The organism is Alteromonas sp. ABH4_453, assembly GCF_056160665.1.
Genome location: NZ_JBSWXP010000006.1, coordinates 1 through 115,343, shown reverse-complemented (window position 1 = coordinate 115,343; position 115,343 = coordinate 1). Strand labels below are relative to the sequence as shown.

Sequence of the window (115,343 nt, the reverse complement as noted above, 5' to 3'; positions counted from 1 at the left end):
CCTAAGTGATAGCGAGCGTTTTGTTAAAATTCGTGAAGCTTACGTAGCACACATCGAGCAAATGCTTAATTTTGCAGGCGAAGAAAACGCCGCCGAAAAAGCAGCAAACATTCTTGCTCTTGAAACACAAATTGCAGACATTCAGTGGCCTCGCGAAAAACGCCGTGACCGCGACCTTACTCTTAATCAAATTGAGCGTAGCAAACTGTCTGATGAATACCCCGGCTTTGATTGGAACACGTATTTTGCTCAAACCGGCTATAAGGTGCCTGAGTTGAATATTTCACAACCAGAGCCTGTAAAAGACGTAATTAAGATTATTAATGAAGCTGACTTAGCCGATTGGAAGTCGTACTTGAAGTATCACACTATTTCAAACAATGCGGGCTTCCTTTCTGAAGATATCTACCTAGCCAACTTTGACTTCTTTGGTCGTACACTAAGCGGTCAGCAAGAGCCTCGTCCTCGTTGGAAGCGCGCAGTGAGCCAAATGTCTGGTACTGAGTCACTTGGTTTTGCTATCGGCAAGATTTACGTAAACGAATACTTCCCAGAAAGCTCAAAAGAGCAGATGGCGGAGCTGGTTGAGAACTTGCGTACAGCACTAGGTGAGCGTATTGAAAACCTAGACTGGATGAGCGAAGAAACCAAGGTAAATGCCAAAGAAAAGCTAATGGCATTTAACCCTAAAATTGGCTACCCAGACGAATGGCAGTCTTTCGACGGCGTAACCATCAGCGACAAAGACTTAGTAGGCAATGTTCGAAACCTACGCACATTCTTCCAAGACCAATCGGTAGAACGTGAGCTAGAGAAAACAGATCGCAATCGCTGGGGTATGACACCGCAGCGGGTTAATGCCTACTACAATAGCTCGTTCAATGAAATTGTATTCCCAGCGGCTATTTTGCAACCACCATTCTTTGATCCAAACGCCGACGCAGCAGTTAACTACGGTGCAATCGGTGCGGTAATTGGTCACGAAATGGGACATGGTTTTGACGATCAAGGCTCGAAGTCAGATGCAAACGGTATTCAGCGCAACTGGTGGACCGATGCTGACCGCGCAGCGTTTGAAGAAAAAGCGGATATGCTAGCCGAGCAATACAGCCAGTACGAGCCTATCGAAGGTAACTTCGTAAATGGTCGCAACAGCTTGGGTGAAAACATTGGTGACGTGGGTGGTCTAGCCATGGCTTACCACGCCTACAAACTTAGCCTTAACGGCAAAGAAGCGCCGGTAATTGACGGCCTAACAGGCGATCAGCGTTTCTTCCTTGCATGGGCACAAGTGTGGAAAGAAAAACGCACGGAAGAAAGCATGTTGAATCAACTTCGCGCAGGTACACACGCGCCAGGTCGTTATCGTGCACAAGCTCCAAGAAACCATGATGCATGGTATGAAGCGTTTGATGTGAAACCAGGTGATGCACTTTATCTTGCGCCAGAAGAGCGTGTAAGAATTTGGTAACTCGTTGAGTGCACAGTTTTGTGAGCCTTTTACAGGCTCACTACGCTGAATGGTTCAATGCATTCGGTATCAACTGCTTAAAATATAAAAGGGCGGTACGACTAATGTCATACCGCCCTTTTCTTTCTTCTTAACTCAATGTTTTTTTATGCTTTAACGTATCTGCAGCGAGCCTTTATTTATATTGCCCACTCCAGTTTAACTGCGACTGCTTATTTATTTCCCGTATTGGGCAACTAAATCGCGAACGTATTGCTTACAACGGGCTACAGCCTCTGAAAAATCGCCATTACCTACACTGCCCATGGAATAACGAAGCCAATAACCGTCAATGAGTGCAGCGGTGGACGCAGCGGCATTTTTAACCTGTTCAGGTTGAAGTAACATGCGATAGCTAAACGCTAAGTTACGTTCTAAGCGTTTGTGGTTAATACATTGCAAACGATGCAAGCCTTCATTGTGTAGCGATAACGCCCAGAAGTTAAACCAGGTATTAGTGGCTGAACTCGCCCCCTGCGTTTGTGAAAAGTTATTATCAATAATGAAATCAATCCGCTCTAGGGGGGCCTCAATACGCTGCGTGATTTTTAGCGCATCGAGAAGGTGACGCATTGTTGCTTCAATTAAGCCTTGCTTGTCACCAAAATAGTGACTGATTATCCCTGAAGAAAGCCCAGCTCTTTTACTAATTAAGCTAATCGTTGTGCCGTGATAGCCAACCTCTGCCATCACTTCTAGCGTTGCTTCAATTAATTGCTTCTTACGAACTGGCTCCATTCCCACCTTGGGCATGCTACAACTCCAAACCTTAAATCTAAAAATTAACCTGCAACAGCATTATGCTGTCGCAGGTATGATATCACGATTAAAAGGTTAAGCGTGCGTTGACTGCAACAGCGCGAGGTGCGCCAATCCAAAATGCACCTGGTGCAATGGTAGACGCATAGTCTTCATCAAACAGGTTGTTTACTGTTAAACGCACTTCTAGCTCTTCAGCACCTGAACCAATGTTTTCGATAAAGCCGCCAATATAGAAGTCGCTAACGATATAGTCATCAACTTGTGCTGCATTATCAATATCCAGGTAGCGGCTATCAACGTACTTGGTAGACAGGCCTGCAAAGTAGTTATCGCGTGCCCAATCAAGGCTAATTACCGCCATAGTGTCAGGCGTACCGATAACCGTATTACCTTCAATAGCTACCAGTGACATTTCAGGGTTTTCAGGGTCAGCGATGGCTGCCAGCGCATCGTCAAGTGTATCGTATTGCGTACCTGAACTACCTACCGTCGCAACATATTCTGACTCGCTTAAGGTAATAGAAGTGAACAACGAGAACTCTTCGGTTAGCATAATGTCTGCTGAAATTTCAAAACCGCTAGACTCAATACCGCCCACATTCTTATAACCACCGGCGGCCGCTTCAAGAAAGTCTATGCCCTCAGGAGTTTCGTTGCTGGTAAATTGAATACGGTCGTTAAACTCAATATTGTAGTAGGTCACGCTGGCGTTGAACCCTGGTGATGAGTAGCGGAATCCAACATCAATGTTATCGGCTGTTTCTGGCTTTATAAAGCGAAGGTCAGTATCGTTGCGCTCTAATTGCGCATCTTTAATTGCCGCAAAGTTTTCTCCATAACCGGCAAAAACCTCCAAGCCTTCATATGGTAAAGGCGCGACAATACCGGCTGAAAACAACGTATCTGAATCAGTATTCACCGACAAGTTGTTAACTGAGTCAAAGTTGTCCGTTTTTTCGATGTCTACGTTAAACTTCTTGGCACCAGCGCGAATGCGGGCAAAGCCTACGTCAAGTTCATCTTCCACATAGTACATCAAGGTATCAACTGGGAAGGTTCTGTCGTACTGCACCCAGTAAGGCACATTATCATAATCGACGCTAATAGACGAGTTGGTGATTTTATGCCAATCGCGAGACTCGCCACGCTCATAGTCTTCCCACCAAAGACCAAAACGTAAGGTATTATCAAAATCACCAATTTTGGTGTACCACACTGCATCAGCATTAATGCCAAAACGCTCTTTATCATAATGAGTGTGACGATATGAGCCCACTGGAATAGCCCCTTGCTCGTGGCAGCCAGGGTCGTACTGTGCACCTGCTCCACCGTAAGGGAAAGTTAGTGAACTTTGACAGCCTTCAATAGGGCTTAACTGATTACCTTGTCTATCAACGAAGTAAATTTGTCCAATTTCTTGACCACCGAGGGCTGTGTTGCCAACTACAAGTTCTGAATGACCTTCTGCGCCGTCATCAGTGATGTCGACGATATAAGGTGGCACCCATTCACCGCGGCCTTTATTGTCGTGATAATACACGTTAGTCATGAAATCGACCTGATCAATCGTAAACTCTGCTTGTAGATAAGCGAATAAGTTTTCGCGCAGTGTAGACCAGCCTCGACGATACGCCTGATCTTGATAAGGCACGCCTGTCCACTCGTCAGTTAACTGGTCCCAATCTGGATTTTGCTCATATTGAGCCAACCCGTAAATGCGCTGATAGTTATCTTCGTGAGTATCGTCATAAGACAGGTAACCTGAAAGAGACACGTCGTTAACGGTAGAAATAAACTTCATGGCTAAGTGATCACGAGTGTTCTCTGCCGCCTGCTGCATAAAGTCAGAGCTTTCTTGACTTGAAAGACTGATCCACGCGTAGGTATCTTTAAAGATTTCGCCCGTATCATAGCGAACATAGTATTTTGACGCATCGAACTCACCAGCGGTGACGCTAGCGACTAAACCCTGCTCCATGGATGGGTCAATAGTGGTGAAATTAAGTGTCCCGCCTAGGGCTTCGTGTGAACGGGAAGCAATATCCGCCGTACCTTGAGAAACTTCTATGCCTTTGACATTTTCAGTATCAATATAGCGGTTTGCTTTTGCGCCACCGCCGTAGTTTGAATTACCATTGGCAATGCCGTCTACCGTCATACCTATTTGCTGTTCGTTTAGGTTCACCTGAAAACCACGAATAACAATAGATGTTGACCAGTCATCAGCCCCAAAGGTATCACCTTCGTTAATCAGGACGCCAGGGAGGTTGTCGACTGCGGCTAAAACGCTGCTAAGGTTAGCCTGTTGTTTAAACATATCCTCGCTTGTTGCATTGTTAGCGTAAGAGACGCTTCGCCCAACAACCGTGATTTCTTCTATGCGCTCTTCGTCAGCACGATCTACTTCCTCTGCAAGAGCCTGGAAAGGCACTGTTACCGCAGCCATAGATGATAGAGCAGCAAGTACCGCTATAGATAATTTATTCCTTGATTTCATGTGTTTCCCAAAGTAGTTGTATTTTATTTGCGCACTACTCTAGATGGGTATTGTTACACTTACGTTAAATTTAATTGAACGATCAATTAATTAAATTCACAAATTAATTTAGGGATGAACAGTACAAAATTTGCCACGGAAGCTTGTTTGCGTTCTATTATTTCTCGCCGTAAGATGAGAATAGCTGATCTGTAGGCATAAAAAAGCCCTCGTAAGTGAGGGCTAAAAGGGAAAGGTTTATCTTACCTTGGTATTACTTTACGACTGTGTGGCGGCTTGAAAACTGGTGTTTTTGCTTTCAGTCCCGGCTACTTGCTTTTCTGCATAAAGCAAGGCGTCGTGCAAGGTTTCAAAGTTAGGTATACCAGGGTGTGCTTCGTTTACGCCCTCTAACACCTTATTGACCTCAGCGTTTGCACCACAAATAACTAACTGACGACCAGCAGCAAGTGCATCTGAAGTTACTGTATCAACAGCCATTGCTGCCGATACATCCATGAGTGGAACACGTGAGAAGTCTAGAATGGTGACTTTAGAACCCGGATTGACTCGCTCACGAACGTGGTGACCTAAGTCTGCGGCTGCACCAAAGCTTAGTGGACCACCAAAGCTAAAAATTGAAACCTTGTCTTTGAGTGACTCTAAAAGCTCGTTCTCCTTAGGGTCGTTAAGCGACTCAGGGATTTTCTTAAGCTCTTCGATTTGAAGTTGCGCGATTTGCTTAACGTATGCAAGTGCAGCAAATACAACGCCCACACCAACCGCTGTGATTAGGTCTACAAATACGGTTAGCGCAAGCACCATAAGCATTAGGCCGAAGTCCCAACGTGGTCCCTTGTGAGCACGTTTCAGATAGCTCCAGTCTATGATGTCTAAACCAACTTTAACCAAGATACCTGCAAGTACAGCGTGAGGAATTTGCGCCGCTAGCGGACTAAGACCTAACACAATGGCTAGAAGCACTAGCGCGTGAACCATGCCTGAAATGTTGTATTTACCACCGCTACGGATATTTACAACAGTACGCATGGTTGCACCTGCACCTGCGATACCGCCGATCAAACCAGCAAATGTATTACCAATACCTTGGCCGATTAGCTCTTTGTTACTATCGTGACGGGTACGCGTCATGTTATCAGCAACGAGAGATGTAAGTAGACTATCGATGGCTCCCAGCACAGCTAGGATAAACGCGGCTTCAAGAATAAGCAGTGCTTTACTTTGGTCAAATACTGGAAGGTGCAGACTTGGTAGGCCTGTAGGAATGTCACCAAGAACAGGCACTGATAGCGCAAGGCTTACTAGTGTTCCAATAATTAGTGCAGCCAGTGCGCCAGGCACATATTTGCCTAGTTGCGGTGGCCATTTGTAGGCAATAACCAAAGTACCAAGGCCAAGCGCCAAGGTTGCAAAATCGATATCGGCAAGTGCGGTCGGTAGGTAGGACAACGCGCCAATCGTACCGCCCGGAGGCTCGTGCCCCAATAACCTACCCAACTGCAGGATAATGATGATTGCACCGATGCCCGACATAAAGCCTGATATTACCGGGTAAGGCACTAGGCGAATGTATTGACCAACGCCAAGAACACCAAAAACAATCTGGAATATACCCGCTAATATCACGGCGGTGAATATAAGGCTGGCGTCGCCTGATAGACTTGCAAACAAGCCGGCAAGAACAACAACCATTGGTCCCGTTGGACCAGATATCTGAGCTGGTGTACCACCGAAAAGTGCAGCAAAGAAGCCAACCGCGATAGCACCATAAAGGCCCGCCATTGGGCCTAGGCCTGACGCAACACCGAGTGCAAGCGCCAGTGGCAAAGCAACGATACCAGCAGTTAAACCGCCGGTAAAATCGCCACGTAAATTTGAAAGGTTAATTTTTACCATGGTTACAGACCTTATTCACCGCGAGCAAGTTGTGCTTCGGCAGTAGACTCGTCCATTACATCAAATTCACCAGACTCAGTGTTGTAGTAAAGCACTTCACCTGAACCAATGTTATAAACCCATCCGTGAAGCTTAACCTGACCTGTTGCGATTTTGGCAGCAACAGCAGGGTGAGTGCGAAGGTGCTGAATTTGCTGAACAACGTTCTCTTTCGTTACCGCTTCTAAATCATCAATAGAAAGTTCAGAATGACCGCAACGCTCTTTAACCACGTCAGTTGCGACACGACAATGGCCTAACCACTCTTTAACATGCGGTAGTGAGCTCAAAGCTTCTGGGTTAATCGCACCTTTCATCGCACCACAGTCGGTGTGACCGCAAATAACAATGTGAGAAACACCCAGTGCAGCAACTGCAAATTCAATAGATGCAGTCATACCGCCTGTTTGGTTGCTGTGAGGAGGAACGATATTGCCTGCGTTACGGCAAATGAAAAGTTCGCCTGGGTCAGTTTGTGTTACGAGGTTAGGGTCGATACGTGAATCAGAGCACGTAATAAAAAGTACTTCAGGGTTCTGACCAGTAGCTAGCTTTTGAAACGTAGCTTTTTTGTTTGGATAAACTTCTTTCTGAAATTTGGCAACACCTGAGATAACGTGATCCATATATAACTCCCAATTTTTTAATAATTGTAATGATTATGTAATTACGCCAGTTTCACCTGATAGATTAATAGTTTAATATACTAACTCGCGATAGCTAAATACTATCACCTGTTAAACACTAACAATTATAAGTTTAGTAACATAAGGCGGCTTTCACCATGCAATTTAACGGAAAGACCCCGTCGATTAACCAGATCCGCTATTTTGTCGCTGTGGCGAAGTACCTAAGTTTCAGGCAGGCTGCGGGAATTTTAGGCATTAGCCAACCAACTCTGACCAGTCAAATCAGTGCTTTGGAAAATTTATTGGGCTTAACATTATTTGAGCGTTCACGCACCGGAACACTTTTATCTCCTCAAGGTAAGGCGCTGCTTGATGCGGCTGAAGAAGTGCTACAAGCATCTCAAAGGTTCGGCGAGATAGCGCGTGACCTGTCAGAAGGTGAAATAGTTACATTCCGATTAGGGATCCCTCCTACACTCGGACCTTATCTCCTCCCTTTTGTATTACCCGATTTGCACAAGCGTAAGCCCGGCTTGCGTTTTTACGTCCGTGAAGGCGCGCCCAATGCGCTGCAACACGGTTTATTGCGTGGCGAATACGACTTAATTCTTTCTCCACTTTCGGGTGAAAATTCTCAATTGATTACGCAACCGCTTTTTAAAGAACCGTTAAAATTTGTAACGCCTTCCGACCATAAATTAGCGGGTAAAGCCTATGTTAAACCACACGAGATAAGTGGTGAAAAAGTACTAACGCTAGAAGACCGGCATCACTTTCACCACCAAGTACAGCGTATCTGCGATGAAATTGGTGCCGATTTACAGCGTGATTACGAAGGCACTAGCCTAGATACCTTGCGCCAAATGGTGGTAATGGGGATGGGCGTGGCCTTTTTACCTGGGCTTTATATCCATTCTGAGTTACACAAACCTGAAGCACTGCATGTGTGTGAAATCGCAGATATGCCCATTGAACGCCAGCACTCGTTAGCGTGGAGAAACACAGCGCCAGGGCGAAAAACCTTTAGAGAAATATCGATTATCATAAAAGAAATAATTGAAAGTCGCTTGTCAGACGCAGTAACTATTGTTAGTTCTGCCCCACATCCTCTTCAAAAACGATAAACGGGTTGTAATTGACTATGATTGACAGACAGCATTTGCGAATAGTAAGGGCGATAGACGCTGAAGGTTCTATGACCGAAGCTGCGAAATCCCTTTTTCTCACCCAGTCTGCGCTAAGCCACGCAATGAAAAAGTTAGAAGCGCATTTTGACGTACCGCTTTGGAAGAAAGAAGGTAGAAAGCTAACACTTACCCAAGCAGGGCAAAGTGTTTTAGGCTTAGCCCATAGAGTTTTACCCCAGTTCGAGCATACTGAAGCCCAATTGCGCCGATTTGCCGATGGTAAACAGGGCATATTACGTATTGGAATGGAATGCTACCCATGCTTCGAATGGCTGTTAAAAGTTGTCGCGCCTTTTTTAAAAGCCTTTCCCGATGTTGATGTTGATGTACGCCGAGCATTTTCGTTTGGCGGATTACAGGCTCTACACGGGTACGACATAGACATTTTACTCACCCCCGACCCGCTCCACTTAGATACTATTACCTATACGCCAGTATTCGAATACGAGCAGGTACTGGTTATGGGAAAACACCACAGCTTAGTAGATAAGTCATGTATATCTCCGAAAGACTTAATCAATGAAACCCTAATTACATATCCGGTAGAACATAGTCGACTGGACGTATTTACCCACTTCCTAACTCCCGCCAATTGTACGGTTAAACAGCACAAGACCATTGAGACGACTGAGATTATCTTGCAAATGGTTGCAGCGGGGCGTGGAGTTACGGCACTGCCTAAGTGGTTGATTGAAGAATCGAAAGAGCGCGATCTTTTAGCGTACCGCTCTCTTGGAGAGCAGGGTATATCGAAAACCTTATATTTGGGTCATAGAAAAACGCAGGACGTATTAGGGTTTGTAGATGATTTCATTGCTCTTTCTCAAAGCCACAAACCATAATCCTTTTAAGCTTTACGGTGGAGGTGCCATTGCTTTACAGGAGTGGATGAATCGCTTGCCATCTAAAATGGCAAGCGGGAAACCACTGCTTTAAAATATAACTGAATACGCAGTACTTTCAGCCACGAGAGGCACTAAATCTTAAATTGCCCCACCAGCTCTTTTAAGTCACCAGAGACAGTACTGAGCTGCGTCGCTTCCACCGCTAACTCTTCAGCGTGTTGACTAGTTTTGTCACTTAAGCTTGTGATTGCCACGAGCGACTTATTAATGTCTTGAGCAACACCTGTTTGCTGCTCGGTGGCAAGAGCAATGTGAGTACTTTGCTCGTGAACCAAACCTATAGACTGTGTAATATCTTTAAGCGTTTCGACAACTTTTTCTGTCTTATCAACACCAGATTGAGAACGGGATTGACCTTCCTGCATGACGCTGTTGGTCTGTTCAGACATTGCTTGTAATCGCTCAACCATTTTTCGTATATCAGTGGTCGATTCTTGTGTACGGCTTGCCAGCGAGCGAACTTCGTCTGCGACGACGGCAAAACCGCGTCCCTGTTCACCAGCTCTTGCCGCTTCAATGGCCGCGTTCAAGGCAAGCAAATTAGTTTGTTCAGCTATGCTGTTGATGACATCGACTACGGCACCAATGCTGTCAGACTCATTGCTCAATCCGCCTACAACTTCAACTCCCTGACTAATCGCGTCGGCCAGTGCGCGAATTTCTCTCATAGCATCTTGCACTTGCTCGCTACCAACTTGTACTAGCTCGTCTGCTTTAGTTGCGGCGTTACTAGACTGTGCCGCATTTTTTGAAATCTCAACGACGGTAGCGGCCATCTGTGTGACCGCCGCAGACACATTGTCCACTTGGCTGCGCTCTTGATTAATTTCTTTGCTGGTAGCGTGACTTACGTCTCGAAGATGGTCAGCCGCATCAGAAACGGCCTTGGTGTTAGCGGCAGTATCTTTAAGTAGCGACCTGAGTTTATCGGTAAAGGTATTAAACTCTATGGCTAGTGCACCGATCTCGTCGTTGCTTTTAACTTCCAAACGCTTAGTTAAATCACCGTCGCCATGTGCTATTTCCGCCATTGCGTTGCGCATTTCCACCAAAGGCTGAGTAACTTTCGCACTCGCCAAATAGGTAATAAATGCTATTAATCCAATGATAACAATGGCGACGATAATTGCCGTAGTAATGGCACTATTTATTGGGCTATCTATAATGCTTGCAGGAACAAGAATACCCAGCGACCAGTTCATTTGTGGGTTGATTAACTTAGCATGCTCAAAAACCGCAACATAGTCTTTTCCCTTCCAAGTTAGGGGCACAATCCCAGATTCATTGGTTGCGATAATACCCGCCAACTTGCCAAAACCTTCGGTATCATCAAATACACTGTCAAAGTTTTGAATAGAGGAGCTTAGTGGCAACGCTTTGCTCTGTTTTGGAAAGTAAACAATGTTTTGGTTTTCATCGAGTAAAAACGCCGTGCCTTGTTCTTCATAACGAATGGCATCTATGACCTTACCCACCGTGCTAATAAGAATATCGACACCGCCAACGCCTAGTAACGCTCCATTTTTGTATATCGGGGTTTGTACTACTGCAGATACGCTTCCATCTTGGGAATCGACAGCAGGAGGCGTAACATATAACTTTCCTTTTTCAACGGCAGTAGTAAACCACGGTCGCTTAGTAGCAAAGTAACCGGCGTTAGGGTTGCCGGCATCAGGGCCTGACGTTTCGACGCCGACTCGGCCCTCTTCATAGAAGTATTCACCCGTCTTAGCTGAACCAAAGAACGCCGATTTAATAATGGGATCTTGACTGCTGATGCCCTCAAATGTGGCATAGATATCTTTGGATTGAGTCAGTTGGCTTTCGGGCGCTCCTCGCGTGTTATGGCGCGTAAAAAAATCTTCTAGAAAAGGACTACTTAGGAACGCTCTAGCAACGCCGCCATAGGTTGCGAAAAAGCCTTCAACATCATTTGCTTCACGGGCGACAAGAGATTTAACCTCTTTTTCTACACGACTGCGGGTGTTATCTGCAACGGTATTGACCAAGAAAAACGCCGTGATGAGTAACATTAAAGCTATGCTACCACCAACGATAAGCATGAACTTTTTTTGGAGTGATATGGATTTCATTTGTACTTCTCATTGTGTACTAAACGCCACAACATGCGAAAGGTGTATTCCAGCACTAGGGCCTGTTGACCTTTGTTGTACATTTTTACAGCGGTCTTTGTGCCATCTAGACAAGGCGGATGTTTGACGGTTTAGTGGTTCTAAGTCGAAAACATTCAACGCAGTATAGATGGCACAAAGGCGCTGCCCGAAGGGGTCGTTATGGAAGCCTTTTACTCTTTGTCACAGCCCTTTAACTTAGCCCACTAGGCTTGCAGGACTGTTTCGCGATTAAAAGGCTTCCATTTAGACCAAAATTTGTACATCAAAGGTCAACAGGCCCTGATAATTCGCACACATTTCAGGTTTAGTTTTATTAGTATAAAAGCGCAAGTGAGCCGAGCTCGCTTGCACTTCTAATACTTTGAGATATACAGAGAAATTTTACAACCTCTGAAAGTCAATTCTACGAAAGTTTAAATACAGAGTGAATTAAACGCTTTTAAGAATTAGCTGTAAAAGCAAAGATAAGCGGTTGGCGTAGACACTTTTACGTCAAAAGAAGCATCGGCGGGTACATTAAAGCTGGTGCCTGTAGCAAAAGATTGCCATTCGTCACTTCCCGGAAGCTTCACAACTAGCTCACCTTCAACCACTTTCATTAGCTCTTTTTGTGATGTAGAAAATGTATATTCACCCGGCGACATCACGCCCGAGGTACAGGGGCCGTTTGCAGATTCAAACCCAATCGAGCTCACTTTATTGTCGAAATAATGGTTTACTTTAAAGCTCATAGCTACTCCTTTCATTGATGCAAGAGATGCTTTTCTAGCGTTTTTGCCAAATAAGCATATGGTTATTGGCGGGCATGTCGATTATGTCTTGCAAGCTTAACTTGCCTGCCCAAGCAGTTAGCTCGTTAATATCGCGGTAACCACCATATCCTCGCTCTAGCAGCGAAATGTGGAAGGCTTGGTTACTTTCAGAAGTGAACTTGCCGCTGTGTGTAAAAGGGCCATACTGACAAAATATGCCCCCTTTGGGTAAGTGCGATGCTACTGACTCCATTAGTAGCTTCGCCTCTTCTTTTTGCATGATATGTGCGGTGTTTGCAGTGAAGACACCATCTACGTCGAGATTGGGAAAAACGTCTTGTCCTACTGTGAATTCAACGGGAGCCTTTACATTACACGCGGTTGAATCGCTCAGCCACGTAACAATTCCCTCGTGATAGTGCGGTTGATCGCTAGTGTGCCAAACAAGATGGGGTAAGTGTTCAGCCAGAAAAACGGCGTGTTGCCCCGTGCCGCTACCTATTTCCAGCACTTGCTTACAGTTTGCAAAAGCTTGTTCAAGCACGCTTAAAATAGCGCGCTTGTTGTTTTCACAGGCCTGACTGAAAGGCTTTTCAATTTGCATATACTTTCCCAGCCTAATCAGCATTAATCACTTAGGTTAGGGCCCAACCACTTCTCGGCTTCTTCTAAGGTCCAGCCTTTACGTGTGGCGTAATCTTCTACTTGGTCGGCTTGAATTTTGGCGACCGCAAAGTATTTCGAATCAGGGTGAGCAAAATACCAGCCCGATACCGACGCGCCCGGCCACATGGCGTAACTTTCGGTCAGCTTCATACCTGTATGCTGCTCGGCTGACAATAAATCCCAAATAAGCTGCTTTTCAGTATGTTCTGGACACGCGGCATAACCTGGCGCCGGTCGAATGCCTTGGTATTTTTCGCGGATAAGGTCTTCGTTACTTAGTGATTCGTTAGCAGCGTAACCCCAATAGTGCTTACGTACTTGCTCGTGCAGATATTCTGCAAACGCTTCGGCAAGCCTGTCTGCAACCGCTTTAACCATAATGCCGTTGTAGTCATCGCTAGCCTGAATATAGCTATCAGCAAGCTCGTCTTCACCTATACCGCCGGTGACAGCAAAAGCGCCCACATAATCATTTATGCCACTCGACTTTTCAGCTACAAAGTCTGCTAAACAATAATTTGCGAATTTGTCTTTTAGGGTTTGCTGACGCAAATGATGGGCAACGCCCTGCACCTGGCCTCTCGACTCATCGGTATAAATTTCAACGTCGTCATTAACCCGATTAGCCGGAAACAGGCCGATAACACCCTTCGCCTGAAGGCTGTTCTCTTCGATAATTTTGTCCAACATGGCGTTGGCATCACTAAATAATGACTGGGCCTGCTCACCCACTACTTCATCTTCGAGTATACGCGGGTACTTTCCTGCTAAAGACCAAGTTAGGAAGAAGGGAGTCCAATCAATGTAGTTACGCAGCGTAGCTAAATCGGCGGTTACCGGTGTTACACCTAGGCTCGCAGGTTTTACTGGCAAAATCGAAAAATCTGGCTTAAAAGCGTTTTCTCTGGCCTGAGCTAACGTTACCGGCTTGCTGCGCGGCTTTTTACGGGCGTGCTGTTCGCGTACCGTGTCGTATTCTTTTGCCAGTTCTTGCGCGTAAATATCACGAGACGCTTTGTTTAGAAGACGCTGACATACGCCTACTGCCCTACTTGCGTTTGGAACATAAGCCACTGGCGCGTGGTAATTTTGTTCGATTTTTACTGCGGTATGCGCTTTTGATGTAGTAGCACCGCCAATAAGAAGCGGAATATCAAAACCCTGACGCTCCATTTCTTTAGCTACGTGAACCATTTCATCAAGTGATGGCGTAATAAGACCTGACAGGCCGATCATATCGACATTTTCGTCTTTTGCGGTTTGTAAGATTGTAGCTGCTGGCACCATCACGCCAAGATCAATTACTTCAAAGTTATTACACTGAAGTACCACGCCCACAATATTTTTACCGATATCGTGAACATCGCCTTTTACCGTAGCGAGAAGAATCTTGCCATTGCTCTTTGCATCGTCTGATTTTTCTTCTTCAATAAAGGGCTGTAAGTGAGCTACCGCTTTTTTCATTACGCGGGCCGACTTTACTACCTGCGGAAGGAACATCTTACCTTCACCGAATAAATCCCCTACCACGTTCATGCCGTCCATTAACGGCCCTTCGATAACGTGTAGTGGACGTTCAGCTTGTTGACGCGCTTCTTCGGTATCTTCAATGATGTAATCGGTAATGCCTTTAACAAGCGCATGCTCTAAGCGTTTATTCACTTCTTGCTCGCGCCAGGATAAATCTTCCTTCGCGGCAGCCTTACCATCACCTTGATAATTAGGTGCAATATCAAGCAAACGTTCGGTAGCATCGCTTCTGCGATTTAGAATCACGTCTTCAACCGCATCGCGCAGTTCGGCGGGTATTTCGTCATACACCTCTAGCTGACCAGCGTTAACTATAGCCATATCCATACCGGCGCGAATAGCGTGGTACAGAAACACCGAGTGCATCGCTTCGCGAACCGGGTTATTCCCCCTGAATGAAAACGAAATATTAGAAAGGCCACCAGAAATGTGTGAATAGGGGCAGGTTTTACGAATCTCGCGGGTCGCTTCAATAAAATCAACCGCGTAGTTATCGTGCTCTTCAATCCCCGTTGCTACTGCAAAAATATTCGGGTCAAAAATAATATCTTCAGGTGGAAAGCCGACTTCTTCTGTAAGCAGCTTGTAGCTACGCTCACAAATTTCAACTTTGCGCGCTTTTGTATCAGCCTGGCCGGTCTCATCGAATGCCATCACCACAGTTGCAGCACCATAGCGCTTTATCAGCTTAGCCTGGTTTAAGAAAAGTTCTTCCCCTTCTTTTAAGCTAATTGAGTTGACTATCGCTTTACCTTGGACACACTTAAGCCCTGCTTCGATAATTTCCCATTTAGACGAGTCGATCATAATAGGAACCCGGCTAATATCTGGCTCAGAGGCTATCAAGTTTAAAAAGGTGATCATGGCCTGCTTTGAATCAAGCATGGCCTCATCCATATTGATGTCGATGATTTGGGCACCGTTTTCTACCTGCTGTCTTGCGACATCAAGTGCAGTTTCGTAATCACCTTCAAGAATAAGGCGTTTAAAACGAGCTGAACCTGTAACGTTGGTGCGCTCACCGATATTAATAAATGTAGAAAATTCTGCGCTCATTATGCCCTCCTAGTGTACAAACGGCTCTAGGCCTGACAAACGCATTTTAGGTTCAAATTCGGGTAGCTTGCGTGGCGCAATACCTTCGACCGCGTTAGCAATATCGCGAATGTGCTCTGGGGTACTGCCACAACAGCCACCTACGATATTTACTAGCCCTGACTGCGCCCATTCTTTGATGTGCTCGGCCATCTCTGGACCTTCCATATCGTATTCACCAAATTCATTAGGTAAGCCTGCATTAGGGTGTGCGGATATGAAGCACTCACTAACATTGGCCACTTCATCTACGTATTGACGCAATAGATCCGGGCCTAATGCGCAGTTTAAGCCGAAGGAAAATGGGCTAATATGTCGCATTGAGTAATAAAACGCTTCTGCGGTTTGACCAGAGAGCGTACGCCCTGAAGCATCGGTGATAGTACCTGATACCATCACAGGTAAAGCCCTACCCAGTTTTTCAAATACGGACTCCACGGCAAACGCAGCTGCTTTCGCGTTTAACGTATCGAATATAGTTTCAAGCATGATTAAGTCTACGCCACCTTCAATAAGTGCTTCGGTAGACTCACTATACGCTTCCACTAGTTCGTCAAAGGTGACATTGCGCTTACCTGGGTCATTAACATCAGGTGAAATAGACGCCGTGCGGTTTGTTGGACCTAATACACCGGCAACAAAACGCGGTTTCTCGGGGGTTTTAGCTGTGAATGCATCGGCAGCTTTACGCGCTAATTTAGCCGCGGCTAAATTAATATCCCGCGATTGGGCCTGCATATCATAATCGGCCATAGCGATAGTCGTGGCGTTAAACGTATTCGTTTCAATAATATCCGCACCAGCTTCAAAATAATCGCAATGAATTTGGTAAATAATATCTGGCTGAGTAAGGACCAACAGATCATTGTTGCCCTTTACGTCGCAGTGCCAGTCGGCAAACTGCTTCCCGCGATAGTCTTCTTCTTCTAACTTATGGCGCTGGATCATAGTGCCCATTGCACCGTCTAAAATTAGAATGCGTTTATTAGCGGCTTCTGTAAGCGTTGCCTGCGCGTTTGAATGTGATCTTTGGCTCACGTGCTACCTCTTTGGCTGTGACTTTTCAGCAAGCTGACTTAAATCGTAAGGCGTGGTCTGATAGACATAATAATTCAGCCAGTTTGTAAACAATAGGCTGCCGTGCGAGCGCCACTGTACAATAGGAGACTTGGCTGGATCATCCCCTTGAAAATAGTTTTTCGGCATTGACGGCGTTTGTCCCGCGGCAATATCCCGTAAATATTCGTCTTTTAACGTATCTGGATCGTACTCTGGGTGACCCGTTACAAACACCATACGCTTGTCTTCTGACGCTACAATATAAGCGCCTACATCGTCAGACTCCGCTACAACGCTCAGCCCATCAACACTGTTGTACAGCGAAGTATCAATATGCCCGTAACGAGAATGGGGAGCGTGAAAAGTTGGGTCGAAGCCTCTTAACAGTTCATTGTTAGGGTCGTTTACTTGATGTTTAAAGACACCAGAAAACTTTTCATCTTTGATTTCACGTGTAATACCATAAAAGTGATACATGGCGGCATGGGCAGCCCAACATAAATACAGAGTAGAGTTAACGTGTCGCTGCGCCCACTCCAGTATTGTCGTCATAGTGTCCCAGTACTTCACCTCTTCATAATCGATAAGCGCAAGAGGCGCACCGGTTACAATAAGCCCATCGTATTTTTTGTTCGCGACTGCTGAAAAGTCGTGATAGAAGGCATCCATGTGTGACTGTGGAGTATTTTTGGGTGCTTGATTATCAATGCGAATCAAGTCTACGTTTATTTGTAGCGGCGTATTCGACAGCAGGCGAAGTAACTGTACTTCTGTTTCTATCTTGTTCGGCATTAAATTAAGAATGCCGACTTCAAGAGGACGAATATCCTGATTGGCAGCCCTGTCCATGTCCATGGTAAAAATGTTTTCACCTTGTAGTACGTTCTGCGCGGGTAACTGCTCAGGAATACGAATTGGCATAGAGGACTCCAGTGATAAATTACAATATCTGTATTGTGTCTATAACTGGCGATATGTCAACATCTTTACGTCTAGACGTCTAAACGTTTTTTTTACCTGGTGGGAAAACGTTAGCTATTTTGCTTATGCACCATTACTAACATTTCAGCTTCAGCGCGAGGAATATCGCAGGCTTCAATAATCTCGTCAATACTAGCCCCCTGCTTAACTAAGTCTGCAGCACGCTGATATAAACGTAATGAAGGGTCTTGAAGCTTTAGTTCTCGAAGCTGGTTTTCAATATCAGTTTGTTTCTCTTCTAGCTCTTGAAGGTGGCGAGTAATAACCAATGTACGAGCTTGGGCCTCAGTTTGTTGATTGTTTGCATTTTTAGCGAGCGCTTCTGCACGGGCAATAGCCTCTGCGTTGGCTTGCTGACTTTCGCTTAATGCAGAACGCAACTGCTTAATGTGTGAATACAGCACACCCATCGCGGCGATGAGTATAACTACAAGAATACACAGTATGAGTTCTAATAAGGTAGGTGCAGCAAGCTGCCAATCCATGGACATAACCCTTGGGGAAATGTAGGCAGTATTATAGTCAATACCGCCTATTCATTTATTTAGATGTTGCTAAGCTCATCCCACTCTTCGTCGCTTAACAATTTATTAAGATCTACAAGAATAAGCAGTTCGCCGTCGCGGTTACTTACACCTTGGATAAACTTAGCACTCTCTTCAGTACCAACGTTAGGCGCACTGTCAATTTCTGAAGATTTCAGGTACACCACTTCGGCTACACTATCCACCAGAATACCAACCACCTGCTCGTCAGACTCAATAATAACGATACGGGTATTGTCAGTAATTTCTGTTGGAGGTAATCCGAAACGAGCACGTGTATCAATAACCGTTACAACGTTACCACGCAAGTTGATAATACCAAGCACATAGTCTGGTGCACCGGGTACAGGGGCTATTTCGGTATAACGCAAGACTTCTTGTACCTGCATTACGTTAATACCGTAAGTTTCTTCACCTAAGCGATACGTCACCCATTGAAGGACTTCGTCGTTGCTGTCGGTAGCATTATTATTCATTCTTTCGTCGCTCATGAACCTGGCTCCCAATACTATGGCGTCTGGTCGTTACTGCCTAAGCCTTTGTTAAGCATAGATATTAATTCTTCAACGTCAATTAACGCGCACATTTTTTCTTTAACCATCCCTGCTAACCAGGGACGCTTACCTGTGGACTCGCGCCATTTAACATCATCGGTAGTCAAATTGACTGTGTTTACAAGCTTTTCGCTTGCTAAACCCCACACGCTCTCTCCTAACATTATAAGATATCGGTAGTTGAGTGATTGTGCGAGGTTTTCGTCATATTTTTCCGGCATTACCCATTTTGCAGAGTCAACAACACTTAGTTTAGACTCTCTGTGCAACATTACACCCATAAACCAGTCAGGTTTTCCAAATAAAGGGCCTATTTTTTCAATTTGGTGGATACCACCTAGCGATGTTAATGGCACCGCAAGTGTTAATCCCGCCACCTCAAAGAATAGCGCCTGAAAACGAAAGCCGAGAGTATCCTTTAGTGGAACTTTTATTTTTTCGGCGCGATTTAACGCAGCGTTTTCTTCTTGCTCTGCTGAAGTTTCAGGGTAAAAATGTTGCTGTTCATCATCAACCGTCTCGACTTTTTGCGTTTCAATTAATGATGTAACCTTCTCTGCTATCGCCTCTTGCTCATTCGATGGTGACTCACTTTCATTTGTTGTTGAAGCGAGCGCTGTTTCAGCCATCTGCTGAGAAGCCTGCTCAAGCAATTTTGCCGTGCGCACAGTCACATCTTCAGGTGTTTCTGGCTCTTTAAGAAGGCTGTCTAGGTATGCCTCCATTACTTCTTCTCGGGCAAATGGCGATTGCTTGCTCATGCTTTTGTTATTTCTCCAATACGGCTAGCAGTTTCTCGTAGGCATTTACACCTCTCGTCTTTGGATACGCAGCAGAGATAGGAAGCTGTACCAAGCTTGCATCTCTAAAGTGCGTATCAACCGGAATCACTCCTTCCCAGACGCGCTCCCCGTAATCGCTCATTAATCGTTTTCTTGACGCCAATGCGGCGTTTGTACGCTTATCAAACATAGTTGGAATAATCAGGGTGTCAAAGGACTTATTTAACGAGCGCCCCATTATTTCCATTGTTCGGATCATCCTATCCAAACCTTTAAGCGCTAAATATTCTGTCTGAGTCGGCACAATAACCTTATCGCATGCCGCTAATGCATTGACCATCAACACGCCCAAAACAGGTGGGCAGTCGATAATGGCAAAATCAAACTCATCAGCTATTTTTGCGAGTGCTTTTTTTAGCACTAAACCCATACCCTGTTCGCTACCCATGGTTCTGTCTAAGGTTGCCAGAGCCATGGTCGCTGGTAGCACGTATAAATTGTCGAGCTTTGTAGGGCTGAGACAGTCCATTACTTTATCGGCAGAAATCTCATTAGAATTAATAAAAATGTCGTAAACTGAATGACTTGTCGCTTCTGCATCAATGCCAAAGTAATAGCTAAGCGATGCGTGTGGATCAGTATCAATCATAAGCACTCGCTTGCCCTTTTGAGCAAGCAAGCCACCAAGGCTTACGGTGGTAGTAGTTTTACCTACTCCGCCTTTTTGATTTGCTACCGTCCACACTTTCATAATTGCTGTTCCATTACTATTCAAAGTGCTATCGCATTTCGGTTTGAACGCAACTGCTCATATCATCGATACTAATATTCTTACTCGATATGTTGGCCGAGGCGACAGCTTGAGGCATACCATAAACCACACAGGAGTCTTGGTCTTGTGCCCAAATAGTCGCACCTTTATCTTTAAGTAGTCGACAGCCTTCTCTACCGTCTGCTCCCATACCCGTTAATATGATTCCCAAAATATCCCCACCATAGGCTTTAGCTAAAGAGCTAAACGTGAGATCTACACTTGGCTTATAGCTCACCTTATCGGCCTGAGTTGCATCAACAATAGAAACTCGCTTGTTGTGACCAACAGATTCAATAAGCATTTGCTTGCCTCCGGGCGCAAGGTAAGCATGCCCAGGTTTCAAAATATCGCCATGCTCAGCTTCCTTCACAGCAATTTTGCAATTGCTGTCTAGGCGCTGTGCAAATGCACTAGTGAAGGTGCCGGGCATATGTTGCACAAGTAAAATGGGGTACGGGAAATCTCCAGGAAGTGGAGAAAGCACTTTTTGAAGTGCTACAGGCCCACCTGTTGATGCCCCTATTGCCAAACATTTATACTGCTTCCCTGTTGGTCTTACAGACGAAACGGTAGGCTGCTTAGCCGCGTCTTTATGACCAGAAAGTAACCCCGAGGTTTTGAAAAACGCTTGTTTAGGCGCGTTATCAGGAAGCTTTCTGGTCTCAATATTGCGAAAGGATGGGCGCTTCAACCCCAGTCCTCTTCGCGCTATCAACCTAACTTTAGTACAAAGTAGCCGCGAAGCATCTTTCCTATCTTGAGCGATGTCTTCGAATTTTTTGGGTAAAAAATCTAACGCGCCCGCTTCTAACGCGTCAAGCGTCGCTTGGGCGCCGTGATGCGTTAGTGAAGAGAACATTAAAATAGGTGTAGGACGTTTATCCATGATGGCCTTAACGGCCGAAATACCATCCATAACTGGCATTTCAACGTCCATGGTTATTACATCGGGTTTAAGCGCCTCGGCTTTGTCGAGTGCATCACGCCCATTTCTCGCTTCCCCAACAACTTCAAGTTCTCTATCGCCGTCAAGTATTTCTCTTACTCGGCGGCGATAAAAGGTCGAGTCGTCCACGACTAGGACTTTAAAGACCATGGATTATCATTCCTGTTAATTCATCGCCTTACTTGATGGGTTTACGCGCGTACCGTTTTAGCAGGCTAGGAATATCTAAAATTAGTGCAATTCCACCGTCTGACGTAATTGTTGCTCCCGCCATACCGGGCGTACCTTGCAACAATGCATCAAGCGGTTTAATAACCACTTCTTCTTGGCCTATTAGCGCGTCTACAACAAATCCAACTTGCTGAGTACCAATTTGTACCACAACAACATGCCCCTTTTCTTTATCGATATTTTTGGGACCTCGGATTAGCCATTCACCAAGGAAAAACAAAGGAATTGCTTTTGAACGAACAATCATTGTTAACTGGCCATCGACCGTGTTGGTCTTCTTGATGTCCATGTTTATTATTTCGTTCACCGCACCTAATGGTAACGCAAAGGTCTGTTTTCCTACAACAATCATTAGCGTCGGGAGAATGGCCAATGTTAGCGGGACTTTGATATCTAGTCGCGTGCCTTTTCCTAGCTGCGAATCAATGTTCACGGTACCGTTGAGCTGGTTAATTTTGGTCTTAACCACGTCCATACCCACACCACGACCAGAAATATCGCTAATTTCAGTCTTAGTGGAAAAGCCTGGTGCAAATATCAAGTTAAACGCCTCAACGTCAGACATACGCGCTGCTGCATCCGCATCTAATACGCCACGACTAATAGCGATCTCTTTTAGCTTCTCTGCATCCATTCCCTTACCATCATCTTCGATAGTAAGAAGAATGTGATCGCCCTCTTGAGATGCTGATAGCTGAACCGTACCCATGCGAGGCTTACCCGCAGCAGCACGGTCATCCGGCATCTCAATACCATGGTCGACAGAGTTTCTCACCAAATGCACGAGGGGATCGGCCAGAGCTTCGACCAAGTTTTTATCTAAATCGGTTTCTTCACCCACCAACTCTAAGGTAATTTCTTTCTTTAAGCTTCTCGCGAGGTCTCGAACAACACGAGGGAAACGACCAAACACCTTCTTGATAGGCTGCATGCGGGTTTTCATTACCGCACCTTGCAAGTCACCCGTTACCACATCTAAGTTGGCGATGGCTTTTGACATGCTTTCGTCGTTACTGTTGATACCTAAGCTAATGAGCCTGTTTCTCACTAGTACGAGTTCACCTACCATGTTCATGATTTGGTCAAGGCGCTTGGTATCTACACGTACTGTAGTCTCAGCAGGAGGCGCAGCAGGTGCCGCCTTCTTCTCGTCTTTTTTCGGCGCTGCTTTAGGCGCAGCAGGTGCGCTTGTTTTAGCTGGCGCTGCAGCGCTAGGCGCTGGTGTCGCTTTAGGCGCGGCTGGCGCAGCTTGTTTTGCTTTCTGAACAGCTTCTGTTGCTGCTTTATCTACAGGAGGCTCTGGCGTCGTTGACGCCGCGCCCTGCTTAGTCGGCCCTTGGCCAGAACCATGTAACTGGTCTAGTAGCGCTTCGAATTCATCGTCGGTAATTTCTTCGTCACCTGCGCTGGTTGCTGATGAAGATGGCGTTGCAGATGCTGGTGCTGGCGCAGCCGCCTTTTCTTCACTGCTAAATTTACCTTTTCCGTGAAGGTCGTCTAACAGTGCTTCGAACTCTTCGTCGGTAATATCATCGCTATCTGAACTCGCCGCCGGCGCTGATGACTTAGCAGGTTCGCTTTTAGCTGGTGCTGACTGCCCTGGGGCACCCGAACCATGAAGCTCATCAAGAAGAGCCTCAAACTCATCTTCGGTAATTTCGTCAATACCACCACTACTGTCATTAGCATCAGACGTTGACGGTGCTGGCTCTTCTATAACTAACTCAGGCTCTTCAGCAACCACCTCTGGCTCGGCAGCGGGCGCACTAGCGTTATCGAATATGTTTTCATCTGGAGATTCTGGGCGACTTAATTTGTGTAAGACGTCCACTAGGTGTGCATCTGCAGGCTCCAATGGTTCGCGCGCTTTTACGCGCTCGAACATTTCAACGACCACATCCGTGGCCTGCAAAATAATATCCATTAATTCAGGTGTTAGCGTTCTTTGGCCATTGCGCATTACGTCAAAAACGTTTTCTGCACCGTGACAAATTTCAACTAACTCAGTGAGAGAAAGGAAGCCAGCTCCCCCTTTTACTGTGTGATAGCCGCGGAAAATTGCATTTAGTAAATCCGCATCTTCAGGATTGTTCTCAAGATCAACGAGCTGTTCTTGTAATTGTTCAAGTATCTCTCCGGCCTCAACCAAAAAGTCCTGTAATATATCCTCGTCAACATCAAACGACATGCACCCGCTCCCCTAAAAACCTAAGCTAGACAGAAGATCATCTACATCATCTTGACCTGAAACGACATCGTCTCGTTGGTCAGCATCAATGATTGGGCCTTCCGCCTCTACACCATCAACCTTATCGGCCTTATCGCTAGATGGTTTAGTGTGTTCTGTACCGTCGCGTTCCCCAAACATGGTAAGCATGTTTACAAGACTATCTTCTACCTCTTTAACAAGGTCGATAACGCGACGAATAACCTGCCCTGTTAAGTCTTGATAGCCCTGTGCCATCAACACTTCGGTAAGCAGTTGTGTAAGTTTAGCTGATTGAGCCGAACCTTCTTCCAATAATTCGTCTAAGTCTGCGCATAAAGCCTTAAATTCACCTAGTTCGATTTGGCGATTCATAAGCTTCTTCCACTCTGGCATGACCTTTTCGATCCGCTCCGACAGCATTTCTGCTATCGGCATGCTCGCCTCAACGGCATCCATAGTAGTATTAGCAGCTTTTTCAGTTTCTTCAATTACGTAGGTAAGGCGGGATTGCGCATCAGGAATGTCATCTGTAGCTAAATTTTTGATGCGGTCGTCTATTTGAAAGTTATTCAACGCGTCGTGGAGTTGACGCGTCAATTTTCCTACTTCAGCAAACAACTCAACATTCTCTTTCATTGAGACGGCTTCAAGTAGTGCGTTAGCTGAAGTCTTATCGCCTTCTTCAAGAAAAGCGACAAGTTGTTTTGCTTCCTCTAACGATATTGGAACGTTTACATTCGTTGACATCCAGTGAACCTCATTTATCTGGTGAGCGTCTGGATCAACCTAAACGTTCGAATATTTTATCTAATTTTTCTTTTAGTGTTGCTGCTGTGAACGGTTTTACAACATAACCGTTTACACCTGCTTGCGCCGCTGCAACGATTTGCTCTTTTTTCGCTTCCGCAGTAACCATAAGCACAGGCAAATGCTTAAGCTTGTCGTCTGCTCTTATAGCGCGAAGCAAATCGATGCCCTGCATACCAGGCATATTCCAATCGGTCACAACAAAGTCGAAATCGCCCTGTTGTAACATAGGTAATGCAGTGCTTCCGTCATCCGCTTCCTGGATGTTGGCAAAACCCAAATCTTTAAGCAGGTTTTTGATGATTCGTCTCATGGTAGAAAAGTCATCGACCACGAGAATTTTCATGCTTTTGTCCAAAATAGCCTCCAGTGAGGGGTTAATTGTTATTAATCTCTATTCTTCGTCAGCTTGCCACGACTTCATTCGTGATTTGAGTTTTAACATGGCTTGACTATGAATTTGACTGACTCTCGACTCGCTTACATCAAGAACTTCGCCTATTTCTCTTAAGTTTAGTTCTTCATCGTAATAAAGTGAAAGTACAATCGCTTCTCGCTCAGGTAATGTCGTAATTGCATGGGCAAGCGCTTTTTGAAAAGCACCCTGCATTAAATCTTCTAACGGTGCGTCACTACCTCTACTTTGTTCAGTAGTAATAACATCTTCCGACACACCTAAATCTTCAATACCCACCAGCTTTCCGGCATTTACTTCATTAAGCATCTGGTGATAATCCTGCAAGCTTACGTTAAGCTTGTCAGCAATATCAGAATCTCGTGCATCGCGCCCTGTCTCGCTCTCTACTTGAGATATCGCTTCCGTTATGGCGCGGCCGTTACGGTGAACAGAACGCGGGGTCCAATCACCTTTTCGTATTTCGTCGAGCATGGCACCACGGATCCGAATTCCTGCAAAGGTTTCGAAACTTGCGCCTTTAGAGCCGTCAAAGTTTCGTGCGGCTTCTAGCAACCCAATCATGCCTGATTGAATAAGGTCATCAACAAGTACGCTGGCAGGCAGTCGCGCAATCAAATGATGCGCAATTCGCTTTACCAGAGGCGCATGTCTTTCGACTAACTGCGATTTATCTGTTTGTTGTTGATAAGCGGCTGCCTTGCTGTTCAACGCTGACTTCCTACGGCTTTTTCTGCAACTAATTGTTCAATGAAAAACTCTAAGTGTCCACCGGGCTGCGCTGGAATTGGCCACGTAAGTGCTTTACTTGCCAACTTAGTTATCGCTACTGCTGCCGGAGAGCCTGGAAAGGCGTCAACAATAGCAGTTTGCTTGCGCACCGCCTTGCGAATATTCTCGTCGAATGGCACTGTCGCCACTAATTCTAGAGCAACATCGAGAAAACGCCCTGTCACTTTGCTTAATTTGCTAAATAATTCCTGACCTTCACGCACATCGCGAACCATATTGGCTACGACTTTGAAACGAAAAACTCCGTGCTCGCGGTTAAGAATTTTTATTAGTGCGTAAGCATCTGTTAAAGATGTTGGTTCATCGCATACAACGACCATGATATCTTGTGAGGCCTTTGAAAAGCTCAATACCATGTCTGATATGCCTGCCGCGGTGTCGACGATTAGCACATCTATCTGAGAGCGTAATTCGCTAAACGCTCTGATCAAACCAGCGTGTTGCGTTGGTGAAAGCTCTGCCATTGACTGCGTGCCTGATGTGGCAGGCGCAATCTTAATGCCGTGAGGACCGGTCACTAACACTTCGTCCAACGTGCATTCTCCAGAGAGCACGTGAGATAGGTTTTTCTCAACCCTTAGCCCTAACATGACATCTACGTTGGCAAGGCCAAGGTCAGCGTCAAGAACCATTACTCGCTTACCCTGCTTCGCCATCGCGATAGCGGTGTTCAGTGTAATGTTCGTTTTACCTACGCCACCTTTACCACCAGTGACGGCGATTACTTTGATTAACCGTGATTGCTTCATTTTTCTTAAGCTACTCGCTTGATCGTCAATCATACTGCTTATGCTGTTTTAATTGCGTTGTTACTACTAGTATGATTCAAACCGTACTTTTTATAAAGCTTTGCAGCAGCGGAAACCAAAGATTTCGCTTCTGCAATCTTAATGTCTTCAGGCACTTTTTGACCATCGGTGACATAACTAACCGGTAGTTGGTATTCAACTGCTGCACTAAGCACCTCTCCCAAAGAGTAGCATTCATCTAACTTTGTGAAAATACAGCCACTTAGTTCAATATCATCATACGCCTGAATAATTCTCTGCAAAGCAGGATATTGCGTATTCGCTTGCGCTACCAAATATTTTTTTACTTTTGGCATTTGGCCGTTGTCGAACTGCTTAATTTGCTTAATTAATCGACTGTCACGTTGACTAAAACCTGCTGTATCAATCAATACTAGTCGCTTATGGCGAAGTTGGAATAATAAATCAGCCAGTTCTTCACTAGTCTGTGCTTTTCTCACCGTGCAGCCAATGATCTTTCCGTATGTCGCTAGCTGCTCATAGGCTGCAATTCTATATGTATCTATAGTGATCATTGCAACCGACTCTGCACCATATTTCTGCGCATAACGGGCTGCAAGCTTCGCAACAGTAGTTGTTTTACCGGTACCGGTTGGTCCTACCAGTGCAACAGCACCTTGTGCACTAAGTATATCGTTTCCAGTAACATTTATGCGATTAGCCAATAGGTTAAGAAGATAAACCCATGCGTCACGTTCGTTGTAGTGGGCTGGTGTATAGCTAATAAGCTGTGTTGCAAGCGCGCTACTTAAACCCATATCAGTTAATCGCGTCACTAGGTATTGATGAACAGGTTTTTGACGCTTGTTCTTCGCTTCCATTAAATCGGCAACTTGATACTGTAATACATCGCGAAGTGAAGCTAACTCTTCTTTGATTTGTGCAAGTTCTGCCGACTGAGATACCGACGTTTCGCCCATGCTTGAGGCTTGATGTTCTGGGAAAGCGTGTTGACTAACAGTATCTTCAACAGATGATTGATTTTCTATATCGTCAATAAACGCCTCTGAAAAGTCTAAGTGCGAAGCAATTTCATTAGCGTGCTTAGCGTTTGTTGTCATTGGTTGGTTAGATTGCGCGGGACTCGCTACACTATTAGTTCCACCGTGCTGCTTTTCTAACAGGGCTTTCAGGCTATCAGGCCCGTCATCACCAATGATTTCGCTTAGGCTAGGCACAGCCTTTTGACCAGGTGTTTTAGCAGCGGCTTGTGGCGCCGCCTTGGGCGTGAAAAGCTTGGCTTCAGGCTCTTTGTCGTAGGCTGCTACAAGTTCAATGCCGTCAGCGACTTTGCGATTTGACATGATCACAGCGTCACTGCCCAATTCAGCTTTAACTTGGCTTAACGCCTCACGCATATCTTTGCCGAAGAAACGTCTAATTTTCATTGCAACCTCTCCAATCACCCAGTGTCAGATTATTGACCGACCGAACTGACTATTTTTATTTGTTTGTCGTCAGGCACTTCCTGGTATGAAAGAACATGAAGCCCAACAACAGAATACTTTAAGAAGCGAGACAGAACGGGTCGCAACATGCCAGAGGTAAGGAGCACTGCAGGTTCTCCCTCTAACTCTTGCTGCTGGCTGGCTTGCTGCAATGATTTTTGCAACTTGTCTGCCAGACCTGGCTCTATGCCAGCGCCATCTTCGCCACCTGCTTGTAGTGACTGGTGCAACATCTGTTCCAACTCTGGCGCCAAGGTTATGACAGGTATCTCTTTTGCCCCCTGGGTAATTTCTTGAACGATAAGGCGCTTGAGTGCTATACGTACCGCAGACACCAGTACATCTGGGTCTTGGCTACGCGTACCGTACTCGCTAAGCGTTTGCACGATAGTACGCATATCTCGAATAGGTACGCCTTCAAAAAGCAAGGTTTGCAGCACTTTGACTACTGTACTTAATGGCAAAATATCCGGCACCAAACCTTCAACCAATTTAGGGTGCTGTTTGGCCAGCATATCCAGAAGCTGTTGGGCCTCTTCATGCCCTAGTAACTGATACGCGTTATTGGAAAGCAACTGACTTAAATGCGTGGCGACAACCGTAGCTGCATCTACAACGGTATATCCCAGGGTTTGCGCGTGCTCACGCTTATTAGGCTTTATCCATACTGCATCTAAGCCGAACGCAGGGTCTTTAGTCGCACGCCCCTCTAATTTACCGAACACTTGACCAGGGTTAATCGCAAGCTCTTCATCGTGACTAATAACTGAATCACCAATGGTTACGCCTAGCATAGCAATCGTGTAAGTATTGGGTTCAAGGTCTAAGTTATCGCGGATGTGAACAGGTGGAATAAGGAACCCCAGCTCTTGCGATAATTTTTTACGTACGCCTTTGATACGCGTTAACAACTCACCGCCTTGGGATTTATCGACAAGTGGAATTAAGCGATAGCCCACTTCCAAACCTATGGTATCAACTTGCTGAACATCATCCCAACCTAACTCTTTTACTTCAGGCGCGACCGATTCGTCTTTTACCACGTTGTCAGGAACTTTAGGCTCTGCCGCTTTTTTCTTGGCTTGAACCGACTGAAAATAAGCAAAGCCAGCAATTAAGAATGAAAAGCCCAAAAAGGCAATATGGGGCATGCCTGGGATGATACCCATAACAAACAAAACGCCTGAAGCAATATACAGCGCTTGGTTGTTACCAAGCTGTCCACGGATCTCTTTACCCATTTCTTGGGTTTCATTCTCGCGGGTCACGATAATGGCTGTGGCTACCGAAAGTAGTAATGAAGGTATCTGCGCCACCAAACCATCACCAATAGTCAAAATTGTATAGATTTCTATGGCGTTTCCGAATGATAGCCCATGCTGAATCATGCCAATGAATAGACCACCGACAATATTAATCAGCATGATGAAAAGACCAGCAACCGCGTCACCTTTTACAAATTTTGACGCACCGTCCATCGACCCGTAAAAGTCAGCTTCAGCGGTAATCTCTTCGCGGCGCTGTCGCGCTTGATCTTGGTCTATATAGCCAGCATTCAAGTCGGCATCAATTGCCATCTGCTTACCAGGCATAGCGTCCAAGGTAAAGCGAGCACTTACCTCTGAAATACGCCCGGCACCTGCGGTCACAACTTTAAAGTTGATAATAAGAAGGATAGCAAACACAACAATACCCACGGCATAGTTACCGCCGATAACAACCGCACCGAAGGCTTCAATCACTTTTCCTGCAGCGTCACCGCCCTCATGCCCATAAAGTAAAACAACCCGCGTTGAAGCGACGTTTAAGGCAAGTCGTAAAACCGTAGCAATCAGTAACACTAAGGGAAATATGCCAAAATCGACGGGCTTTTGCGTTAAAACTGCTACCAAAATGATGACGAGAGACAATGCAATATTAAAACTAAACAGCACGTCCAGTAAGAATGGCGGCATAGGCAAAATAACCATGCCCATAATTGCCAAAAGGACGATGGGTGCGCCTAAACCACTGGTAAAATTTTGCAGCTGATTTTTATCGAATCGCTGAAGATAACCGGATAACTGCATGGCTTGGTGTCTCTCTATCAGAAAATTGACGCTTTATGTGACTCTTCAAATGGGTTTTCAACTAACGTGCCAGCTTTATAGAAAGAGAAATTTAGATTCGACTAATCGCGATGAAATTAGCGTCACATCTAAATCGGTGAAAAATTTCAACCTATTAAGTGAATTAGCGTCGATACTCAGGTGGTATTGGCAAATCTCGTTTAAGTGGCTTAGGACGCTTCCCTTTCCCTGCCCTATGTGCTTTAAGCTGATAAACATGTGCTAGCACCTGCGCTACCGCCATAAACAAGGCGTTAGGGATTTCGTCGTCCACTTCAGTGGAATAGAATATGGCTCGCGCTAACATGGGTGAAGGGATCAGCGGCACGTCGTTAGCGGTAGCAATTTTTCTGATGTGCATTGCTAACTCATCAGCACCTTTAGCTACTACAACGGGCGCTCTTACCCCTTTTTCGTCATATTTAATGGCAACAGAAAAGTGAGTGGGGTTGGTCACGACAACGTCTGCTTGTGGTACTTCCTGCATCATCCGCTTAGTTGCCGCCTGATATTGCAAGCGGCGAATACGACCTTTGACCATGGGGTCGCCTTCCGCGTTTTTGCGCTCGTCTTTAACCTCTTGCTTGGTCATTTTCATTTCTTTGTTGTGCTTATACATTTGATAAGGCACATCAATGAGCGCAATAGGGATCATGCCGCACACTAAAATAAGAAACGCCCACTTAAGCATATCGAGCGCGTGAAAGATGTTTCCCGGATATAGCTCCATATCTAAATGCAGCGCTTCATCTTCGAAGAACAGTAACGCTCCGATAGCCATACCAATTATGACCACCACTTTTGCAATAGACTTAAGTAACTCTACCAAGCCATTCGTGCCAAACATGCGTTTGAAGCCTTGAATGGGGCTCATTTTTGAGCCCTTAGGTTTTGCACCTTCCCAGGTAAAGTTGTAGCCTCCAAGCGCGATTGAGCCATAGATACCCGCTATCATAGCAACGACCATGTATAGCAGCACGGCAGGGCCTACCGCCGAAAAAGCTTCTCCCCAGGCGCCAAACATGTGGGTAATATCATAGGTTTCGTCACGAGAGAGAATGAACATTCTCTGAGTAAGTTTAAAAACAGATTCAGCAATCCACCCGCCCACAAACAAAAACATAAAAGCACTGACGATAAGTACTAGGGTCGTAGAAAGTTCACGGGAACGGGCTAGCTGCCCTTTTTTTCGGGCATCTTCGAGTTTTTTCCCCGTGGGGTCTTCTGTTTTTTCGCTTGAATCTGCCATGTTTTCCTACGAACAAATATTCAATAGTTCACACATAAACTGCTCAGCTCTGAACCATTGGGTTTCGAAGTGTGCAGTAAAGTTATCAAGAGTTATCCAAATAATCAGTAAGCCCATTACCTGAGCAATGGAAAAACCAATACTAAAAATGTTTAGCTGTGGTGCAGCTTTGGTCATTACGCCAAACGCCAAATTCACGATTAAAAGCGACACGATTGGCGCTAGAGACAGGGTCACTGCCGATATAAACATCCAACCGCCCCAATGGGCAATATCGCGGAACTGTTCAGCGGTCCACCATGCTTCGCCTATGGGAAACGCCTCGAAGCTCATTACTATCATTTGAATCATGGACAAGTGCCCATCCAAGGTCCAAAACAACAAGGTGGCTAATATCAGATAAAATTGGCCCACTGCGGGCACGTTAATACCGTTTACCGGGTCAACGATTGACGCAAACCCCAAACCGGTTTGCATGGCTATGATTTGGCCTGCAATGACGAAGGTATTGAGTACCATCATTGATATAAAACCAATGGCAATCCCTATCAACAACTGCTGAATAACAATTAAAAATGTGCCCACATCCACTAAATTTTCGATGGGTGACGGGGGCACCACAGGCATGATGATAAGTGTAAGCATTATGCCCAGCAAGGCTCTTACCTGCGGGGGAATTGATTTAGCACTCAAGCCAATCATGGCCACGAACAAGCCGCTAATGCGCATAAATGGCAGCAGCATGTCTGCAAGGAATTGATTGATGGTGGCGAGTTCGACTTCCACAGCTTTAGCCTTCTACCCCACAACCTGGGGGATCATATCAACCATTCTGAAAGTAAAGTCCATAAGCTGTTGCACCAACCAGTTGCCGCCCCAACTCAACGCGAGAAGCGTTACAAGCAAGCGCGGTAAGAAGCTCATGGTCTGTTCGTTAATACTGGTAGCAGCCTGAAATACTGCCACTACTAAGCCCACGATGAGGCTTGGGACAATCACCGCAGATACCAATACGATAACCATAAACATGGCTTCTCGCAGTATTTCTACAAAGACTTCTGGTGACATAAGCCCTCCTAGACGCCCATACCGAAGCTGGTCGCCAACGTACCGAAAATCAGGTTCCACCCATCAACTAGCACGAACAGCATAAGTTTAAACGGCAAGGATACAATCATAGGCGAGAGCATCATCATACCCATGGCCATCAATATAGACGCTACTACCAAGTCAATAATGAGAAAGGGAATAAATAGCATAAACCCAATTTGAAACGCGGTTTTAAGTTCACTGGTTACAAAAGCCGGAATAAGGATGGTTAGCGGTACTTCGTTGGTATCGGCATATTTTCCTTCATCTCCAGCTATCCGTACGAAGGTTTCTAGGTCTTTTACCCGGGTTTGTGAAAGCATAAATGCGCGCATGGGGCCTTTTGCTTGCTCAAGAGCGTCTAAACTGGTCAGTTGCTCGTTAAGGTAAGGCTGTAGAGCTCGCTCGTTCACCTCTTCAAACACCGGCGCCATAATAAACATAGATAGAAACAAACTAACGCCAATTAATATCTGATTTGATGGTGATTGCTGTAAGCCAATAGCTTGGCGCAAAATAGACAACACCACAATTATACGCGTGAACGAGGTCATCATCATGATAAAGGCAGGAATAAGGCTTAGCGCTGTCATGATAAACAGCGCTTGAAGCGTCATGGTGTAGTCTTGAGAACCATCTTGATTGGTTGTCACCGTGACTGCAGAAATTCCCTGTTGAGCATAGGCGGGCTCGACAAGAAGTAATAAGGGCAGTACTAAAAGTAGCAAGGCAAACTTACGCATCTCTCGACTCTTCCTTTGTTTTATTCTTTTCTATATTCGGGTTGAGCTTTTCCGCCATGGCAGCAACAAGTTTTTGTTTAAACGCATCGGCACCATTTTGTTGCTCGCCTGTGGTTTTGTTCACACCTTTCACAGGCACATCGAGATTCTTATCTAATTTGCTTAAATGAGAGATGTTGTGACTGGTTACACCAATGAGGTGCTGCTCTTCACCTACCTGAATCACCATGATTTTTTCTTTTGTGCCAACAACCATGCTGGCTGCGACTTTCATTTGATTTCCACCCATGGCAGTGACATTAAATCGACGCATCACATAAGCGAGAGCGAAAATGACGCCAACAACGACAAGTAAAGAAAGGAAAATTGACAGTATCGACGTGGGATTGGTGATTGACTGGGTCGACTGCGCGACAGCTATCTGGCTAAATAAAAGGGGCAGCATTGCGCAACCCCTTACTTTATAAGAAGTTTTATCTAAGCTTCTTGATTCTCTCAATTTGACTAATAACATCCGTTAATCGAATACCGAATTTGTCGTTGACCACTACTACTTCACCATGAGCAATCAACGTGCCATTAACTAATACATCTAGTGGCTCACCGGCAACACGATCCAGCTCCACCACAGAACCCTGGTTCAACTGTAGCAGATTTCGGATACTAATTTGACTACGACCGACTTCCATCGAAATAGTCACTGGAATATCTAGAATGGTATCTAGCTTTTTCTTCTCTTCTTGCGTGATTGGCGCGTCGTCAGTTAATTCGTCAAGTTCAGCAACTTGTACGTCTTCGTTATCGCCAGCCTCTTGTTCCGCTTCAGATTCGGCTTGTTCGGCCATTGCCGCAGCCCAATCGTCCATACCGTCTTCACTCATGGGAACTCCCCTTCACCTTACAGGTCTTCTTCGAGTACTTGCAGTTCTGCGTCATTATCAATAATGCGCCCACCGCGGGTTAATAACTGTAGCTCAGACTTCACTGAAGTCGGTCTTGCAATCTTCTCTACAATTTTCAGCGCCAAATTGTCGCGACTGCGACCTAACTTAGCCCTGAACGTGGGTAAATCTTCAATTAATACTGTGATGGTTTCTGGCATCTCCACAGGGATGATATCGCCAGGTTTAAACTCCATCACATCGCGAAGTGGTACATCAACGTCTAGCATATGCGTAGTTAAAGTTACTTTCACGTCCATGATTTCATCGCGTAAGGCCTTACTCCAACGTAAGTCTGTATCTTCTTTATCGCTTTGAACACCTGCATCAAGCAATTCGCGAATGGGCTCTAACATTGAGTATGGCAATGACACGTGGAAGTCGCCACCACCGCCATCTAGTTCGATATGGAACGAGCTGATGACCACCACTTCTGTTGGGCTCACTATGTTCGCCATCGCAGGATTAACTTCTGAGTCCAAATACTCAAACGACACATCCATAACTGGCGCCCAGGCTTCTTTATAATCTTCAAAGATTATTTTAAGCAGCATCTGGATAATACGGCGCTCCGTTGGCGTAAACTCACGGCCCTCAATCTTCGCATGATAGCGACCATCACCACCAAAGAAGTTGTCTACCAGAATGAATACCAAGCGGGCTTCCATGGTGATAAGCCCCGTGCCTTTAAGCGGACGGAAACGCACCATGTTCAAACTTGTTGGAACGAATAACGTATGAATGTATTCACCGAATTTGATCATCTGAATACCGTTAATCGATACTTCAGCAGAGCGTCGCATCATGTTGAACAAACTTACACGCATATGACGGGCAAAACGTTCATTCACAATTTCGAGCGTAGGCATACGCCCGCGCACAATTCTATCTTGCGAGGAGAAGTCGTACTCGAGCGTAGAAGCATCAGAGTCGCTACCGCCAACCTCTTCTTCTTCTACATCATCTACCCCGTGTAATAGGGCATCGATTTCATCTTGAGATAATAAATCACTCACCGTCTTCTACCTTACTTGGTCATTGCATTACTGCATGACAAACCCAGTAAACAATACGCGCTCAACCACATCGCTGCCCGTAATGTCTTTTAATGCTTTCTGCACTTCGGTTACCGCCTGTTCGCGAAGCTCGATTTTACCGGCTTCGGTAACCAGATCGTCTGCATTTGACGTACTAAACGCCTGCAATAATGTCCCTTCGATTAGCGGAATATGCGTCTTTGCTAACTCTTCGTTATCAGAACCACGTACTAATAGCTGCACTTTAATTTGAACCAATCGGTCTCTTCCCGAACCCGGCACGTTGAAAACGAAAGGTCTTGGCATAGCAACATAAAGTGCCGTACCAATTTCAGCGTTACCTGTACTCGCTGCCGGCGCGCTTGCAGCAGCTGCTGCAGCATCAGCTTCAGCCAATTCCTCGGCCGCAGGCTCATCGCCCCCCGCGAAAAGCAAGAAGTAAGCGGCAGCCCCCCCGCCTACAAGAACCACAGCGATAATGATGATCAACATCATTTTGCCTTTCTTCTTACCGCCTTCCTCTACCTGTAACTCTTCATCAGCCATGTGTAACTCATCAGTAATATTAAGAAAAAACGTATTATCAATGTTCCACCGCAAATGGCAATGCCATAATTCGTATCTACAGATGGTTAACACTGTAGCAGCAACAATTAACTCGCAATAAGCAGCGTCTCATCGAACTGTTCGTTCAAAATTAAACGAATACTCCAAACATAGCAGTCTTAAAATAATCTCACCATGCTACCTATTGATAATAGTTTTGCCCCGCCTTAAGCGTAGAAATCAATTCCGCCCTTGGCTGCCCGCGTCACTGACTGCTCGACAATTCGCGTTTCGTCCACATCGTCTAAGCCGTCATTTTCTCCGCGGTTTCCGGCGCCATTTCTATTGCCACTATCATCTGCAAGTTGCTGGCCATTTTCGTTACTTGAAGAATTATCTTTTCTTACTTGCGCATCACCCAATTCAATGCCTTGTTCTGAAAGCATATCTCTTAGTTTGGGCATAGCGTCAGCTAGCGCCTCCTTTGCTTGTTGAGACTGCACAACGAAACTCACGCTTGCCGCGTCACCTGCGACGTTTACCCGCACCTGCATGCTTCCCAACTCAGGTGGATCAAGGCGGATTTCAGCCATGGTGTTCCGCGCATTCACCATCCAGCGAATTTTTTCGTTTAGCTGTTGCTGTCCTTCTGGCTTATGAATGTTGACCGCTTTATCAAAGCCCTCAAACTGCTGTTGAGATTTTGACGCTTCAGCGCGAAGCTGGGAGTTTTCTTGTATTACCGTATCGGTTTGCCCCATCATATTTGCAAACGCCTGTTGCGCACTGGCTTGCGTTTGCGTCATTAAGTTGAGGAACTGACTTGCTTGGTTATCGACCCTAGCCGTCATTGAAGCAATCGCGTCGGTGCTAACTGCAGCCTCTTTTGCGGCATCAGCCACAATAGCTGACAAATCAATACCGGGCTCTCTGCCTTGTTGGACTTGTTGCTGAAATTCATTAATGCCAGCGATAATGTTTGTTTTCACAGCCTGTTGTTGCGAACCGCTTGGCATGGCCGCAACCACCCGCTCAGCAAATGCTTCTGTCGCTTTCTGAGCGCTTTGTGGGGAGAGTTCACTCAAAGCTGTTAATAAGTCGCTTTGTGAATCACCGGTCATTTCAAAGCTATTATTTAGAGGTATGGTACTTTGTGCACTCATCATCGGTGCATTGTCAGATACTGTTACCTTATTTTTGTCTGCTCCGTTAGTATTTATACCGCCACTTTCCAAAACGGCTCCGTCAATAGCTACTTCAGCGGCTATGTCCGTGGTTGCGTCAGAATACAATGCCTCTAATTGAGCGCTGGCTTCATCTGAAGATAATTGCTGCATCGCGTTAAGCTCATCAGATAACAAACTTAACACAAGAGATTCATCTGCTGCATGTTTACTATCTGCCAGTGTTTCCTCTGCCCCCTCGCTCATGCCTTGCTCTGCATAGCCATCGCTTTCTTTTTGCTGCATGAGTTGTTCAATTAGCGCAGAAAGTTCATTGGCATTTGAATCTAGCTTATCGTTGGCAAGGATTTCTGATTGTTCAGCGTTCGCTTCGCCTTTAGCACTATTTTGTTCGCTGCCGGCGCTATTTTGATCGCTACCGGCACTATATTTTTCGCTATTGGTGCTACTTTGTTCACTTTCAGCGCCAATCAATAGTTCAGTTAAAGCATTCAGTGTTTGTTGCGCGTCAGTCGAAAGTGATTCGATAGTGATATCCCCATCACTATTCCCACTTTTAAGCTGAGAAAGTAAATGTGCCATTACCGAGGGCGCGTCGTTGGCATCTACACCGTCTGGGATTTTCCAAAGCTTTCCGTTTTCTTTTACAGAAAGAACATTAACCGTCTCATCCGAAACTTCAGAAATACCATCGGTTGTTCTGTTACCAGATGGCCCTTGAACTTGCTCTCTATTATCAGCCTTACCAAAGCGATCCGCTAGGGTTTCAACATAGGCAACCCAGTCGGGTTCATCATCAACCTTATCCGGCTTTCCATCTGGCGTACCCGGTGTGGTTATAATACCTGCCTCAGCATCTTTTTTGCCGCCTTCTCCAATGACAAACTCTGCTTCGGTTACGGCTTTTTGTTCAACACCACCTTCAGCGTCATCTACTGTTAAACTGGCCTTTTCTTCTGCTGTATCATTTGAACCGATAGCAGTTCTTTCTTTTTTAGCCGGCGCAGACTCAGCAGGATTGTCTGTTACTTTCTTTTCAGCGGGAAGATTGGTATGTCCGGCATCTCGGTCTTTACCCTTCTCTACCGTCTCATTAGAAACTGAAGAGTGAGCTGGTGAGCTGGTCGAACGGATTGCCTCCCCAGACTGAGAGCGTATTGCACCTTTGTCATTTAAAACAAAATCTGGCTTGCTCGATCTTGCTTCCTGATAAAGTCGATTAAATGCTTGGTTGTTTTCGCTATTCGCTTGCTGTTGCGTGCCAATACCTGTTTCGACCGCTTTAGCTGTGCTAGAAGCAGAAAAAGGTAATGCGGCAATCTCTGTTTTATGTGCGGCAACTTGTTGCATATTGTCCTACCGTCCTACATTTATATCGTCTTTCACCAAAGAAGACGTAATGTAATGCGAATTATTTACTAGGCGTTAAACAAAGCATCTTAAACCCAGATTATCGCAAACCCACCAACGCTTGTTTTAATTACAGTCACTTAAGGCTATCTCGCCCCTTACGTCGCTTATGTTTCGCGTTAAGGGTTATGCTATTTTTGATTGAATTTCTTACCTTATAAACGGTATAGAAATTCCAAAAAAAACTATTAAACCGTGATAACTATTGAACTGTAATTTCGGCACGTTGAGCCATTTCATATTGGTTTTGCAAAGGTCGAGCCAAAATGGCTTAAGGCTATACTAATGATTAGAAAGGTGAGCGCTTGGTTCTGAAAAATCGTTGGGTAGCAAACTCATCCATCATGGCCTGTTCTGCTTTGGCCTCTTTTTTCTGTTCTACCAACTTTTTCTTATCAAGTAACAAGGTTACGGCTTTCACTTTTTGCTGTTGCTTTAACCACATTTGTTTGCGCTGGTCTGCAGCCATTTGCGCACGAGCAATCACTTGCATCTGCTGCTCACACGCTTTGTCCAGTTTTCCAACAAAGGATAAATGTTGCTGATAATACGTTGCAGTGACGCCCGCTTGACCGGTTTGTTGAATGCCTTTTATGTAGTCAACGCGATACTGCTCAAGACTGGTTAGCTTTTGCTTTTGCTGATTAACGTTCTGCTGCGCCTGCTTATAATAGCGGGCTTCTCGCTGCTCTTTTTCACGCTCAAATTCGGCTAAACGCTCAAGTTGTTTAGACATAGCACTCTAAACCCACAACCGTAGCTAACGTTATCACTACTTGCTCTATCCTTTTTGCGATTACACACATCAGCCTTGTCCCAGCCCTTTAGCTAAGGCAGCCATGCCCTCTAGGCTTTCACTATAAGGTATGACTTGCTTCATTTCCTGTTGCAATAAAGCGTTGATTGCGGGCTCTGCGCGAATCGCGAGATCAATACGCGGGTCTGATCCTTTCGCATAAGCGCCAATAGAAATAAGATCTTGGTTTTGTTTGTAGTTTGAATAAACTTGTCGAATACGACGCGCCATCAATTGATGCTCTTCGCTCACCACCATAGGCATTACACGGCTGATTGACGCTTCAATATCAATAGCAGGGTAATGACCGCTATCAGCAAGGGTTCGCGACAGCACTACGTGACCATCCAAAATTGCGCGGGCGGCATCGGCAATGGGGTCTTGCAAATCGTCGCCTTCAGTTAATACTGTATAAAAAGCCGTAATAGAGCCCTGTCGCTCGCTACCGTTGCCTGCACGTTCTACCAATGCAGGAAGCCGAGCAAAAACCGAAGGTGGATAGCCTTTTGTGGCTGGTGGCTCACCTACAGCTAATGCAATCTCACGCTGCGCCATCGCATAACGGGTTAACGAGTCAATCAACAACAACACTTTCATGCCTTTATCACGAAAATACTCAGCAATGGTAACCGCCGTCTCGCAGCCCTTTAACCGCATAAGCGGTGAAGTATCAGCTGGCGCTGCCACCACCACTGCCCGTTGTCGCTCTTCTTCTGTGAGAATTTCGTGAATAAACTCTTTTACTTCTCGACCACGCTCACCAACGAGGCCCACAACAACCACGTCTGCTTCACAACCCCGGGTCATCATACCAAGCAGTACGCTTTTACCCACACCGCTTCCAGCGAAAAGTCCCATCCGCTGACCGACGCCAACCGTATTTAACGCATTGATGGCACGTACGCCAACATCCATTGGGGTGTTTATGGGACGGCGGATAAGCGGGTTCATTGGTGGTCGAGTCGTTGGCGCGCGGGCTTCGGCATTAATTTCGCCTAGACCGTCAAGGGGCTGACCATTGCCGTCTACTACACGCCCCAATAACCCCATGCCTACCGGCAAACCACTTTGTCGGTTTAACGGCATCACGCGACTTCCCGGAACAATACCGCGAACTGCTTCGGTGGGCATTAAGTAAGTAATATCATCACCGAAACCAACCACTTCAGCTTCTATTTCGCCTTCGATGGTTTGCACTAAACATTGACTTCCCACCGGCAGCTGGCAACCTACTGCTTCAAGGGTAAGCCCTATGCCCCGGACTAACTTTCCCGCGGCAACAACAGGTGGCGACGTCACTTGTTTAGTCAATGATTCAAAATGGGCATGCCAAGGGCTAGTCATCAGATAAACCTTGGTTTAGTAAAAACTTATCGATAACGTTTCGACATCGACGTTCAATCGAAACATCTACGGCGTTTTGCACAGTGGTAATATCGCAGCCACCACGTTCCATAGCGGGGGCCTCAACCAAATTCCAGCCTTTTTTGGTAATTTCTTCTTCACCAAAATGCGCTTTTACCAATTCAATATCCTCTGGATTCATATGAATTTGATAGTCAGCTTGATTAATCGGCAGCGCCTTAATACCTTCGCTTAACGCTTGCAATATAACCTTTTGGTTAGTGCTCACCTCTGCTTTAATAACTGCTTTTGCGAGAGTTACAGCGAGTTTTACCAATTGGTCTCGGGTTTCATCATTAGCTTGCGAAAGCGGATCATGAAGCTTGTCGGCGAGCATTTGCCATACTTCAGCTTGAGTAGCCACTTGCTGGCGGCCTTCTTCTAACCCTTGATCAAGGCCTTCGCTATGACCCTGTTCTTTGCCTTCTGCCAAACCTGCTTCAAGACCTTCTTGTTTACCTTCATCTAAGCCTTTTTCTTTACCCTCCTGATAGCCCTCATCATAAGCTGCCTGGCGTATAGCTTCTATTTCTTCAGCGGTTGGCGGCTTAATTTCTTCTTCAACTTCAGGTGGCTCGTACTTCCAGTCAGAGCGTTTGTTTAACGCGTTGGTTGGCTCGTTGTCTCTCGGTGCGGTAGGATCGTCAACGAAGGGTAAGTCCCACTTTTTAGCTTCATTTACTTCGTTTTCGCTGAAACTTTTTTTGGCAGTCATATGTTTACCTAGGCTAAATTAGTGACGGGATTGGCGTTCTTATAAGAACTCTTCGCCACCGCCACCACCAAGCATGATTTCACCAGAGTCAGAAAGTCGACGGGCAACAGAGAGGATCTCTTTCTGAGCCGTTTCCACTTCACTAATCCGCACAGGGCCAAGGGCTTCCAAGTCATCGCCAAGCATTTCAGCAGCACGTTTAGACATGTTGCGCATAATTTTATCTTTAAGCTCTTCGTCAGCCCCTTTAATGGCTTTAAGCAGCGCGTCTTGCTGCACTTCGCGCAATATTGCCTGAATGCCTTTGTCGTCTACATCGACCAAATTGTCGAATACAAACATGAGGTCTTGGATTTGCTGGCTCATCTCTTCGTCTTGCTCGCGAATAGCGTCCATCAGCTGACCTTCTATCGCAGTATCCAAGTAGTTCATGATGTTCGCTGCAGACTTCAAGCCGCCCATTTTCGCCGCTTGCGTTCCCGCTTGACCTGCGAACTGTTTCTCCATGATTTCGTTTAGCTCTTGCAATGCTGCCGGCTGAACTTCTTCTAGGTTCGCAATACGCATCAAAAGATCAAGACGTACTTTTTCAGGGAATTGCGCCAAAATTTCAGCGCTTTGCTCAGGTTCTAGATAAGACAGTACAATGGTTTGAATCTGCGGGTGTTCGTTGCGAATAATGCTCGCTACCTGCTTAGAGTCCATCCACTTCAACGAGTCCAAGCCTTTTGCGCCACTGCCCATTAGAATCTGATCGATTAGGTTTGCCGCCTTATCTTCACCTAACGCCGCAGTTAACGCTCGCTTAACAAAATCTTGGCTCTGGAAGCCAATAGTGCTGTAATTCTGGATCTCTTCAATGAAGTGTTTGTGAACCGACGTGATTTTGGTTTGCGTCATATCGTCCACTTTCGCCATTTCAGAACCCAGCTTCTGCACTTGTTTTGGTTCAAGATGCTTTAATATCTGCGCCGCATCTTCTTCAGATAAGCTAAGTAGTAAGATGGCAGCTTTCTCTACGCCTTCTAATTTACTGACGTCGTATGACGCTTCTTCAACATTGGCAAGTTCTTCAGCCATAATCTTATCTCACTACTCGTCTTGCATTAACCAGCCCTTAACTACCTGGGCTGATAATTCTGGTTCATTGGCTACTAGGGCACGTACGGCTTTAAGTACATCTTCGTCTTTGTGCAAGTCAGGCAGCATAAGTGAGCCATCTGGCGCAAAGCCTACCTGTCCTTCGTCAAAGTCAGACGTTAACATGCTAATTGTGTCATCGCCTAAGTCTAAGCCTTCATCGGCATCAAATTCATCTGCCTCGTTAGACTCATCTGGGTTGATAAGACGACGCAGCATAGGTCGAATTACAAAGATGATAAGTACTATTATAACCAAGCCACCAACAACTAGCTTAAGAATTGGCAGAAAACCAGGCTGTTCCCACAAAGGCGCATCTTCAATTTCACCTGCATCCATACGAGTAAAGGGTACGCTAACCACTTCTAGCGAGTCGCCGCGGGTGACGTCAAAGCCAATGCCGCCCTGCAACAGTCTACGTATATTAAGGATTTCTTCTTGTTTACGCGGGGTTGGCGTTATAGCGCCGTCTTCGCCCGCCACTTGGGTATAGTCGACTGCCACCGACACACTTAGTCTGCGGATTACACCTGTCTGCTTTTTGGTATGGCTGATAGTGGTATCAAGTTCGTAGTTGCGGGTCGATTCTTTCGCTGTGCGTCCTGGCATAGTTTGCTGACTACCGCCCACCGCATTTTCTGGAATATTAGAATCAAGCGGAGGCTGATTTGATAATGCACCGGGAATACCGCCAACACCGCCGCCTACGCTATTTTCTTCCATGATCATTTCGCTACGTACCGCAGGTAAATCTGGGTTGTAGCTGCGCTGGGTTTGCTCCATTGCAGTAAAGTCCATAGTAACGTCAGCTTGCGCCGTGTAGTTACCTATGCCCAATACTGGGATCAGTATAGCGTCAATTTTTTCTAGATACTCTTGCTCGCGCTGACGTTCAATTTCGTACTCTTTTCTGGCACGGGCACTCATTGAATCTTGCGAGCCTGAGTTAAGCAGACGACCATTGCTGTCAGTTACCGTTACTTTAGACGGCTCCATGTTTTGTACGGCAGACGCCACGATATCAACGACCGCATCAACCTCTTCACCAGCAATGACGGCACCACGTTTAGCGGTTAATACCACTGTTGCGGACGCTTTCTTCTCTCTTCGAGCAAAAACGTTCTCTTTTGGCATAGCTAAAAGAACACGGGCTTTTTGAATACTTGCGATATCTTCGATGGTCGAGGCAATTTGCTGTTCACGCGCATGTTTAAGACGTTCCATCTCAACACGCTGGCTTACACCAAACCCCATGTCCTGCATGATGATATCGGTACCTGCATCAGAGGTTTTAGTTAACCCTTGGCGTGTCATACCCAGGCGGATATTTTGGAATTCGTCACTTCTTACATAAACAGTATTGCCTTCAAGCTTATAGTCGATTTGATTCGCATCCATATAATCGAGAGTTTCGATAAGCTCTTGGGTTTCCATCTTAGCAAGGGGACGATAGTCAGGCTCTTGTGACCAAATAAGAATAAAGATTGCGATGGCCACACAAATAACCAAAACAACCACAAGGGCCATTTGGCGCATCATATCTGCGCTACCTAACGTATCCATGAAACCAGATTTATTCTCTGGCTCATTGTCCGCTGTTTGATTTTGATCAGGAACCGTAAGGTTTGTACCTGTTGCTTCAGCCATAACCTACTCCACCTATACCGGCATATTCATTATTGTTTTATAGGCTTCAAGTACTTTGTTACGTACCTGAACAGTAGCTTCGAAAGCAATGCCAGACTTTTCTTTCGCTAACATGACTTGGGCTAAGCTCAAACTAGGGTCACCCATTTCAAAACGTTGCTGTGCATCTTTTGATTCAAGCTGCATACCGTTTACACCGTCAACCGCGTTCTTCAGCATGGTCGAGAAATCGCTTGCAGAGCTGTTTACTTCAGTAAGCGATTGCTGCTGAGGCTCGTTAACTTGAAGACGAGTTTGCCCTATCATGTTTTGCATTTCTTGATACAAACTATTGGCTTTAACGTCCATACCCACTCCTAGCGTTTCTTTAAAAACCGCCTGAACAACGGCGAATAACTAATTATATGAGTGATTTAGCAAGGGGCTTGCCAACTTTAAAAACCCTTTAATATCATAAAGATAAAGAGAAAATGAGAGAATAAGCCAAATTTATGGCGTTTGATTTGATGGGAGCAACAAAAAACCGCCGCCTTCTTTACTACAGAGGCGACGGATAACGGGGTTGAACGAGAGGTTCAAAACAGCAGTATTAAGCTGGTACTTCAATGCCGTCTTCACGCATGCGCGCTAGTTTATAACGAAGGGTTCTAGGGCTAATGCCAAGTTTTTCCGCAACGTCCTTACGTTTACCATTGCACGAGACTAATGTATCAAGAATAATTTGGTGCTCCTGATAACGAAGTTCTGAACCCAATTTGTTGTCTTCAACCTGCTCTTGTGTAACTTCAAGCGGGGCCGACATGTCTTCGTCAATCATTAAATCGCTTGCATCTATTTCATTGTTTTCACAAAGAATCAGGGCACGTTGAACCACATTCTCTAACTCTCGAACATTTCCTGGCCAGCTGTATTGCGACAATTTATTGCGTGCTGCAGCACTTAACCTGATTGTGCCTAGGCCCTGTGAACTTGCGTGACGCTGAACAAGGTGCTCCGCAAGTGGCACAATGTCTCCCGGGCGTTCCGATAGAGGACGCCATTCAATAGGAAATACGTTTAAGCGGTAGTATAAGTCTTCTCTGAATTCACCTGCATCTACTGCTTTTCTTAAATCTCGGTTACTCGTAGCAATAACTCGCACATTTAGTTTAACGGTTTTTCGGCCGCCAAGACGTTCAACTTCACGCTCTTGCAGCACGCGCAGCAATTTAGCCTGAAGCGCCAAATCCATCTCAGTTATTTCATCAAGTAGCAGGGTGCCGTCTTGAGCTTGTTCGAACTTACCCGGACAGGCCTGAATAGCGCCAGTAAAGGCTCCTTTTTCGTAACCAAACAAAGTGGCTTCTAACATGTTTTCTGGAATGGCAGCACAGTTAATGGCAACAAAAGGCGCATCGCTTCGCGGAGACTGGTCGTGAATATAGCGAGATAGAACTTCTTTACCCGACCCACTTGGACCCATGACCATAACGGTAGCTTCAGACTTCGCGACTTTCCGCGAAAGCTCAAGTAGCTTCAAACTTGAGGGGTCGGCTACGATTGGCGTACGTGATTCAATTTTTTGTGCAGGGGCGTAGCGCCCCACTAAGTTTAGCAATACTTCTGGCGCAAAAGGCTTTGAAAGGTAGTCCGTTGCGCCATCACGCATCGCTTGTACCGCATCATCAATAGTGGCGTAGGCCGTCATTAACAACACAGGCATATTCGGGTATTTAGCTTTAATACTTTTTAGCAGTGTTAAGCCACTCATTTCGCCCATTTGTATGTCGCTAACCACTAGGTCCACATTCTGTGACGATAGCTTCATCAATGCTTGCTCCGCGCAATCGGCAGCAACCACGTCATAGTTACCTAGCAAAAGAGTGTCTAGGAGCGCCTCGCGTAAACCCGCGTCATCTTCAACAATTAGTATGGTAGTTTTAGACATTATTCTCTCCTATGACTTACGCGACATGAGTCAATGTTTGTGAAGTTTTAGCATGCGCCGAGCACGGTAATGACACGCTAAAGCAAGCCCCACCTTCTGGTACGTCAATGATGTTAAGTGAACCGCTGTGCGCATTTACCACTGACTTCACTACCGCAAGACCTAAACCTGTACCATGCGTTTTTGTAGTAAAAAACGGTTCAAAAATTTTGCTTTTTAGACTCTCTGGAACCCCAGGACCTTTGTCGACCACAGATACATGTAAACGGTGATCACTCACTGTTGCCTGTACGTGCACACGCTCTCCTTTGGGAGTAACTTGGCTTGCATTATGGATAAGGTTTAGCAATGCGCCTTGGAGTGCTGTGAGGTTACCTGTGATAGAAAGATCTTGTTCAAATCCTGAAAACGTTAACGTCTGCTGCGCTTGGGCTACCATGCTATGGGCACTACCCTCTATCGAGGAAAACAGCTCACCTAAACTGATCTGGCTGACCACCTGCTCTTCGCCCGATTTAGCAAAAAGTAGCATGTCATTAACTTGGCTTTCTAACTCTTTAAGCCTGTCAGTCAGCTTATTAGCAAACTGGGTTTGCGCTTCTTCGCCTAAGCCTTTGCGTGTTAAATTCGACGCATATAACATAGCTGCAGAAAGTGGAGTTCTGATTTGATGGGCCAGGGATGCCACCATTTTTCCAAGAGAAGACAACCGTTGCATGTGGCTAACCCGCGCTTGCAGCTGACGGGTTTCAGTTAAGTCTGTGATAACAATTAGCTGACCTGGCTCGTTGTCTAGTGGGGTAATTGAAAGCTTCACTCGTCTACCATCAACCAGCGATACTTCATGGCCGTCATCAGCGCGTGGCTTGAAAGAGCGAGTAATAATACTGCGCCACACTTCCTCTTCCAGCGGTTCGCCTAACAATGCTTTTGCCTGCTCGTTGGCTTGGCGAACAATGCCCTTTCCATCAATTACAATAACACCCGCTGGCATCACTTGAAGTAAATGTTCGAGTCGGCTCGCCTGCAATCTCAGTGATTCAATATCATCATTTTGCGACGTTTGATAATCATCTTGAGATACCGCCGAGCCGCCGTTAAGTGCATAGGCAGATGCGAGATACTCTGTAGATTGTTGTGTGCTGTTGAAAGCCATATTATCCTCGTCAAATTGCAGACGCTGTTTAACTATGGCTTAGATAAAGCAGAAGATATGCCAACTTGATATTGACTTATTTATCAGTAGGATAGATGGTATTTTCAAGAAAAAGCGTAACGTCAATTAGCTGACATTACGCTTCTTCAGTACGCTGGATATCGTATTTCCGCATTTTTTCAACAAGCGTGGTTCTGCGCATTCCAAGCTTGTCGGCGGCACGTGCTACTACCCAATCTTGGTTTTCCAGGGCTTGTTTTATGAGATTCACTTCGAGCTCAGAAAGGTACTCTTTAAGGTTAACACCTTCTGCAGGTAACGAAGACGACACCATACCGTTTAGGCCGTCGTGACTCTGCAGGCTAACGTCTTCTTCTGGCTCTTGCGCTGCAGCTTCAGCAAATAGCGCGTTAAACGCTTCGCGTTCAAGCATTTCTTCGGGATAGTCAGGCTCGTACGCCTGTACGTCACCATACTGATATTTTTCAGGTAAATCGGCAATGTCGACAATCTGACCTGGATAAAGAATCGTTAGTCGCTCAACTAAATTTGAAAGTTCGCGGACATTGCCCGCCCATTCGTGCTCCATCAATGAAGCAATGGCTTGTTCGGTAAAGCGCACACCTTCTACGCCATCGCCCTGTATTCGACTGTTTAACTCTTGGAGTAACAAGGGAATATCGTCTTTTCTTTGTCTGAGCGCAGGGCTGTCAATTGGGAATACGTTGAGTCGGTAATACAAGTCCTCACGAAACTTGTCTTCGCTTATCATGGTTTCCAAGTTGCGGTGCGTTGCCGCAATAATACGTACGTTGCACTGAAGTGGCTTATTCCCACCTACGCGTTCAAACATACGCTCTTGCAACACACGTAATAACTTAACCTGCATTTGAAGCGGCATATCACCGATTTCATCAAGGAATAATGTGCCACCTTCGGCGAGCTCAAATCGTCCTTTACGTGCACTAATAGCGCCTGTGAAAGCGCCTTTCTCGTGACCAAACAATTCGCTCTCGAGAAGTTCGCCGGGAATAGCACCGCAGTTTACCGGGATGAATGGACCGTCTTTACGTTCAGATAAGAAATGAACATTGCGCGCAACCACTTCTTTACCCGTTCCAGACTCACCTAAAATTAACACGGTGGCATCGGTGGGTGCGACTTGCTCAACTAAGCGCCGCACAATTTGAATTTGCTCACTTTTACCAATTAGGCTTCTAAATAGCCGCGTTTTTGTACCTGCCGCACGAGATAAACCTGGTTTACGTCGAGAGTATTCTTGGCAACGATGTATAGCCTGCGTTAAAACAGGGTAGGTTAATGGTGTTGCAATAACACTAACCAGGTTACAGCTTGCAGACGCCTGTGTATTGCTCTCAACTAAAGCGACAAACGGTATGTGTGGAAACTTTTCTACCAGATTACTTACGGCAGTGGACGAGCGGTACTCGATAAGTACGGCGTCTGCACCACTTTCATGGAGGTATCGCTCGCATTCACTGAAGCCTCGTGACTGGCACGACTCTCCCATGAAGGTAACGATAGTTTCCAAGTTTTGAATAAGTTCCTGATTATCACTAATCAGCAAAATGTTCTTCATCAATTCCCCGAGAACGCTTTGTTATTATTTACAGTTTAGCGCATTTCTAAATTGTAACGACAAAAGATCGGAGCGCAACCGCTGTTTTGGGAAATATATCAATAAAAAAAGCAGGTTACCCTGCTTCTTTCGATTAAATTTGGTCTAACCTACACCATTTAGCCTAGCTCAATAACGATAAAACTTGGCTTTGCTGCTGGTTCGCTTGCGCTTGAACAGTAAGGGCAGCTTGACCTAAAACGTCGTTTGAAGCTTGTTGCGACGTCGCTTGCGCAAAATCTAAATCTTGAATACGACTTCGCGCTTCTGCGGTATTTACATTAGCTTGAGTGAGTGAGCGCGCAGCACTTTCGAAACGATTTTGTGTGGCGCCTAAATCGCCACGCGCACTGCCGAGAGTTTCTATCGCCGCATCTGCTGCGGCCAATGCATCGTCAATACTGGTGCCTGACGTAATATCGATAGACAGCACACCGTTTAATTGAGCAGCAACATCTTGTGTATTGACACTGATTGACTGGCCCGCACTTGAACCTGATTGGAATTCAAGTGAACCATTTTCAGACAATAATGGCTTTCCAGCAAAATTCGTCTGCTCTATGGTAAACGAGATATTTTCTTGTAGCTGGGTTATTTCAGATTGAATAGCACGGCGATCACCACTACTCAAAACACCACTGCCTGATTGCAAGGTCAATTCACGAATACGGTTTACATCATCATTAATGCTGCCTAAACCACCTTCAGCTACTTGTGCGAGTGAAATACCATCATAGACGTTGTTTAGCGATTGACGGTTTCCCTCAACTTCGGAAGTCAGCCTATCGATAATTTGTTGGGCTGCTGCGCCGTCAGATGCATTGTTAATTTTCTTACCGCTGGCAAGCTTCTCCATCAAGGATTCTTGCTTCTCTTGCACTTGGCTGAGAAGTGAGGATGTTGAACTATTAACTTGCATGATGCTTTCCTAAAATTTGTAACTCTATAAGTTTAGCAGAAAGCTGAGCAAAATGTAGTCAGCCATTTGTATGATAGTCGATACCTTTAGGAACAAATCTATACGCTCATGGAATAGTTTGACTTGCCGATAAGTTATGAGTGTACAATTTGTTTATTTTCAGAGATTAATGCTATGACTACTGTGGTGACGTACGGCACCTTTGACCTTTTCCATATAGGGCATGTAAGGCTTTTAAAGCGATTACACAGCTTAGGCGATAGGCTAGTGGTTGGCTTGTCCTCTGATGAATTCAATACGGTGAAAGGTAAAAACGTTGTCATACCTTATGAGGACAGAAAGGAAATTTTGCTCTCCTGCCGTTATGTCGACAGCGTCTTTCAAGAAAATTGTTGGGAACAAAAGCGAGAAGACCTTAAGCGAGAAGGCGCTGAAATATTCGCGATGGGTGATGACTGGATTGGAAAGTTCGATGATCTGCAAGATATCGTTAAAGTAGTGTACCTACCACGCACACAAGATGTCTCTACTACTGAACTTAAAACCGTTATAAATCAGGTGTATGATGAAAAACTACGGGAAGTCCGTAATGTGGCCTCTCATTTAAATACATTGATAGAAAAACTATAACGACATGTTTAGCAAAACAGAAATTACTCGCTCTACCTCTTCATCTGCGAGGTAAGGGTGCATAGGAATACTAAAAGAACGTGACGCTAATGATTCTGCTATCGATAAATCAGTAAAAGCTGGCGAAGCACTCGTAAATGCCAATTGCTGGTGCATACAGGTTGCATAATATATCGCTGTAGGAATGTTTTGACTCTGCAATCGCTGTTGCAGTGCACTGCGACTGATGGATTGTGCCTGCAGCGTATATTGCGCCCAGCTGCTAGACACGCTGGACTCACATTCCGGAGTAACTAACAGTGGGCTATGTACCAGCTCGGCACTGTATAACTCAGCTACATACTGACGCCTTTCGAGTTCTGCAGGAAACAACGCCAGCTTTTCGAGTAAGACAGCCGCCTGCAGGGTATCCAGACGACTATTCATACCGATTCTGACGTTATCGTATTTATTCGCGCCTTTACCGTGTACACGCAGCGATTTTATTAACGCTGCATACTCATCATTATTCGTAAACACGGCGCCGCCGTCTCCATAGCATCCGAGCGGTTTGGCAGGGAAAAAGCTGGTTGTGGCGATATCGCCAAATCCACATGCTCTTTTGCCTTGGCGCTCACCTCCAAAGCCCTGAGCCGCATCCTCAATTATCAGCAGATTGTGCTCTGACGCTATGGACTGAATATGTTCAAAAGCTGCCGGCTGACCAAACAAGTCAACCGCCATAATGGCCTTAAGTTTTAATGCTGAGTTGGCTTGCACATGGCGGATCGTAGTGGCGAGTTTTTCGCAATTAAGATTAAAGGTTCGCGGATCAACATCGGCAAATACTGGTGTCGCTCCAACAAAAGCCACCGCTTCTGCTGAAGCAAAAAAAGTAAAGGTAGGCACTATCACGGCATCGCCAGGGCCGATTCCCATGGCCATCAGTGCAAGTTGCAGTGCGTCAGTACCATTAGCACAGGTGATGGCATGTTTTACGCCAACATAATGCGCTAACTGATATTCGAGCTCGCCTACCTCAGGCCCCATAATATACTGGCCATGGTCAAGCACGGTGGCGATCCTTTGATCGATGCGCTGTTTGGCAAACTCATACTGAGCTTTAAGATCGATAAACTGCATTAGCTGTTTACCTTGCTGAGCTGGCCGCCGGATAAACGATAAGCGACCTGCTGATGAGAGCATACTGTTTGAGCATCACCGGACAACGGCAAATCGAGACGTTCACCAAACTCACTCATCCAGCCAATTTGCCTGGCCGGCACGCCTACCATTAGTGCATAGTCAGGCACATCACGCTGAATCACAGCACCGGCACCAACAAAGGCGTAACGGCCAATGGTAACCCCACAGACAATAGTGCAGTTAGCGCCCAGAGTTGCGCCCTCCTTTACCAGCGTATCCCGGTATTCGGCTTTCCGCTCAATAGCGCTGCGCGGATTATACACGTTAGTAAATACCATACTCGGACCACAAAACACATTATCCTGGAGGGTCACATTATCGTACACCGAGACATTGTTCTGAATTTTACAGTTATCACCGATAACTACCTTATTGCCTACAAAAACATTTTGGCCCAGTGAACACTGCTTGCCAATGCTTGCCCCGCTGCAAACGTGCACAAAATGCCAGATCCTGCAGCCCTGGCCTATCTGAGCGCCGGCGTCCACGATGGCAGATTCATGTATAGAAATATCATTCATCAATTTGTACCAGTTCTCTAAAAAATGGATGGGCTCGGCCATTTTGTGGTGCTACGGTTTGCCCTTTTTGAATATAGCTTACAGTTTCAACACAATGCCTGGCATCTTCAATTCCATAGCCACGTCCAGCCAGTATTTCCTGATAGCTAATAGTGTGCAAATCAGTGAACCCCTGAGAAAACTCAATTTCTTCGCCATCGACTGTTATAGAACGGTAAGTAGACTGCTTGCCTCTTACCGATGCAGGTAAATCATTGGCATCTATGGATAAAAACCAAGGCACTGTCGCTTTCTCATACTCAAGGTAGCCACAGGCTTTTTTGTCATCCATGTAATGCAGTTCATTACAGACCAGATCGCCAAACATAAAATGCAGCATATCGAAAAAATGCACCCCGATGTTAGTGGCAATACCAAAAGATTTTCTCGGATCGCCCTTCCAGCTTTCCATGTACCATTTACCCCGGGAGGTAATGTAGGTCAGTTCCACTTCGTACTTACCGGCTCTACTCTGTTGTTGTACTTTATTTTTGAGCGCCAGAATCGCGTCGTGATGACGCAGTTGCAGAATGTTATAGACCTTATGGCCGGTTTCCTGCTCGATAAGACTAAGATCATCGAGCAATTCAACACTTGGCACCAGCGGCTTTTCGCAAATAACATCGCAGCCTAGGCGAAGGCCAGCAGCCATATGCGCATGATGCAGGTAATTGGGCGAACACACCGAGACATAATCCAATTGCTTTGAAGGTGTTCGCTTAAGCTTATAAGCGTAATCATAGAATCGTTCAAATTCAGTAAAAAATTCACTCTGTGGGGAGATACTATCAATAATACCCACCGAGTCATTTTTATCGTAACACACGGCCAGATTGTGATTAGTTTCTTTTATGGCTTTCATGTGGCGTGGTGCGATGTAACCAGAGGCACCAATTAATGCGAAATTTTTCATGGCGTTACGTCTTACTATTAAGCCTTTATAATGAATGGGGAAGTATGCTTGTAATGTCCACGGGTATCAATAATAAGCTGACTGTGTTCAGCGATCATGCCGTAGTCAAAGCTGTCGTGGGCGGTTGCCAACACAACGGCATCATAGCTGGCGAGTACTTCCGGCGTCAGCGTTACACTAACTAGCCCAAAATTATATTTGCGTACTTTGGGCAACCTTAACACGTGCGGATCCGAATACTCGACGTGAGCTCCTTTGTTGATGAGTATATTAATTAGCTGCAACGATGGTGACTCACGCATATCATCAACATTTTTCTTGTATGCAATGCCCAGAATCAGGACCCGGCTGCCGTTTATCGCTTTTTTATGCTGATTTAATGCATCCGCCACTTTTCCCACCACCCATGAGGGCATGGCGGAATTTACTTCACCGGCTAATTCAATGAAGCGGGTATGTACACCATACTCTCTGGCTTTCCAAGTAAGGTAAAAGGGATCGACCGGAATACAGTGTCCGCCAATTCCCGGGCCAGGATAATAAGCAGTAAAGCCAAAAGGTTTCGTAGCAGCTGCATCGATCACTTCATGAATATCTATGCCCATTTTATCGGCGACAATTTTCATTTCATTGACCAGCCCGATGTTGACTGCACGGTGGATATTTTCCAGCAATTTAGTCATTTCGGCAGCCTGAGTGCTGGATACCGGCACCACCTTATCAACCACTTTTTCATACAAAGCCATACCGACTTCCAAACAGGCCTCTGTGGACCCGCCTACAATTTTAGGGATGGTTTGAGTAGTGAAAGACGTATTGCCCGGGTCTTCACGTTCCGGAGAGTAAACTAAAAATAAATCTTCACCGACCCTCAACCCATTTGACTCAATCAACGGACGCAACTTTTCCTCAGTTGTGCCAGGATAAGTTGTACTTTCAAGTGAAATGAGCTGACCCGTCCTGAGATAAGGTAGGATTTGTAGCATGGTGTTTAAGACAAAGCTCAGGTCCGGCTCACGATATTGGTTAAGCGGTGTTGGCACACATAAAATAATGGCGTTACATTCGGAGATATTGCTAAAGTTAGTAGTTGCTTCTAACCCCTGATTCAATGCTTGCGCAAGTGAGTCATCAGATATGTGCTCAATGTAACTATTACCGTTATTAATCGACTGAACCCTGTCTTTCACAATATCAAATCCGATGACCCGGTTGAATACTTCGGCACTTCGCAAGGCTAGGGGCAGTCCTACATATCCCATACCAACAACACCTATGGTGGTCAATTTTTTGTTGAGCAGTGATAACAAATGATTAGACAAGTTGAGCTCCTGTAGCGCTATGTTCTTCAGATTTAATCAGGATACTAAGGTATCGGCAATAATTGTGCGAACTGAAGTTGCTGGCCACTAACTTTCATTAAAGAAAACAGCTAAGATTCCGATACAACGAGAACAGTGTTTTTTCGATGGAAAGAAGCGATAGTGTTTTGTGCATCTTATTTGACCTGTAACGATGCTCTGATACGGATAGCGTTTCTAAAAGCATTTAATGCGTGAAGTATAAAGCGAGAACAAGATTTAAGGCTATGAAATCAATATATCGTTATCTATCAACATGTGCCAAAGGGGTAGAATGCCTAGTATTGTTTACGACAGGTTTCACTTTTCCCCTCCGGACGATCGGAACTAGCTATTATTTAACAGCTCCTTCTGTGGCGAGCCTTTACTGTTATCAGCCTTCAGATTGTCAATTCATAATGACTTTCTATGGTCGAACTGCAATGCCAGGTCTATGGGATAAAAACTTGCCAGCTGTTATTTACTCGATGAACTGATAAACGAATTATGGTTGCATTAAATCGTCCGTTTGTACCACCGTTAGAGGAATTTAATGAGCTCATTAAGTCCGTCAATGAACGTGCCTGGCTGTCTAACTTTGGCCCTCTTGAATCTCAGCTAACGGAAGAATTAAAGGCCTATTTAGGTGTTGAGAACTTATTACTGGTAAATAATGGTTCATCTGCTTTGCAGATAGCGTATCGCACCTTTAATATCAAACACGCTATCACAACGCCGTTTTCGTTTATTGCAACGGCGTCAACAATGGACTGGTTGAATATTAATTTTAGTTTTGCCGACATTGAGCGCTCAAGCCTGAATATTGACGCCGACCATGTGCGGCGAGGCATCCGCCATAATCCGGCTATAGACAGCGTGGTAGCGACTCACGTTTATGGTAACCCATGTAATGTGCATGCCCTTGAAGCACTTTGCCTTGAGCATAACAAAACACTAATTTTTGATGCTGCCCATGCTTTTTCAATTCGCTTGGATGGAAACAGTATTCTCAACTATGGAGATGCAAGCATTCTGTCATTTCATGCCACCAAGATTTTTAATTCCATTGAAGGGGGCGCAATAGCTTTTAAACACAAGCGCGATTATGATGTCGCCCGCGAAATGATCTGTTTCGGCATGGACAAGACCGCGGCTATCAATCGCACTGGCATCAATGCCAAAATGAACGAATACCAGGCCGCAGCCGGACTGGTTTGCCTCCGCCATATGCCGGACATACTTCAACATCGTTGTCAGTTATATTCGACCTACCAGACACTTTTATACGATGTGGTGACTTTCCCTGACTGGCATCCGGAATCCACTGCCAATGGGGCATACGCCCCCGTGATCCTAGCCAGTGAAGAGCAACTGATGGCCGTCGGTGAAGCCTTTGCTCAGCATGGCATTGGCTTCAGACGGTATTTCCACCCCGAGCTTCACGCCTATTATCCAGATAAGCTAACCTATCCTGACACCTTGAATGTGGCAAGGGATATTGCACCAAGAGTCATGTGTATCCCAATGCATGCCTATCTGACGATCGCTGAAGTGGAGCAGGTCTGTAGTGTTATTCGTGATGTGGTGTCATGAAAGTAGCCATCATGCAACCCTATTTATTTCCTTATCATGGTTACTTTCAGCTTATCCAGGCTGTGGATCTTTTTATTTTTCTTGATGATGTGAACTACATTAAAAAGGGCTATATCAACCGCAATAACATTCTTCTGAACGGTCATCCTCACCGGTTTACAAAGCCCGTTGAAAAGGTGTCACAAAACCGATTTATCAACCAACACGACTATGGCCGGCAAGACAAATTGCTAAGCGTTTTTGATTATGCCTACCAGTCTGCACCACACTATGGTGAGGTTATGTCACTGATATCGCCAACTCTAACAGCAATGGGGAGCGTAGCAGAGATTAACGCAAACGCTATAGAAAGCGTATTTAAGTATCTTGGGTTAGTGCAGAAATTCGCCTTTTCATCAGCAGTACCTCACGACACCAATCTCAAAGGCCAGGATAAAATTATTGCACTTTGTCAAGCCGTTAATGGTTTGACGTATGTCAATCCGCCTGGTGGAAGAGCCTTATATGATGCAAAACACTTTGCCAGTGCTGGTCTTTCATTAACATTTATCAAGCCGGAGCTTCGCCCCTATCCTCAGTTGGCCGACGCGTTTATACCGTCTCTATCCCTGGTTGACATGTTGATGATGACCCATCGCTCAGCAATAGCGCGGCAATTAAACGAATTTAAATTAGTGAGTGAATAACATGGACATAATCAGTATCAACATGAGCGACAGCGGTTTGGATAGTCAGGGCATCAAAACCCTATTACACGAATTAGCTGAAGCAGAGACCCCGGTTGTATTTAAGCACGGCATAAGCAAAATGGACCGCCAGCAGTGGTATCGTTTTTTGGAACAGGAGTGTGAACTTATTCCAGACAAGCGTCATTTTGACAGTACCGAATCGTTGCAAATTCGCGATTGGTGGGAGATTTCCTACCAGCCCGAAAAGGCACAATCTTATGCCTACAGCGCCACCCGGCAGCCTTTGCACACCGACAATGCCTGGTTTGCTGATCCGGCAGAGCTCAACTTTTTTGTGATGCACAAGCAGGCAAAAACTGGTGGCGAACAAACTATTTATCCATTATCACGACTGATGGATGATTTACAGTCGACATCGCCAGAGTTATTTCGCGATTTGACGTCAATCCCCGTTACGATAAAAAAAGGGGATGGTGCCGAGGAGCATATCACCACGATTATTAAAACCGGCGACTCGCCATCTATTTTCTGGAATTACTACCGGACGCAAAAAAACACAGCGGATATTGAAAAGATGTGTCAGGCCTTTTTTGACTTTCTGGCGGAACAAGAGAACACCTCTGCGGTGTTAACCTTACCCTCAGAAACCGGCGACTGTTTTGTTTTTAATGATGCAAAGCTCCTGCATGGTCGGAATGCATTTGGCGCCAGTAAAGCGTTAGACAGAGTATTATTTCAATCAATGTGGCGAATACAATGAAGCCTTCGGATGTTAAATGTTTTTGATGTGTTTTTATAAAAGTTAACAGGTTATCGTAATGGAAAAAAACTTTCTGCTGGGGCTCGGGTGTCAGAAAGGAGGCTCCACTTGGCTGTATAATTATTTAAAGGCGCACCCTAATGTAAATATGGGCTTCACAAAAGAGTATCACTTTTTTGACGCAGTGCTTGGCGGTAAAAAAGAGGTTCTGATTGAAGCTGCCAGGGAGAAATCCAGTAACTTTATGAATGTTCATAAGAACGTTTCAGAAAACTGTGATTTTAATCTTGACTTGATTAATTTTTATCAAAATCCCCGAGCGTATTTTGAATACTTTGACGGACTGTTCAAGCGTGACAAAAATGTTAACGTAGCGGGCGATCTAACGCCAGAATATGCCTTGTTATCAGAAAGCGATTTTCGCCAAATTAAACAGATGTTTGCTGATTTCGGCTTTAACCTCCAAATTTTATTTGTGATGAGAGAGCCCGTTGAAAGGATTTGGTCAGCAGTCAGGATGCATAGAAAAATATACCCGCATCAGTTTTCACCAACAGACACCAGAACTGACGAAGAATTGGTGGCATCAAGATATAAGCGCAGTGATATCGAAGCTCGAACCCGATATGAAAAAACTATCCGTACTATCGAAAAGGTTTTTGAGCCATCACAAATTCATTACGAATTTTTTGAGCGCCTTCACACGCCTGCAGCGATGACGAAAATATGTGACTTCTTGAATGTTCCCTTTCAGCCACCGAAATTTGCAGAAAAAATTAATGGGCAGGAAAAAACGGGCAGATTGAGTGATAAAGTGAGAGAGACTATTGTTGACTATTATTCAAATACTTATAACTTTGTGTTTGATAAGTTCAGTGGCGAAAAAGTTGATGAAATTTGGTGAATCGTTTTTATATATTATTGAGTAGATGACTATGGACTATTTTATTTTCACCAAAAACCTGCAGCGCTCGGCGGACGTCAGATTAAAGTTGAGCCTGGATAAACAGCGTTGTTGGCTTTTTGACTTTAATGGGAACGGTAGCTCTGAATCTGGAGGGCCCTCAGTTCTTGCCGAAAATACGCCCGTCACACTGATTACCACCAGCGTAAGTGATGTTTTACCTATTTTCAGAACGCTGCGTGCAGTGCGTAACGTTACCCTCAAAGGCTTTGATGGCGTCAAACTGATATCACAAAAGGAATTGGAAAGGCTGAGCAGGCCTGTTTTTTTAATCACAATGCCCAAAAGTGGCTCTGTATTCATGCAGCAGCAACTAGAATCAGCACTTGTTGCGCGTGACTTGAAAACATTTGGCGGCACCTGGTATGAAGAAAACGGCCAATGCCTTTCGCAACCAATCCTCAGTGACTTTCTCAGGAATGGTAGATTTACAAAATCTCACCTGTCTCCATCAGCATTTAACCTTTCGCTGTTGAACGATACGGTATCGCGATTTCCGAACACTAAAATCATCGTTCACCTTCGGGACCCACGCCAAGCATTTGTCTCATGGTTAAAGTTTTACCCTATACTTGAAGGAGCGTTGAAGCAAGCGATAGAAGACAAACTAAAAGTCATGGGGATGAGTTCCCTAGAGGAAGCGTTTTTTATTCTTTTCTACGAGAAAATGATAGATTTCATTGAAGGATGGTATGACGTTTTTCAAAAGACCGAATTATCTGAAAACATGATCATCACGACACATGAACAACTGGTTCATGAACCAGAAGCGCTAACCCAAAAATTGTCTTCGTTTGTAAACGTGAGTCCTGATGTGTTTACTTTAGCGGGTAAGCCTGAAACCGGTAAAATGAACTTCCGAAAAGGCAAAACAAACGAATGGAAATCCTTTTTCTCTGAGAAGATGTTATTAAAACTCAATAAAAAGGTGAACCAAAAAATTTTTGAAAAACTGAATTGGGAAGTTTAATTAAGCGCTTCGGTGCGAAGGTTTAACCGAGCGGAACAGAGGAAAACTCTATGGGACACAAACTATTCATGGCTCCTTAAGCGATGTTATAACCCTCAGCATTAAAAACAATCTCCCGTTGAATAATATCTCTGACACGGATTTTTATAGTAAGAGTAAGAGAAGGCTTGATTCGAATCTTGAGGGCAATATATTACTCAAGTTGCTTGGGTTTAAAGAGATTATCAATCTCGACCTGCTCAAAAACACGCCCTACGCCTACATTCATGATTTATCGGATCCCGTTCCACAAAAATTGCATGGTATCGCCTCTGTTGTAATTGATGGGACAACCGGATATCACGTCTTTGACAGGGCGCAGACTCTGAAAAATGTTACTCACCTCCTTTCTGAGGGTGGCTTCGCAATTCATACATTTATGTGTCGACCCACTCAAACCCCATTTTACTTCTTTTAACCCTCAGTCACTTGCACAATTCTATTTAAAAAATGGGTTTGGAGAGATGCAGTTATATGTATGTAACCAGGCACATTCTAATACGTTTTTTAAGTTTCATGGCGATCTTGATGGGCCTATCTGTCTCGATAAGAGCGAGAAATATTGTCTTGTATTCGCTTGTAAGAAGTTGGCAAACGTCGAAGTTACTTCTAACATCATTGAACACGGCTACAGTTAATCTATCAGGTACCAAGAAAAAATCGCGAATTTACCTTCGATGCTAAACGGTTAAAAGTATACCGTTTGGGGTACCGATGTTCATTACCAAAAGTATTACCAACCGTTTGTGAGTTCAACGAGCAATAGAGAAAAGATGTGGGGGTTTATTGATAATAACAGCGAAAAATGGGGAAAAGTCATTGACGGTTATACTATTCATTCTCCTAAAGCTCTTGTGGGGTCTGACGTTGAGATTGTGTTAATCGCCAGCCAAAGCCACCCTGAAATTTTCCAGCAACTGTGCGAAATCTTATATTCCAACGTGAATACATTAAAAAGTACTTATTTGCTTTACGAGGACAATATAGATAAGAAACGCATTGACAGAGCAATGGATGAATACAGATACAGTGTTGGCTAAAAAAAACCAGTTTTTCTGTAGCAGCGAGTTTGATTATCGTTAAAGCCCCAGTTGGCCAGCATTGGAAGCGGGAAATGAAACGTTTGTCGTTCCGACAAGTTGCGAAATGCGCCCTATCTTTTTAATAATCAATCTTATCAAATATATGAGACCACTGGGCTGCAATCCAATTCCGATCAAAGAAACGCTCTGCCTGTTTGCGATTGTATTGTCGCTGCTCATTGGTTAATAACTGAATTTTTTCGCCTTGTAACAAAGCATTGGAGTCCATCACTAACATTCCATAACGCTCGGTAAAATGTGCCCATAAACTGCTGTTTTGTTTGTTGATATACAAAGTAGCACCGGTATATAGCAAAGCGTACATCGTGGATAATGCTATCTGCGTATGGGTATGCATCACAGCGACATTGATGGTGGATAACCACGGTGCGTACTCATCTGGTGCCATAAATGCTTTCATAGCGGTAAAATTGTCAAATAACGACGCACCTTCCCTGGCGACCTTGTCTGCATACCCATCATTGCCATAGGACAATGGCGCAATGATGGTGCTTTGTGCATTGTTGTTAGCCATAGCACGTAAAACAGGAATATGGTGCATTTCATCTACAGCACTGTGCCCTACCATCACCTTCACTGTATCGTTTTGAACATGCACATCGGTTAAATGTTCTGCACTCAGGGGATTAGGATAAAAGCCAACGAAATTACGCGCGCGGCTTTGGTAACGTTGCCGAGCATGTAGGTAGTCATATTCCATAAAGGTTATCAGATAGGGAAACATACCTTTACTGCGCTTAATTTTTTCCTCTATGAATCCCCCACGGGAGGGTACCGTATGAATATCCCGCCCCCAGGCAACCCAGCTGGCTTTGCGATTAAGCCCTGGGTCCAGAATAAACGGAAACCGCGCCACATTAAAATAGCCATGAACCATAACATGGTTGCTTTGCGCTACCGCTTTAGCAAACATCAGCACACTTCTGAACTGTGATGGGTACCAGTGACCTTTTTCGTAGGATATTTCCGGGATAGATTGCGTGTTATGACTGAGGGTCTCGTGCAATTCCCCTGCTGCTCGATAGATAAAACGATGATGAGCGTGCTTGTCATCGTCAGCGATCAATGTCCGGAATGACTCTGCAAACCCACCTTTGGGCATAATGTGAAGGAAATGCCGAGGCTCGCGGTATATCAAACCAAAAAGCCATTTTGCACTTCTGTACAGCCCTTTCATTAAATAGAAGTGCCATTTCGCCCGTCGACCAGACTCTTTAACAATGACATCGGAACAATGACAAAAAGGGATCTGCAAGCCAGTTAACTGATTGATGATTTGCTCATAATACTGACTGGTCACAATAATGAAATCCGGCTTTAACGAGGCTAACTGATCGAATGCAAAGATGGGTACTCCGCCAAGCTTACCACCAGCCTTGCGCAGATCATTATCAACAAACCCAACAACGTTCGCACTACCTGTAAATTCGGATAAAAAGATTTCGCCTAATCCGGAAGCACCAAACAACACCACTCGAGTCGCGTTTTCGATTGAGCGCTGCGACTGAATCACTGTATTCAATCCGTAATTCCTAATTCAATGAAGCTAACAAACTTTCTATCACTAATCACATCAATGCAATTGTTCACTGTTCTGGCAGATTTCGATCTCATGCGCACTCCATAAAAGATTTAAGGAGTTTCAGTACAATGGTCAACAATGGCATCTACCAGCAAGCGGGCAGCATTGCCTTCGCCATAGAGATCCACAGGTATCGCTGTATCCCATGCCTTGTCGATAAATTCTGTCGCGGTAGACTCAATTAATGCGGCGTGCGCGCTAGTGAGCACATTACAGCCTTGCTCTACCAATTCCATCCATTCGGTCTCATCACATAGGGTTAAGCAATACTTCTGAAAATAATAGCCTCTTTTTGTAACACCGCTGTCCGTCATCACAAACACAACTCTTCGAATAAGTCAGGAGGCAAATGTTCTTGAACCTATGACAAAATCAGATGGAGTCGCTCAGATCATACTGCTTAATCGTCATTAAATGAGCATCTATACTGCCTTCCGGCATTGGAATAATCGTCATTATACTTCCTGAAGGATTGTAAATGGTTTGCTTTATTTTAACTTGTAATGAAAGCAATCGAGCATAGCCTACGATTACCGGATCTAGCGTAACTGACTCTCGAATCACCATTCTTTTTAAGTAACGTTCTAGTTCTTCTCTGGCTTCTGGTATTGCGTGTTGTTCAATTAAACTACGAATTACACCAATAACATATTCCGGCACAAGCGGGAAACAGGTTTGTAATTTTTGGTACTCATTGCCAGCCTTTATATACTGCGCCTTGGTCCAGTATTGACGGGCTTGTTTAAGTAGACCAAACAGATCTGAGCAATATACCGGTTCAGCCTGAACATTCTCATCAGCTAGTTTAAAAGCGCCCAATAAATCAGATTGAACCACCTTTTGTCCTGTTTTTTTAGTTAAGAAACACTCCAGCCAATTCGAAAAGTGATTGCGATTTCGCCAAGAGTGATGTTCTTTTACCCATTGAAAGGCATTTTCAACAAGTTCTTCATAAGCATCAGGGTTATCCATATAAAATCTTAATGTTTGCAACACATTATCTGTATCTACCATTAAGCAGTTTTCTTTATGCTTAAACCCAAGCTTATCCAGCACCTGGCTTTTAGAAGTCACTAAAACACTTTTAGTAGCAGGAATTTCAAAAACTTTGCGTACCGGAATATCCTTTATACTCGTGCAGCCAAAAGTAAATGAGGTTTTATTCATAACCTCAGCAAATCGTTTACCCACCATGTCATGCTGTCTTAATCCTAATGGTCTGGGTAAAACAAGACTTGGAAACTCGGGCAGAACTCGTCGTGCCACCCGCTCCCGCCATGGATACATGGTTTTATTGAAAAAACCTGCCCCATAAAAACCGCACAAATATTCTTTCTTCTGCTGGAAATCATAAAAAATATTATCGTTATAGCAATTTGGGATAAATACGGCGATGTCAGATAAGTTTTTTGGAAAAAAGCCTTCAAGAAAATCGTGTGAAAAAATGACTTCGGGTGAGAGTTCGTTCATATAAGATATGATGTCAACATTACTGTGATAATGAGCATCAAGTAGTGAGTAAACACCGACAGGAATATTGAAGCTGTTGATTAAATCAGGACTTGGCAACGGATTTCGTTTAATTGAAGAGCCAAGGTCGATAAGAATAAATTCAGGCTTAAATACGGAAATGGTTTGGCCCAATTTATCATTATTTGACGTACTAAGCAGGTCAAACTGGGATTCCAGGGCTAATGAGAAGGGCACCACAACCCCCTCGTGAAAATAAGTAATATTTTCTGTAGATAATTTTGTCTCCGTGATGAAAAGTACCTTTCTTTTTGTATTCATGGCGTTGTCTTATTCTCGCTGGCAAGTGGATGCCCACAGATTATATTCAACCGTTCTTCGATTTCAGGCATCCGTGCCAATAACGCCTGATAGTCGTTTAAGCAAAACATTTTTCTTTTTCCCTGCTCAAGTAAATCTAACAAAAAGCGCACTTTGTCTAGAGGGCCTTCACGACATAGCTCGATACTAAAATGCACCATAAGCTCAGAATCGAACAGCACACATTGATGAGAGTTGATGCAGTCGTGCATATAAAGTGCTTCAACAAGAAACTGACTCTCGTGCCTGAATTTGTATATTTTATTATTCCTGAATTCCATCGGAAATTTTCTTGCAAGGCTTTGTAAACGCGTTTTATTCATTGCAACAAAGCCATGACTTTGAATATAAAACTCCCTGGCATCTCGGTTTACTAATCGGGCAGCGTTCATGATACCTTGATAAAAAAGCGTTTTATTTAAAATTTCTGACTCAGCCTTTCTATCAGCATAAATAACGGGCAATCCATCACGAAAAAAAAAAGACTTGTCAACAGGAGCGGACAACATGAAGTCGTCGTTACCGTATATAAATCCATCTGAGAGTTCTTCAAGCTCACACAACTGTGCAGTTAACGCCCGAGAATTAAAAGTGGGTAAGTATTCTGGGTTACCCTTAAATAACTCGCGATGATCGATAATTTTAATTTTATCTTTGTGCAGTTCAGTCGAATTTAGAAAAGAAGGAATCTGATTATCAGTAATAATAAAAATATTTCTGTACCAAGGCGCAAACTGCTTTATTGAGCGCAAACAATACAACAGCTCATTTTTTTGAACGAAACGTTGGCTACCCATTGATTGTTCATAATTTTTATCATCATTTAGCTTAAACAAAGACTGATAGTATAATCGCTTTTGTTTGTGCATCGGGTCATCGCCATCAACCCAATAAATGACAAAATCAATTGGTTTCGTCATTCTTCCCCCTAGTCACAGGAAACAATGTTGCATTTTTCAACATACCAAGGTTCCAGTTGCTTTTCGGTATTCTCCAATCGTCCCCATAGTGTTTAGCCAGGTAAGACTCTGCATCACCAGGAATACAAACATCCTTACCCTTAAACTGCATAACCCGGATGTTAGCAATGAAACAACTCGGCATAGTTAATCCACGGGAAGCAAGGACATCGTGCATTAGCTCACCATCAACATATTTTACAAATAAATCAACGGCAGGCATTTTAGCGGATTGTTGCTCACAAAAGAGTTTGACAGAACGCACATCACCTTTATGAACAGAGAAAAAATCAAACGAACTGTAATGCAAAGCGTAACGCCAGGTTTGCTTAGTACCGCTATTCAATTTATTGATAAGTTCAGGGAGCTTGTCGATTAACGCTTTTAGTTCATCTGCCAGCACTGCAAAGTCGAGGTCGTCATCCCAGGGGATCAACTCGCCATCACGAACGATACCGAGCAAAGTCCCTGCATCAGCATAATGCACCAGATTGTGTTTGATTAAATGTTCAGACACCGAAAAAAGCACCTTTTCGGCATTTGCTTTTACCGTTTCACTACTGCCAAAACAAAGTGGTTTGATGTCCTGAGCATCGAGGATTTTAACTTTGTCAGGCGTTATTTTCAGCTCGCCGATGAGTTGCTGGTGAATTTGCTCAAAATATTCACTGGCAATCAAAATCATATCAAACGACCTTTCAGACAGTGTGGCTGGCGGTACAATCGGAATACCTTGCAGCGACTTATTGTGCTTATTAACGTCATTATCGAGTATGGCAACAATATCGTGTTTATCGCGATATTTGCTCAATGCCGCCTCACCCGCCTGACCAGCGCCAAACAGGATGACTTTTTTTCGTTGGCTATTTTGCGCCGCTGCAACCATTGATTTATGCTCCCCAATCGACTGTTTCGCGATACAATTCGATTTGATTGTCTGTCAGACTACACAGGAACAGCCTCTCTTTGTGTAGCTTGTCTTTCGTGAACACCATCCCCCTGTTACCAGCAATATCTAACATATTGGCTGTAAGGTCGTCATAATCAGCTAAAATAATGTAACCATAAAATTCAAGATAATAGGCGTACTGCGTGGTGTTGCTTAACACTCTTTCATAATAATCACTTAGAATGCTCTCGGTATATTCCGACTCTATTAGCTGCAGTTTAGGGACGATCACCCGATTATAGTCTGAGGGAAAGTCATACCTGAATGCTGAAAAGGGTATACGTTCTTTTACCCAGAAGGGGACTTTTCCTTCAAGCAGAGACTGAAAACCGGTTTCGCCACAAAGAAATTCAGGATGCAACACGACGCTACAATAATGATGCAATCCGGAGTAGTCAAAATCAGCTGCGTCGTTACCAAACCAGAATATATTGGGCATGCTGACCGGGCATGCCTTAATTATTTCCATAAGAGCGTCCACCTCAGCCTGAGAGGACACCCAAAATGCGCACTGAACTCTTTCGTACAACGCAAAGTCTGTGTTTTGGAGTGTGTTCAGGGAACACTCTCTGACTTCGACGTTGCCGCTGGGGAAAAACCTTTGATTTAGTGTTTTAAACGCGTCGGGTAAATCCACGTTCGTCAGGTAGAGTGTTTGTTGTTGATATGACCTAATGTAAGCCATTTCCCTTTTATGGGAAAAGGAAGCAGACACATCAAAATTAAAGGATATACTCGCAGCAGAAGATTTGACCTCAAGCAAAAAGCTTTCCCAATAATCCTGAAGCCTGCTGACATATTCAGTTAATGATTGGTCACTTTTAATATAGCCACATTTACTTAACAATACATTGCAGTAATTCATGCTGCCATAAAGCAGATAAAATAATAGCGAATGACCACTCTGGTAGGAGGCGAAAAGCAGTTTTTTCTGTTTCTCAATGAGCTTATCAACCTGTTCCACAGACTCTAAGGGTTCCCTGATGAGCGTAAGAAGCTTATCTAACTCTTTATTAAGTGTCTCTTCATTGTATTGCTTAGCGAAGGTCTCACCATAATTTGTAGCGTCGGGCACTGGCTCGAACACCTTATTTTTTATGGTCGCGATGGCCTCGGCGCTTTCGCTTTCAGTGTTAACCAGCAACACATCATCACTGCTTAGTGCTATTGCCCCTTTAATTTTAGCGCCATTGCTGCAGTTGTAGCACTCGACCTTAGTGGAAGTTAGCGTCTGCTCCAGAATTTCCTTAGACAATTTAAATTCATGTTTAGTAAAGACAGTTTTTTCAAAATTACCCGGTACGACAAGAGATGTATTGCTATTTTCACTGTAATCGTACAACTCAGAACCATCTTGCTGATAATAACCAGAATTCACTGAATGATGTCGAGTTCTGTCTATAAAGCCTAAATCGATGCCAAACAAATAAATCTGCCTAAAGCCTATTTTGGTAAATAAATTAAGGGCAAAGTTCGAGACAGTAGGAAAAGCATAATGCAACTCTTCATAGTCTTTTGGGCCAAGTATATTCAACGCAGAAACTGTAGATGATTCTCCTGCTTTAAACGCTACAAAAACGTCTTTAAACAGATTACAAGTATCGGGATGAATACCGTTACAACTGATCAAGCTTAGTTTACTTAAATACTCTAAATCACCAATGCGAACGATCCAGTCAAATGTCGAGCGGTTTTGTTCTATCTCAGCATGAAAATCCGGAGTTATTCCATTTTTATAGAGTGGCATCAACGCAGTCCCGCAAGAAATTATTATCGCTTTACCCTGCGACTCCTTTAGAACTTCGATACTGTCATCCAGAGATGGTCCATTACCTACCAAAAAGACAGGCAATTCTTTTTGTGCCTGACTTAATTTAGCAGCCGAATTTGCTTTTAATAAAGGGTATCCTCGCTTTATGACTTCACTTGTGTGAGAAATACCATAGAGTGCATGATCAAAATACTCGCCCATTGAAATAACGATTTGTAATTGCTCTCGCAACTGAGTCAAAGCTTGGACCAAGTGGGCGTTATAATAAGACTGATAAAAATAGGTACTGGCCAGAATATATGGACCAACAGAATAAAATTGCGAAAGCAAATCCTTAAATAAGTGCGTTCCATCGTCACCGATATTAATGTAAATTCGACGATTTTCTTTATCGGCCGTGGTTAAAATGTCTTGCCAGTCAATCGCAAACAGCGATGCATAAAAAAAGTCGCGATTGGGTTCACATAAAAACAACTTTTCTACGTCGTGTTCCGCGTAAAGAGCTTCTAACTGATAACCAAGGCCAATACCAAACATGATAAGTGATTTTACCGTTTCAGGAAGCTGCTCAGCCTCTTCGGCTATCTCCTTAAGCAACAATTCGGTTCTCTCGACAAACTGATAATGCTTATATCTTTTCAGTTTCTTACCGGTATAACCAAGTACAAGGCCATCTTTTTGAGGAAACGCTTTAAAATACTCAAAACTTTGTCTGGCATCATGCTTAGGCGATTCTCCTCCAAATGGGGCCAGCGACTCCTTTTGAATTAGGTTAATTTCCCCACGCCCGTTTTTTACTGGTAGCCAGTCTACAGGACAATAGTTTGCAAACTCTTTATAAATGCTTGGCAAGTAGTTTTTAAATGCAGATAAGTTAGCGGTAAATATCGGATCTGATTTATCTACAGATGCTAATTTCTCCAAGTCAATACTTTCTGACCAGACAGGCAGAAACAGGTTTGGGTTATCGTCCCGAGTCAGGTTGATGCCCTCATTTTCTATCTTCGACCACGTATGCTGCTTCAGAGCGAATTCTACGCGATCAAAAATGGCGTGGTTATAGTGCTTGAAGAAATAAAAGCCTTCTACATTAACGTGCTGTCTCAGCTCTTCAATATTCTCAATTAGATCACGGCCGTCTTTTTCCAACAATAAAAATACCGCAGTACCTTTAGCCTCCATCTTTTGCAGTAGACGTTGCCAATCAAGAGCAAGCACTGAGCATTGAAAATACTGTCTCTCTGGCTCATAGATGATCAAATGACTGATATTATGCTGCGAAACCAATTGCTCAATGTGATAACCAAGGCCGAGCCCCATTACTACCATCACGTTGATATCTCGCGGCAATGGCGCATAAGTCATTAGTTTTTTATAGCCAGGCAAATCAGTGACTCTATTAACTTCTTTAAGCGGCTTTTCGGAAGTAGTATCGCCAGTCACAGCCAAATCATTAAGTGCGATATATGGCGCATGCTGTCCAAAGCACCGGTATTGACTTTCAACCTCTGCTTGAGGATTTAAACCATACACAGTGCGCCCTGTCCCGTACTCAACAATATTATATTCACCGTTTTTATTGGCGAATATAGCTATATTTTGAGTTGCTACATTCTGAACTTCTGACACCATTGACGGGATGTGGCGTCTAAAAGCCATCACATTGCGACGGTGATTAGCCAAGATATGTTGAGAAAGCTCTTTCTCAAGCTGCTCTTGATCTGCTTCCTCCGCTGCCAGATGAATACGGATATCTTTTAACATCCAATAGCTCCTTGTCGTATCAACTTCTTCATCCAAACGCTCGAATTAAATCGACACCATCCCATAAAGGTGCGAATTCAAGCGCCTTGCCCAATGGCACTGTCCGTTTATATTGACCTGGTAACGCTTGCAAATTATTCACTCCTGCATACGCTATAGTTTGAAGCTTTGACGAAAAAGCAACGGCATCAATCGACATAATATCACTTTCAATCACTAAGCCATCGCCCGTATGTGCTTCTAGTATGTTGGCAGTCAAGGTTTTGACTTTACAGCGGCCGATAGGACCAATATTGTGTATATCAGCAAATGAAGCAATTTTATTGCCAGGTTCCGGTTTAAGTTTTATTCCATTTCCTGCAGCAAGCTTTTGCAGCAAAATATGTTGGTTCACTTTATGGCTAGTTTCAAATTGATGGTCACGTTGCAAAATCTGTTGTTCAACAGCTGTCCAGAACAAGCGCTGATAGGCAAGGGCGGTATTGAACCAGTAAATAGCTTTTGGTGAGGAACAAGCCTGTTGCGAAAATGGCAATAAGTCAGTTAAAAACTGACTGGCTAGAGCTTCAACGTCACTGTTCTCGTCCAGCTGTATGAGTGCTACCGAATAGCGATCTGGAAAGCAAACCTGAGCGGTTTGAGGCGCGATTGCCGACACGGCTTTTATGGCGTCATCGCCGCCCCAGATAACCCTTAAGTCACACCAATTGCTTAGCTGCTCAGTAACCTGTTCGTGCCGGGCATTATATTCAACCACGGCAACCTGGCTAGCTAGGGGTTGCCCCTCGGGGAGATTTAGGTATTCCTTCAGCAGTGAAACTAATAGCCAGGTTACCTCGCCGCTGCGCTGACTGACTCTCACAATGTTCTGATTAGCACAGAGTACGGAAAGCAGGACCGAATACATAAACACCGTATCGACGTTGGCCGGGGCAATATGAAACACCCTATAAACCTTTTTGCTTTTGAGCTCAGTTGGCATGGACTCAGTAATTTTCGCAAGATGTGCCTGACGAAACCAAAAAGCTAGGGCAACGATTTCCGGATGTTTACGGGCCGTATTTTGCTTGAGCAAAAACGCTGCAAACCTAGCCACCGAAGCGCGAATTTCTGCAAGTGACAGCAACTTCTTCTGGTTGAGGCTTTCTGCCTCTATATGCCACGTGAGTGGTGAGTTATCATTAAACAAAGGTATCACTGCACCCCTTCACTTGTGCTCTAGGCACCCGGCCGTGCACCTTAAAATATTTCCCCAGCCGGCCACAGGCGCAGTCATCTTCGCCTATAATAGTGCCGAGATCTTCAGTCAGTATACAATGCCCCGGATAACTGGTTGGTAGAACGGAGTTGACTTGAACTAAGCCAGTTTTGCCAAATTCCATCACACTTAAATCCGCGGGGTCGCGAATGATTACGTCTGACCAAACTGGAGTATGCAAATGACCTTTTTCACATTGCACATAAATGGTACCGGTTTGCTCCACCATACCGTAATAATCATGCACACTCACATTGCCTAGGGTTTGGCGTATTGTCTTTTTAAAAAGCGCGTCTGTGACTGCCTGCTCCTGCATCTTCTTCCAGCCGCCGCCATGGATCAGAATAGCATCAGCTAAATCTGCCGTGAGCCCTTGTTTTACCATCGCTTGGATGAACTGCTGCCAAACAACAAACGTGAAACCGAATATCAGTACTGGTTGCTGACCGTACTCATTAAAAAACGCCTGAACTTTATTGACATCCAGCTGCATCTCGTTATCCAGCGCATAACAATGATGACGTCCAAAAAAAGACAATCCCTGTAGCCCCGCCGCTCTCGCGGTCATAGCCCCAATCTGCTTTACTGTAGAAGGAGCGTCAATTAACAGCATAGGTCTTCGCTTTTTTCCCAACCAACTTTGCAGAATCTTAACCAATACTTGGCTTTGGCGCTTTGCAGATTCGGCATCCAAAATAATTTTCGATGCCTGGCCACTCGTCCCGGAAGAGCGCAAGTGCCGAAAAATGTCATTGGGTTGGATGCTGCTTAGTGTGAGATCTTTAAACAACCGTGAAGCTACTGGATATTGCTCGTAATGCGCAGCAGAAACGAGTTGAAAAGGATGGCTATCTATCAACCGTCGATACGCGTTGCAGCTCTCGTAATGATACAGACTGAGTTGAGATATTACGCGATTTAGCATAGATTGCTTTTGCGCTTTGGCTACACCGTAAACAGGTAGTTCAAACAGCTCTGTCGGGTATGAGAACACGTTAGCCCGCTCCCGTAATGGTTTGAACTACGCTTGTATAATCAACCTTGCCATTATTAAGTAGCGGAAGAGACTCAACGATATCGATAGCAACATTGCGTTTTGATAAGGACAAGGATATTGATAAATGCTCGACGACCTCGCTACGATGCTCGGCCGATAGCTCACCGGCATACACACCGATGACCTTATCGTCAAAGCCGACGACACAAGCGTGAGAGTTCAGGTTATATTTCGCTAAAATATTTATAAACGCCTGCTCTACGAGATCAAGATTTACCCGCTCGCCAGATATTTTTATTATTCGTTTAGTACGACCTGTGATAGTAAAATCGCCATCATTATCTTGCTTGGCTAAGTCACCAGTAGCGAGCCAATCTGGCTCTGAGAAGGTGACAAGGTCTTGAATCGTTGACACGTAACCCAACATCACATTGTCACCTCGGTAAAATAGCTCACCTTCACCATTATCTGAATCTGCATTCACCAATTTAAACTCACCACCCGCGATAGCGTTACCTATCGCGCCAGGCTTTACGATAACTTTATCAGGAGCTAAATAAGCCATACGCGCTGTCGCTTCGGTTTGCCCATACATAACGTAAAACGCTTTACCCGTTTTCTGAGAATACTGTGCCAAACGTGTTACATAGGCTGTTGCCAACTTTCCACCGGCTTGGGTCAGATAGCGTAAATCGGGCAATGACATAGAAGTAAAGCGTAGTCGAAGCAACATTTCATAAAACGTCGGCACGCCAGACAGAGAGTGGATAGGTTGGTGTTTGACGATTTGCCAAAAACCTTTGTCAAACACGCTATGGCGAGTAAAGCGCACTGTTGCCCCTATCGCTAAGTGAGTATGTAATACAGATAGACCGTAAGAATAACTCAGTGGTAACGTGAGAAGAGTGTTATCGCTTGGCAATATTGGTAAATAGGACAAAATAGCCTCGCAATTCGCCTTTATATTGCTATGAGAAAGAGCCACGCATTTCCCTGCTCCCATGCTACCGGACGTAGACAGAAGTAAACTTACTCTGGGGTCGCAGAAGAGATGCTCATTATGACTCAATAACACCTTACCGTTTTCAATAACCGCATTAGGGTTAAATTGTTCAGAGTATGCGGCTCTCGTATCGTTCGAACAGCATGGATTAAGTAACAAAATCACATAATTAAGGCTTAGCGCGCTTAAGTAATCAATCACGCTGGTGATGCTATTATCAAAAAATAAAATGATAACAGGTCGCTGTTGTTCGTTTTGATCTATTATATTCTGCCACTCAAATGCTCGATGCTGAACGGCTTTTGTCAACTCACGATACGTTACGCTGTCGTTGTCGTCTCGCAACGCCACAGTGTTACTGTCGTAGTGAGAAGCGATAAAAGGGATATCTAGGTTAGAGCTAGTTTGTTGATTCATACTATTCAGGGGCAGAATTGCCCATCCACCGGTAACACGTGTCCCGTTGTATAGCTAGCACGAGGGGAAAGCAAATACAGCACTGCATTAGCAACTTCTTTTGCAGTACCTCCTCGCCGCAACAATGTGCGTTCGTACACGCTCTGTTTAGCACTTTCATCGTAGTGAGCGGTCAGTGGCGTATCAATAAATCCAGGTGCGACTGCATTAACCCTTATCCCTGCTGTAGCCAACTCTTTGGCCAAGGATTTTGTAACTGCTGTCAAGGCCCCCTTGCTTGCCGAATAAGCACTCATTCCACTGCACCCTTGCTCACCTATCTGGGATACAATATTAACAATACTTCCTGTTTTATTTCGACTCATTAGGCGACTGGCCATCTGTGTGTGATAATAAGGACTATAAAAATTAATCATCATTTGCTGTTGCAGCGTCTTAGTACTTGTCATAGCCAACTTTGATTCAGTCATTGCTCCCGCCGCATTGACTAAACCATATAAAGCGGGCCACTGATTTGCTGAGGCGCCGCGCTGCAAACATTGAAATGCGTTTTTTATGGCCGCTTCATCAGTGATATCGTAACAAAGGGTATGAATATCCCCCTCAAACTTTGTAGAAAGTGCTTCAAGTTTATCCTTATTTCGTCCACAAGCAATTACAAATGCCCCATCAGAAATCGCGGCTTTAACTATGGCGAGGCCGATGCCGCCGGTTGCCCCTGTAATAACTACTGTGCAATTTTGTAATAAATGAGTACTAAATGCTGATGTCATACTTTTGCAATATAATTTTGGCTTGCGCAACCGAACTCAAATCAATAATGTCATCGGTATCTAACATTACGTCAAATACGTTTTCTAACTCCGCAATGAGCACCATATGTGCCGTTGAATCCCATTGCGGGATGGTATTGTATGTAAGCTTGTCTGTGACCTGGTGACGTTCTATGCCGAGCGATTCACTAAATGCATTAGTGAGCTTTTCGTTATTCTCCACTATGCTCTCCTCTAATTTCTAGTCGGCCTTGACAATAACTGTTTTAGCGTTGTTGTACTGCGTTGGTAATCATCGTATGTCAATGACATCGTAATAACGCTTTTTTCAGTACTTACCACTTTGTATCCCAGTTTCTGATTATAATGTATTGCCGCTGTGTTTGTTGCTTTTACCACGGCCTTAAATTCCTGTGTTTCAAACTCGCTAAAGCAAAAGTCGTACATGGCGAGCGTAGGCGCGAAGGCAAGGATATTGTTCTTGTATCGAGTCTCTCCTATATACAAGCCTGCCTCCAATGTTTTCGCTATATTAACACTCTCTCCTTTTATATCAGACCTGATATTGGTAGAACCTACAAGCTCTCCCTTGTAGGCCACAACCCAGTGCCATTCAGAGTCCAATGTATTTATACGTTCAAACCACGCCATTTGTTCTGCTTCGCTAATGTTATGAGTTGACAGCATCTGACGTTGAATATCTGGAGTGTTTCTCCACTGCCTCAATATAGACTGGTGTACCTTCGCAATGGGCGTCAACGTAACTTGGTATTTAGTAATGGTCACTTTGTTCACAATCACACTTCCTCGCAAACCTGTACGTAGGTTGCAAGTGTATCCAGAACATTATCCGCGCCGCTCACATACGACCACTTCTCTGCATTTACCTGCATGTCAGCCAGCTTAACATCATTATTCCATAATGCGCTCACCGTCTTAATTAATGACGTTTCGTCAATACCACTGCGAGCGTCAAGTATTTCGCACCACCCTTGCTCAGATGCTTTTTTTGTTGCTTGGTATTGATTATCGGCCACTACAATTAATACTGAAGGGCACTGGCACGCACATAGCTCGAACTGCACGCCGCCTGCTGCTGCAACGGTCAACCGAGAATGTGTCCACAAATCTGCCATATCTTGGCAATTGTGGATGTGCTGAATGAAAGCACAACTTTGCGCGATAAAATCTCTCAATGAATCAAGTTGAGAATAACCTGGCCCTGTTACTACTCGAAAAGGAATGTTTGGTAAGCGCTTTGTAAGGATCTCTAAAACTGGCAGTGTGAAGCACATCGGGTCGCTTCCGCCAAAGTTGATTGTTAGGCTTTGTCGCTTAGATACAGGCAAAATGGGTATCTGCATAAACTCTCGACGAAGTAACCGGTAGCGAGCACCTAAACACAACTGAGCACGTGAGTTAATCATGCGATATTCTTGTAACCAATCTGATGCAGCGGGATTCACAATAATATCAGCGTGTTCGCATACTGGAGCTTTTAAATCGTCAAGCATTAATAAGGGAATGGGTAGTTCACCCAGTTTTGCTATAAATTGATGCTCAAAGCAATAGCCATCGACAACCAATCCGACGCAATGTTGCGACGCAATACGCCCTTTTAGTACCGCAATAGTGCTGTCTGAGTTGAAGTCAGCGAGCACTAACCTACCACACCAATCATGCCGACTCAATGCAACGTCTTGTCCATAGCGTGATACAAAAAAAACGCTTTCGAGTCCGCGCTGTTGAGCAGCTTGTGCAAGTGCTAAACAACGCATTAAATGACCAATACCGGATTTATGTGACACATCTGCAATGAACAAAAGTTCACTCATTGTGCAATATGCTCCCATCCAAGTGCGGTGCCTTTTTTTAGTACGCCAGTAGACCGCTTTCCTATAACGCTATCCCAATGCTTTGGGGCTAAACCAAATGCTGGACGAACAATTTTTAAATTATGTGTTCCAAGTATTTCACCGGGCGCAATATCGTTACTAACATAGATAGACCGACGATACTGCTTGGCCTTATCTTCAGCTTGGCTACCGCCATAGGTAACTCGCCCTAGAGCTTGCCATGCTCGTTTCGTTTCATTGACTAGTGCCTCTAGCTCGCAAGGCTCTAACGAAAATGCTGCGTCAACCCCACCGGCGGATCTATCAAGTACGAAATGTTTCTCAATTACAGGAGCTCCAAGCGCTACTGACGCCACCGCTACACCAATTCCACCAGTATGATCGCTTAATCCAACAGGACATTGAAACGCGTTCGACATATGGGAAATCGTGGTCAGGTTCGTATTCGCTGGCTCTGCTGGATAGGTGCTTGTACATTTAAGTAGAATGATATCATCGCAACCAGCATGTTTTGCTGTAGTGACGGCAAGCTCAATTTCACTCAAGCTTGCCATACCAGTCGAAATAATTAACGGCTTTTTAGTGCTTGCAGCTTTTCTGATCAGGGGGATATCTGTCAACTCAAAGGACGCAATCTTAAAACAAGGTACATTGAGTCCGTCAAGAAAATCAACCGCAGCTTCATCAAAGGGAGAGCTAAACGCCAGCATACCCAGCGCATTGGCGTACTCGAAAAGCTCTTTGTGCCAAGAATAAGGTGTAGCTGCTTTTTGATAAAGACGATAAAGGTTTTCTCCATGCCACAAGCTGTCGGGCTCTTCAATTACAAAACCACGTTCATTAATATCAAGCGTCATACTGTCGGCTGTATAGGTTTGGAGTTTTATCGCGTGAGCACCACTGTCGGCAGCGGCCTTTACCATTGCCCTTGCAGTGTCGAGTGATTGATTGTGATTACCGCTCAATTCAGCGATTATAAATGGCGGGTGATCTGCGCCAACAAGCCTACCACCGATATTCACCGGGACGTGTTGCCAATTATTCATTTTCATTGTCTTTTATATAAGCGCGATACATTAGCTCGGCGCGCTGCCAATCTTCATGAGTATCGATATCTTGCACTAAATAACGAGGGAGAACTATGGGACAACTATGCTCCTTAAACATGCCAGTACTAGCTAGCCATGCGCTTCTTGTTCCCCAATAGAACTGCCCAGCATCATGGTAATACTCTTCTAAGTCCTGAGAACGCATTTTAATTTGTTTGTCGAAAACTGGTTCGACTCCATTTCCAACCAGTCTTATCGAGCGTTGAATCGGAAACGGAAACGAAGTAACAGAAAACGCAAATTTCGCATTTTCGGTCTTACAAAGCTTGTCAAAACCCGAACGCAATGCATGGGCGGAGAGGAAAGGCGCTGTTGCATAAATACAGCATACCTGCTCAATCTCTTTTTCTAAATTTAGCTCGTAACACTTAATAGCATCTCGTACTACCGGTGTCGTGCCTGTGAAATCGTCAGACAAATCTGCAGAACGCTCAACTATATAGGTCGCGCCATACTGGCGCGATACAGCCGCAATTTCGCTCGAATCAGTGGATACTATAATTTCATCGAACAAATCTGCATCTATCGCAGCTGCGAGGGAGTATGAGATTAACGGCTTACCTGAAAATTCTCTAATATTCTTATTTTTAATTCGTTTACTACCGCCACGAGCGGGTATGACCGCAATTTTCACAGAAATATTTCCTGGAGTTGTGACACTACATAATCCTGCTCATCAAAAGTGAGGCTAGGGTAGAGTGGCAAAGTCAAGGCCTCGTTGTAGTAGCGCTCAGCGTTAGGAAACATCCCCTTAGAAAAGCCCATTTCGCGGTAATAAGGATGAAGATGAATGGGTATGTAATGTACATTTACACCCACACCTCTTTCCCGTAATTGCGCAAAAACCCGTTTTCTCTCATGACGTTCAAGCTCTATCACATAAAGATGCCAAGCGCTATTTTCATCTAACTCTGGCTTTTTGATGGGTACGGTTTCCAATAATCTGTGGTAACGATGGGCTAGATTTTTTCTAGCCGAAATAAACTTATCAATATGCTTAAGTTGAGCCAAGCCTAGCACAGCATGAATGTCGCTTAAGCGGTAATTAAAACCAAGTTCGTGCTGAGCATAAAACCATGGTTCATCTCGCCGTTCAGTTTGAAACGTGTTTGGGTCTCGAGAGATTCCATGGCTCCTGTAAAGAAAAAGTCGGTTGGCCAACAACTCATCGTTGGTAAGCACCATGCCTCCCTCTGCGCTTGTAATCGACTTGACCGGATGAAAGCTCAGTACACACATTTGTGAATATTTACACGCTCCGACTACATTACCTTTGTTATCTTTGCCGCCAAAGGCATGAGCCGCGTCTTCAACAAGCGTAATCCCAAATGGAATAGTAAGCTTGGCAATAGACTCCATATCACAACTGCTGCCTGCGAAATGCACCACAATAATAACCTTTGGCAAGCGACCTCGTTGTTGGGCAAGGTAGAGTTTTTGCTCTAGGGCAGATATGCAAAGGTTTCGCGTTACAGGATCAATATCGACAAAGTCTACATCTGCTCCACAATAACGAGCACAGTTCGCGGAAGCCACAAATGAATTGGGTACAGTCCAAACAAGGTCCCCTTTTGTGACCCCAGCGGCTAAACAAGCAATATGCAACCCTGAAGTTCCGCTATTACAGGCGACCCCAAAATGCGCACCTGAATATTTACATATGGCTTGTTCAAACAAAGGTACTTGTTCACCCTGTGTCAAAAATTCTTCATTAAGCACACGGGTAACAGAATCAACATCTTCAGGATATAATGTGTGCTTACTGTAAGGGATCATAACGTAACCTTATCAAGTTCCTTCAGTTCATCAACGGTTAAAAAGCGTGAATTAGTCCCGGAATGATATTCGAACTTACTCTCTGAAGGTAAGCCTTTCTCATTTAGCTTGTTTTTGAAATAATCTAAATTTTTATCGAAGAATGTTATTGCAGGCGCAATAACAAAATGGTCGCTGAATTCGACGGTGTGGTGGGCCATTTCTTCTGGCACCATGATCTCGTGAAGCTTTTCTCCTGGGCGAATGCCTATGACGTGAAAATCTTTCTTCCCACTCATAGCTTCGACCAAATCGACAATACGCACAGACGGAATTTTAGGCACAAAAATCTCGCCTCCTTGCATACGAGAGAAACTCTTGACGACAAACTGAACGCCTTCATCAAGAGTAATCCAAAATCTTGTCATCTCAGGATGAGTAACCGGTAATGAACTTTCCCCCTCTTTCAGCAGTTTGCGATAAAAAGGCACAACAGATCCCCTGGAACCCACTACATTCCCGTAACGAACAACAGAAAATCGCGGGCCGGTTGCTCCGGAAATATTATTTGCCGCCACAAACAACTTATCTGAGGCGAGCTTTGTGGCACCGTATAAGTTTACTGGGTTTGCAGCTTTATCCGTTGACAGAGCCACAATGCGAGACACATTGTTAAATATCGCTGCATCTATAACGTTCTGAGCACCATTAATATTGGTTTTAATGCATTCATTGGGATTATATTCTGCAGCAGGAACCTGTTTAAGTGCTGCAGCATGTACAACGTAATCCACGTCCTTCATCGCAGTTTTTAGCCTTTCTTTGTCTCTCACGTCACCAATAAAATAACGCATACAAGACTGAGAAAACCGCTGCTGCATTTCAAATTGTTTAAGCTCGTCTCTGGAGTATATTATAATTTTTTTAGGAGAATGGTTGTCGAGCAAATACCGAACAAGTTGATTGCCAAACGAACCTGTTCCGCCAGTAATTAAAATGGTCTTATTATAGAAGTCTGTCATGACTGGAGCTCTTATTTATTGAACTTATAAAGCGCACCGTGTTTTTGTCCCAAAAAGCAAAGAACTTCAACACAATTTTCGGCGAAAGTTTTATTTATAGTTCTTTACTGCCGAACGACTGCGAACAAATTTAGTTATGTCATCTTTTGATTGATCAAGCAAACTCTGCGCCATCTCACTTAGCATATTATTGACATCATACTCGAGTTTTGCAAATTCTTGTTTATCTTCAGGGGCTAAAGATTCTAAATGCAGTCTAATTATTGAGTCTCGGACGGTAAGAACAGCCTTTATTCTAGCAAAATCTGGCTGCTCCTCTGAAAGTAGCGCTGTAATTTCCGAGTTAACCTCTTGAAGCGCTTTGGGTGTTTGGGCGTGGTTTAGTTTCACACTACTTGTCGTTTCTGTCGCTGAGTTTCGTAAGCTTCTTGTTTTGCCTCTTCAGGAATTTGAACCCACGCATCTCGGATCGGTGTTAAAAGGCCGTAAACTTCATCCAACATGTTCAAGTTATTGTTGAAATGTGCGTCATTCAAACGTTCCACCATGTAATTATAAAGAGCAAACATGTTCTCGGCGACTTCACCACCGGCTTCTAAATCGAGTGTGTCACGCAAATGCATGATTATTGCGTTAGCTTTAGAAATGAAATCAGCTTTAGCCACAAATTCTTTGCGTTCCATAGCGCCTTTGGCATAAGCTATTCTATCTAGTGCGCCTTGAAGTAGCATCAGTGTAAGTTTATGAGGATCAGCGTTCGCTACATCTTGCTTCAAATTACCTTTACGGTATGCATTTATACCTTTAAATGACATGAAAACTCCAAATTTAATCTAAAGTGACGCTAATAGTGCTGCACCAGTTTGATTTAACTGTGCAACGGTTTGGTCAAGGTTTAAATATTTATCGCGAAGAATTTCTTCGTAATTTAACATGCGCAGTTCAAGAGTCTCACGTTCATCTAGCAAGTCATCTTTGTCATCTTTCGCAGAACGCTCTCGCAAACTAATTAACCCACTAAATGACGTATATTCTTTTGAAAATTCATAAAGCCGCGTAGCGATCCCCTCGTCTGGGTCAGTAAACAATTTAGCGATTTCATCAAAGCTATCCTCCAGAGCGTCTTCTAACCTGTCTTCACCTGAACCTAAACCAAAGTCAGTATTGCCGATTTCTAACTTTCCATCGTTGTCAAACTCAATACCAATTTGGAAAAGTCCTCCCAAGGCAGAAGAACTCACACTATCGCCAACAATTGATGCTAACCCACTTTGTATCCCACGAAGCAGAGAGTCGCCGGCTAATGCGCCATCATCCTCTAACTCAGATTCACCGTACCTTGTTAGCGTACCTATTTCATCAATAAGCGCATTGTAATTATCGACGAAATCTCTGATTTTCTTATCCAAACCTTCTTTGTCAAAACCAATGCCTAATTTGGTTGCTAAGAAGTCACCCGCAGCATCTTTAGGGGACACTTCATTAACCTCAAACGATACGTTCTGAATAGTATTCTCAAACTCGTTTGAACTACTTTGAACTTCAATGCCATCAATGTAGGCGATAGCGTTACGTGCACTTTCTATATTTGCAGCACTAATATTGTTGGTACCGCCAACCGTTGATAGACGATCTAACTCCGCAGCACCAGTGTCGTTAGTAATAACTAGGTCGTTACCATCGCCAGTTTCGCTAGACGAGAAGACTAATCGAGGCCCAGCACCGGTTCCTGTATCAATTATATTTGCTGTTACACCAAAATTGTCATCAGCTCTGTTAATTTTTTCGCGTAACGCAGTAAGCGACATCCCTGCGGAAACGTTAACGGTAAAGCTTTTGCTTCCGCCCACGTCAAACGTCAATGAACCTGTACCAGAAGTAAGTACAGGGTCGCTACTTGATGAAAACGCACCGACGTCGGTGGTTATACGGCTTCCTGCAGCAAGTTGTTCGACAACTATTTCGTAGCTGCCTCGCAATGCTGAATTTGATGCTTCTGCAGAGAGTACATCATCATCTTCTGAAGGATTTGTAATAGTAGGCTCTCGACCATTTATACCGTTGTCACTTCGTAATTCATCTACGGCATCCTTGAAGTCAGAGAGCTTTGACTTTATTTGACCAAGGCCAGATATTTCAGCCTCAATACGCTCTTCCTTTGCGTTTAAACGCTCCTCTTTAGGTTGGCGCTCTGCTGTAAGAAGTTGTTGTACAAGATCGTCAAGGGCTAAGCCCGACCCTACACCTAGAGACTGAATTGTCATAATTTACCTCATGCTAAACTTGGTTGTTGATAAACACTCCTACGCTGTCACCAACATCCTGCTGTAACTCTTGAATACGATCAGCAAGCTTTAACACCTCTTCTGAAGGTATTTGCCTAATAACGTCGCCGGACGTTGAATCTTTTACTGTCACTACAGAACGATTAGTATTTTCATCAATAGTGAATGCCAAGTCTCGATTCTGAACTTTTAAAAATGATTCAACTTTGGCGATAGCATCATCTAATTCAATGCCGTTACGCTTTGCTTCATTTATATCGGCCTGCGAAGGGGAAGCTTGAGAAAGTATTTGCTGACTTTCCGTTTTATTTGATTCATTTGTTGCCGCGTTGACATTAGTATTTTGGCCTCCTTTAAGAGACCGCTCGTTATCTTGCGAAATGCTCAATTCGCTTTTAACGTCACTTTCAATTACACCAACATTCTTAGGCCCTGGCGATGCAAACGGCTGGCCAACTTGGGTATTTTGAATTTCCACCTAATATCTCCCTACTGAAAACACAAAACGGGTCCTTGCTTAAAAAGCAAGCACCCGTTACATCTCAACTAAGGTTACTAATTTAAGTATAGCTTATCCAAGCAAAGACAGCGCAGTTTGAGGACGCTGGTTTGCCTGACTTAGTACAGAAACAGATGCCTGCTGAATAATTTGGTTTCTCGTAAGCTCTGCAGTTTCAGCAGCGAAATCTGTATCACGGATTTGAGAGCGCGCCGACGATAAGTTTTCACTGATGTTACTCAGGTTACGAATAGTCGATTGAAAACGGTTTTGAAGCGCACCTAAATCAGCACGCACAGAGCCAATTGCTGAAATTGCGGTGTCTAACTTTTGCAAGATCCCAGAAGCATTTTTACTACTAAGTACATCGACATTTGCTCCAGTAATTCCTAATCCACTGGCCCCAAAACCATCTACGCTAGCGCGAGCGAGAGCAGTGGAAGAAAGGTTTACAGAGATAGTTTGGCCTGCGTTAGCACCGACAAGAAATTTAGCAGAAAATTTACCATCTAAAATATTTACATTACCAAATTGCGTTGTCGTCGAAATGCGCGATATTTCTATGCGGAGTGCGGACACTTCTTTTTGCAAAGCCTTGCGATCTGAAGAACTGTTAATACCATTTTGTGATTGTACCGCGAGAGTACGAATACGTTGTAAGCTTGTAGTAACTTCGCTAAGCGCACCTTCTGCTGTTTGCGACAAAGAAATCGCATCGTTAGCATTTCGTACAGCCTGGTTTAGGCCTTGTACTTGTGAAGTAAGACGGTCAGATATTTGAAGACCTGCAGCGTCATCCGATGCACTATTAATGCGGAATCCCGATGAAAGTCTTTCAAACGACGTGTTCAAACGATCGTTAACGTCAAAAAGCTGACGTTGAGCATTGATCGATGAAACATTGGTATTTACAAATAAAGACATTAGATTACCTCCTAGGGATTCGACGGCAAATCTGCTATCATCAAATCCTTCCAGTTCATATTAGCTGGGTCACTACTCCCGCCAACACCTCAATATAAAAGTAAATTAAATTACCCCTCAACAATAGGTATCGGCCAATGCTTTAGGTTCTTTAGCTTTTTTTGTTACTTTTTTAAAAAAACTTACCAGAAAATAAATAAGCCACTGATTATAAAAACTATTAATCTATTTATTTTTTTAAAAATTCTTTGGAATCTAAGTGGGAAATGAGTTATACGGATTGGTAAAGACACACTTATTCTAGAAATAATCGTTGCCTTGATGCTCTATCAATTGCTTACAATAAATCCAAACTTATTGGAACCTAGTACGTTGAAGAATATTAAGATGATAGAGTTACAGAAATTGGCACTTAATATGCATTGCGTTGGGTGAGCTACGGCGTTGCTCTACCGTAGTTTGAAATTGGTGAGATGTTTCGGTAAAAAATAAAAAAAGGCCGAGACAACGATATCTCGGCCAATTTGCTCACGTTAGGAGATAGAGCAAATTCAGTTTCTGTCGGCTGGCAGGGTTTAGTAGGATAAACTGGCCTCTCAACCAACACTTCTACACTCTCAGTCCTGTTAGTCGGCGCTTTCTCAAAGGGGCGGCCTCAATGGCCGCATTCCTTTCTTCAGGGGATGGCCTCTCAACTCCTTCCCAAATAGCGCTTAATATCTAACTTGAACTATTAGCCTAGCAGTGACAATGCAGCCTGAGGGCGCTGGTTCGCCTGGGCTAAAATAGTTGTACTTGCCTGCTGTAATATCTGATTACGGCTTAATTCTGCCGTTTCAGTGGCAAAGTCAGCGTCTTTGATACGCGATCTTGCCGCAGACACGTTTTCAGAAATGTTACTCAAGTTACGGATTGTCGACTGGAATCGATTTTGCAGTGCACCTAAATCTGCTCGTAGACCACCTATTGCTGATACCGCTTTGTCTACCGCTGTTAACAAGCGCGATGCACTAGCTTCAGTTAATACATCATCAGAAATAATGCCTAAACCGGTTGCACTGAATCCATTAACACCTGCGCGACCAAGTGCTTGTGATGACAAGTTTACAGAGATAGTTTGCCCCGCGTTTGCGCCGACGAGGAATTTGGCAGAAAAATCACCTGTTAAAATATTCACACCAGCAAATTGTGTTGTTGTCGAAATTCGCGATATTTCCGCACGCAGGGCAGATACTTCTTTTTGCAGCGCAACACGATCAGCTGAGCTATTGATGCCGTTTTGCGACTGAATGGCTAGTGTACGAATACGTTGAAGAGCAGTTGTAGTTTCAGCCATTGCGCCTTCAGCTGTTTGCGCAAGCGATATTCCATCGTTTGCGTTTCGTACCGCTTGGTTCAGACCTTGAATCTGAGATGTCATACGGTCAGTGATTTGAAGGCCTGCGGCATCATCAGCAGCACTATTGATGCGGAAGCCAGATGATAGACGCTCAAAAGCAGTGCTTAAGTTGTTGCCAGTTGTGAATAGTTGGCGTTGTGCATTTAGCGATGACACATTGGTATTTACAAATAGACTCATGGGTCTCTCCTAACAGTTTCGAGTGTTGCGCTATTAGTTTTATTATGTGCGCAGTAGTTTAAAAATTTTGGCATAGCCTGTGCTTTATTAAAGGTGTCAGTTTGATCTGACATTTTATCGGCACACTAACCGGTAAAATTGCTACATAGAGAAGTTACTTCTCTTTGCTGACTGGTGGGTTTGATGTTCCAGACCTCAAACCTCTCACTACCTCCTGGCTTCATTCTCGCCGGTCAGCAGCTCCACCCTTAGCAAACCTTTCTATTTATCGTCACTCAAACAAATTTTCTTTAGAGCTTTTTAAAAATTTATTTCAGACTATATAAAGCAATGATTTTGCAAAACTTTAAGAGCAAGAAAATAAAATAAAGTACATATCATGTTTCAACAAACCTTGATATAAACCATCCTTTTCTTGACTTAGGAAACATAAAACGAGTTATGTCGCCCTTTGTAATAGTTATCGTCACTTAGGGAAAATTACTTTAATCTTTTTTACAATTTTTTAGCGGTAAATGAAAAGTAATTAAAAAATGCAGGAATGACTGTATTCTTATATATTGCCAGAATACAGCTAGGAAGCTTGCCAGCCCTTTCCGAAGGGGGAGTTTAAAATGACAGTGAAACAAAAAAGCCGATACTCCAGAGAGTATCGGCTTTTTTCATCGACTCGTGGACTAGAGCACTACCTCCTGACTCCACTCTCGTTAAACAATTAACCCAATAGAGACAATGCAGCCTGAGGGCGCTGATTTGCCTGCGACAACACAGTTGTACTTGCCTGCTGGATAATCTGGTTACGTGTTAGGTTAGCTGTCTCAGTAGCAAAGTCAGTATCTTTAATTTGAGAACGTGCAGCAGATACGTTTTCTGAGATATTGCTTAAGTTACGAATTGTAGACTGGAAGCGGTTTTGAAGCGCACCTAAGTCAGCACGTAGCCCACCGATTGCAGAAATTGCTGTATCTAACTTCTGCAATATTCCAGAAGCATTTTCGCTACTGAGCACATCGACATTTGCTCCAGTAATCCCCAATCCGCTCGCCCCAAAACCTTGAACACCAGCACGAGCTAGGGAAGGAGATGAGAGGTTTACAGAGATCGTCTGTCCTGCGTTGGCGCCTACAAGGAACTTCGCAGAGAAATCACCCGAAAGAATATTCACGCCAGCAAACTGGGTAGTTGTTGAGATACGTGAGATTTCAGTACGTAGAGCAGATACTTCTTTCTGCAAAGCAACACGATCAGCAGAGCTATTGATACCGTTTTGTGATTGTACCGCTAACGTACGAATGCGCTGCAGCGCGGTCGTCGTTTCAGAAAGTGCACCTTCAGCAGTTTGCGACAGTGAAATCGCATCGTTTGCATTACGTACAGCTTGGTTAAGGCCTTGAATTTGTGATGTCATTCGATCGGTAATCTGTAGACCTGCAGCATCGTCAGCAGCGCTGTTGATACGGAAGCCTGAAGAAAGGCGCTCAAAAGACGTACTCAAAGAATTACTAACATCAAAAAGCTGACGCTGGGCATTCAATGAGGATACATTGGTATTAACGAACATAGACATAAAGTCTCTCCTACACTCTCAGTCCAGCGTGCGCTGGCTGTCGACATTGCCGACGTTTTGTTTTAGTAGTCATCAAGACCTGAGGGGTAATTGATGAACTGGCTCTCTCAGAAACTGTATCGACATCATTTAGAATCCCTTTAGAAAAAATTACGATTTTTGCCGATAGGCGGTAAGATATTGCCGTAGATTGACGATAAGACACGACATAACTGATGGATTTTTAAGGGAGATTTGGCGTGAAAAATAGTTTGATGCTGTTCGACATAAAGCGCATATCCAAGCCTGCAGTCCATTGCGCTTTCACTGATTTAATTGAAAATCCGTTCGACAAAAATCGTAAAACCTTGATGTGCTGTTACCGACAAGCTACTAACCATGTCAGCACTGACGGAGTGGTTATTGTATTAACTCTTGATAAAGCTTCGTTTCAAGTTCGAAACAGAGTAATTATTAAAGAGGATAATGCCGATTTACGAGATCCGAAGTTCTCATACAATGGCTCTCGTCTCATGCTTACTACCTATGCAAAATCCTTCCTTGATAATAGAAAAGTGGTCACAAAAATGGTGACTTATTTCTCAACCACCGGCTATTCTTGGTCTGCAGGGAATAGTCACGGTAGAAGCGGTTGGTGGCTGTGGAACAATACTTTCTATAACTCAGAAGCTTATGGCTTTGCGTACAATCGACGAGCGAACTCAGTTTCGCTCTATAAGGGTGATCCAACGCGTTCAATGCACGTTCACAAGGAGGAGGCTTTTTGTTTGGACAAACAAGGTAAAGGTTACCCCAATGAAAGCACAATCTTGTTTGATGATGACGGAAATGCCTCGGTATTTTTAAGACGAGATGCCGATACATTCAGCGCACAATTTGGTACGTCAAAACCGCCTTATACCAAATGGAAATGGCATGATTTGGGAGTCTATATTGGTGGTCCCGCAGCTGTGGCGTTAAGTGAAAGCCTATATATCGTTGCAGGAAGACATGTTGATTGGGGCTCACATCAATTTACAACCAGGGTATGGTTATTTGATAGCGTAACTAAAATACTTACTGAGCTAAAAACGCTGCCAAGCGGAGGAGATACAAGTTATCCTGGCTTGGTGATTGAAGGCGACAACCTTTACATCTCTTACTACTCTTGCCATATAGACAATCAAGCCAGAGTTTACTTGGCGCACTTGAGCGGCATTAATGACTTGATAAATTATGACCGCTAGACAAAATCAAATAGCGACAAGTTAGCTACTTTAGGAAAAGTGGCTAAGGCAGCACTCAAAGCTGTCTCTTGCTTCGCAAATTCAGTAGATGCTTCGGCATAATCCACATCCTGAATAGACGAGCGCTGTGCTTTCGCGGCAATTTCCATATCTAGGTTACTTTCGTAAGTACTCTCGGCTATATTTAACCGGCTACCAATCGAGGCACGCTCTAAAGAAAGCTTTTCAAGCCCGTTATCTAAACCTACTAATGCGTCTGCTATCGATTCCTGAAGCGCTGAGTTATCAATAGTAGAGTCCATCAAAATGGTTTGAATTTCGTGAATAGACTGGGCCATGCTTTTTTTCTCAGGCGCATCAAACGATAAATCGATACTATCGCCAGGCGCGGCCGTCACATCAAACTCCATTCCCTTTATAGTGAAAGGCTGACCAGAGGTATAGGAAACTGAGTCGACAACCGTTCCGGTTCCTTGATTGACAAGTTCAGCCTGCCCTGACGCTAAAAAATTAATGCGATAATCGTTGTTCGCAGCATTTACCGGGTCATAGTTTTTGTCAAAAAAAGTGTCGAATGTTCCCTGCTGTTTAACCGATGCAGATATCACTGTAGCGCCAACAGTACTATCAACTGAGAATTTAAAGCGTGAAAGCACGTTTTCAAAAACTTCATAACCGTTACTGGTTGATTGAATCTTCGAACTATTTGAGAGCTGAACGAAGCTTACTCCAGGATCGCCTGCAAACGTAATGGCGTTGCCACCTGCAGCTGGGTTGTACTCAAACGCCTGGTTACCTGATTGAAAACCTGCATATAAATAATTACCGTCTGCATCTTGGGTGTTCATCAGATCAAACACTTCGAGTTTGATTTGCTCTAATTCAGCGCCAATTGCGCGCTTATCTGGATCAGACAATATGCCATTGCCAGACTGAACGATAAGCGTGCGTGCACGGTTAATTGAATCAGTAATATTGGTTAGCACAGCCTCTTGCTGTTCAAGCGACCCTGTTACCAAATCGTTATTCCGCTGGAACTGATTAAGCTCATCAATTTCTTCGGTTAAACGAAGTACCTTTGCCGCACCAACCGGGTCGTCGCTAGGCGTAATTATGCGCTTGCCAGAGGCCAGTTGCTCTTGTGTCTTGGCCAAATCGCCCTGATTCTGCATAATCGAGCGCATGTTTTGATCATAGATTTGATTCGTTGATATACGCATAACTCACCTACCTTGCTGACTGCAAAATGGTATTAAATAATTCTTGAGCCGTAGACAAAATTCGCGCTGCGGCAGCATAGCTTTGTTGGTACTTAATCAAGTTTGCCGCTTCTTCGTCTAAGCTTACGCCTGAAACAGACTCAAACCAGTTTTGCGACTGTACTTTCATCGCTTCAGCGGAAGCCAATGAGACACTGGCCATTGATGCATCTTCACCTATACGCCCTACCATAGACGCGTATGCATCTTGGAAGGTTCTTGGCGTATTGGTTGCCTCACTACTCACTTGAACTTTGTTTTCATTTTGAAGAGCAGCTAAATTAAGCGCATTGCTGTTATCATTAAAGCCATCCGTATTATAGCTAATCGAAAAGCTATCCCCAGCTTTTGGTACACCGTCTAAGCTTAGGTCAAATCCAGGATCTGGGCTTATACCTGCCTGACTGATAAGGTTGTTTAAATTTGTTGTTCCTGTGACAGTTGCTAACACTGTACCGCTTCCATCTAATACCTCGTAGGTATCTGCAGCGGTAAAGCTAATTTGAGCTGGCGCTGTATTTAAAAGGCCACCCGCACCATCAAAAGCAGAAGTGCCCACTTCCGTATTTGACACAGTTACATCTGTTACGTTGGCACTGCCCAAGTTAGTGCTATCAGCCCCCGCTCTTACTGGGTTTGCAAAGGCTAAATCTTCTGGACGATTAGTGGCTAAACTTATCTTTGAAGCCACGTCTTTAGTGGGTTGAATTAGAAACTCATTGCCAACGGTGTAAGGGTCACTGCCTGAAAAGTCTATTTCAATGCCACCAGGTAGTTCGTTAAAACCAGGGGTTACGGCAAAGTTTGAAAAAATGATGTCATTACCTGAGCCATCTTTTTTAGGCGTGCCGTCTGGATTTAAAAATGTGATTTCTATTTCGCTGGGTACACCAGCAGCAACCGCCGTCACTTCAATTTTGTAATCAGCGTCGGTTAACTCAGCACCTTTGCCTTCAGTTATCTGTGCTGTAACTACGTAGTCGCCATTCGTGTCTTCATAGGCTAAGCCTCTGAACGAAGGAATATCAAAAATATTACCGCCAATTTGACCGTCTAAATCCATACCCAATTTATTTTGAGTATTCATCGCATCAGCGAACGCAACCGACAGTTGACCGACGTCACGCATTGTCGGCCCTAACACTTCATTGCGGTACTCAAACAACCCACCCAATGCGCCGCCAAGATCACTTTCCAAAATTCGTAATGATGCGTTGTTTTTGGTTTGTGAGCCAAAGTCAGTTTCTAACTTAATTTCTTTAGTAGTTAAATCGGCACTAGAGCTTAACTCAAAAAGGTTGAATGCACCGTTTTCAAGAACAAGCGACTCGCCTGAGGTCAGATTAATTGTTACAGCACCATTTTGCGTGGTGCTCTCTTTAACCGTAATTCCCATGATAGAGGCAAGCTCGTCGATAGCTTGGTCTCGTTCGTTGAGCAAAGCGCTTGGCTGATCGCTCGTATTGTTACCATTGGCAATAACAATATTGCGGTTTAAATTACCAATATTGCCAATCAGCGTATTCGCCCTGTTTACCATTGAAGTGAACTCCAAATTGAGTTCTTCTTCTTTTTCTAGCATGTAATCCGACAAGGTTCTCATTCGGTTGTACAAGGACTCGGATTTACTGAGTACTTGTTCACGAGACGCAAGATTTGTTGGATCGTCAGCGGCGGTTTGTAACGCGGAAAAATATTCGCTTAACCCCTTTGAAATCGAGTTAGCTTCGCTGGCCAGAAGATTATCAATTGCCGTAGTTTTACTGGAAAATGCTTCGAGTTCACCCACTGCGGTAATATCGCGACGTAACTGGTTCTGTGCAAATACGTTGATTACCCGCTCGGTGTTGCCAATCTCAACACCAAATACTTGGCTGTTTTGAAGCTCGGTGCGCTCACGAACATAGCCAGGCGTATTCACATTAGCAATATTGTTACTTGTAGTTTGAAGTAACTTGTTGCTAGCGTTTACGCCACTAGTGGCTAATGAATATAAATCAACAGAACTCACTGTATTCTCCTCACCGATGGCCCCTCGACTATGGCATTAACGCGCTAAGACGTTCGCTGTTATACACAGCCATTATCTTGCTGGCGTATTCAGGGTCGGTGGCGTAGCCCGCCTCCTGAAGCGCACTTGTGTAACGCGCAGCGTCAGAAGCATTTTCGACAGCATGGCTATATCGAGGCTGTGTGGAAATAAAGCGTCCGTAATCTTCCATCGCATCTTCTACTGATGAGTAAGATCTAAATGCCGCTTTTTGTTTCTGAGGCAGTCCATTATTGAATTCCAATGTATCCACTACCGCCTGTTCCCCTTGCCAGTCTTTGTTAGCCTTTATACCAAATAGATTGTGAGAGCTAGTGCCGTCGGATTTGTGAATGACAAATTTTCCCCAGCCCGTTTCTACCGCAGCCTGAGAAATGATCGCTTTTGGATCCATGCCGTATTTCTCCGCCACTTTCTCGGCGATAGGCATAAGGCTCTCAACAAACTGTTCTGGGCTTTCGAACATGGCGTCTTTTTGTGCCGATTGCGTTTTAATTGAGTTTGAAGAAAGCGCCATGTCTTGTGCTTGGGCGACCTTGTATTCACGGTTTCTATTTAACGATGAAATATCACCGTCACTTCTGATAACGCTTGCAGGCGTATAGCTGTTTTCGGTTTGGCCCAGCTGCTTCACAATTACATCTGCCAACCCCAAGCCACCGCCTGATGTTAAATCTGTAGCAAGCTGCTGGTCGTGCATATCACGATAAAACTTCACTTGTTGCGAATTAAATGGGCTGTTTTCATCAGCAAGGGCATCTTGTGCTTTACGCATAGATTTCAACATCATTTGCACAAATATTGCCTCGAACTGCTGGGCAGCTTCTTGCAATACCGTTTCATCGCCTGACGCAATGGCTTCACGCATTTTGTTAATGCTGCCCAGATCATGGACGTTGCGCGCCATATCAAGCTGATTTTTTGTGCTTAATGCTTCCATCGTATTTGTTCCGCTAATACCTATTTTTCTCGCGAGCTATTATTGATGCAATTAGTTCGTTTAAATAATCACGAGTTCACCGCGTAACGCGCCTGCCTGACGAAGTGCCTCTAAAATTGCCATTAAATCGCCCGGTGCCGCGCCAACTTCATTAACCGCGCGCACTAACTGGTCAAGAGTCACGCCTGGCTCGAACTTGAACATTCTGCTATCAGCTAAATCGACATCTACAATCGACTGTGTAGTCACCACCGTCTCACCGTCCGCAAATGCATTAGGTTGAGAAACCTGCTGGTTTTCCGAAATAGTCACGGTTAAACCACCGTGAGTAATTGCCGCAGGCAGTAAACGTACGTCGCTGCCAATAACAATGGTGCCGGTGCGGCTGTTTATCACAACGCGTGCTGGCGCATCTGCCGGCGTAAATTCAAAATTTTCTAGGGTAGCCAAAAAGCCTACACGCTGGCCTACATCCCGAGGAGCAGTGACTCGGACAGATGCGGCGTCAATGGGTTTTGCAATGATGTAGCCGTTTTCAGGTTGTGCGCCTAGGCGCTCGTTGATGGTATCTGCTAGTGCTTTAGCTGTTGAAAAGTCTGGATAATGCAGGTTAAGTGTTAGCGTATCCCCATTAGCAAAGCCACTTGGCACAGACTGCTCTACCATTGCGCCATTTGGAATCCTGCCTACGGTAGGCGTATTAACAACAATACGCGAGCCATCGCCGCCCTGTGCACCAAAACCACTAACAACCAAACTGCCTTGCGCTACCGCGTAGACCTTACCGTCAACACCGCGAAGAAACGTTTGAAGCAAGGTTCCGCCTTGAAGGCTCGACGCCTCGCCCACCGACGAAACCGTGATGTCAATGGTTTGACCCGGCTTGGCAAAAGCGGGAAGCTCGGCATGAACAGCAACCGCCGCCACATTTTTGATTTTTGGTTTGGTATTAGCATCAAGGCTGATACCAAAATTGCTTAGCATGGTTCTAAAGCTTTGTTCAGTAAAAGGACTCTGCTCACCGGTGCCGGGCAAGCCAACGACAAGTCCATAGCCTACCAATTGATTACTACGAACACCTTGAATACTTGCAAGATCTTTTATGCGCTGAGCCGCTACTTGTGAAGATAAAAGCAGCGTCAGTACGGCTAATACAACTGAAAATAAACGCATGTTCACTCTCCTATCCTTAAACCTAAAGAGGCCACCAAGTTGAATCAAAGAATTTGGTCAACCAGCCTTTCTCTTGGGCGCGAGCAAAACTGCCAGTCCCTGAGTATTGGATGCGTGCGTTAGCCACTTTTGTAGAAACAATTTCATTTTCTGGACTGATATCGGCGGGACGTATGATGCCAGTCAAGCGAATATATTCGTCACCTTGGTTAAGGGTTAACCACTTCTCGCCACGAATAACTAAGTTACTGTTTGGCAGCACATCCACCACCGTAACTGAAATAGCACCAATCAAACTATTACTCTGATTAGCAGCCGCATCACCCGTGAAGTCACGCGATGAGCTTATACCTAGCTGTACAGACTGACCGCCAATATTTATAGCTTGACCCGCTAGCCCTGTAATAGGATTAAGATTAACGTTCGTATCTTTCGCTGTACTGGTATCTGCTGATTTACTCGCTTGTGTATTTTCACTTAATGTCACAGTGATAATATCGCCTACTCTTCTCGCGGTAACATCCGAATACAAACTGTTAGCCATGTGCGAGCGAAATAACGAGCCGTCTTCTACCACCGTCTCACGCGGGTAATCTGGCACTACTGGCGCAAACGAGGGATCGTTAGCCTGAACGGGGGGCTCGTTTGTACTGGCACAACCGCCAAGTAAAAGTAGTGCAGCAGATAAACCTAAAATACGCATGATGCTACCTATTAAAGTTGCTGAATAACCTGACCAAGCATTTGGTCAACTGACGAGATAACTTTCGAGTTCATCTCATACAAACGCTGGCTTTCGATAAGGTTTACTAGTTCTTCGGTCACGTTCACGTTAGATGTCTCTAGCGTACCTTGGGAGATATAACCCAAACCTTGTAAGCCAGGGATCCCCTGAATGGGCGCGCCGCTTGACGCTGTCTCTACATAAAGGTTTTGCCCAGTTGGTTGCAAGCCGGTTGGGTTAACAAAGTCGGAAATATTAAGCTGACCGAGTACCTGGGGTTCAGCTTGACCCCGTATGCTCACGCTAATTTCACCATCTTGTGAGATTGTGATTTGCTGCGCATCTTCTGGGATAGCCACTTCAGGCTGAAGCAAAAAACCCGCACCCGAAGTAACAATCTGGCCTTGGTCGTTCAGTGAAAACTGACCATTTCTTGAATATGCTATGGTGCCGTCAGGCTGCAATATCTCAAAGTAGCCTCGGCCTTGGATTGACATATCGAGAGCGTTTTCAGTGGTTAGCAAGTTACCTTGCGTATGCGCTTTTTGCGTAGCAACTACCTTTGAGCCTGAACCAAGCATAAGTCCAGAAGGTAATTCTGTATCAGCAGAGGAACGGCCTCCTGGCTGATTGATATTTTGATAAAGCAAATCTTCAAACACCGCGCGGTCTTTTTTAAAGCCCACTGTTGAAGCGTTCGCAAGATTGTTAGACACCACTGCCACATCGGTCTGTGCGGCGTCTAGTCCAGTTTTACTAATCCACAATGCTGGATGCATGTTTACCTCCGACGTTGCTCATAGGGCAACGGTGATAAAAATTCTTTTACAGGATGCGCAGTAACTGGTTACCGCGAGTATCAAGCTCTTCTGCTTGCTTCATCATTTTTACTTGTAATTCGTAATGACGTTGAAGGCTTATCATGTCTACCATCTCTTCAACGGCATTAACGTTTGAGCCTTCAAGCATGCCAGACGCCACTTTGACGTTGGCATTGGCTGGCGCAATTGAGCCATCTTCCATTCTAAACAAGCCATCAGTGCCTCTTTCCATGTCGGCGTAATTCGGCGAGACTAACTTAAGGCGACCCACTTCTTCGATAACATTTGCCGGGGCGCCTAACTGTCTCATTGACAAGGTGCCGTCAGCAGCAATGTTTAGGTTATCAAGAGGCACAGGTAAAAAAATCGGCCCGTTGTCTCCTAGCACGACCCGGTCGTGAATGTCTGTCAAAATTCCGTCGTCGCCTAATTTAAAGTTACCATCACGGGAATAAGCTTCTTGACCATTTTGGTCTTGAACAGCGAACCAACCATCGCCTTGAATGGCCACATCTAAATCACGGTCCGTTTTAATCATAGGGCCCGACTCATAATTGTTAGACGGGCTTTCAGTCATAGAAAATACGCGGGTTGGCAAGCCTTCGCCGTAGGCCGGCATTGATCTAGCCTGCTCTAACTGAGCTCTAAAACCCGTCGTCTGTGCGTTAGCTAAATTATTGGCCCTAATCCCCGTACCTAATAGGTCTTGGGATGCGCCACTCGCTGAAATATAGAGAAGTTTGTCCATGACTGACTTTTGACTCTGATTAAACCTTAAACAAGATTTTGCAAAGGCAATGCCAACCTGTGGATTTTTACGTCAAATAGAAAATATAGGAGCTAATAAATTGATATTATGAGGAAAATAAAAGAACCGCTGTGACGCGGCTCTTTTAAATAACGGCAACGATAGAGGATTTTTCCGCCTATTCATTGCCGCTTTTTTTGTTTCGTCGAACGAGTCTAAAGGTTAACTATCGAATGTTCAGAATAGTCTGGTTCAGTGAATTATTTACTTCAAGCGCTCGTGAGTTAGCCTGGAAGTTACGCTGAGCGATAATCATGTCGATAAGCTCGGTTGTCAGGTTAACGTTTGCTTGTTCAAGGGCTGATGAATTAATCTCACCGAAGGTACCGGTTGTTGCTTCACCCGCGAGTGCCTCACCTGAAAGAATACTCTCTTTCCACTGAGTACTGCTTTCTTGCGTCAGGCCCTGCTCATTAGAGAAACGAACAAGCGCAACACGAACAATAGGTTCTGATGTACCGTTAGAGAAGGTGGCACGTACCAAGCCGTCAGGGCCAATATCAATACCCGTCAGTCGACCTACTGGCAAACCATCTTGTTCTAATGAGGTTACTTCAAACGCTGAAGCGAACTGAGTCGGTTCATTAGGCGTAGCGTTATTCACATCAAGGTTGAAATCTATGCTTATCTGCTGCGTAGGGTCTGAGCCATTTGCAAGAATACCAGCGCCCAATGCTTCAGTTTGCATCTTGAAATCTAACGTTGGTAAGCCATCTGGCGTTTCCATACCAGAAAAATCACCGCCTTGAGAGAAGATAAGTTTAGATGCAGTTACTGCATTACCGGTATTACCGCCAACCGAGTTAACTGCTGTGGCTGGGTCAGTATCGGCACCCGTAGAGTCTGTCATATCAACGAGGGTATCGTCGACTGCTGTAGCCACATACCATTCATTATCAACGCCAGGTGAACCGTCTTTAATGAAGTAATAGGTCATAACATGACTATCGCCCAGTGAATCATACACAGTAACCGATGTTGCTGCGTTATACGTTAACGGATCTTCAGGGTTGAAGTCTTGTGGGTCTAGGCCTACGTCACCAGCAGGAAGGTTCATACGAATATCAACCTCTGAGGTTTGTTGCGGTGAACCAGAAGAATCTGGAATACGAACAGGTTCTGTAGTACTTAGCGCAACAGACGCACTGGTTCCATCAGCGTTTACCGGGAAGCCCAGAAGATTATCACCGTTACTATTAACCACAAAATTGTCACTATCAAGCTTGAATTGACCTGCACGAGTAAACGAGAAGTCACGTGACGTAATTTCAGGTACGGTTGCAAAGAAACCATTACCTGTAATCGCGAGATCTAACGAGGTATTAGTAAACTGAAGGCTACCTTGTGAGAATTGCTGTGCGACCTCTTGGGTGAGTACACCATCACCCACTTTTGTTTTGCCACCTGCCAACAGTGATGCTGCATAAACATCACCAAATTCAGCACGAGATTCTTTAAAGCCAACTGTATTTACGTTTGCGATGTTGTTGGCGGTTACATCCAAATCTTTTTGTGCTGCCGATACGCCACTCAGTGCAATATTAAAAGACATTATTGATTCTCCTACTAACTGCCGATTTGAATGACGTCATCAAGATTGATACTGACATCACCATCCAAATTCAAAATTACGCCCTGACCGCTGCCGGCCAAGCTTACACTTCCTACATGACGATTAACGGCAGTATTAAGCTGCACACCTTCACCGTTTAGCTCGCCAGTGGCACTGATAACATATTCACCCGGCGCCATCTGGTTACCATGTTTATCTTTGCCATCCCATTCAAACTCTATATTGCCTGCACTTTGTGTACCTGCATCAATGGTTTTAATCACTTCACCAAACTGGTTCTCAATGCTAATTGTCATGTTTTGAACCGTTTTCTCGTTTACGATGACGCCTGAGATTCCATCACCTTCATTTGCCATGTAACCAACGTTGCCTTGAACTAGCACGTTTTGTCCTATAAGACTCGACGCCTGCAGTGCTTGATTTGATGTCATTGAAGCGGCAAAAGATTCGAACTTCTCGTTGAGCTGAGAAATACCGTCTGCCATAGTAAATGATGTCATCTGCGCCACCATCTGATCATTATCAACCGGTGCAGTGGGATCCTGATTCGCTAGCTGCTCAGTCAACATTGAAAAGAAATCTTCTTGGGTTAACTGCTGCTCCGTACCATCGGCAATTTTGACGGTTTCTTCCTGCCAATACAGATCAGTATTTAAGCCGGTGTTGTTTATGGTGTTCACTAATTAATCCTCACATTATTCAAGCGGCAAATTACTGCCCTTGACCTAACTGCAGTACGCGGCGGAAGATTCGTTTAGTGGTATCCGCTACTTGTACATTTGTTTCATATGCTTTTGACGCCGACATCATGTTTGCCATCTCCTCAACTATGTTGACGTTTGGCTTGTAGATATATCCGTTTTCATCTGCCATTGGATTATTAGGCGAATACTCCACATTAAGCGGTGCGTCACTTTCTACAATACCTTTAACCTGAACACCTGCCCCCTTGGACTGATCGCGCATGGCATCTTGTAATGCTGTTGCGAAAACAGGATGGCGAGCTCGGTAGGTTTCGTCATAGCTGCTGCTTACCGAGTTTGCGTTGGCGATATTACTAGCCGTGGTGTTAAGGCGAACATTTTCCGCCTCCATACCGGTGCTCGAGATTTGCATTACATTAAATAAACTCATGACTATTGACCTCCTGAGCTAAGCGCTTTTTTCATGCCTTTAATTTTTCCGTTTAAAAATTCGAGGCTGGCTTGGTAGCGCAATCCATTGTCTAAAAACCGGTTTCTTTCCGCTTGAACTTCCACAGTATTCCCGTCCCCCGTGTCTGGCTGGGTCGGAATGCGGTACTGCATGTCAAAATTTGCCGCCACTGACGTGGAATTGCCGCTTAGGTGGCGCTCATTAGTCCGCACCATTTTTGAAGAGTGCCCTGATGAACTGCCTGACGCCTCTTGCATAGCAGACTGCATAGCTTTATTGAAATCGATGTCTCGAGCTTTATAACCCGGCGTATTAGCGTTGGCCAAATTACCGGATATCACTTCCATACGCTCGGTACGTATATTGAGCGCTGATTCGTGAAAACCCACCAACTTATCTAGGTTAATAGCCATAACATGACCTCTGACAAACTTAACAATATTTCCTGATGACAGACTAAACGCGCGTATTTAAAGTCAGACTTTTGCCGTTTTGCTGTCGTTTGTAGAAATAGTCTGCAAGGCAGATGCCAGAATGAGATTTTGAAGGAAGATATAGGCGTTAAAATTCTGACCTGATCTATAAAATCCTTTATTAATCAGGTCAGTAAATTAAGTTATTTTTTTTGGTAGTAAAGGCCTGGGTGGCATTTTACCATGCTGTATATATCGCTTGCGGCACTGATAGATTCCGATGCGCCAAGGAATAGCACGCCCTCAGTCTGTAATTGTCCGGCAATTTGTTGCAGGATCCGTTGTTTTATTTCTGCTGAAAAATAAATCAACACGTTGCGGCAAAATACAATATCAAAGCGGCCAAGAGCTGCATAACTCGTGAGCAGGTTTAAACTTCTAAAGCTCACCATACGGCGAACTTCAGGTTTTACCTGCATTAGACCTTCTTCGTTTTGTTGAAAAAATGCTTGTCTTCGCTGAGGAGATAAACCTCTCGCCAACGACAATTCATCGTAAATGCCAGATTCGCACTTTTGCAACATTTCAGATGATAAATCAGTCGCCACTATTTCGACACCAGCTCTCAATGCTCCTGGACGTTGGCGTTGAAATTCAAGCACGGACATAGCAATGGAATAAGGCTCTTGACCAGATGAACACGCAGCACTCCAAATACGGATCTTCTGATTTTTCGTTGATAGGGACGGCAGAAGATCTTTTATTAACAGATCAAAGGGATAATTATCGCGAAACCATAATGTTTCGTTAGTAGTCATCGCGTCGATAACACTTTGCAACAAAGTCCTATCAAAACCACGTACAACAACATCAATGAGCTCGTCTGCTGACTCATATGTATGCTTGTAAAGCAACGAAGCCAAACGACTCCGAACGAGATATTGTTTGTTCTCCCCCAACACTATGCCGCATTGCTTTTCAAGAAACTCTCTGAACTTTAAATAACTTGCAGGCGAAACGTCTTTATTAGCCAATCCGTTTTTGCTCCGTTACTCGCACTCAGTCATTAGCCATTTCTGAACTGCTGTCGCTAATTCGTCTGGATGGAATTTCGCGATAAAGTCATCCGCACCGACTTTCTGTACCATAGCTTGGTTGAAAACACCGCTTAACGATGTATGCAGTACCACATGAAGTTTCTGAAGTTCGGGTATATTTTTAATTTCTGCAGTAAGGGTATAGCCATCCATTTCCGGCATTTCGATATCTGAGACTAATACACCTACACGATTTGTCACATCGCCGTACTCTTCGGCAATTTCTTTAAGTCGATTGAGTGCTTCAAGACCATTCTTCGCAAGTTCAATTTCAAGGCCTAGCGATGTAAGTGCCTTTTTCACCTGATTTCTCGCTACTGCAGAGTCATCGGCAATGAAGATAATCTTGTTTTCTTGCCCTTCAGTAGTTAGTCCTTCAGCAACGTCCGCGCTCACTTCAGCATTTAGAGGAGAAATTTCGTTTAGAATTTTTTCTACGTCTAGAATTTCAATGAGTTCGTTTTCAACTTCGGTCACTGCCGTCAAATAGCTTGCTCGCCCTGTGCCTTGAGGCGGTGGCATAATGGCATCCCAGTTGGTATTAATAATACGTTCGACAGCGCCCACCAAAAAACCTTGAACAGAACGGTTGTATTCGGCAATGACAATAAAAGCATTAGAAAGGTCTTCAATTTTGCGCCCCCGAGTTGCCATACTTAAATCGATGACCGAAATAGTTTGACCGCGAATATGCGCTACACCGCGAACCAACGGGTTTAATTTTGGCATTGCAGTAAGCGGCGGACATTGAAGCACCTCACGTACTTTAAACACGTTAATACCAAACCGTTGACGACCGTTCAGTCTAAACAGCAACAACTCTAAGCGATTCTGCCCAACAAGCTGTGTTCGCTGGTTTACCGAATCTAAAATCCCCGACATAGGTCACCTCTAAATAATACTGGGCATGATCATTGCCTCTCATAGTAAAGATAGACAATATCATTAAATTTTTGCAGGTCAAACGACAGAAAAATGACGCCTATGGTTAATTTAAGCTTCACACGCATTTCAGCGTTACCCGCTAGATGAGTCGCTGTTGAAGCTTTCTAAGCAAACCTTTGAAGTTTATTTTGCCGCCAAACCTGATATTCACAAACATGTATTTTATTAAGCATAGTCAATAACTCGCAAACTGAACACGAAAAGTCATGATGGAAAAGATAAACAACAAAATGCGGATTACATTCTATCGCTCGTTCACCAGCTTAGTGCTCGGTTTACTTAGCGCACAATGCTATGGGGCAACGACTAACCATCAGCGAGTTGAAGAAGGTGCCAAGCAGTATTTGATAAATCAACTCACTGATACTTCGCAGGATACTAACATTGATGTCGACATTGTGAAGATAGACGATAGGATAAATATTCCTGACTGCCCAACGGGCTTTCAATACAACACATCACAGGAAGCACTTAGCCAATCTTACATATCAGTGAGAGTAAGCTGTAAGAACAATGAATGGTATTTGTTTACTAGCGGACAGGTAACGCGCACCAAGGAAATTGTAGTCACTCAAGGCGCAATAAGTCCGGGAACTGTTTTAACGTCATCTAATTTAACCCTGGCAAAAGTTGACGTACGACGGTTACGTCATACCGCATTTACCGATTTAGATTCGTTGATTGGCGCCAGAATGAAGCGTCGTATTACCGGTGGTCAAGCTATACAGTCAAATATGCTATGCTTTGTATGTAAAGGCGACAGAATTACCATTACCGCAGAGGTTGCGGGAATGGAAGTCAAGACGGCAGGAATAGCGCAGCAAGATGGCGTAGTTGGCGATAACATAAAGGTGATTAATGCCAGTAGCCAGAAGGCCGTAATTGCCAGAGTCGCAAGCCCTGAAGAAGTCGTGATACACTTATAAAAGTGAGCGTGAAATATCTACTATTTTGTTTCCAATTTAGCTAAAGATATTAGCCTAAAGGCCGATATATATCACAGAGGCAAAAGAGTAGTGAGGACTAGATATGGCAATTAACAATATAAACAATGGGTTACCTAAAACACCCGTTGATAATGGGAAAGTTGCACAGCAAAATCAGACGCAACAATCTCAACAACAAGCTTCAGCGCAGTCTGCACAAACAGCGCCAGCGCCAAGACAAGACTCGGTTTCATTGACGCAGTCTGCTCAGCAGCTGAATCAAGTTCAAAAGAAAGGGTCTGAAGCACCTGTGAACCAAGAGAAAGTGGACCGCCTAAAGAAAGCGATCCAAAGCGGTGATTACAAAGTAAATCCAGAAGTGTTGGCTAATAAAATAGCGAAACTTGAATCCGAGATTTTTGGCGCTAAATAATTCGGCGTTAATGTAATCGGCGTTACGTAATCGATCGCAGTAATTAATATCCGTTTTATGAGATAAGTACAGTGACAGAACAAGCAAGCGAACTAACACAAGCATTATCACGTCAAGTAGAGCAGATGTCTTCACTTGCCGTTTTGCTTGAGAAAGAATTGCAGCTTATAAGCTCACGTGATGCTGAATCTTTAATGAATTTGTTGGATGAAAAAACAGCCCTTCTGACGTCTATCCAAGCGCTGGATGCCAACATCGAGAATGCTATCGGCAGTGAAACGACAATGTCGGAAGAAGACGAAGTATTAATGGCTGACGCTAAGAAGCTTCTCGAAGATTGTAAATATCGAACACAAGTCAATCAAAAAGCCGTAGAGCAAGGACAGCTACGCCTCACACACTTGCGGAATTTGATGATGGAAGTTCGAGCAAAAGAATCACTTACTTACGACAAAAAAGGAAAACCGAAAGGCGGAACTTTGGGCTCAGGAGTGAGCGCTTAGGCGTTTACGCCGCGGTGTCTAAGTTGCATCAGCAGGTAACTTCACTCCCTTATTACACACCTTTATGTGCTCAACGACAAGCTCGCTGGTGCGGCCCTCCTTTGGGTTTACCTCTAGTAATACTTTACATCCTTCACTCGTCGTGGCTTAGCAGTCGACAAATAAATATCGTAGACTTGCTGCATATCTAGAGAAAGCTCAGTTACGTAAGTATCTTTCCCAACGGGATAGGTTTTAACGACCTCGGCGCCTCTTATCACTCCCTCGACCGACGCACGTAATGTTTCACTGTCAACAATAAGACCTGATACAGACTGACTACCTTCAATTTTTTGACCGTATACCTGCTCGGTTAACTCACGGTATGCATCTAATTTTGACGCTTTCATTGCCATGATCAATTTCATGCTGTCAGACTCGCCATTTTGCGATGAAATAGGTGCATAGCCCACAGCCTTTAAAACAGGATAAGTTTCAGGCTCAACAGTTTCCCATTCAACGTGTTTATCGATAATGCCGCAACCGCTCAATGAGATTGCTAGGCCAAATATGGAAGACCGCAAAAGTAAGTTTGAATGCTTTAGTTTGTTCAACCACATAACTTAAAACCTCTGTATGCATCAGTAACGAGTTAGTGACATTTAAATGTTGATCTTATTAACCTTTATAAGCTAATAGCATTTCATCAAAGCGTTATGAATAACGTCAAACTCCATAAAGTCGCTTTGCAGTCACATGTCTTAGTAATACGGAAACAAGCAATAAATGCGCCCGTTTTCTTTCAAAGACAACGTCCCTCTCTAATTGGCACTTTTTTCGCATAGTTTCCACCAAGGTTAGGACATTATTTCAGCGCAATAACTAAGCAACCACAGAGGTGCAACGTGCGACAACCGAGCAAAACAGCGCTTATAGCATGTTTAAATAGATTCATGGCGGCAGTTTGCCTACTGGGCCTTGTGGCGGGGCAAGTCCATGCCGTTTGGTATGAAGCTACCGGGCAAGCCGTGGTATTGAATGGTAATAAAGAAGCAGCAAAACGCGCAGCAACACAGGATGCGCTTAAACAAGCTATGTTGTTTGCTGGGGCATCAGTGCAAAGCGTAGCCAAACTAACCAATGGACTTCTGAAAAACGAAGAAATGACTATTCGCTCAACGGGCGAAGTCGAACAATTAGAACTTGTGAGCGAAATTTATAACGGTGATGTAGTCACGGTTAGTGTGCGTGCAGACATATTTCCCAGAGGGAAAATATGCTCAGCGCAGCAGGACGAAAAGCACTTTGCGACGACACATTTTAGGATAAGAAACAGAGCGCAATTAACCCAAGGCAATATTCCGAACTTTGATAAGGCGTTTACACAGCGATTAGCAAAGGCTATGCAAGAACAGACAGATAATCTGAGCCTTACTTACGTTGCGCCCCATACTGCAAAGTTTGATAGCCGCTATACCGACCAAAACGTCCGTACGCTGTCAGATCAAAGTAACACGCAATTCGTTATCATCGGGGTTATTGATGATTTAAGCGTTACGCAAAAAGAAGCATCGATATTCACGCCATGGAAAGCCAACACTTCACATCGTGCTTTTGCAATGACTGTACAAGTTTATGACGGAATAAACGGCGGTCTGTTGTTCAATTCCTCTTACGATACCAATGAAGAGTGGACGTTTGATAGGTTTGAAGACGTAGATGAATTTTCGTCAACCTTTTGGCAATCACGCTACGGTCAAGCAATTGACACGTCAATCAGTCAATTAATAGAGGATATTAAAGAAGCGACAGCCTGCCAACCTGTTACCGGTCGTGTTATCAGTATTGCGGACAATAAAATTTCAGTATCTCTCGGGCGAGATAATGGCATTTCTGAAAAAGATGAACTATATCTTTATCAGGCCAAAGAGGTGGTCGACAATCGAGGTAGAAAATATCTTCAATATACGCTCTACCCCGGTACCTTTATTGTTGATAGTGCTTATGGCAATTCGTCTGTGGTAATCAACGCTACGTCAGGAATTACTGCTAACATTCAGGAAAATGATTTTGTAGTTAAGAAGTAAGTCAGCTTTCTCATTATCAATTACTTATCGCTATGGTTGGAATATCAACAAGGCCGTGTTATACCTATAACAACGTATTGTATCCGATACTTAAAATTTAGGTAGAGACAAGTACTCTACCTTATACTTTAGTATGACCTACACAAATAAAATATGACCCTTTCTCTGTTTGCGTCGCATTGCTTAGCATTAGTAGCCTTGCTGCTGGCTGGACAACAACTGAGGGATCACTATGTTATCGAGTTTCCAAAGCTCGAACAGGAAGTTAAAAGTAATTTTGGGGCTGACAAAGCCTTACATGTCAGCGCGCTAGAAACTAAACTTCACGACCTTGAAAATAAGGCTGTTAGAGAGCAGCTTATCGGTGTAAACGCTTTCTTTGACGAGCATATCCAGTACGCTACCGACGATATCGTATTCAAACAAAAAGACTATTGGGCTACTCCTTCGGAACTTTTTGGTCATTCTCGCGGAGATTGTGAGGATTATGCCATTGCAAAATACGTAGCTCTGCTACACTTAGGTATCGATAGTTCTAAACTTCGCCTCATTTATGTAAAAGCGAAGATTGGTAGAAGCCGAGTAACGCAAGCACATATGGTTTTGGGATACTATGATTCCCCTTCATCAGATCCTTTGGTGCTAGATAGCTTAGTGTCTAATGTGTTGCCAGGCTCTCAACGAACGGACTTAATTCCTGTATTCAGTTTTAATGATTCGGGTATTTGGCAGCCAGGTAAAACTGCACAAGTTTCTTCGTCTACCAGCAGACTATCAAGGTGGCGTGACGTTATTGAGCGCATGAAGCAAGAGGGGATTAGCAGAAGGTCTTAGGAGTCTATGTCAATAACGAGAGAATTGTGGCTTGCCATAGCAGTTGTCGTACTTGTTGCAATTGCAGGTAGTGTCACAATCCATGGAATAACTACCAAGCAATACGTAGAAGAGCAGCTTTATTCAAAAAATATAGACAACGCGAGTATGCTTGCTCTTACCCTCAGTGGGCTTGATAAAGACCCTGTCTCGCTCGATCTTTTCATAATGTCACAATTTGACATTGGCCACTACGCTTCCATCGTACTTCAAAAATCTAACGGTGAAATTGTCTCTGCGCACACCCATGAAGTGCAATTAAACGAAGACACACCAAAGTGGTTTTCAAATAATTTTTCTCCCATAGTTAAACCCGGTGTTGCCCAAGTAAGCGAAGGTTGGGGCCAGTACGGCACCGTTTATGTTGAAACAGATACTAGCTTTGCGGTTGCATCTATGTGGCGAGCTACACAGCGACTTATTTTCGGGTTATCACTTGTAGGTATATTTGCGGGCCTATTGGGAGGCTGGGCATTACGCTTCATTATTCGCCCTCTAGACAGCGTTGTGCGCCAAGCTGAATCATTCCAAAAAATGCAATTTATCCAGCTCAAAGAGCCTCGCACGTTAGAGCTTAAGCGTGTAGTACGCGCGATGAACTTTCTCGCCACCAGTTCTAGAAAGATCATGGATGAAGAGAATACGCGCCTTGACCTTATGCGCTACAAAACACAATTTGATGACGAATCTGGTGTAGCAAATAGGGATTATTTCATCTCAATTCTAAAAGGGCAGCTAGCTTTTAGAGACACTGAAGGCGTGAACTGCCTTTTCTTTGTGAGATTTACCGAGGGCGAAGGCTTTTTACGCTCACCGGTGAATATTAGAAAAAAGCGTATCCGTGATTTCGTTGGGGAAATTAACGATTGTCTGTCAATACATCACCACCTTTTCACTGATAGTCGTTTAGCAAGAATGCAGAAAAACGAATTTGCCATATTACTTACTGAAACCCATGATGCAGTCACGATATCTGAGGCTCTTCATGGCGCTTGCTTAAATGCATTTTGTAAAGAAGGTGACCCCAATGTATACCAATCAGTGGTTAAGCTTCGGGCAGATGACAGTTTTTCAAATGTGCTTATGCGTGCAGATGCGATGATAGATGAAGCGGAAATGGATGAAATGGAAGAACCCTTTATTGAAGGTCCGCTGAAAAAGTTTATTTCACTAGTTGAAGAGAAGCGCTGGGAACAAGAACTCAAACGCGCAATCACTGAGAACGATGCCCAAACATTCAATTTTCCTGTTCTCCACCTAGATAGAAACCTGGTTCACTATCAGAGTTGGGCCGGTATCAATATTGACGGAGAGCTACGAAAAAGCGGCTATTACACTCACTGGGCACGCTACTTAGGGTTATTACCCAAAATCGAATTAACAACTATTGCCCACCTTATAGACCATATAAATAGCACTGGTACTCAGTCAAAGTTCGCTTTCCTTTGTTCTGAGCAGTTTATGCTAGATTCCGAAATACTTGCCCAGCTCTATTATCAACTTGGAACGAATACAAAAGCTGCCAGACAGTTATGTTTCGAAATTAGAGAATCTACAGCTACACGCTTCCCTGATGAATTTAGAGACTTTTTTACAACGCTTAAAGCCAAAGATTGCGAAGTAGGTTTGAAGCGCGTTGGAGAATCCTTCTCGCAACTGTTAAACGTTCAAGAATTGGGATTAGATTATGTGAAAATCGATTCAGCGTTTATGGCAGATATCGATTTCAACCCTGCTAATCACGCCTTCATACGTGGGTTCTGCTCCCTTGCACATACTTTTGGTATAAAAGTTTATGCAGACGGGGTTAAGGGCACAGATCAACAAGAACTATTTATTGAATTAGGAATAGATGGTGTGATTTCACATATTGAAGTTATAGAGCATCTTTTAGGTGACTAAACTCGCCTATTCTAAGTAATAAGCTTATCCGGTCTTTGGCTTGAAACTTGTGTAAGAGCGTACCAACATATTCTTTAACGGTACGCTCAGTAATACCGTGCTCTCTTGCTATCTCCTTGTTGCTTAACCCTTCCAAAATACCATTTAATACATCTTTTTCTCGGTTGGTAAGCCCTTGTAATGCAGGAAAAACACGCATTGTTTGCATATTAGCAGCGACATTTGATGTAGTTACTGTTAATAACTCGTTGGGCAACCACATGCCCCCAGCTTCTATAACACGAGCTACAGAAGACAGTAGAGATTGTGTTCCTAGCGCATGGCAATATGCTCTAGCACCTAACATTAGTCCTGTTTGCATCTCTAGGCGGTCATATTTGTAGGTAAGTAAAACAAGGTTATCGGCTTTTTGTTTTGCCTCAACCAGTAAGTGGCGCCAGCTTTTATCGTTTGCCATAATCCATACACAGTCACTACTATCGCACTTCAGTTCATCGACACTACTATAACTAGACCAAGCGTATTGAGTAAGTGCCCCTTGTAAGTCTTTTTCTGCAATAAAATGTCTCATTAGCGCTCCCTCAGTGCAGAGCCAGTTACATTGAATAAGGGCGATAAAATGTAATTAAGAACGGTTTTCTTGCCCGTTAAAATATCTACTTGCACAATCATTCCGGGCAGAATATCTAAGGATTCATCTGCAATGCTTCGCTTTGTTTCAAGTCTGACAAGGTAATAGGTTTCATCTTTTTCATTGGTGATGGCATCAGCACTGATGTGCTGAACTTCGGCCGACATACCGCCGTAAATGGTAAAATCATATGCGCTAAATTTCAGTATGGCCTGCTGCCCTTCTCTAATAAAAGCGATGTCTTTCGGTGAGACTTTGGCCTCAACAATGAGCTGGTCGTCTTGAGGTACAAGCTCAACAACGGCACTACCAGGTGTAATAACACCACCAACCGTGTTGATAAGTAATCGTTGAACCGTTCCATTAATCGGGGATCGTAAATCCGCTTGTGATACAACATCTTCTAAACTCGTTTGAGACTGTTGTAACATCGCCATTTCGCCAGTTGCGTCCGTCAACTCTTGATTCCATCGATTGACTAACTTGAGGCGAGCTTCTTCCTTCTTAATAATTTCTTCTTCAATAGCATTGAGACCTCGCTCTATTGCCACTTTAGATTTGCTGATGTTGCCTTCAAGCTCAACAATTTGACGCTCTAGTCGAAGAATTTCGATTTCCGACACTGCACCTGATGCTAACAATGGTTTAGTCACCGCCAGCTCTTTTCTAGAAAGCGTCAGCACATTTTGATATTGAGAGAGATTAGCTCGCTCTTCTTCAACATCTTGTCGGCGTTGCAAGATACGGGAATCAGAACCCGCAGCGACTTCATCCAGCTCAGCTAAATTCGAGTTATAGAGTTTTCGCTCATTATCAACGATAGTAGGGGTCTGTTCGCGAAGGTTTCGATTAAATCGCAACACTTCGCCTTGGGTAAGTGCAGACAAGCGCTGAACCTTCGCAGCAAGTGCCGCAAATTGCGTGGTATTCTCCTCCAAACTAGACAGAAAACGTGTCGGGTCTACTTTCAACAGCACCTGCCCCGCTTTTACCGTTTGTCCCTCACGTACTAATATTTCCTGCACTATCCCGCCATCGTAAGACTGCAGCACTTGAAGCTGTTGAGATGGAATAACTTTGCCGTCACCTTTGGCTACTTCGTCGATTTCTGCGAAGTAAGACCACACCACCAACAAAAACAGCACTATAACTACTGCATAGAGTAAACCACGGGCTTTCACTGGCGTTTGCATAATGCGTGACCATTCCGCTTCTAACACCCAATCTTGACCTGGGGGCGGCGCAAGCCAGCCTCGCATTAGCCGCTGTAACCAGTCCTTTTTTTCACCATCACTTTTCAAAATCATGGTGCCCTCTTCAAGACTTGACTGGTTTGTCTAAACTGCACTAGTACCTCTTCCTTTTTACCATCGGCAATCACTTTTCCATTTTCTACAACAATTACCCGCTCTACCAAATCGAGCAATGTGGTTCTGTGCGTATTAATAATAAGAGTCTTACCCGCTGTCGCAGCTTTGATCGTTTCCTGCATTTGCGCTTCATTGGTTGAATCCATCGCTGAAGTAGGTTCATCCATAATGTAGAAGGCAGGGTCTCGCACTATGGCTCTTGCCATCGCCACTGCCTGACGTTGCCCGCCAGATAACAAGCAGCCGCGCTCTCCTACGTTCTGCTCTATGCCACTCGCGCTTCCATTAACAAGCTTTGCCAAACCACACTGAGTTATGACCTCCCAAAACTCAGCGTCGTCGATATGTGAGTCATCTGGCAAGATATTGTCTTTTAATGAGCCGTGAAAAAGGCTCACATCTTGCGGTACATAGCCTATTTGTTTACGTAACAGCGTTGGGTCATACTGCTGAAGGTCTATTCCATCCAACAAAAGCTGCCCTGATTCAGGGCGATAAAAAGCCATAAGAAGCTTGTTTAACGTTGACTTTCCGCACCCGTTTTTGCCCAAAATAGCAACGTGCTCTCCTTGTTTGATAGAGAAATTTATGTCTTTTAACGCGAGAACGGTTTCATCTGGATACTTGAAGCAAAGCAGGTTAGCGTCAATATTCCCTTTTAGCACGACATTGTTTTTAATCTGTTTGTTGCTATCTGTTTCACTTGGCAGAGACATAATGTCATCAAGGGCATTCTTTGCGGTTTCAGCGTGATGAAATTGCGCAAGCAATGCGGCAGCCTGAGAGACCGGCCCCATAGCTCGGCTTGATAATAAATAAGCGGCTATTAGTCCACCTTGTGTTATCACACCCTCAATAATGAGGTAAACGCCAGTGAGGATGATAACTACACCCACAGATTGCTGGATCCAGAGTGCAGCGTTATTAACCGATATTGATACTAAACGTAGTTTGGCGTTAACTTTTGCAAGGAAGATAGTCTGCTTTTCCCACGCACTTTGATTTCTACTTTGGTAACCAAACGCTTTAACGTCCTCTAATGACGTTACGCTTTCAGTCACAAGCGAGCTTTTACGAGAGCTAATTTCCATCGATTCTTCTGACAAAGAGCGCATTACCCGCTGCGCTTTCATCGCATAAAGGAAAAGCGCAGTAGCACCAATAAGGATTGGAATGATCAAATAAAAATCGATCATGGCAATAATGACTACAAACAGTAGCCCAAAGGGTAAATCAACCAGTGCCACTAAAGTGACAGAACCGAAGAACTGCCGAATACTTTCAAAAGACTGTAGGCTATTTATGAACGAGCCACTTTTCGAAGGCTTGCTGGCTAAATTTATAGCCAGTACTTTTTCCATTATTTTCGCCGACAGCGTGACATCTAATCGGCTCGCCGCCAACTCTACAAAGAACTGCCTAAGCATGCGCAACAAAAAATCTGCCGCTAGTACAAGTAAAACGCCAATAGCTAGTGCCCACATGGTTTCTAAAGCAGCATTTGGCACTACCCTATCGTAAACATTCATCACGAACAGGGGTAACGCGATAGAAAGCAAACTGATAAAAACGGACGCTAAAAGAACATCGCGATACAAACCTTTTGCCGTTCTGATGGACGACCACAACCAATGTCCTACGGATGACTTGTCAATTTGCGCATTGGTTTCTTGTGCATTCATCTCGGGGCGAGCAAAAATGACATACCCTGTATAACTAGCACTTAGCTCATCTCTTGATACTTCGACCACAGCATCATCGAGTTCAGGGTATGAGACTCTGGCATGCGTTTTATCAAGCCCGTGTAGAACGCAGGCTTGCTTATCACTGAGCACTAAAACCGCGGGTAGTATTGCAGTATTGATATGGTCTAAATCGCGTTTTACTGTTCTACTGGCGAGCCCCGCTCGTTTCGCTGCGCGTTCAAATCCGGTAGGCGATAGTTCACCATGATCTAAAGGCAGTCCGCTAAGCAAGCTAACTCGAGATACATCCAAATGGTGGGCGTGACAGATTATTATTAAACAATCCATCAACACGCCACCTTGTTTCTCAAGATACGATATGTAGCTGTCGACCTTTTTTTCCTTCATATAGGTCTACCACACCACTATTCGTTGGAAGGAAGCTGGATGATAGCCGCCTCAATTCTACGATTACGGGCATTCGCCGCCTCTGATTCTTCATCAACCAGCGGACGACTTTCTCCGTATCCAACAGCAGTAATTCTTCTAGCTTCAATGTCTGCCTTCGTCATTAGCAGTGACGCCACGGCCTTTGCTCTTCGTTCAGACAAGCGCAGGTTATAAGCTGCATCGCCATCTAAAGAGGCATGACCATGAATAATAACGCCAGAATTGGGGTCGCTGTTAAGCGCATCAATAACGTCTTGCAGCGAATTTTCATACTTGGCCGAAACCTCAGTCGAGTTGGATGCAAACTCAATATTGACATTGAAAGACTCTAGTATGTTCGCGTTGTCCAATGTGAAGTCAGCAGCACTTGGCTCTGGTGCTATCTCAGGTTCTTTAGCTTCACAGCCAAAGTCATCGACCATAGCGCCAGGTGTAGAATCGACGCAGTCATCCCATAAATCAACAATGCCGTCTCCATCAGAATCGCGCTTTAATATATTCAGTTCATCTTTAAAGTTCGTGCGAATGGCTGGACAAATGTAGTTAGGGTCGTAACTGATTTTTTCTTCAGCTTTGTCTAGTACATCAGGCACGCCCTCTTTCGTAATTCCTAATGTTTGTGCCAAACTACCTGAGGCCGCAAGTAGTCTTACGCGCGCTTTTTCTAGCGTATATTGGGCCTCTAAATACGCGCGACTTGATTCGTAGTACTCATTTTCTGAATCGAGTAAATCCAGTAGTGAGCGTACTCCTATAGTAAACTGGTCCATATAGGCAGATTTCACACGATCTGAAGATAAACGGTGAGCATTCAGTGAAGGTAGCTGCTCAGATATATTGATAATGTCGTTGTAAGCAATTTGTACCGTTTGTCTCATATCGATACAGGCTTTATCCCGTAAATCTTTTGCTAAGTCTACTTGCGACAATGCTTGTCGAATCGCCGCGCTATCCGACCCTCCGTTATACAAGTTATAAGAAAAATTAACGCCGACACTCGCCTCGGTAATGGTGTTATTCAATGCAGCTTGGTCTCGTGTTTGCGCACCATAACTTGCGGTCAAATTAACCTGAGGATGGTAGAGACTCTTTGCACTATCGACCGCATAACGCTGCGCATCTATGTTATAAATAGCAGCATTAAATTGTGGATTAGTGCCATACGCGCTAGTAAGTAAAGATTGTATATCTGTGACGTTTGCATCAACGAAAGCAGAGTTTATTGATACTGACTGTAGGTTTTGAGCAGGCTTTTCACCCACCAACCGCAAAAAGCGTGCGGTAACATCGTGTAAATTCGATAACTCGGTAAGCACATTAGACTCGGCAAGTGAAAGACGACCGCTGATTTGCTCTAAGTCAGCTCTTCGGCCTACGCCCGCTTCAACGCTTTCTTCAATTTGTTTGAAAACATCAACATGAGTGATCAGGTTCTCTTCAGCGAGCTTTAAGAGCTCTCGAAACAATTGAACGTCCATATAAGCAAGGGAGGTATCTAACGACTTCTGCTCAATTTCGCCCATTAGTTCAAAAAAGCGTACAACTTGCGCTTGCTTAAACCGCTTTACCTCACTGCTTGTTAAAAAACCGTCGTATAACATTTGGGTAAGGGTGATTTGAGCAGTATGCCCCATGTATTCACGATCCAAACCGTAATTTCTATCGCTGTAAGCACTAGAAGCTAAAACATCTACTTGAGGGCGAAAACCACCTCGCGCAATGTCGACATCTGACATAGCCACTTGAAGTTGTCGCCAACTGGCTTGCACTTCTGGATTTTCATTTACTACCTTGCGTACATAGTCTTCCAAGCTGACAGACGAGTTACCCATTTCATTACTTTGAGCAACAGTTGCGTGAGCAATCAGAGTGCCAGTGACTCCGATTACAATTTTATAACGCTTAGGATTCAACGACTTCATTAATACATCACTCCATGTAAACCTACGCGACGTTTACGTCGGCTATTACTTAAAAAGTAGACGTTGAGCGGATTTCTGCAAATTTCGACACCAAGTATTGAATTAAAATGAATTAAGATAGGGGTAACTACCTAGTTCTTATACCAACGAACAAAGACTCTCCGTACCACGGTCCGGTAACCGAATAAAAAACCTCTGCTACGCTTTTTGTATAGCGTGATATTTATTGATTAAGAGGGAAACATGGCTGAAGTAATCATTGCAGAAGTAAATGGTGAAGCTTCTATTGTTCGTGGTGACACAGGCGAACAAGTTATTGCTACTGTCGGAATGACTGTTTATGAGGGTGATGTATTAGATGTCTCATCCGATGGTTTTGTTACCGTTAGCGTCGATGGCGAACTTCGCACACTTCCAGCAGGACAAAGTGTCACTTTCCCGCTGCAATTAGATTTTACAGAAAACAATTCTGACGATGAATCTGCCGTTTTTGATGAGAGTGTCGAAGAGCTTGCCGCATTACTTGACGGCGTTGACAATAACAATCAAGAAGGTGACGCTGACTTTCTTGATGTGCTTGCCGGTGAAGGCGATATTTTAGAGTCATTGGAAGCTACAGCCGCAGGTCTCGATGGAGGTGCAGGTTCCGATGGCGGTAGTAACTTTGTGCGCGTTGATCGTATAAACGAAGAAGTTGACCCAGTGGGCTTCCAGTTCGATCAGAATGCGAATGGCAACGATGATGTTACGCCAGTTGAGTTCTCTGGCACTGGTGAGCAAGCACAAGACATTTCAATTACCCTAGATGCGATAGGCTTAACTAGCGACACCACGCCAACACTATCAGGCATTACTTCAGCAATTCCAGGCAGTACAGTCACACTAACTGTTACCGATAGTGAGGGAAACACTCAGGTTGTTACCGCCATAGTACAAGACGACGGTACGTTCAGTGTAGACGTACCAAATTCACTGGCTGATGGTGAGTTCACGGTAGATGCTACCGTGTTAGAACCTACAGGTAATACTGCAGATAGTTCTACCACCGGCGAAATTGATGCTACTGCCCCAACGATTACCATTAATGCGCCTGGCTCAGATAACGACACCACACCCACCCTCTCAGGTACCACTGATGCCACTCCTGGCAGCACAGTTACACTAACCATTACCGATAGCGCAGGTAACACGCAAACCGTGACCGCTATTGTGCAGGCTGACGGTACTTACAGCGCGGACGTACCGGCTGAATTGGCTGAAGGTGAATTTACCGTTAACGCCAGCGTAACTGACGAAGCGGGCAATACGGCAACCGCTGATACTACCGGCGAAATTGATACCACCGCCCCAACAATCACCATTAATGCGCCAAGTTCTGATAACGACACCACGCCTACTCTTTCAGGTACCACTGATGCCGCACCGGGCAGTACAGTTACGTTAACCATTACCGATAGCGCAGGTAACACGCAAACCGTGACCACTATTGTGCAAGCGGACGGCACCTATAGCGTTGATGTACCTGCTGAATTAGCGGAAGGCGAATTTACCGTTAACGCCAGCGTGACCGATGAGGCTGGCAATACAGCAACCGCTGATACTACAGGTGAAATTGATACCACCGCCCCAACAATCACCATTAATGCGCCAGGTTCTGATAACGACACCACGCCTACCCTTTCAGGTACCACTGATGCCGCACCGGGCAGTACAGTTACGTTAACCATTACCGATAGCGCGGGCAACACGCAAACAGTAACTGCCATTGTGCAGGCTGACGGCACGTATAGCGTTGATGTACCTGCTGAATTGGCCGAAGGTGAATTTACGGTTAACGCCAGCGTGACCGACGAAGCGGGTAACACGGCAACCGCTGAAACCACGGGCGTGATTGATACCACTGCACCGTCGATCACTATCGACACCATAGCAACTGGTAACGACACTACGCCAACCTTGTCAGGTACCACTGATGCTACACCGGGTAGCACAGTTACATTAACTATCACCGATAGCGCGGGCAACACGCAAACAGTAACTGCCATTGTGCAGGCTGACGGCACCTATAGCGTTGATGTGCCCGCTGAATTGGCCGAAGGTGAATTTAC

Annotated in this window: 105 protein-coding genes (1 of these 105 running past the window's edge); 18 read left to right on the top strand and 87 right to left on the bottom strand. The window is 44.4% G+C overall.

Features of this window, described 5'->3' with window-relative positions; all coding sequences use genetic code 11:
* Nucleotides 1-1,471 carry the 3' portion of a M13 family metallopeptidase gene (locus tag ACXAGV_RS13130; RefSeq protein WP_474873851.1) on the top strand. The gene continues 605 nt to the left of window position 1, outside the view, so the window shows 1,471 of its 2,076 coding nt (coding positions 606-2,076); the start codon falls outside the window, past its left edge; the stop codon is at nt 1,469-1,471.
* Nucleotides 1,472-1,687: 216 nt separating this feature from the next.
* On the opposite strand, the gene betI is transcribed toward ACXAGV_RS13130, so the two are convergent.
* The 4 genes from betI to ACXAGV_RS13110 form a co-directional block, all read right to left on the bottom strand.
* Entirely contained in the window at nt 1,688-2,263 is a 576-nt protein-coding gene (betI, locus tag ACXAGV_RS13125) for a transcriptional regulator BetI (protein WP_474873656.1), read from the bottom strand.
* 73 nt (nt 2,264-2,336) lie between these two features.
* Complete coding sequence (locus ACXAGV_RS13120; RefSeq protein WP_474873655.1) at nt 2,337-4,769, bottom strand: TonB-dependent receptor domain-containing protein; 2,433 nt, start codon at nt 4,767-4,769, stop codon at nt 2,337-2,339.
* Nucleotides 4,770-5,027: 258 nt separating this feature from the next.
* On the bottom strand, nt 5,028-6,665 hold the full coding sequence (locus ACXAGV_RS13115; protein ID WP_474873654.1) for a SulP family inorganic anion transporter: 1,638 nt from the start codon (nt 6,663-6,665) through the stop codon (nt 5,028-5,030).
* Nucleotides 6,666-6,676: 11 nt separating this feature from the next.
* Nucleotides 6,677-7,330 carry a carbonic anhydrase gene (locus ACXAGV_RS13110; RefSeq protein ID WP_458731998.1) on the bottom strand — a complete coding sequence of 218 codons (654 nt, stop codon included), beginning with the start codon at nt 7,328-7,330 and terminating at the stop codon, nt 6,677-6,679.
* Between the two features lie 158 nt (nt 7,331-7,488).
* Here ACXAGV_RS13110 and ACXAGV_RS13105 point away from each other — a divergent pair, with 158 nt between their 5' ends.
* Together ACXAGV_RS13105 and ACXAGV_RS13100 are read left to right on the top strand one after the other, a co-directional pair.
* Nucleotides 7,489-8,457 carry a hydrogen peroxide-inducible genes activator gene (locus tag ACXAGV_RS13105; RefSeq protein WP_474873653.1) on the top strand — a complete coding sequence of 323 codons (969 nt, stop codon included), beginning with the start codon at nt 7,489-7,491 and terminating at the stop codon, nt 8,455-8,457.
* A gap of 17 nt (nt 8,458-8,474) precedes the next feature.
* Nucleotides 8,475-9,362 carry a LysR family transcriptional regulator gene (locus ACXAGV_RS13100; RefSeq protein ID WP_474873652.1) on the top strand — a complete coding sequence of 296 codons (888 nt, stop codon included), beginning with the start codon at nt 8,475-8,477 and terminating at the stop codon, nt 9,360-9,362.
* 134 nt (nt 9,363-9,496) lie between these two features.
* Here ACXAGV_RS13100 and ACXAGV_RS13095 read toward each other — a convergent pair whose 3' ends face one another.
* From ACXAGV_RS13095 to ACXAGV_RS12915, 37 genes are all read right to left on the bottom strand, one after another.
* Nucleotides 9,497-11,518: a methyl-accepting chemotaxis protein gene (locus ACXAGV_RS13095; protein ID WP_474873651.1), complete on the bottom strand. Its 2,022-nt coding sequence runs from the start codon at nt 11,516-11,518 to the stop codon at nt 9,497-9,499.
* Between the two features lie 488 nt (nt 11,519-12,006).
* Entirely contained in the window at nt 12,007-12,291 is a 285-nt protein-coding gene (gene ppnP / locus ACXAGV_RS13090) for a pyrimidine/purine nucleoside phosphorylase (protein WP_014948660.1), read from the bottom strand.
* 34 nt (nt 12,292-12,325) lie between these two features.
* Nucleotides 12,326-12,916 carry a DUF938 domain-containing protein gene (locus tag ACXAGV_RS13085; protein WP_474873650.1) on the bottom strand — a complete coding sequence of 197 codons (591 nt, stop codon included), beginning with the start codon at nt 12,914-12,916 and terminating at the stop codon, nt 12,326-12,328.
* A gap of 23 nt (nt 12,917-12,939) precedes the next feature.
* A complete protein-coding gene (metH, locus tag ACXAGV_RS13080; protein ID WP_474873649.1) occupies nt 12,940-15,564 on the bottom strand; it encodes a methionine synthase in 2,625 nt (874 codons plus the stop codon).
* Nucleotides 15,565-15,573: 9 nt separating this feature from the next.
* Nucleotides 15,574-16,641 carry a homocysteine S-methyltransferase family protein gene (locus tag ACXAGV_RS13075; protein ID WP_474831474.1) on the bottom strand — a complete coding sequence of 356 codons (1,068 nt, stop codon included), beginning with the start codon at nt 16,639-16,641 and terminating at the stop codon, nt 15,574-15,576.
* A gap of 3 nt (nt 16,642-16,644) precedes the next feature.
* Nucleotides 16,645-17,583, bottom strand: coding sequence for a homoserine O-succinyltransferase MetA (gene metA / locus ACXAGV_RS13070; protein WP_474873648.1), 939 nt, complete (start codon nt 17,581-17,583; stop codon nt 16,645-16,647).
* Between the two features lie 110 nt (nt 17,584-17,693).
* Nucleotides 17,694-18,128, bottom strand: a complete 435-nt coding sequence (locus tag ACXAGV_RS13065) for a DUF2802 domain-containing protein (protein WP_474873647.1) — start codon at nt 18,126-18,128, stop codon at nt 17,694-17,696.
* 59 nt (nt 18,129-18,187) lie between these two features.
* A complete protein-coding gene (locus ACXAGV_RS13060; protein WP_039223036.1) occupies nt 18,188-18,679 on the bottom strand; it encodes a chemotaxis protein CheW in 492 nt (163 codons plus the stop codon).
* 17 nt (nt 18,680-18,696) lie between these two features.
* Nucleotides 18,697-19,503, bottom strand: a complete 807-nt coding sequence (locus tag ACXAGV_RS13055) for a chemotaxis protein CheW (protein ID WP_474873646.1) — start codon at nt 19,501-19,503, stop codon at nt 18,697-18,699.
* A 7-nt stretch (nt 19,504-19,510) separates the two neighbouring features.
* Complete coding sequence (locus tag ACXAGV_RS13050) at nt 19,511-20,275, bottom strand: ParA family protein (RefSeq protein ID WP_474873645.1); 765 nt, start codon at nt 20,273-20,275, stop codon at nt 19,511-19,513.
* Between the two features lie 28 nt (nt 20,276-20,303).
* Nucleotides 20,304-21,434 (bottom strand): protein-glutamate methylesterase/protein-glutamine glutaminase, encoded by a 1,131-nt coding sequence (locus ACXAGV_RS13045; protein WP_474873644.1) that lies wholly within the window; start codon nt 21,432-21,434, stop codon nt 20,304-20,306.
* Between the two features lie 28 nt (nt 21,435-21,462).
* Nucleotides 21,463-23,703 (bottom strand): chemotaxis protein CheA, encoded by a 2,241-nt coding sequence (locus tag ACXAGV_RS13040; protein ID WP_474873643.1) that lies wholly within the window; start codon nt 23,701-23,703, stop codon nt 21,463-21,465.
* A 12-nt stretch (nt 23,704-23,715) separates the two neighbouring features.
* Nucleotides 23,716-24,471: a protein phosphatase CheZ gene (locus tag ACXAGV_RS13035; protein ID WP_474873642.1), complete on the bottom strand. Its 756-nt coding sequence runs from the start codon at nt 24,469-24,471 to the stop codon at nt 23,716-23,718.
* Between the two features lie 34 nt (nt 24,472-24,505).
* Entirely contained in the window at nt 24,506-24,889 is a 384-nt protein-coding gene (gene cheY / locus ACXAGV_RS13030; RefSeq protein WP_025254383.1) for a chemotaxis response regulator CheY, read from the bottom strand.
* Between the two features lie 36 nt (nt 24,890-24,925).
* Nucleotides 24,926-25,657, bottom strand: coding sequence for an RNA polymerase sigma factor FliA (locus ACXAGV_RS13025; protein WP_039223050.1), 732 nt, complete (start codon nt 25,655-25,657; stop codon nt 24,926-24,928).
* Nucleotides 25,654-26,520 (bottom strand): MinD/ParA family protein, encoded by an 867-nt coding sequence (locus ACXAGV_RS13020; RefSeq protein WP_039223052.1) that lies wholly within the window; start codon nt 26,518-26,520, stop codon nt 25,654-25,656. Before ACXAGV_RS13020 ends, ACXAGV_RS13025 begins: the two co-directional genes overlap by 4 nt.
* A gap of 5 nt (nt 26,521-26,525) precedes the next feature.
* Complete coding sequence (gene flhF / locus ACXAGV_RS13015; RefSeq protein ID WP_474873641.1) at nt 26,526-27,935, bottom strand: flagellar biosynthesis protein FlhF; 1,410 nt, start codon at nt 27,933-27,935, stop codon at nt 26,526-26,528.
* Between the two features lie 29 nt (nt 27,936-27,964).
* Nucleotides 27,965-30,064 (bottom strand): flagellar biosynthesis protein FlhA, encoded by a 2,100-nt coding sequence (flhA, locus tag ACXAGV_RS13010; RefSeq protein ID WP_474873640.1) that lies wholly within the window; start codon nt 30,062-30,064, stop codon nt 27,965-27,967.
* Between the two features lie 163 nt (nt 30,065-30,227).
* On the bottom strand, nt 30,228-31,352 hold the full coding sequence (gene flhB / locus ACXAGV_RS13005; protein ID WP_474873639.1) for a flagellar biosynthesis protein FlhB: 1,125 nt from the start codon (nt 31,350-31,352) through the stop codon (nt 30,228-30,230).
* Nucleotides 31,353-31,358: 6 nt separating this feature from the next.
* Nucleotides 31,359-32,138 carry a flagellar biosynthetic protein FliR gene (gene fliR, locus ACXAGV_RS13000; protein WP_474873638.1) on the bottom strand — a complete coding sequence of 260 codons (780 nt, stop codon included), beginning with the start codon at nt 32,136-32,138 and terminating at the stop codon, nt 31,359-31,361.
* A 12-nt stretch (nt 32,139-32,150) separates the two neighbouring features.
* Nucleotides 32,151-32,420, bottom strand: a complete 270-nt coding sequence (gene fliQ / locus ACXAGV_RS12995) for a flagellar biosynthesis protein FliQ (protein ID WP_012517675.1) — start codon at nt 32,418-32,420, stop codon at nt 32,151-32,153.
* Between the two features lie 8 nt (nt 32,421-32,428).
* Nucleotides 32,429-33,184, bottom strand: coding sequence for a flagellar type III secretion system pore protein FliP (gene fliP, locus ACXAGV_RS12990; protein WP_474873637.1), 756 nt, complete (start codon nt 33,182-33,184; stop codon nt 32,429-32,431).
* A complete protein-coding gene (fliO, locus tag ACXAGV_RS12985; RefSeq protein ID WP_474873636.1) occupies nt 33,177-33,629 on the bottom strand; it encodes a flagellar biosynthetic protein FliO in 453 nt (150 codons plus the stop codon). Before fliO ends, fliP begins: the two co-directional genes overlap by 8 nt.
* A 28-nt stretch (nt 33,630-33,657) precedes the next feature.
* Entirely contained in the window at nt 33,658-34,065 is a 408-nt protein-coding gene (fliN, locus tag ACXAGV_RS12980) for a flagellar motor switch protein FliN (RefSeq protein WP_014948639.1), read from the bottom strand.
* A gap of 17 nt (nt 34,066-34,082) precedes the next feature.
* Entirely contained in the window at nt 34,083-35,141 is a 1,059-nt protein-coding gene (gene fliM, locus ACXAGV_RS12975) for a flagellar motor switch protein FliM (RefSeq protein ID WP_474873635.1), read from the bottom strand.
* 27 nt (nt 35,142-35,168) lie between these two features.
* Complete coding sequence (gene fliL / locus ACXAGV_RS12970; protein WP_039223619.1) at nt 35,169-35,708, bottom strand: flagellar basal body-associated protein FliL; 540 nt, start codon at nt 35,706-35,708, stop codon at nt 35,169-35,171.
* Between the two features lie 227 nt (nt 35,709-35,935).
* Complete coding sequence (locus tag ACXAGV_RS12965) at nt 35,936-38,242, bottom strand: flagellar hook-length control protein FliK (RefSeq protein WP_474873634.1); 2,307 nt, start codon at nt 38,240-38,242, stop codon at nt 35,936-35,938.
* A 349-nt stretch (nt 38,243-38,591) separates the two neighbouring features.
* Nucleotides 38,592-39,038 carry a flagellar export protein FliJ gene (fliJ, locus tag ACXAGV_RS12960; protein WP_474873633.1) on the bottom strand — a complete coding sequence of 149 codons (447 nt, stop codon included), beginning with the start codon at nt 39,036-39,038 and terminating at the stop codon, nt 38,592-38,594.
* 69 nt (nt 39,039-39,107) lie between these two features.
* A complete protein-coding gene (gene fliI, locus ACXAGV_RS12955; RefSeq protein ID WP_474873632.1) occupies nt 39,108-40,442 on the bottom strand; it encodes a flagellar protein export ATPase FliI in 1,335 nt (444 codons plus the stop codon).
* Nucleotides 40,435-41,217, bottom strand: a complete 783-nt coding sequence (gene fliH, locus ACXAGV_RS12950) for a flagellar assembly protein FliH (protein ID WP_474873631.1) — start codon at nt 41,215-41,217, stop codon at nt 40,435-40,437. The genes fliI and fliH overlap by 8 nt, the downstream gene beginning before the upstream one ends.
* 39 nt (nt 41,218-41,256) lie before the next feature.
* Nucleotides 41,257-42,297: a flagellar motor switch protein FliG gene (gene fliG, locus ACXAGV_RS12945; RefSeq protein WP_118489997.1), complete on the bottom strand. Its 1,041-nt coding sequence runs from the start codon at nt 42,295-42,297 to the stop codon at nt 41,257-41,259.
* 12 nt (nt 42,298-42,309) lie between these two features.
* Complete coding sequence (fliF, locus tag ACXAGV_RS12940) at nt 42,310-44,004, bottom strand: flagellar basal-body MS-ring/collar protein FliF (RefSeq protein ID WP_474873630.1); 1,695 nt, start codon at nt 44,002-44,004, stop codon at nt 42,310-42,312.
* A gap of 12 nt (nt 44,005-44,016) precedes the next feature.
* On the bottom strand, nt 44,017-44,352 hold the full coding sequence (fliE, locus tag ACXAGV_RS12935; RefSeq protein WP_474873629.1) for a flagellar hook-basal body complex protein FliE: 336 nt from the start codon (nt 44,350-44,352) through the stop codon (nt 44,017-44,019).
* A 241-nt stretch (nt 44,353-44,593) separates the two neighbouring features.
* The gene (locus ACXAGV_RS12930) at nt 44,594-45,931 is read right to left on the bottom strand and encodes a sigma-54-dependent transcriptional regulator (protein WP_474873628.1); all 1,338 of its coding nucleotides are present in this window, start codon (nt 45,929-45,931) and stop codon (nt 44,594-44,596) included.
* A gap of 16 nt (nt 45,932-45,947) precedes the next feature.
* The gene (locus ACXAGV_RS12925) at nt 45,948-47,087 is read right to left on the bottom strand and encodes a sensor histidine kinase (RefSeq protein ID WP_474873627.1); all 1,140 of its coding nucleotides are present in this window, start codon (nt 47,085-47,087) and stop codon (nt 45,948-45,950) included.
* Nucleotides 47,088-47,223: 136 nt separating this feature from the next.
* Nucleotides 47,224-48,687: a sigma-54 dependent transcriptional regulator gene (locus tag ACXAGV_RS12920; RefSeq protein ID WP_474873626.1), complete on the bottom strand. Its 1,464-nt coding sequence runs from the start codon at nt 48,685-48,687 to the stop codon at nt 47,224-47,226.
* A gap of 163 nt (nt 48,688-48,850) precedes the next feature.
* On the bottom strand, nt 48,851-49,645 hold the full coding sequence (locus ACXAGV_RS12915; RefSeq protein WP_474873625.1) for a flagellin N-terminal helical domain-containing protein: 795 nt from the start codon (nt 49,643-49,645) through the stop codon (nt 48,851-48,853).
* 174 nt (nt 49,646-49,819) lie between these two features.
* On the opposite strand from ACXAGV_RS12915, the gene ACXAGV_RS12910 reads away from it, so the two are divergent.
* A complete protein-coding gene (locus tag ACXAGV_RS12910) occupies nt 49,820-50,275 on the top strand; it encodes an adenylyltransferase/cytidyltransferase family protein (RefSeq protein WP_474873624.1) in 456 nt (151 codons plus the stop codon).
* Here ACXAGV_RS12910 and ACXAGV_RS12905 read toward each other — a convergent pair.
* The 4 genes from ACXAGV_RS12905 to ACXAGV_RS12890 are packed head-to-tail and all read right to left on the bottom strand — an operon-like array spanning nt 50,270 to nt 54,255.
* Nucleotides 50,270-51,460 (bottom strand): DegT/DnrJ/EryC1/StrS family aminotransferase, encoded by a 1,191-nt coding sequence (locus ACXAGV_RS12905; protein ID WP_474873623.1) that lies wholly within the window; start codon nt 51,458-51,460, stop codon nt 50,270-50,272. The two genes, ACXAGV_RS12910 and ACXAGV_RS12905, sit on opposite strands and share 6 nt — an antisense overlap.
* Nucleotides 51,397-51,981, bottom strand: coding sequence for an acyltransferase (locus ACXAGV_RS12900; protein WP_474873622.1), 585 nt, complete (start codon nt 51,979-51,981; stop codon nt 51,397-51,399). Before ACXAGV_RS12900 ends, ACXAGV_RS12905 begins: the two co-directional genes overlap by 64 nt.
* The gene (locus tag ACXAGV_RS12895; protein WP_474873621.1) at nt 51,974-52,933 is read right to left on the bottom strand and encodes a Gfo/Idh/MocA family oxidoreductase; all 960 of its coding nucleotides are present in this window, start codon (nt 52,931-52,933) and stop codon (nt 51,974-51,976) included. The genes ACXAGV_RS12900 and ACXAGV_RS12895 overlap by 8 nt, the downstream gene beginning before the upstream one ends.
* Nucleotides 52,934-52,950: 17 nt before the next feature.
* On the bottom strand, nt 52,951-54,255 hold the full coding sequence (locus ACXAGV_RS12890) for a nucleotide sugar dehydrogenase (protein ID WP_474873620.1): 1,305 nt from the start codon (nt 54,253-54,255) through the stop codon (nt 52,951-52,953).
* Between the two features lie 525 nt (nt 54,256-54,780).
* Here ACXAGV_RS12890 and ACXAGV_RS12885 point away from each other — a divergent pair.
* The 6 genes from ACXAGV_RS12885 (at nt 54,781) to ACXAGV_RS12860 (ending at nt 60,328) form a co-directional block, all read left to right on the top strand.
* On the top strand, nt 54,781-55,866 hold the full coding sequence (locus ACXAGV_RS12885) for a DegT/DnrJ/EryC1/StrS family aminotransferase (protein WP_474873619.1): 1,086 nt from the start codon (nt 54,781-54,783) through the stop codon (nt 55,864-55,866).
* Nucleotides 55,863-56,552 (top strand): WbqC family protein, encoded by a 690-nt coding sequence (locus tag ACXAGV_RS12880; protein WP_474873618.1) that lies wholly within the window; start codon nt 55,863-55,865, stop codon nt 56,550-56,552. The genes ACXAGV_RS12885 and ACXAGV_RS12880 overlap by 4 nt, the downstream gene beginning before the upstream one ends.
* Before the next feature lies 1 nt (nt 56,553).
* Nucleotides 56,554-57,315 carry a TauD/TfdA family dioxygenase gene (locus tag ACXAGV_RS12875; protein ID WP_474873617.1) on the top strand — a complete coding sequence of 254 codons (762 nt, stop codon included), beginning with the start codon at nt 56,554-56,556 and terminating at the stop codon, nt 57,313-57,315.
* 58 nt (nt 57,316-57,373) lie between these two features.
* Nucleotides 57,374-58,219, top strand: a complete 846-nt coding sequence (locus tag ACXAGV_RS12870) for a sulfotransferase (RefSeq protein WP_474873616.1) — start codon at nt 57,374-57,376, stop codon at nt 58,217-58,219.
* Nucleotides 58,220-58,250: 31 nt separating this feature from the next.
* Nucleotides 58,251-59,249 (top strand): sulfotransferase domain-containing protein, encoded by a 999-nt coding sequence (locus ACXAGV_RS12865; RefSeq protein ID WP_474873615.1) that lies wholly within the window; start codon nt 58,251-58,253, stop codon nt 59,247-59,249.
* Nucleotides 59,250-60,034: 785 nt separating this feature from the next.
* A complete protein-coding gene (locus ACXAGV_RS12860) occupies nt 60,035-60,328 on the top strand; it encodes a hypothetical protein (RefSeq protein WP_474873614.1) in 294 nt (97 codons plus the stop codon).
* A gap of 121 nt (nt 60,329-60,449) precedes the next feature.
* On the opposite strand, the gene ACXAGV_RS12855 is transcribed toward ACXAGV_RS12860, so the two are convergent.
* From ACXAGV_RS12855 to ACXAGV_RS12740, 24 genes are all read right to left on the bottom strand, one after another.
* Nucleotides 60,450-61,904, bottom strand: coding sequence for a TDP-N-acetylfucosamine:lipid II N-acetylfucosaminyltransferase family protein (locus ACXAGV_RS12855; protein WP_474873850.1), 1,455 nt, complete (start codon nt 61,902-61,904; stop codon nt 60,450-60,452).
* Between the two features lie 119 nt (nt 61,905-62,023).
* The gene (locus tag ACXAGV_RS12850; protein ID WP_474873849.1) at nt 62,024-62,308 is read right to left on the bottom strand and encodes a UDP-N-acetylglucosamine 2-epimerase; all 285 of its coding nucleotides are present in this window, start codon (nt 62,306-62,308) and stop codon (nt 62,024-62,026) included.
* 37 nt (nt 62,309-62,345) lie between these two features.
* A complete protein-coding gene (locus ACXAGV_RS12845; RefSeq protein ID WP_474873613.1) occupies nt 62,346-63,764 on the bottom strand; it encodes a glycosyltransferase family protein in 1,419 nt (472 codons plus the stop codon).
* On the bottom strand, nt 63,761-64,723 hold the full coding sequence (locus ACXAGV_RS12840; RefSeq protein ID WP_474873612.1) for a stealth family protein: 963 nt from the start codon (nt 64,721-64,723) through the stop codon (nt 63,761-63,763). The genes ACXAGV_RS12845 and ACXAGV_RS12840 overlap by 4 nt, the downstream gene beginning before the upstream one ends.
* Nucleotides 64,707-65,648 carry a nucleoside-diphosphate sugar epimerase/dehydratase gene (locus tag ACXAGV_RS12835; RefSeq protein WP_474873611.1) on the bottom strand — a complete coding sequence of 314 codons (942 nt, stop codon included), beginning with the start codon at nt 65,646-65,648 and terminating at the stop codon, nt 64,707-64,709. Before ACXAGV_RS12835 ends, ACXAGV_RS12840 begins: the two co-directional genes overlap by 17 nt.
* A 4-nt stretch (nt 65,649-65,652) precedes the next feature.
* Entirely contained in the window at nt 65,653-69,246 is a 3,594-nt protein-coding gene (locus ACXAGV_RS12830) for a motility associated factor glycosyltransferase family protein (protein ID WP_474873610.1), read from the bottom strand.
* Nucleotides 69,247-69,274: 28 nt separating this feature from the next.
* On the bottom strand, nt 69,275-70,444 hold the full coding sequence (locus ACXAGV_RS12825; RefSeq protein WP_474873609.1) for an acyl-CoA reductase: 1,170 nt from the start codon (nt 70,442-70,444) through the stop codon (nt 69,275-69,277).
* Nucleotides 70,428-71,498 (bottom strand): LuxE/PaaK family acyltransferase, encoded by a 1,071-nt coding sequence (locus ACXAGV_RS12820; protein ID WP_474873608.1) that lies wholly within the window; start codon nt 71,496-71,498, stop codon nt 70,428-70,430. The genes ACXAGV_RS12825 and ACXAGV_RS12820 overlap by 17 nt, the downstream gene beginning before the upstream one ends.
* A gap of 1 nt (nt 71,499) precedes the next feature.
* The gene (locus ACXAGV_RS12815; protein ID WP_474873607.1) at nt 71,500-72,921 is read right to left on the bottom strand and encodes an AMP-binding protein; all 1,422 of its coding nucleotides are present in this window, start codon (nt 72,919-72,921) and stop codon (nt 71,500-71,502) included.
* Nucleotides 72,922-72,926: 5 nt separating this feature from the next.
* Nucleotides 72,927-73,694: an SDR family NAD(P)-dependent oxidoreductase gene (locus tag ACXAGV_RS12810; RefSeq protein WP_474873606.1), complete on the bottom strand. Its 768-nt coding sequence runs from the start codon at nt 73,692-73,694 to the stop codon at nt 72,927-72,929.
* On the bottom strand, nt 73,678-73,917 hold the full coding sequence (locus ACXAGV_RS12805; protein WP_474873605.1) for an acyl carrier protein: 240 nt from the start codon (nt 73,915-73,917) through the stop codon (nt 73,678-73,680). The genes ACXAGV_RS12810 and ACXAGV_RS12805 overlap by 17 nt, the downstream gene beginning before the upstream one ends.
* Nucleotides 73,918-73,928: 11 nt before the next feature.
* On the bottom strand, nt 73,929-74,489 hold the full coding sequence (locus tag ACXAGV_RS12800) for a GNAT family N-acetyltransferase (protein WP_474873604.1): 561 nt from the start codon (nt 74,487-74,489) through the stop codon (nt 73,929-73,931).
* A gap of 2 nt (nt 74,490-74,491) precedes the next feature.
* Nucleotides 74,492-75,529, bottom strand: coding sequence for a UDP-2,4-diacetamido-2,4,6-trideoxy-beta-L-altropyranose hydrolase (pseG, locus tag ACXAGV_RS12795; protein WP_474873603.1), 1,038 nt, complete (start codon nt 75,527-75,529; stop codon nt 74,492-74,494).
* Nucleotides 75,526-76,596: a pseudaminic acid synthase gene (pseI, locus tag ACXAGV_RS12790; RefSeq protein ID WP_474873602.1), complete on the bottom strand. Its 1,071-nt coding sequence runs from the start codon at nt 76,594-76,596 to the stop codon at nt 75,526-75,528. Before pseI ends, pseG begins: the two co-directional genes overlap by 4 nt.
* Nucleotides 76,589-77,293, bottom strand: coding sequence for a pseudaminic acid cytidylyltransferase (gene pseF / locus ACXAGV_RS12785; RefSeq protein WP_474873601.1), 705 nt, complete (start codon nt 77,291-77,293; stop codon nt 76,589-76,591). The genes pseI and pseF overlap by 8 nt, the downstream gene beginning before the upstream one ends.
* A complete protein-coding gene (gene pseC / locus ACXAGV_RS12780) occupies nt 77,290-78,435 on the bottom strand; it encodes a UDP-4-amino-4,6-dideoxy-N-acetyl-beta-L-altrosamine transaminase (RefSeq protein WP_474873600.1) in 1,146 nt (381 codons plus the stop codon). Before pseC ends, pseF begins: the two co-directional genes overlap by 4 nt.
* Nucleotides 78,432-79,436: a UDP-N-acetylglucosamine 4,6-dehydratase (inverting) gene (gene pseB / locus ACXAGV_RS12775; RefSeq protein ID WP_474873599.1), complete on the bottom strand. Its 1,005-nt coding sequence runs from the start codon at nt 79,434-79,436 to the stop codon at nt 78,432-78,434. The genes pseC and pseB overlap by 4 nt, the downstream gene beginning before the upstream one ends.
* Nucleotides 79,437-79,526: 90 nt before the next feature.
* Nucleotides 79,527-79,826, bottom strand: coding sequence for a hypothetical protein (locus tag ACXAGV_RS12770; protein WP_474858170.1), 300 nt, complete (start codon nt 79,824-79,826; stop codon nt 79,527-79,529).
* Nucleotides 79,823-80,251 (bottom strand): flagellar export chaperone FliS, encoded by a 429-nt coding sequence (gene fliS / locus ACXAGV_RS12765; protein ID WP_061094439.1) that lies wholly within the window; start codon nt 80,249-80,251, stop codon nt 79,823-79,825. Before fliS ends, ACXAGV_RS12770 begins: the two co-directional genes overlap by 4 nt.
* An 18-nt stretch (nt 80,252-80,269) precedes the next feature.
* A complete protein-coding gene (gene fliD / locus ACXAGV_RS12760) occupies nt 80,270-81,700 on the bottom strand; it encodes a flagellar filament capping protein FliD (RefSeq protein WP_474873598.1) in 1,431 nt (476 codons plus the stop codon).
* A gap of 13 nt (nt 81,701-81,713) precedes the next feature.
* A complete protein-coding gene (locus ACXAGV_RS12755) occupies nt 81,714-82,199 on the bottom strand; it encodes a flagellar protein FlaG (RefSeq protein WP_474873597.1) in 486 nt (161 codons plus the stop codon).
* Between the two features lie 93 nt (nt 82,200-82,292).
* On the bottom strand, nt 82,293-83,144 hold the full coding sequence (locus tag ACXAGV_RS12750) for a flagellin N-terminal helical domain-containing protein (protein ID WP_061094436.1): 852 nt from the start codon (nt 83,142-83,144) through the stop codon (nt 82,293-82,295).
* A 733-nt stretch (nt 83,145-83,877) separates the two neighbouring features.
* Nucleotides 83,878-84,723 carry a flagellin N-terminal helical domain-containing protein gene (locus ACXAGV_RS12745; protein ID WP_474873596.1) on the bottom strand — a complete coding sequence of 282 codons (846 nt, stop codon included), beginning with the start codon at nt 84,721-84,723 and terminating at the stop codon, nt 83,878-83,880.
* Between the two features lie 715 nt (nt 84,724-85,438).
* Nucleotides 85,439-86,290: a flagellin N-terminal helical domain-containing protein gene (locus ACXAGV_RS12740; RefSeq protein ID WP_474873595.1), complete on the bottom strand. Its 852-nt coding sequence runs from the start codon at nt 86,288-86,290 to the stop codon at nt 85,439-85,441.
* A 239-nt stretch (nt 86,291-86,529) separates the two neighbouring features.
* On the opposite strand from ACXAGV_RS12740, the gene ACXAGV_RS12735 reads away from it, so the two are divergent.
* Complete coding sequence (locus ACXAGV_RS12735) at nt 86,530-87,516, top strand: hypothetical protein (RefSeq protein WP_474873594.1); 987 nt, start codon at nt 86,530-86,532, stop codon at nt 87,514-87,516.
* On the opposite strand, the gene flgL is transcribed toward ACXAGV_RS12735, so the two are convergent.
* The 13 genes from flgL to ACXAGV_RS12670 form a co-directional block, all read right to left on the bottom strand.
* Nucleotides 87,513-88,736 carry a flagellar hook-associated protein FlgL gene (gene flgL / locus ACXAGV_RS12730; protein ID WP_474873593.1) on the bottom strand — a complete coding sequence of 408 codons (1,224 nt, stop codon included), beginning with the start codon at nt 88,734-88,736 and terminating at the stop codon, nt 87,513-87,515. The genes ACXAGV_RS12735 and flgL overlap by 4 nt on opposite strands.
* A gap of 7 nt (nt 88,737-88,743) precedes the next feature.
* On the bottom strand, nt 88,744-90,786 hold the full coding sequence (gene flgK, locus ACXAGV_RS12725) for a flagellar hook-associated protein FlgK (protein WP_474873592.1): 2,043 nt from the start codon (nt 90,784-90,786) through the stop codon (nt 88,744-88,746).
* Between the two features lie 28 nt (nt 90,787-90,814).
* Complete coding sequence (gene flgJ / locus ACXAGV_RS12720) at nt 90,815-91,765, bottom strand: flagellar assembly peptidoglycan hydrolase FlgJ (protein ID WP_474873591.1); 951 nt, start codon at nt 91,763-91,765, stop codon at nt 90,815-90,817.
* Nucleotides 91,766-91,825: 60 nt separating this feature from the next.
* Nucleotides 91,826-92,938: a flagellar basal body P-ring protein FlgI gene (locus ACXAGV_RS12715; protein ID WP_474873590.1), complete on the bottom strand. Its 1,113-nt coding sequence runs from the start codon at nt 92,936-92,938 to the stop codon at nt 91,826-91,828.
* Between the two features lie 22 nt (nt 92,939-92,960).
* On the bottom strand, nt 92,961-93,641 hold the full coding sequence (flgH, locus tag ACXAGV_RS12710; RefSeq protein ID WP_474873589.1) for a flagellar basal body L-ring protein FlgH: 681 nt from the start codon (nt 93,639-93,641) through the stop codon (nt 92,961-92,963).
* Between the two features lie 11 nt (nt 93,642-93,652).
* Nucleotides 93,653-94,441: a flagellar basal-body rod protein FlgG gene (gene flgG, locus ACXAGV_RS12705; protein WP_014948598.1), complete on the bottom strand. Its 789-nt coding sequence runs from the start codon at nt 94,439-94,441 to the stop codon at nt 93,653-93,655.
* Nucleotides 94,442-94,487: 46 nt separating this feature from the next.
* Complete coding sequence (locus tag ACXAGV_RS12700; protein ID WP_474873588.1) at nt 94,488-95,231, bottom strand: flagellar basal body rod protein FlgF; 744 nt, start codon at nt 95,229-95,231, stop codon at nt 94,488-94,490.
* 226 nt (nt 95,232-95,457) lie between these two features.
* Nucleotides 95,458-96,843, bottom strand: a complete 1,386-nt coding sequence (flgE, locus tag ACXAGV_RS12695; RefSeq protein ID WP_474873587.1) for a flagellar hook protein FlgE — start codon at nt 96,841-96,843, stop codon at nt 95,458-95,460.
* 14 nt (nt 96,844-96,857) lie between these two features.
* Nucleotides 96,858-97,544 (bottom strand): flagellar hook assembly protein FlgD, encoded by a 687-nt coding sequence (flgD, locus tag ACXAGV_RS12690; protein ID WP_039223172.1) that lies wholly within the window; start codon nt 97,542-97,544, stop codon nt 96,858-96,860.
* Nucleotides 97,545-97,575: 31 nt separating this feature from the next.
* Nucleotides 97,576-97,998: a flagellar basal body rod protein FlgC gene (flgC, locus tag ACXAGV_RS12685; protein ID WP_025254327.1), complete on the bottom strand. Its 423-nt coding sequence runs from the start codon at nt 97,996-97,998 to the stop codon at nt 97,576-97,578.
* Between the two features lie 2 nt (nt 97,999-98,000).
* Entirely contained in the window at nt 98,001-98,432 is a 432-nt protein-coding gene (flgB, locus tag ACXAGV_RS12680) for a flagellar basal body rod protein FlgB (RefSeq protein ID WP_474873586.1), read from the bottom strand.
* A gap of 203 nt (nt 98,433-98,635) precedes the next feature.
* Complete coding sequence (locus ACXAGV_RS12675; RefSeq protein WP_474873585.1) at nt 98,636-99,466, bottom strand: CheR family methyltransferase; 831 nt, start codon at nt 99,464-99,466, stop codon at nt 98,636-98,638.
* Nucleotides 99,467-99,481: 15 nt separating this feature from the next.
* Nucleotides 99,482-100,411: a chemotaxis protein CheV gene (locus tag ACXAGV_RS12670; protein ID WP_025254324.1), complete on the bottom strand. Its 930-nt coding sequence runs from the start codon at nt 100,409-100,411 to the stop codon at nt 99,482-99,484.
* A gap of 272 nt (nt 100,412-100,683) precedes the next feature.
* On the opposite strand from ACXAGV_RS12670, the gene flgA reads away from it, so the two are divergent.
* The 3 genes from flgA to flgN all read left to right on the top strand — a co-directional run bounded on the left by flgA (nt 100,684) and on the right by flgN (nt 102,336).
* The gene (gene flgA / locus ACXAGV_RS12665; RefSeq protein ID WP_474873848.1) at nt 100,684-101,400 is read left to right on the top strand and encodes a flagellar basal body P-ring formation chaperone FlgA; all 717 of its coding nucleotides are present in this window, start codon (nt 100,684-100,686) and stop codon (nt 101,398-101,400) included.
* Nucleotides 101,401-101,503: 103 nt separating this feature from the next.
* Nucleotides 101,504-101,833 (top strand): flagellar biosynthesis anti-sigma factor FlgM, encoded by a 330-nt coding sequence (flgM, locus tag ACXAGV_RS12660; protein ID WP_474873584.1) that lies wholly within the window; start codon nt 101,504-101,506, stop codon nt 101,831-101,833.
* Between the two features lie 71 nt (nt 101,834-101,904).
* On the top strand, nt 101,905-102,336 hold the full coding sequence (gene flgN, locus ACXAGV_RS12655) for a flagellar export chaperone FlgN (protein WP_474873583.1): 432 nt from the start codon (nt 101,905-101,907) through the stop codon (nt 102,334-102,336).
* A gap of 113 nt (nt 102,337-102,449) precedes the next feature.
* Here flgN and ACXAGV_RS12650 read toward each other — a convergent pair whose 3' ends face one another.
* Complete coding sequence (locus tag ACXAGV_RS12650; protein ID WP_474873582.1) at nt 102,450-102,935, bottom strand: LPP20 family lipoprotein; 486 nt, start codon at nt 102,933-102,935, stop codon at nt 102,450-102,452.
* A gap of 285 nt (nt 102,936-103,220) precedes the next feature.
* On the opposite strand from ACXAGV_RS12650, the gene ACXAGV_RS12645 reads away from it, so the two are divergent.
* From ACXAGV_RS12645 to ACXAGV_RS12635, 3 genes are all read left to right on the top strand, one after another.
* Nucleotides 103,221-104,402, top strand: a complete 1,182-nt coding sequence (locus tag ACXAGV_RS12645) for a flagellar assembly protein T N-terminal domain-containing protein (protein WP_474873581.1) — start codon at nt 103,221-103,223, stop codon at nt 104,400-104,402.
* Nucleotides 104,403-104,555: 153 nt separating this feature from the next.
* Nucleotides 104,556-105,236, top strand: a complete 681-nt coding sequence (locus tag ACXAGV_RS12640; RefSeq protein ID WP_474873580.1) for a transglutaminase-like cysteine peptidase — start codon at nt 104,556-104,558, stop codon at nt 105,234-105,236.
* Between the two features lie 6 nt (nt 105,237-105,242).
* Nucleotides 105,243-107,177 carry a bifunctional diguanylate cyclase/phosphodiesterase gene (locus ACXAGV_RS12635; RefSeq protein ID WP_474873579.1) on the top strand — a complete coding sequence of 645 codons (1,935 nt, stop codon included), beginning with the start codon at nt 105,243-105,245 and terminating at the stop codon, nt 107,175-107,177.
* On the opposite strand, the gene ACXAGV_RS12630 is transcribed toward ACXAGV_RS12635, so the two are convergent.
* The 4 genes from ACXAGV_RS12630 to ACXAGV_RS12615 form a co-directional block, all read right to left on the bottom strand.
* On the bottom strand, nt 107,152-107,748 hold the full coding sequence (locus tag ACXAGV_RS12630; RefSeq protein ID WP_474873578.1) for a helix-turn-helix transcriptional regulator: 597 nt from the start codon (nt 107,746-107,748) through the stop codon (nt 107,152-107,154). The genes ACXAGV_RS12635 and ACXAGV_RS12630 overlap by 26 nt on opposite strands.
* Nucleotides 107,748-109,115 (bottom strand): HlyD family type I secretion periplasmic adaptor subunit, encoded by a 1,368-nt coding sequence (locus ACXAGV_RS12625; RefSeq protein ID WP_474873577.1) that lies wholly within the window; start codon nt 109,113-109,115, stop codon nt 107,748-107,750. The genes ACXAGV_RS12630 and ACXAGV_RS12625 overlap by 1 nt, the downstream gene beginning before the upstream one ends.
* Nucleotides 109,112-111,211, bottom strand: coding sequence for a type I secretion system permease/ATPase (locus tag ACXAGV_RS12620; protein ID WP_474873847.1), 2,100 nt, complete (start codon nt 111,209-111,211; stop codon nt 109,112-109,114). Before ACXAGV_RS12620 ends, ACXAGV_RS12625 begins: the two co-directional genes overlap by 4 nt.
* 77 nt (nt 111,212-111,288) lie before the next feature.
* Nucleotides 111,289-113,235, bottom strand: a complete 1,947-nt coding sequence (locus tag ACXAGV_RS12615; RefSeq protein WP_474873576.1) for a TolC family outer membrane protein — start codon at nt 113,233-113,235, stop codon at nt 111,289-111,291.
* A gap of 243 nt (nt 113,236-113,478) precedes the next feature.
* Here ACXAGV_RS12615 and ACXAGV_RS12610 point away from each other — a divergent pair.
* A partial coding sequence (locus tag ACXAGV_RS12610; protein ID WP_474873575.1) for a retention module-containing protein occupies nt 113,479-115,343 on the top strand: 1,865 nt, incomplete at its 3' end.

Excerpts from the sequence above, each read along its gene's own strand:
- betI (WP_474873656.1), bottom strand. The coding sequence starts at position 2,263 with ATGCCCAAGGTGGGAATGGAGCCAGTTCGTAAGAAGCAATTAATTGAA.
- ACXAGV_RS13120 (WP_474873655.1), bottom strand. The coding sequence starts at position 4,769 with ATGAAATCAAGGAATAAATTATCTATAGCGGTACTTGCTGCTCTATCA.
- ACXAGV_RS13115 (WP_474873654.1), bottom strand. The coding sequence starts at position 6,665 with ATGGTAAAAATTAACCTTTCAAATTTACGTGGCGATTTTACCGGCGGT.
- ACXAGV_RS13110 (WP_458731998.1), bottom strand. The coding sequence starts at position 7,330 with ATGGATCACGTTATCTCAGGTGTTGCCAAATTTCAGAAAGAAGTTTAT.
- ACXAGV_RS13105 (WP_474873653.1), top strand. The coding sequence starts at position 7,489 with ATGCAATTTAACGGAAAGACCCCGTCGATTAACCAGATCCGCTATTTT.
- ACXAGV_RS13100 (WP_474873652.1), top strand. The coding sequence starts at position 8,475 with ATGATTGACAGACAGCATTTGCGAATAGTAAGGGCGATAGACGCTGAA.
- ACXAGV_RS13095 (WP_474873651.1), bottom strand. The coding sequence starts at position 11,518 with ATGAAATCCATATCACTCCAAAAAAAGTTCATGCTTATCGTTGGTGGT.
- ppnP (WP_014948660.1), bottom strand. The coding sequence starts at position 12,291 with ATGAGCTTTAAAGTAAACCATTATTTCGACAATAAAGTGAGCTCGATT.
- ACXAGV_RS13085 (WP_474873650.1), bottom strand. The coding sequence starts at position 12,916 with ATGCAAATTGAAAAGCCTTTCAGTCAGGCCTGTGAAAACAACAAGCGC.
- metH (WP_474873649.1), bottom strand. The coding sequence starts at position 15,564 with ATGAGCGCAGAATTTTCTACATTTATTAATATCGGTGAGCGCACCAAC.
- metA (WP_474873648.1), bottom strand. The coding sequence starts at position 17,583 with ATGCCAATTCGTATTCCTGAGCAGTTACCCGCGCAGAACGTACTACAA.
- ACXAGV_RS13065 (WP_474873647.1), bottom strand. The coding sequence starts at position 18,128 with ATGGATTGGCAGCTTGCTGCACCTACCTTATTAGAACTCATACTGTGT.
- ACXAGV_RS13060 (WP_039223036.1), bottom strand. The coding sequence starts at position 18,679 with ATGAGCGACGAAAGAATGAATAATAATGCTACCGACAGCAACGACGAA.
- ACXAGV_RS13055 (WP_474873646.1), bottom strand. The coding sequence starts at position 19,503 with ATGAGCAAGCAATCGCCATTTGCCCGAGAAGAAGTAATGGAGGCATAC.
- ACXAGV_RS13050 (WP_474873645.1), bottom strand. The coding sequence starts at position 20,275 with ATGAAAGTGTGGACGGTAGCAAATCAAAAAGGCGGAGTAGGTAAAACT.
- ACXAGV_RS13045 (WP_474873644.1), bottom strand. The coding sequence starts at position 21,434 with ATGGTCTTTAAAGTCCTAGTCGTGGACGACTCGACCTTTTATCGCCGC.
- ACXAGV_RS13040 (WP_474873643.1), bottom strand. The coding sequence starts at position 23,703 with ATGTCGTTTGATGTTGACGAGGATATATTACAGGACTTTTTGGTTGAG.
- ACXAGV_RS13035 (WP_474873642.1), bottom strand. The coding sequence starts at position 24,471 with ATGTCAACGAATGTAAACGTTCCAATATCGTTAGAGGAAGCAAAACAA.
- ACXAGV_RS13020 (WP_039223052.1), bottom strand. The coding sequence starts at position 26,520 with ATGATTGACGATCAAGCGAGTAGCTTAAGAAAAATGAAGCAATCACGG.
- flhF (WP_474873641.1), bottom strand. The coding sequence starts at position 27,935 with ATGAAAATTAGACGTTTCTTCGGCAAAGATATGCGTGAGGCGTTAAGC.
- flhA (WP_474873640.1), bottom strand. The coding sequence starts at position 30,064 with ATGCAGTTATCCGGTTATCTTCAGCGATTCGATAAAAATCAGCTGCAA.
- flhB (WP_474873639.1), bottom strand. The coding sequence starts at position 31,352 with ATGGCAGATTCAAGCGAAAAAACAGAAGACCCCACGGGGAAAAAACTC.
- fliQ (WP_012517675.1), bottom strand. The coding sequence starts at position 32,420 with ATGTCACCAGAAGTCTTTGTAGAAATACTGCGAGAAGCCATGTTTATG.
- fliP (WP_474873637.1), bottom strand. The coding sequence starts at position 33,184 with ATGCGTAAGTTTGCCTTGCTACTTTTAGTACTGCCCTTATTACTTCTT.
- fliO (WP_474873636.1), bottom strand. The coding sequence starts at position 33,629 with ATGCTGCCCCTTTTATTTAGCCAGATAGCTGTCGCGCAGTCGACCCAG.
- fliN (WP_014948639.1), bottom strand. The coding sequence starts at position 34,065 with ATGAGTGAAGACGGTATGGACGATTGGGCTGCGGCAATGGCCGAACAA.
- fliL (WP_039223619.1), bottom strand. The coding sequence starts at position 35,708 with ATGGCTGATGAAGAGTTACAGGTAGAGGAAGGCGGTAAGAAGAAAGGC.
- ACXAGV_RS12965 (WP_474873634.1), bottom strand. The coding sequence starts at position 38,242 with ATGCAACAAGTTGCCGCACATAAAACAGAGATTGCCGCATTACCTTTT.
- fliJ (WP_474873633.1), bottom strand. The coding sequence starts at position 39,038 with ATGTCTAAACAACTTGAGCGTTTAGCCGAATTTGAGCGTGAAAAAGAG.
- fliI (WP_474873632.1), bottom strand. The coding sequence starts at position 40,442 with ATGACTAGCCCTTGGCATGCCCATTTTGAATCATTGACTAAACAAGTG.
- fliH (WP_474873631.1), bottom strand. The coding sequence starts at position 41,217 with ATGACTGCCAAAAAAAGTTTCAGCGAAAACGAAGTAAATGAAGCTAAA.
- fliG (WP_118489997.1), bottom strand. The coding sequence starts at position 42,297 with ATGGCTGAAGAACTTGCCAATGTTGAAGAAGCGTCATACGACGTCAGT.
- fliF (WP_474873630.1), bottom strand. The coding sequence starts at position 44,004 with ATGGCTGAAGCAACAGGTACAAACCTTACGGTTCCTGATCAAAATCAA.
- fliE (WP_474873629.1), bottom strand. The coding sequence starts at position 44,352 with ATGGACGTTAAAGCCAATAGTTTGTATCAAGAAATGCAAAACATGATA.
- ACXAGV_RS12930 (WP_474873628.1), bottom strand. The coding sequence starts at position 45,931 with ATGTCTAAAACTACCATACTAATTGTTGAAGATGACGCGGGTTTACGC.
- ACXAGV_RS12925 (WP_474873627.1), bottom strand. The coding sequence starts at position 47,087 with ATGGCTTTCAACAGCACACAACAATCTACAGAGTATCTCGCATCTGCC.
- ACXAGV_RS12920 (WP_474873626.1), bottom strand. The coding sequence starts at position 48,687 with ATGAAGAACATTTTGCTGATTAGTGATAATCAGGAACTTATTCAAAAC.
- ACXAGV_RS12915 (WP_474873625.1), bottom strand. The coding sequence starts at position 49,645 with ATGCAAGTTAATAGTTCAACATCCTCACTTCTCAGCCAAGTGCAAGAG.
- ACXAGV_RS12910 (WP_474873624.1), top strand. The coding sequence starts at position 49,820 with ATGACTACTGTGGTGACGTACGGCACCTTTGACCTTTTCCATATAGGG.
- ACXAGV_RS12905 (WP_474873623.1), bottom strand. The coding sequence starts at position 51,460 with ATGCTCTCATCAGCAGGTCGCTTATCGTTTATCCGGCGGCCAGCTCAG.
- ACXAGV_RS12900 (WP_474873622.1), bottom strand. The coding sequence starts at position 51,981 with ATGAATGATATTTCTATACATGAATCTGCCATCGTGGACGCCGGCGCT.
- ACXAGV_RS12895 (WP_474873621.1), bottom strand. The coding sequence starts at position 52,933 with ATGAAAAATTTCGCATTAATTGGTGCCTCTGGTTACATCGCACCACGC.
- ACXAGV_RS12885 (WP_474873619.1), top strand. The coding sequence starts at position 54,781 with ATGGTTGCATTAAATCGTCCGTTTGTACCACCGTTAGAGGAATTTAAT.
- ACXAGV_RS12880 (WP_474873618.1), top strand. The coding sequence starts at position 55,863 with ATGAAAGTAGCCATCATGCAACCCTATTTATTTCCTTATCATGGTTAC.
- ACXAGV_RS12875 (WP_474873617.1), top strand. The coding sequence starts at position 56,554 with ATGGACATAATCAGTATCAACATGAGCGACAGCGGTTTGGATAGTCAG.
- ACXAGV_RS12870 (WP_474873616.1), top strand. The coding sequence starts at position 57,374 with ATGGAAAAAAACTTTCTGCTGGGGCTCGGGTGTCAGAAAGGAGGCTCC.
- ACXAGV_RS12865 (WP_474873615.1), top strand. The coding sequence starts at position 58,251 with ATGGACTATTTTATTTTCACCAAAAACCTGCAGCGCTCGGCGGACGTC.
- ACXAGV_RS12845 (WP_474873613.1), bottom strand. The coding sequence starts at position 63,764 with ATGAATACAAAAAGAAAGGTACTTTTCATCACGGAGACAAAATTATCT.
- ACXAGV_RS12840 (WP_474873612.1), bottom strand. The coding sequence starts at position 64,723 with ATGACGAAACCAATTGATTTTGTCATTTATTGGGTTGATGGCGATGAC.
- ACXAGV_RS12835 (WP_474873611.1), bottom strand. The coding sequence starts at position 65,648 with ATGGTTGCAGCGGCGCAAAATAGCCAACGAAAAAAAGTCATCCTGTTT.
- ACXAGV_RS12830 (WP_474873610.1), bottom strand. The coding sequence starts at position 69,246 with ATGTTAAAAGATATCCGTATTCATCTGGCAGCGGAGGAAGCAGATCAA.
- ACXAGV_RS12815 (WP_474873607.1), bottom strand. The coding sequence starts at position 72,921 with ATGAATCAACAAACTAGCTCTAACCTAGATATCCCTTTTATCGCTTCT.
- ACXAGV_RS12810 (WP_474873606.1), bottom strand. The coding sequence starts at position 73,694 with ATGACATCAGCATTTAGTACTCATTTATTACAAAATTGCACAGTAGTT.
- pseG (WP_474873603.1), bottom strand. The coding sequence starts at position 75,529 with ATGAGTGAACTTTTGTTCATTGCAGATGTGTCACATAAATCCGGTATT.
- pseI (WP_474873602.1), bottom strand. The coding sequence starts at position 76,596 with ATGAATAATTGGCAACACGTCCCGGTGAATATCGGTGGTAGGCTTGTT.
- pseC (WP_474873600.1), bottom strand. The coding sequence starts at position 78,435 with ATGATCCCTTACAGTAAGCACACATTATATCCTGAAGATGTTGATTCT.
- pseB (WP_474873599.1), bottom strand. The coding sequence starts at position 79,436 with ATGACAGACTTCTATAATAAGACCATTTTAATTACTGGCGGAACAGGT.
- fliS (WP_061094439.1), bottom strand. The coding sequence starts at position 80,251 with ATGTCATTTAAAGGTATAAATGCATACCGTAAAGGTAATTTGAAGCAA.
- fliD (WP_474873598.1), bottom strand. The coding sequence starts at position 81,700 with ATGACAATTCAGTCTCTAGGTGTAGGGTCGGGCTTAGCCCTTGACGAT.
- ACXAGV_RS12750 (WP_061094436.1), bottom strand. The coding sequence starts at position 83,144 with ATGTCTTTATTTGTAAATACCAATGTTTCATCGATCAATGCTCAACGT.
- ACXAGV_RS12745 (WP_474873596.1), bottom strand. The coding sequence starts at position 84,723 with ATGAGTCTATTTGTAAATACCAATGTGTCATCGCTAAATGCACAACGC.
- ACXAGV_RS12740 (WP_474873595.1), bottom strand. The coding sequence starts at position 86,290 with ATGTCTATGTTCGTTAATACCAATGTATCCTCATTGAATGCCCAGCGT.
- flgL (WP_474873593.1), bottom strand. The coding sequence starts at position 88,736 with ATGCGTATATCAACGAATCAAATCTATGATCAAAACATGCGCTCGATT.
- flgJ (WP_474873591.1), bottom strand. The coding sequence starts at position 91,765 with ATGGAAGCATTAAGCACAAAAAATCAGCTTGATATGGCGCGCAACGTC.
- ACXAGV_RS12715 (WP_474873590.1), bottom strand. The coding sequence starts at position 92,938 with ATGCGTTTATTTTCAGTTGTATTAGCCGTACTGACGCTGCTTTTATCT.
- flgH (WP_474873589.1), bottom strand. The coding sequence starts at position 93,641 with ATGCGTATTTTAGGTTTATCTGCTGCACTACTTTTACTTGGCGGTTGT.
- flgG (WP_014948598.1), bottom strand. The coding sequence starts at position 94,441 with ATGCATCCAGCATTGTGGATTAGTAAAACTGGACTAGACGCCGCACAG.
- ACXAGV_RS12700 (WP_474873588.1), bottom strand. The coding sequence starts at position 95,231 with ATGGACAAACTTCTCTATATTTCAGCGAGTGGCGCATCCCAAGACCTA.
- flgE (WP_474873587.1), bottom strand. The coding sequence starts at position 96,843 with ATGTCTTTTAATATTGCACTGAGTGGCGTATCGGCAGCACAAAAAGAT.
- flgC (WP_025254327.1), bottom strand. The coding sequence starts at position 97,998 with ATGAGTTTATTTAATGTAATGCAAATCTCGAGCACCGGTATGGAGGCG.
- flgB (WP_474873586.1), bottom strand. The coding sequence starts at position 98,432 with ATGGCTATTAACCTAGATAAGTTGGTGGGTTTTCACGAATCAGCGCTC.
- ACXAGV_RS12670 (WP_025254324.1), bottom strand. The coding sequence starts at position 100,411 with ATGTCGGGGATTTTAGATTCGGTAAACCAGCGAACACAGCTTGTTGGG.
- flgA (WP_474873848.1), top strand. The coding sequence starts at position 100,684 with ATGGAAAAGATAAACAACAAAATGCGGATTACATTCTATCGCTCGTTC.
- flgM (WP_474873584.1), top strand. The coding sequence starts at position 101,504 with ATGGCAATTAACAATATAAACAATGGGTTACCTAAAACACCCGTTGAT.
- ACXAGV_RS12650 (WP_474873582.1), bottom strand. The coding sequence starts at position 102,935 with ATGTGGTTGAACAAACTAAAGCATTCAAACTTACTTTTGCGGTCTTCC.
- ACXAGV_RS12640 (WP_474873580.1), top strand. The coding sequence starts at position 104,556 with ATGACCCTTTCTCTGTTTGCGTCGCATTGCTTAGCATTAGTAGCCTTG.
- ACXAGV_RS12635 (WP_474873579.1), top strand. The coding sequence starts at position 105,243 with ATGTCAATAACGAGAGAATTGTGGCTTGCCATAGCAGTTGTCGTACTT.
- ACXAGV_RS12630 (WP_474873578.1), bottom strand. The coding sequence starts at position 107,748 with ATGAGACATTTTATTGCAGAAAAAGACTTACAAGGGGCACTTACTCAA.
- ACXAGV_RS12625 (WP_474873577.1), bottom strand. The coding sequence starts at position 109,115 with ATGATTTTGAAAAGTGATGGTGAAAAAAAGGACTGGTTACAGCGGCTA.
- ACXAGV_RS12620 (WP_474873847.1), bottom strand. The coding sequence starts at position 111,211 with ATGGATTGTTTAATAATAATCTGTCACGCCCACCATTTGGATGTATCT.
- ACXAGV_RS12615 (WP_474873576.1), bottom strand. The coding sequence starts at position 113,235 with ATGAAGTCGTTGAATCCTAAGCGTTATAAAATTGTAATCGGAGTCACT.